Here is a 115,343-nt window from a genome sequence, read left to right as displayed (position 1 = left end):
GTTTATTCTAGAGTGGAAGATACTAATACGCCAAAGGATAGTAGTGCCAACCCGTATGAAATTGAAGCTATGTGGCGTGAACAATTTGGATTAGATAAAAAAGCTTCTGAACGGTTTGTAGATTTATTGCTAGATTTTGAAAACTGGAAATATGACGGAATAAACGGAGCTTTTTACGACATAGATCCAGATTATACTATCGAGATTGGAGATGGTGAATCATCAGGTGGAAAATTTTGGTGGCAAGAAATTTTATTTGAAAAACCTAGTAAGTATTATTATCACCTAAAATACAAAAAAGTAGAGTTGCACAAAATACCAGTAATACGCTTTAACAGTGAGAATTTATGTATTCCCTTTCCAAGTATTGAGTTCTTAACATACCCAGAAAAAGATGATGGTTGTATTACCAATTGCTATTGTGACTTATTTTATTATACAAAAGGTACTGTAGAATATAGCCTATTCAAACATATAAGAGCATTGGAAATTGAAACACCTAACGAAAGGTCTTTCTCTACTCCTATTGAAAGTCAAATAAAGCCACCAATTATTCACTTACCATTCTTAATTTTGGATTCAGAGCAATCATTAACGCACGTATGCAAAAAACTAAAAAATGATTTTGATTCATTTATTAAAGAGAATGATGAAATGATTTCTGACGCGATGACCAAAAATAAAACAATTAATCGTCACACATCTGAAAGGCTTTTTTCAGAATGGGCTTATTGGGTTAATTACGGTGAACGTATTTAACTTGTTGTAGCTCAATGTTGAACTGACGCTTTTAAATATCAGAGCTTCACCAAATCTAACCAGAAGTAATAAGCACATTACTTCCGAGTAATAAATATTAAAATAAATTAAATATAGGGAAATTAAATGAACAACTCAGCAGTATTATCAAATTGGAGTATAGACGCATTTGATTGTCTATCAAGCAAACTCTATAAAAAGCTATCTGTAGAGTTAGTCTCTAGAGTAGAGACTTTTATTTCTTCAGTAATCTTATTTGATGAAGTGGTTTTGTCCGAAAATTACAAAAAAAATCGAATCGTAAAGGAGTTAAATCGAAGACACTCAGGAACTATTCGATTTATTGATAAGGAAGAATTATTTCACTCTACAGATATGACGGATCATATTTCTATAGATGCAGATCTACACGCTTTGGCTTTTGAAGAGTTATCAAAAGAAAATAAGATTTGGCAAATACAACACGATCCAGGTATTGGCTTAGATATTATTAAAAGTGCTGAGACAGATCAAACTAGTAAGGAATTGTTGGAGTCAAACTTCTTAACTCAACTTAGAATGTGGCATTGGTGCTATACTAACGAGATGGCAGAACTAACAGACAGTGTGAATATGTTGCCACTTTCGTTAAACTCTGTTTCTGAATTTGCTCTACAAAAGAAAGATAAAAGGGATGCTGTTTTAAAAAACTACTTTGATTATGCGACCCAGCATAACCAAAGGTTTGTAAGATTATCAGAATCTATATCTACTCCTTTTATATCTGAAATTAAATATATTCCACCTTTTATGTCATTGCTATTGAGCCGATGTAAATCAAGTGAGGATATGGTTGGAAAGCTTGCTGATATGCGGGAGGAGTTTAAAGAGTTTAGAACGTTACGCCATAAATTTACAAATAAAGTGCAAATATCCAAAAATATTGGTGAGCAAGAAGAAATTGTTGCAGATTGGAATAGAGCTTGGGAAGCGCTAACTGCTGGAGAGTTTAAGAAGCCTAACTTGCTTAGAAGAAAAATCACATCAACAGACATATCTAGTTCTCTTGTATCTGTTGAGACAGGTGGTTTAAAAACTTTTATCAAACAAGCAATTGATTATCATCAATACAAGAAAGCCCATAAACAATTTCAAGTTTTTTCAAATTTAGGTGAGCATATTAATAATATTAATCAAAACCAGGTGTTATTGGGAAAAGCGTTTGGGGTAGAAAGCATAGTTCCAATAGGCTTTTAAGTTGTAGTGGCTCAGACTTGATCTGACAGTTACCCGTTTTTAGGGTGTCAGTTCAGGTTTAAACTACAACTAATTATTGAGATTCGTCTCATTATCTATCAGAACACAATATTTAAAACGCAATCATGAATCGCTTGACCAATCAAAGAAATTAAAACTTACGCTCTAGTTCTAACTCTTCTTTAAATATGACATTAGGGCAAAATGCTAAGATTAGTTTTTTATAAAAGTCTTTATCTTTAGCTCTACGGCCAAATATGACCTCTTTTATTTCTAATTCTACAAATTTTGAATATTGAACAAATACCCTGTGTTCCTCTTCATAATCCCATATTTCAAGCTTATGTGACAGAACCCTTTTGGCTGCTTCCGCAGGCTCATTTTCGAGCTTATTTGTTAAAGCGCTTAATCCGTCATACATTACCTTTTCTATTTCATATTTATTTGGGCAGACTTCAACTCCAATACAAATCCCAGTATGACCTCCAGCATAATGCGCCCACATTAAGTCATTATTAGCGATTTCTGAAAGAGAACAAATTCCATAACTTGACTTCTCACCCTTCAATGCTGACTTAAATTCTGGATTTAAACTGCCGGACCGATGAAAATAATGTCCTTCCATAGGATCGTTCATTTCAGTGTAATGAGCTGCATAAAGCCTCTGATTCATAAATATGTCTATTAAAAATCTCAAATTTTCCAAATTTCTATATTTGTATAAAATCACTCTAAATCCTTATAAATTATGATGTAGCTTTACTATCAACACCTAATAATTTTTCGTGTTTTTTAATCAGTCTTGCTCTATATTCATGCGACCATTCTTCAGAATCATACATTCTTTCGTGGCTATGATTCTGGTTCATTGTCATCTCAGAAATAAATTGAATGTCCTTTTTGTCTATGTGACCTTCAAAGTGAGTGAGTTCTTCCGAATTTTGCACATCAATTGAACCACGTAAAATCTCGTTGAATACCTTGTCATTGCTGGCATATATACCTTCTTGTTGCGGTTCTCTTTCTGTCCACATTCTGAAATACCTATTTAGGGTATAAAGATCCCAAGTCATATTAAACAAGCTTTTCAATTTTCTTTCAGGTGAATCGTTTAGCTTAACCTTCATCATCCTTCTAAGTGGCTTATCACCAAAATATATAATCGCGAACACGATTACTACCAATGAAAGTCTAAACTCTTTTATCATCCATTCTATTAGTTTCTTCAGCTTGGACTTTTTATTAAGAGCATCTATTAGGGATGTATTTGTGATGTAAAGAATCATTAAATACATCGAGTCCCATTCAATCAATCTACGATACTTAGTTAGCCCTTTCTGGACTTTCTCATGCTCAACATTGTGCCCCTCAGAGGGCGTGAATTTTTCAATGAATCCTAGTGAATACTGAGCTAAAAGCTCATTACTTGTATTGTTTATTCTTTGAAATAATTCTAGATCGGTAGTTAACTCATCAAGGAGTGCCTGATCATTACTATAATTTAATTTTTCATAAACAGCATATGTCGGATCTAGCTCGATTTCTGCAATTTGGCAGAATGCAACTAGTGCTATAGCATCTTTAAACTCTTCTTTAGGTGAATTCTTTTTAATCGAATTTATAATAAACTGATAAATATTTACATCTAGGTAAACAGTGTAAATTACATTGTTGACGAGCTTGTTTTGCCGATAGTTAGCGAAATTATATACATCAGTATTATCTACTTTTGGAAAGTTATGTACGAGCCAGTTTCTCTTTACTAGCCTTTCTACAAGTTCCTCAAGGTATTTCGGGTAAGCAAATGCCATATCCATATTTTCTTGCATTAAGTTGTCCTTGATTTAAAACAAAATTTTACAGAATTAATAAGAGAGTAACTTGTAAGAGAGGAAGAGTCTATTGAAGAGAGGGAGTTCCCTTGCATTAAAGTGAGAGGCTATTTATCTTATATTGATCACTACTCAAAAGAGGTAATATTTTGAATTAATACAAATGCACTTTTTAAATGCAATAAAGTGAGTTTCCATACAATAGAATGCAACCGTGGCTTGTAGCTCATTAGATTACCCTAAAACGATCCTGCTTCATTAGCATGATCTAGCCCTATATCGGATTGATCAAAAGCTTAAAATAAATGCTTGTAAATCTATTTTATATCAGACCGATTGGTCTCTTATATTTGTAAATTTTTATAAACAAAGAAAGCCCTTACTAAAGAAGATACATTTATTGTTTTAAGATGGTAAGTCATGTTGTTGTGAATATGCATACAATTAAAAAAAATTTACTACTTACAAATCGCATAAACATATAATTAAAGTCCATAGCTGATTCACAGGGCTTGCTCAGCTTCATTCTCGCTCTTGGCGGTATTCTCTTTTTAAATGACATTTTACAAATTCAATACGATAATATATAGGTTTAATCTATTTAGCCATCTAAACGTTTAGATGTTGACATATCTAGCAATCTAAGTAGTATTGTAAGTATAGTTTTTCTATACTTTGTTTGCTTTTTCTTCGTCATAGGTGCGTTATGCCAATTAAAATTCCAGATCAATTACCTGCATTATCAGTGTTAGATAAAGAAAATATTTTTGTTATGTCTGAACATAGGGCCATTTCTCAAGAAATACGCCCAATGCAAGTCGCTATTTTGAATTTAATGCCAAATAAAATTGAAACAGAAGTGCAAATACTGCGCATGTTGTCGAATACCCCATTACAAATAAATATAGAGTTTATTCGTATTAATGCCAATGAATCGAAAAATACCCCAACAGAGCATTTAGATACCTTTTACCATTTATTTGATGATGTAAAACATAAACAATATGATGGTTTAATTATTACTGGAGCGCCGTTAGCTTTACTTGATTATTCACAAGTTACTTTTTGGGATAAAATATGTGAAGTCTTTGATTGGGCAGAAAAAAATGTTACTTCAACAATGTTTTCTTGTTGGGCTGCACATGCCGCGCTGTACCATCACTATGGTTTGAATCGCCATTTAAGAAAAAACAAATTATCGGGAATTTTTAATCACAAAGCACTTGATGAAAAAGAACCTTTAACGCGTGGCTTTGATGAAAATTTTAATGTGCCGCATTCTCGCTATGGCTACATTGATAAATCAGATTATGAAAGTATTTCACAAATAAAAGTCTTAGCAGAATCTGAAGAAGCTGGAGTTTATTTAGCTGCGAGTAAAAATAAGCAACAAGTTTATTTAACAGGCCATCCTGAATATGATACCTCTACTTTACACGAAGAATTTTTACGTGATAGCTTAAATGATAGTGGCACGGCGATACCTAAAAATTATTATAAAGACGATAACCAAAATAATCCTCCTATTGGTTCTTGGCGAAGTCATGGTAGTCTATTATTTACTAATTGGCTTAATTATTATGTTTATCAAATTACCCCATATAAATTGGATGCTTCTAATATCAAAGCAATACATCCAGATACCGTCATTTAAGTTTTGTAGATATCCCAAATTTGATTTAAAGATTTATCCATAGGAAACCGATACACCATGAAAAAACATCCTTCATTCGCTTTATTCGAACAGCAATTGGCTAAAAATATTCTAATTCTTGATGGTGCTATGGGAACAATGATCCAAGCCTATAAGTTTGAAGAACAAGATTTTAGAGCAGAGCGATTTGCTGATTGGCATACGGATGTTAAAGGCAATAATGATATGTTAGTGCTTACTCAGCCTGATATCATAAAAGCGATTCACCTTGAATACCTTGAAGCCGGTGCAGATATTCTTGAAACCAATACATTTAACGCCACTACGATTGCTATGGCCGATTATGATATGGAAGAGTACAGCGCTGAAATTAACTTTGCAGCGGCTAAAATTGCCCGTGCAGCAGCAGATGAATACACCAAAAAAAACCCTGAACGTCCTCGTTTTGTTGCCGGTGTTTTAGGTCCAACAAACCGTACCTGTTCAATTTCACCTGATGTGAATGATCCTGCATTTCGTAACGTTACTTTTGATGAATTAAAAGAAGCATACATAGAATCAACTAAAGCCTTAATTGAAGGTGGCAGTGACATTATTCTTATCGAAACCATTTTCGATACCTTAAACGCTAAAGCCGCCATTTTTGCTGTTGAAGTAGTTTTTGAAGAGTTAGGTGTGCGTTTACCGGTAATGATTTCAGGCACAATCACCGATGCCTCTGGTCGTACATTATCCGGTCAAACGACCGAAGCGTTTTATAACTCTTTACGTCACGCTAAGCCGATTTCATTTGGTTTAAATTGTGCTTTAGGACCTGTTGAATTACGTCAATATGTTGCTGAACTAAGCCGAATCTCTGATTTCGCGGTTTCTGCACATCCGAATGCAGGTTTACCTAATGCTTTTGGTGAATACGACTTTAGCGTTGAAGACATGAATACCCATGTTGCTGAATGGGCTGAAGCGGGTTTCTTAAATATTATTGGTGGTTGTTGTGGTACAACACCTGCCCATATTAAAGGTATGGCTGAAGCGGTTGCGAATATTGCACCGCGTAAAATAGAGGCACGTAAAATTGCTTGTCGCTTATCTGGTTTAGAAGCGTTAACCATCGAAAAAGATTCGTTATTTGTTAACGTGGGCGAAAGAGCTAACGTTACTGGCTCTGCCGTGTTTAAACGTTTAATCACCGAAGAAAAATACGATGAAGCCATTGCTGTAGCACTACAACAAGTAGAAAACGGCGCGCAAATTATTGATATCAACATGGATGAAGGCATGTTGGACTCAAAAGCTGCGATGGTACGTTACTTAAACCTCATTGCCGGTGAGCCTGATATTGCCAAAGTACCAATCATGCTTGATTCATCTAAATGGGATATTTTAGAAGAAGGCTTAAAGTGTATACAAGGCAAAGGCATAGTTAACTCTATCAGCTTAAAAGAAGGGGAAGATAACTTCCGCGAGCAAGCTGAATTATTAAGACGTTACGGTGCTGCTGTTATTGTTATGGCGTTTGATGAAGAAGGTCAAGCCGACACGCGCGCACGTAAATACGAAATTTGTCATCGAGCTTATCATATTTTGGTTGATGAAATTGGTTTCCCCGCAGAAGATATTATTTTTGATCCTAATATTTTTGCGGTAGCTACCGGAATTGATGAGCATAACAACTACGCGGTTGATTTCATTGAAGCGGTTAAAGATATTAAAGATAATTTACCTTATGCTATGATTTCAGGTGGTGTATCAAATGTATCGTTTTCATTCCGTGGTAATAACCCTGTTCGCGAAGCTATTCATGCAGTATTTCTTTATTACGCCATTAAAAACGGTATGGATATGGGGATTGTAAATGCAGGCCAACTCGCCATTTATTCTGACCTACCCAAAGATTTAAAAGACGCGGTAGAAGACGTTATCAGCAATAGTGATGATGGTGCCACTGAGCGTTTACTTGATGTTGCTGAAAACTATCGTGGTCAAGCGGGCAGCCAAAACAATAAAGCCGATTTGTCATGGCGTGAATTGCCTGTAGTAAAACGTATTGAGCATTCGCTAGTAAAAGGCATTAATGAATTTATCATTGAAGATACTGAAGAGGCACGATTAGCTGCCGAACGACCTATCGATGTGATTGAAGGTCCGTTAATGGACGGCATGAATGTGGTAGGCGATTTATTTGGTGCCGGCGAAATGTTCTTACCACAAGTGGTTAAGTCTGCTCGTGTAATGAAACAAGCGGTTGCGCATTTGAATCCCTTTATTGAAGCAGAAAAAACCGAGGTTAAGTCAAACGGTAAAGTATTATTAGCTACCGTTAAAGGCGATGTACATGACATCGGTAAAAACATTGTTGGTGTTGTGCTTCAGTGTAATAACTATGACATTATTGACTTAGGCGTGATGGTTTCTTGTGAAGATATTTTACGTGTAGCCAAAGAAGAAAAAGTCGACATTATTGGTTTATCAGGCTTGATCACACCGTCTCTTGATGAAATGGTGCATGTAGCTAAAGAAATGAAACGTCAAGACTTTGAGTTACCATTACTGATTGGTGGTGCAACAACGTCGAAAGCTCATACAGCTGTTAAAATTGAGCCACAATATGAACACCCTGTAGTGTATGTTCCTAATGCTTCACGTTCAGTATCGGTAGTAAGTGCGTTACTTTCTGATGAGCTACGACCTGCCTTTATGCAGCGTCAAAAAGAAGAGTATGTGAAAGTTCGTGAACGTCATTATAAAAAGGGTCCACGCTCAAGTTTAATTTCCCTTGAAGATGCTCGTGCTAATGCAGCGCCAATCTCATTTGAAAATTACACGCCGACTAAACCGAAGAACTTAGGTGTTACTGTACTTGATAATATTGATTTAAGTATTGTGCGTAACTACATTGATTGGACGCCATTTTTTATGACTTGGCAGTTATCAGGTAAATACCCACTTATTTTAAAACATGAAGTTGTCGGTCATGAAGCTACTAAATTATTTAATGATGCTAATGCATTACTTGATGACGTTATTAACAATAAAAAGTTAACGGCAAAAGCGGTATTTGGTTTATTCCCGGCTTATCGTGAAAAAGATGATGTTGTGTTATTTGCTGATGAAGCACGTGAAACGCCAATTACTAAGTTTCATCAATTACGTCAACAAAGTAAAAAACCAGCAGGACAGTTTAACCGTTGTTTATCTGACTATATTGCCACTAAAGAGTCTGGAATTAATGATTACATAGGCGGTTTTGCTGTTTCATCTGGTTTTGGCTGTGACGAATTGGTGAAAGCATTTGACGCAGAAAATGATGACTACAACAGCATACTCATTAAAGCGGTAGCCGATAGGTTAGCAGAAGCAACTGCCGAATATTTACATGAGCAAGTACGTAAAGAATATTGGGGTTATGCGCCAGACGAAAATTTGGAAAATGACGATCTAATTCGTGAAAAATATCAAGGTATTCGCCCAGCGCCAGGTTACCCTGCATGTCCTGAACATACTGAAAAAGGCTTGTTATGGGAACTACTTGATGTTGAAAATAACATTGGCATGGAACTAACCTCAAGCTTTGCCATGTGGCCAGGTGCAGCGGTAAGTGGTTTCTATTTTGCTCATCCAGATGCCAAATACTTTGCTGTAGCTAAAGTAGCTAAAGACCAAGTTGAAAACTATGCCTCGCGCAAAGAAATGACCATGCCACAAGCTGAACGTTGGCTATCAGCCAATTTAGACTACGAGCCAGAGTAATAAGTTAAATAAACGAGCATGCTATTAATCTTGAATGTTAAACTTTGTTGCACTCTTGTGAAGTATATGTGCTTTATACCAATCTCACTAACTATGTGATCATTTCTACTTGCTAAAATCACCAACTACATCGTTATTTATTTAATAATTAGAACAACTAGTTATTGAAATAAATGCCTTGTATTTGGCAATTTTTTCTACGTATAAACTTGTTCACTTAATTAATGAAACTGGTATTAGTTAACCTGAATGTGATTTAAAATATTTTTAATCAGTCAAAACAAGAAAGCTGTACTCTGTTGATCAGAGTACAGCTTTTTATGTAGGTTTACTTGTTAATAATTAATTAAAATAATAGGAATAGTTTAACTAACTTGTACATTAAATAAATATTTGAGTTTAAAACTAATTATTTACTCGTAGTACTTATTAACGTTATAAGGTTAATTTTAAAATACTTTAGGTTGATGCCTGATATAGGTCTGTTTGTGGTACAACAAACTTTTTATTGAATTTGGCCGATAATACACCTTTGCGACGAGCCAGTGAAACTTCGAGTTTCTTCGCTACTTTAGCAATTGCAGCATACAACTGTTTATCTGATGCATTTACGGTAACTTGCTCACCTTCATACAAAGTGGTTACTTCAAGTTTTTGTTGATGCGGCTCAACAGTAATGGTTGATTCTAATGTCATGATTGACGGATAATGCTTAGAGATTTTCGCGAATTTATTCTCGATAGATTGCTTAATACCTTCTGTAATTTCAACATGGTGTCCAGAAATTTTAATATTCATAATCTTACCTCTTGGTCATCTTAATCGTAAACTAATCATTCTTTACATCTTCATAATCCTCCTCTCGTCATAAAAATGCAATAGTAATATGGTAGATAAATGCAATTAAATGTAACTAAAAATTATACATTTTTTATCACACTTTTGATTACATTTAAGGCATGAAAAATGCTTGGTATTATGCGTTGAAAACGCAAAAAATAGAGAGTAAAAAAAACGGCAAGTAACTTAAGTACTTGCCGTTTTATAAAATGAAAATAATGTTACGTAATTTTAAATAGAAGCTATTTAAAGTGCCTATCAAAGAAATTCATAATAGTATTATTCAAATGAACTTTTACTTTTTTACCTTTCATGCTGTGTTTGCTACCAGGGTATGTCATTAGTTCAAATTGTTTATTTTCGTCTTGTAATGTCTTAATCAATTTTGTGGTATTGGTAAACAACACATTATCATCAGCCATCCCATGATAAATCAATAATGGATTTTTTAATTCAGGAGCGTAAGGGAAAACACTCGATTTATCATAACCCTCGTTATTAACACTTGGATGGTTTAAATAACGTTCAGTGTAGTGAGTGTCATATAATAACCAGTCAGTTACTGGCGCGCCACTAACACCGGCTTTGAAGTAATCACCGGCTTTGAAAAGAGCCATTAATGCCATATACCCACCATATGAATGGCCATAAATACCAATGCGCTCTTTATCGACAAAAGGTAATTCATGTAAGTATTTAACACCTGTTATTTGATCTTCTATTTCTACTTGCCCCAATTTTTCATAAATAGGAAATTCAAAAGCAGTCCCTCGAAAATTAGAGCCTCTATTATCTAGTTGGAAGACAATATAGCCTTGTTGTAACATGTATTGAGTAAAGTCTGCTCCTTCCCATGCGTTTTTAACTTTCTGGACGTGAGGACCACCGTAAACATTAACAATAACAGGATATTTTTTACCTGGAGCCATATCATTAGGTGTATATAATTTATAATAGAGTGTTGCTGTACCATCGTCGCTAGTGAGTGTGCCAAAATTAGGTTGAATTAAATCATCATAATATGGGTTACTAGGATGCGTAGCATCTATTTTGTTTTCCGCTAGCCAAGTTATGTGCTTGCCATTAGCGTCATGTAAACTCACTTGGGTAGGTGTATATATGTTAGAGAAACTATCGATATAACTTGCGTTATCTTTACTAAAACTGATGTTATGGAAACCATTACGTTGACTTAAGCGCGCGACATGCTCAGGAGAGTTCCCATGTAATGGTACGCTGTATAAGTGACGTTCAAGTGGAGTGTCTGCACGACCAGTAAAATAAATCAGCCCATTAGTTTCATCAATTTGGTTAATTTCATCTACTACCCAGTTTCCTTTAGTTAGTTGATTTATTAACTCTCCTTCATTAGTAAAGTGATATAAATGCTTAAAACCATCTCGTTCTGAAGCCCAAATAAACGATTTATTATCATTTAAAAATTTGAGGTCATTATGTAGGTTTATCCAATGATCTGAATGTTCTGTAATTAATGTTTTTTGATCACGTGTTTTTAGGTTATAGGTTTTTAACTTTAAGGTTTTTTGATCACGACTCTGCCATTGATAAGATAAAACTTTGCTGTCAGGTAGCCATTTTACACGTGGAATATAAATATCATTTTTATTTCCTTTCGATGTACCACCCTCGGCTTCATCTAATTTAACAAAACGAATTTTTTTCCCTTTTATATCGGTTACCGCTAATTGTATTGTGACATTATTGGTGCCAGTGGCAGGGTAGCGTTGTTCAATTAACTTGATTTCTTCTGCGTATATTTCATTGCGTATTACCGTTTGTACTGGTGTTTCATCTACACGTAAAAAAGCAATGTGCTTTTCATCTGGAGACCACCAATAACCAGTCATTCGATCCATTTCTTCTTGAGCAACAAACTCACTCATGCCATTTTTTATTGTACCTTTACCATCTTTGGTTAATTGTGTTTCTTTACCGGTATTAATGTTTAGTATGAATACGTTTTGATCACGAATGAAGGATGCGTAGTTACCTTTTGGAGAGAATTTTACATCTGTTTCAAATGCGTCTGTTTGGGTTAGGCGTTTCGCTGTTTTGCTTGCTAAATGGTAGTAGTAAATATCACCATTAAGTGGAAATAATAGCGCATTACCATCATTTGAAAAGGTATATTCTATAATACCAAAGCCATAAACCCGTTGACGTTCACGACGGGCTTTTTCTTCATCAGATAATATTTCCGGACCAGTAAATAACACCTGAGAGTCGACAAGTAAGTTATTTTTTTTGCTTTTAAGATTGTATTCCCATAAATCATAACGATTTAAATCGTCACTTTTCCCTTGTAAATAGGTCACTCGTGAGCCGTCTGGGGAAAACTTTAACGACTTAGGTGTTTGTCCATTTAAATCTGGAGAGCTATAAATACGTTCAATAGTTAATGGCATTGTTGTTTTATCTACTTGAGTAGTGTCTTGTTCTGCTGAATGTACTGTATTTGAAAAAATAAGTACTGATGTAAGCAGAGTACAAGAAGTAAAGAAAGAGCTGACTAATTTTTTGTTCATGTATAAACCAATTTATATTTGTAAATGTTATAAGAAAAGGTGATTTACTATCATTTATATCACCTCTAATGCTTCGCTTAATTTTTTGACACCAATGACTTCCATACCTTTTATCGCTTGTTTAGGCATATTATTAAAAGGAACTATGGCTCGTTTAAAGCCATGTTTTGCTGCTTCATTTATGCGTTCTTGACCGCTTGGTACCGGCCGTATTTCTCCAGATAAACCTACTTCACCAAAAATGACTAAGTCTTGTGGTAGGGCGTTATCTTTAAAGCTAGAAACTAATGCAAGAATTAACGCTAAATCGATACTGGTTTCTGTCACTTTTATACCGCCAACAACATTGACGAACACATCTTGATCGTTAAGCTGAAGACCACCATGACGGTGTAAAATAGCCAGTAACATTGATAATCTATTTTGATCTGCACCAACGGCAACACGGCGTGGGTTTCCTAAAGCAGAATGATCAACCAAGGCTTGAATTTCTACCAATAAAGGACGAGTTCCTTCCCATAACACCATCACAACACTGCCGGCCGTTTGTTCTTCGGTGCGACTAAGAAAAATAGCAGAAGGGTTTTTAACTTCTTTTAACCCTTCGCCGGTCATGGCAAATACACCTAATTCATTAACAGCACCAAAACGGTTTTTATTACCACGAAGTGTTCTATAGCGAGAATCAGTACTACCTTCCAGCATAATCGAGCAATCAATACAATGTTCTAGTACTTTAGGGCCAGCTAGAGAGCCGTCTTTAGTAACATGGCCAACTAATAATATAGCAACATGGTATTGTTTAGCAAAACGTGTCAAATAAGCGGCGCTTTCTCTGACTTGTGAAACACTACCAGGTGCAGATTGTATTTCACTCATGTGCATTACTTGAATAGAGTCAATTACAATAATCTTAGGTTGCTCTTTTATGGCAATTTGACAAATATTTTCAACGCTTGTTTCTGAAAGCATCTGTAATTTATCTGTAGGTAAACTTAAGCGTTTAGCACGCATTGCAACTTGCTGTAATGACTCTTCACCTGTGATATACAAAGCCGGCATATTAGACGCTAAAGTACACATAGTTTGTAGTAATAAAGTACTTTTCCCTGCGCCCGGTTCCCCACCAATCAAAATAGCGCTTCCAGGTACAATACCGCCACCAAGAACGCGATCAAATTCAGCAAAGCCAGATGAAAATCGAGGTAGATCTGTCAAATCAATAGCGTCAAGAGTTTGGACTTTTGCTTGTTCATTGTGCGCAGCACCTGCAAACCCAGCAAAGTTTCCACCACGAGCAGGTAGTTTTGCTTGTCTAAATTCTGAAATAGTATTCCAAGCTTTACAGTCATTACATTGACCTAGCCATCGAGAATATTCAGAGCCACAATCTGTGCAGACATAGGCGGCTTTAGCTTTAGCCATACATTCCCTCTTTGTTGTTTATTAGTTATAGGCACAAAAATTGCTTAGTTATTGCTATATCTGTATTGTTGCAGAGAGCTGCAAGATGATGTATTAAATACTATAGCTGAATTTAAGTCGTTCAAATTATAATGCTATTTGAGCTTGCATTATACTTTATTCAAGAAATTCTTTATTAAACAATAAGAGTAAACATAATATTATTCTATGAGCAAAGACTTTTCAAAATACCAAAAGATAATTCATAACTTTCGCGGTGAAGTAAATAAGCCAAGTTTTGATATCAAGTTTACTCAACAGACTAAACAGATGACTAAGACGGAAAAATTCTTATTAAAAATGGAATTGAAACGCTTAGCGAGCACTTGTACTCGGTCTATTGATTTACGTGGTTTAGTTAACGGAGATTGTAAGTTATTTCAATATTGTGGGCAAAGCCACTTTTTAGATGACATTGCTATTAATGTATTTCAAGAAAATGTAGATAAATATCAAGGTTATACTTTCGGCGTTTATGAAGCAGTAAAAAATACAGAAAATAATTTCCGTGTTATTTATCAGAAAGAACAACAGCATATAGATCAGCTAAAATCAAAAGAAGCACAGGTAGAACTTCCTAAAAAAACAATCGAGAAACTTCAATACCCTGTTAAGTACGTTCCTTGTAGTCAACGATATAATCGAATGGAAGAACGAATGAATTTTGTTGTGCCTTTTGCAATAGCGTTGGACGATAATCAGAAAAAGTCAGTGAATAGTATTGATATCAGCGTGACAGGATTAAAGTTTCGATTGAATAGTAAGTTACCTCTTTATATAGACCAAAAAATTACAATCGTTTTCAAAGATATTGAAAGTGACTTTCAATTTTCTCGCGGAGACAGTTTAGAATATCAAATAAAAAATATTTACAGTGATGAAAATACCCAACTTGTTGGTTGCCAACGTATAGATGATTTTGAAAATGATGACTTTAAAACCTTTTTACTTGATTATATTCAAGTTAATAAACGTAGATATAAAATTAATTTAGAAAATACTATTGCGGCATTACAATCTAGAAGCTTTGAACAATATGTTTTACCCAAAATTAATGAGTTACCTATATATTTTCAACTAAACGGCAATCAAATTATTCCTCGTTATGTATTAACAACAAACAATAATCAACCTACCTTTCAATACTGGCAAGATGAAGAGCACCACTCTAATTTACATTCACTCGTTAATGAAGCGCGCTTGCCTCGTTTGTTAAAAAGATATAAGCAAGGTAAGTCGCTGTTGGTTTACAGCTTTATTCATCAACATCAAGGTAAAGACTATTTTTATACTGTAGATGAAGAGCAATTATCTCAAGAAAATGACTTTTTCCCTGAGTTTTTTACTTTTGCAGCTAAAAGAGCTTCTTTTTCAGTGACCAAATTAACTTACTTTACTATTGATAAGTCAACGATACACTCTCCTTTTATTTTATCAAATAGCCAAGATCCAGATGAACAATATATAAACCCACCCCCTTCAAAAGAAGTGATTAATTGTATTGATTCATTGTCCTTTGGTGTTGTTGCTAGTGATATTACGCATCAAACCTCTATTGTTGAGTATCAAGGTTTTTCAAATAAAGGAATAGATGTAAATAAATTGAAAAAGTTTGGACATAAGCGTTTAAAAAATAAATTGGTTGTTCAGCAGTTAGGCATCAGCTATAAGAATTTGCGACAAGAGCCTAGGTTTATTTATAAAACGCCGGTTATATTGGAAAATAATAAACAAGAATGGCAAGCGAACTCTATCGACTTCTCTGTTTCAGGTGTTAAGTTGGTACTAAGTGAAGGTGTAGGGGTTCGTGCTGGTGATGTTATTAGCATGACATTTCCAAGCCTACAAAAGATAACTTCATCCCATGAATTGAAAAAATTACCTTATGAGGTTATAAAAGTTAATCAGAAAAAAACAGTGCTTAATTGCAAAGTTTATATTAGATCACACCAGCATGTAGGTCGCACATTTTTTAAATTATTAATTGAGAAAAATAAAGAGAAGCTAACCACTGATGAAGGAAGTTCATTGTTGCCGGGTTTAGCTGAATCACTGCGTACACACTATTCTCAATGCATTGAAGTTCCTACATTAATTGTACAAACAAGTGGTAGCCGTTACAAAGTAGAAGTGCTGGTTACCAATAATCAGGATAATGATTTTTTAGAGCGATTACGTATACTTAGTGATAGAAAAGGCTATTACAATTTCTATCCTATATTAACCAAGCTATATAAGGATAACTTTCTTGATTCTTGCCTGAAGAAGCTGGTAATAAATGCTGAGCCTATTACTGATGTTCTTTATATTTCTATTGCTAATAATGTTGATCAAATTGATAAAGGGGTGAGTATAAAGTTTGAGCGAGAGTTGAATACGTCAGCGTTGAGGAAAAACTTTATCAAGCAAGCAACCCAAAAAGGCAGTTTCTTCAGTTTTCAATTAAAAATATCACGTACTAACACACCTAATTTAGAATATTTAAACGCTGAGCTTAGCTATATTAGCACTTATGCTATACACCGTAGTAAACAAATAGAGCAAGATATTTTGAGTGTTGTTGCATCTATTCAATGTATCGATATTACGCATGAAGTTTTGTACAGCCATCGATTATAGTTAATACCTCGAATTTTAATGACTGTAGAGTGCAGTTATCGGCTCTATTATTTATAATAGAGCCGTCTCGTTAGGCTAACCAATGTAATAAACAATCTAACCCTTGTTGGTTAATGCTACTATCAGCTTGTGCTAATACAATGGGTTTAGCGTGAAATGCAACGCCGAAGTTAGCAGCAGCCATCATCACAAGATCATTAGCGCCATCACCCATAGCAACGGTTTGAGCATGAGGAATTTGATATTTATCTGCTAATAAATTTAATGAATCTGCCTTTACTTGCGCATCGACAACACTACCTAAGACTTTTCCGGTGAGTTTACCGTCAACAATCTCTAATACATTAGCAAAAGTTGCATCAAGAGCTAACATATCCTTAAGGTGATCAGCAAAATAAGTGAAGCCCCCAGATGCGACTGCGATACGCCAATTATGTTTTTTAAGCTCGCTAATTAATGTTTCTAATCCCGCCATTAATGGAATGTTTTTTGCTACATCGGCAAGAATTTTCTCAGGTGCATTAGCTAATGTTGCAACACGTTGATGTAAGCTTTGAGAGAAATCTAATTGACCTTGCATAGCTAATTCTGTTACCGCAGATACTTCTTCACCAACACCTGCTAATTTCGCTATTTCATCAATACATTCAATTTCAATGGTGGTTGAATCCATATCCATGACTAATAAGCCTGGTGTATTAAGCTTTGGAGCATTTAGAATTAATGCCGCCTCTATTTTATTTGCTAAGGCAAAGTCAGCAATGGCTTGGCGAGATTTAATGAAATCAGTACAAGTCACATTAAAACGATAACTTGTCTGGTTATTGCGGGTGTTTATTGCAATTAAGCTATCAATAGTAAAATAGCCATTACCTTGCAATAATAGTAAATTTTGTAATGTTAAATCAGAAAACACCACTAATTCAGGTTTTGATGAGTCAATATTATGACCTTCATTTAATGCTAAGCGCTCATCATTTAAAGTAAAATCAAGAGGTAATTTACTTTTAATTTCACTCTGTGCAAAGTGATTTTCAAGCGATAATGATGATATTTCAGTAGAAAAGGATACAGTAGTAGAAAAAGACACGTTAACTCTCTATTATAGGTGCATGTATTTCGATACCATGCATTTTTATGATGAATAAATTAGAACAGCCTTTATACCCTAAACTATCGTCAATTTATAATAAAATTCTGCAATTAGTTAGTGCTATTTTGCTTATAGTCTTGCTGCTGGTATTTTTAGTGGATAATACAGAAAAAAATAATCAAATTATTGAGCAGCATTTTGAACAAGTTGCCGATAAACTTTTAGGGCAAGCTATTGCCGGCATTTCAGTAATTTTAATGAATAATAGTAATTCTATCTCCAAAATAGAACGTAATGCTCAAGTACAGTCCTATGTAAATAATCTTGCTGATGCTGATTATATTAAACATGTACATTTTTATGATAACACTGGACAGTTACTGTTGAAGTCCGAGTCGAGTGGTGAAGTTAGCAGTACGATTAAATATCTTTATGGTATTGATGAAGTGATGCCGTCACTTGATAAAAGTAAACTATATGTTCCCGTTATTAAAGAAATTAGAAATACAGAGCTTCAGGGCTATTTACGACTGACGATAGAAAAGTCTTATTTAACGTCAGCGTTAATGCATAACAACTATGAAAGTCATACATCGTTCAGGTTATTACTTATTGTCGCAGGCGTTATCGGTTTTCTCCTGACACGAGGTTTAAATCGATTTAGTAGACAAGGCTATAGAGCACCTAAAACCTACTAACTAAAGAATAACTCTTCAACATTATGCTCTATCTGTGCAGCAATCATTGTTGCTGGCTCGTCTCTTATCACTGATAAAGCCTGAAATACTGCAAGTACATTTAGCGGAGAGTTATTGCTGCCTTGAGTTCCAAAAGGGGGCATAGACGGAGCATCAGTTTCTAATAATAAGCTGGATAAAGGTAGACGCTTTACTGCATCAATTGTTTTTTTAGCTCTAGGGTAGGTGATAGTACCGCCAATACCTAGCTTAAACCCTAAATTCACATAGTCTTTAGCTTGTTGATAACTTCCTGAAAATGCATGTATAACCCCTGCGTTTGCCAGTTTATATTGTTTTAGTAACGCTAGTATTAGTGGGTGTGATTGGCAGTGATGAATAATAACGGGTAAATTATTTTCTTTTGCAATGCCTAATTGCATTTCAAAAAACGCTTCTTGTAATTGAATGTTTTTATTATATTCATCTTCATTCCTTGTACTTGTTTTTGCTTTGCAAATATCAATACCGCACTCTCCAATCGCAACAATTTTATTCTGATGAGAGCTATGATTATCGATGATCGCTTGCTTGAGTTTAAGCTCCTGTGAAGCAACATCATAATTTTTTGGCAAGTTAATATCTTGTTGTATAACAAACCAAGGATGAAAGCCTAAACTGCATGTTATATTTATTGGTGTGATTTTTTCTGTTAACGATATGACTCTTTGCCAGTGGCTTGGCTTAACAGCAGGAACAATAATACGGTGAATGTTATTTGTGTCACATTGCTGTAGAAGTTGAGAGAGGTTAGCGTCAAAGGCAGAGAAATCAAGATGGCAATGACTATCGGTAAACTGCATCATCGCCTCTTTATTTGATAAAAAACTAACGAACAATGGTTGGTGACTGCTCGTTAATTATTTATTGTAGTTGAAATTTTTTAAGTAAATCGTATGTAAGTCAGCAGCGCTTTTGTTTTAACAACATGGTTAGCACTGCTGGCTCGTTATTACTTAGCCGATAAATGCTCTTGCATTGCGGAACATGCGAACCCAAGGTGAATCTTCACCCCAGCTATCAGGATGCCATGAATTAGCAACCGTTCTAAATACACGTTCAGGATGAGGCATCATAATGGTTACACGACCATCAGTCGTTGTTAATGAGGTAATACCGTCTACTGAGCCGTTAGGGTTAGCAGGGTAAGTTTCAGTAACATCACCGTAGTTATTGACAAAACGCATTGATACTGTGCCTGAATTATTTGCAGCATCAATTGCTTCATCAGATTTAAACTCAGCATGACCTTCACCGTGTGAAACAGCGATTGGCATACGAGAACCTGCCATACCTTTAAATAATACAGAAGGACTTTCTTGAATTTCAACTAATGAGAAACGTGCTTCAAAGCGCTCAGATTTGTTTTGCACAAAATGAGGCCAGTGCTCAGCGCCAGGGATGATTTCTTTTAAATTAGATAACATCTGACAACCGTTACACACACCTAAACTAAAGGTATCTTCACGTTCAAAGAAAGCCTTAAACATAGCACGTGCATTGGTATTAAATAGAATTGATTTTGCCCAACCTTCACCAGCACCTAATACGTCACCGTATGAGAAACCACCGCAAGCAACTAAACCATTAAAATCGGCTAAATCAGTTCTGCCAGATAATATGTCTGACATATGCACATCAATAGCTACAAAACCGGCTCTATCAAAGGATGCCGCCATTTCTACATGGGAGTTAACACCTTGCTCACGTAAAATAGCAATGCGTGGGTTGGTGAGCACACTATTAGTAGAATTAGCAGCATCTTTAGCAATCAAATCGGCCACAATATCTTCATTAATATCAAATGTAAGCTTTGTGTTTAAGCCTGGATCTTCAGTATCAAATTTAACATCATGTTCTTGTTGAGCACATTCAGGATTATCACGCAGCGATTGCATTTTATAAGTTGTTTGTGCCCAAGTAGTGCGGTAATAAGTACGAGAATTCTCCAGTACTACTTCACCGTCACGGCTAAAGCGAATAATGTCTTCGTCATTAAGCGTACCTACTACAGTACTGCAAGCTAAAATACCGTGCTCAGTTAAAACAGAATTAACTGTTTCAATGTCACTGTCAAGTACTTGAATTACACCACCTAACTCTTCATTGAATAAGGTTGCTAAATCATCGTTAGCACCATTTGATAACTTACTGATATCAATATCAACACCTGTATGGCCTGCAAATGCCATTTCACTAATCGTTGTAAATAAGCCACCATCTGAAATATCGTGATAAGCAATGACTTTTTCAGCGCGAACTAAGGTTTGCATCGCGTTGAAGAAGCCTTTTAATATTTCTGGATTATCAACATCTGGTGTTTCACTACCAAGTTGTTTGTAAACTTGTGCTAAACATGAACCACCCAAGCGTTTTTTGCCTTGAGATAAGTCAATAGCGATAAGACGTGTTGCACCTTTATCAGAGCGAAGCTCTGGAGTGACTGTTTTACGTATATCTTCAACAGCACCAAAAGCTGTAATAATAAGTGAAAGTGGAGATGTTACTGATTTTTGTACACCATCATCTTCCCATTGAGTCTTCATCGACATTGAGTCTTTGCCCACAGGGATAGTTAAGCCAAGCGCAGGGCATAACTCCTCACCAATGGCTTTAACCGCTTCATAAAGACCAGCATCTTCGCCAGGGTGACCGGCAGGTGACATCCAGTTTGCAGAAAGTTTGATACGGTTTAATCTATCACCGTCAGAGCCAGCGATATCAGTACCTGCAATATTGGTTAGTGATTCAGCTACAGCTAAGCGAGCAGAAGCACCAAAGTTTAATAAGGCAACCGGCGTACGTTCGCCTAACGACATCGCTTCACCGTGGTAAGAATCAAGCGCTGATGCGGTAACACCACAATCGGCAACAGGAACTTGCCAAGGACCAACCATTTGATCACGATTAACCATACCGGTTACAGATCTATCACCAATGGTTATAAGAAACGTTTTTTCAGCAACGGTAGGAAGACTTAAGATTCTATCTGCAGCATCAGTTAATGTAACTTTACTTAAATCTAGGCAATCTCCAACGGCTTTTGCTGACTTAACATCTTTGATAATCTTAGGTGTTTTACCTAACAGAACATCAAGTGGTAAATCAATTGGTGTATTTAGTTTTTCATCATCAGCGAAATGTGAATCAGTAACCGTTAAGTGTTCTTCTTCTGTAGCACGACCAACAACTGCATATGGTGCACGTTCACGTTCACATATTTTTTTAAACGTTGCTAAATTTTTATCTGAAACAGCAATAACGTAACGCTCTTGAGATTCGTTACACCAAATTTCATGTGGTGCCATGCTGCGTTCATCATTTGGCACATTACGCAGTTCAAATACACCACCACGTCCGCCATCAGATACTAATTCAGGAAAGGCATTAGATAAACCACCTGCGCCAACATCATGAATGAAGGCGATTGGATTGTTTTCACCAAGTTGCCAACATTTATCGATTACTTCCTGACAACGACGTTCCATTTCAGGGTTTTCACGTTGAACAGAGGCAAAATCTAGATTTTCAGCGGATTGACCTGAAGCCATTGATGATGCTGCACCGCCACCTAAACCAATGTTCATTGCCGGACCACCTAAAGCGATCAAGTTTGCACCTACAACGATTTCACGCTTTTGTACGTGCTCATCACGAATATTACCTAAACCACCAGCAAGCATAATAGGCTTATGGTAACCACGTACTTCAACGCCGTTGAATGAATTAACTTCTTCTTCGTAAGTACGGAAGTAACCTAAAATAGCAGGGCGACCAAATTCATTGTTAAATGCTGCGCCACCCAATGGACCTTCCATCATAATGTCGAATGCATTAACAATACGGCTTGGTTTGCCAAAATCGGTTTCCCAAGGTTGGACAAACTCAGGAATACGTAAATTAGATACAGAAAAACCAACTAAACCTGCTTTAGGTTTAGAGCCTACACCTGTTGCCCCTTCATCACGAATTTCACCACCACTACCTGTTGCTGCACCAGGGTAAGGTGAAATAGCAGTAGGGTGGTTATGGGTTTCAACCTTCATCAATACCTGAATATCTTCCTGGTGATAACCGTAAACATTTGTTTCAGCATTAGGGAAGAAACGTCCACCTTTATTACCAACCATTACAGCAGCATTATCACTATAAGCACTAAGCACGTAATCGCTGTTTAGTTCGTGTGTATTACGAATCATTTTAAATAATGATTTCTCTTGCTTAACGCCATCAATAGTCCAATCAGCGTTAAATATTTTATGGCGACAATGTTCCGAGTTTGCTTGCGCAAACATATATAGTTCAATATCGTGCGGGTTGCGGCCTAATTTAGTGAAGTTTTCAAATAAATAATTAACTTCATCTTCAGCAAGTGCTAAGCCTAATTCAACGTTAGCGTTAACTAAAGCTGCCTTACCACCGTTTTCAATATCAATGGCTGTAAGCTTGCCTGGTTCGCTGCTAGCAAATAATAAGCTTGCTTGCTCAAAGTCATTGAAAATACTTTCCATCATGCGGTCATGCAATAATGCATTTAATTGTACTTCTTGAGCTGAAGTTAATGTTTTACCATCCTCTATTGATACGTAGTAAGCAATACCACGCTCCAAACGAACGATGTTAGTAAGACCACAGTTATGTGCAATATCAGTAGATTTAGATGACCAAGGAGAGATAGTGCCTGGACGAGGAGTCACCAATAAAAACAAACCATTAGGTTGATGTTCTTCAATGGTAGGACCATAAGTAAGTAATTGCTGTAATACATTCTCATCGTTTGAACTTAATTCTTCTTTAAGTTGAGCAAAATGAGCAAATTCAGCATAAATATCATTTACCGGTAGCTGTAATTCTTCACATTGAGTTAATAACTTTTTAACTCTGAATTCCGAAAGTGCAGGAGCGCCACGAAGGTTTTTAATTAACGTCGTCTTAGGCATCGTCATAGGGTAATCACCAAGTTTTTATAGGTTTTTTGATTAGACTAACTATCGAGCTTAGCCTAAGCGAAAATTTCGCGCGTATTATAGTTTAAAACTCAACTTTTAGTAAGCGTTAAAAGCTTCTGTTTGTATGAAAATTTAACTTTTAAAAAAAGAGCTTGGCTAACAAGGAAATACACGACACAATTACACTATGAAATTTATAAATTGTCACTCAAAAAAGTCATTAATAATACAAAAGGTATTTATTACTTTTCTATTACTTGGGGCGCTTGTTTCTTGTAGTGAAAAAAATCAAAAAGTAACCTTTGAACGTATTATTGAGCGTGGTTATATCACGATTGGTACTTTATATGGTGCCAATAGTTTTTATGCGCAAGGTAATGATATTCAAGGTAATGGCATGGAGATGGATGCCTACGCAGGATTTGAATATGAATTGGCAAAACAGTATGCTGATTATTTAAATGTCTCGTTAAAAATTGTACCAAGTTACTCTTTGGATGAACTCTTTGCTAAGCTAAACTCTGGAGAAGTTGATCTGCTGGCTGCTGGCTTAGCAGTAACAGAAAAGCGTTTGCTTGATTTTGATTTTGCCCCGAGCTATACAAATGTCAGTCAAAAATTGGTCTTTAAACAAGGTAATGTAAGACCTAGAGAAGTAAGCGATTTGACAGGAACTTTAATGGTGACAGCTAGCTCTAGCCATGTAGAAAGTTTAAATAAACTTAAACAAATTCATCCTGATCTTAAATGGATTGAAACAAGTGATTTTGACGGTGAAGAGTTATTGGCTAAATTACTTAATGATGAAATAGATTATACCATTGTTGACAGTAATACGCTGGCGTCAAGTCGTCGCTATTATCCTGAAATTAGTATCGGTTTTACTATTCAAGAAACAGAGCCTTTAGCATGGATGGTAAATAAAACTACTGACGACGCTATTTTAGCAAGTTTAGTCGAGTTTTTTGGTCAAGTTCATCACAATGGTTCTTTGCTGGCGCTAGATGATAAATACTATGGACATATTGAGCAGTTCAATTACGTAGAAACACGCACTTTTATTAAGGCTGTGAAAACTAGATTACCTGAATATCAAAATATTTTTCAAAAATATAGTCAAGATATCGATTGGCGATTACTGGCAGCAATTAGTTATCAAGAATCGCATTGGAAGCCACATGCTCGTTCACATACCGGTGTAAGAGGTATGATGATGTTAACGTTAGCTACGGCTAAACAAATGGGGATCAAAAGTCGTTTAGATCCAGAACAAAGTATTCGTGGTGGAAGTAAATATTTCAAGCGCATGATAGCTAAAATGCCTGATCGAATTCCAAATCCAGATCGTATTTGGTTTGCGTTAGCGTCTTATAATGTTGGTTTTGGCCATTTAAATGATGCACGTATTATTACACAGCAACAAGGCGGTGATCCTGATCGCTGGGTAGAAGTAAAAGCTCGCTTACCATTATTACAACAAAAGAAATATTATAAAAATACCAAATATGGTTACGCTCGAGGAACTGAGCCGGTGCATTATGTTGATAATATTCGCCGTTACTACGATACGCTAACTTGGCTAGATGACAAGTCAAAAGAAGCTATTGAGAAAGCCATTGAAGAAGTTGAAGCAATGGACGCCGCAGAAAAAAGTTTAGAAGAAGAAGCAGCTGAATAAAAGTGTTGTTTCGATGGTATTATTTTTTTTAATTTAATCCTTTGCCTTATTCTTTGCTGATATTAGCTGATTCCATATTTATATACATGCGAAATCCAGCAATAGCGACTACTTAGAACAATTTAATTAACTTGTATTTTGTCATATTCGTGTCATATTTATCGACAATAATGTGTGCGAATTAATTTTAACTACTAATACAAGAGAGAATAAAATGAAAAATAGAAGACAAGCAACTGCAAGAAAGAAACATTTAAAAGTACAACATCATAAAGTAAACTCACGACGTCAATTTTTCTTCAATCAAGTTGTGAATCAAGAGTCAGCACAACAAACAAAAGAAAATTAATTCTTTTGTTTTTACTATGGTAAGTAATAAATTATTTAAACTCTGATGTAAGCTTTAATGCTTTCTTAGCTAATTTCTTTTCACTACGTCTGCGTTTAAAAAAGCCTGATAATAATTCACTACATTGCTCAACCATAATCCCACCATCTACCTCTATTTGATGGTTTAGTTGCGATGTTCCTACCAGATTGAAAATACTTCCAGCAGCGCCTGTTTTTAAGTCGGGGCTTGCATACACTAAACGCTGAATTCTACTATGTACCAATAAACCTGCACACATAGGACAAGGTTCAAGCGTTACATACAAAGTGCAGTTCAATAGTCGATAATTATTAAGGTATTTTCCTGCTTGGCGGATTGCGATCATCTCAGCATGAGCAGAGGGATCATTACGTAATATAGATTGATTAAAGCCTTCACCGATAATATCTCCTTGATAGACAACGACGGCACCAACAGGAATTTCATTATGTTGCTCTGCTTGTTGGGCGAGTTCATATGCTCGTTGCATAAAAGTTAGATCATTGTCAGTGGTCATTAAAGAAAAAGCTCCAGTAAATCATTTAAATATCTATGTCCAAGCGCTGTTACCTGCCATGTTTCTTGATTAGGGGGAGTATCAAGGCATTCCATTAATAGTTTAGTTTGTGCCTGTTGTAATATTGGTAATATAGTGGTTGAAGCTAACCCCGTTCGTTGTTGATAATGGCTGAGTGTAAAAGGGGAAGATAATCTTAATTGGTTCATCATATACTCAAATGGTAACTCTTCATGAGAGACAGTAGTTAAGTGATCTAGTGGATCTCGAGTTGAATCTAGGTACCCTTTAGGATGCTTTACTTTTACTGTTCGTTGAATAATGTTTGACTCAACATTGGTAATTTTACCGTGAGCACCACAACCTATCCCAAGGTAATCACCAAAGCGCCAGTAATTTAGATTATGTTGGCATTGCTTGCTGTTTTTATTGTCTTTTTCCGTCGGCTTTAAACTAAAAGCTGATATTTCGTATTGCTTATAACCAGCCTCAGTTAGTAATTTGAAGCCTTCGTCTTGAATATTCCATAAGGTTTCATCTTGCGGTAGTTTTGGTGGTTTAGAATAAAAAGCTGTATTAGGCTCAATAGTTAATTGATACCAAGAAAGGTGATCGGGCTTAAGGTTAATCGCCGTTTTTAAATCGTCTAGAGCATTTTCGATACTTTGATTAGGTAAGCCGTGCATTAAATCTAAATTAAAGCTTTGAACACCAGAATTTGTAGCAAGTTGTGCAGCTTGCTTTGCTTGGTCAACATTATGAATTCTACCAAGTTTGACTAATTTTTCTGATTCAAAACTTTGTACGCCAATAGACAAGCGAGTAACCCCTGCCTCGGCAAAGCCAATAAATTTATCTGCTTCTACAGTACCTGGGTTTGCTTCTAGTGTAACTTCTATCAATTCTTCTGGTGCAGCGCTTTGTAATGCACCATTAATAAATCGTGAAAATACTTGTTGCAGTAAACTTTCAATCGATTGCGCTGAAAATAAACTAGGTGTTCCGCCACCAATAAAAATAGAATGTAGTGGTCTTTTTTGTAAATTAAATCGCTCAATATCTGCATCTAAATCAGCGATCAAAGCCTGTACATAATCTTGTTCAGGTATTTTTGATTTAAGTGCATGGGAATTAAAATCACAATAAGGACACTTTTCAACACACCATGGTATGTGAATATATAAAGAAAGCGGTGGTGTTGTTAACAAGTTAGTACTCACTATTAATTTCTATGTTACAAGCCAAATAAATTGTTTTTATAATTACTTGGCTAATTTTTTTATCAGTTGTGCTAAAGCTTGACCACGATGACTTAGCTTATTTTTCACTTCACGGGGTAATTGTGCTGAGGACAATTGTAAGTCTTCTTGCCAAAAAATAGGATCATAACCAAAACCTTGCTCGCCTTTTTTTTCGTGGCTAATACTACCTTGCCAAATACCATGACAAATAATGGGGGTAGGGTCATTTTCATGTTTCATATATACCAATACACAATGGAAGCGTGCTTTGCGTTGTTCAGTAGGCGTATCTTTTAATGCATTAAGAAGCTTGCTCATATTGTCATTGTCAGTGACGTGATCACCAACAATATCACTCGCATAACGGGCAGAATAAACACCAGGAGCGCCATTTAACGCATCAACTTCTAAACCTGAATCATCAGCAATAGCAGGTAATCCTGTTATTTTAGCTGCATGGCGCGCTTTGATAATGGCATTTTCAACGAAAGTTGTACCTGTTTCTGCAATGTCTGGCACATTAAAATTACTTTGCGGTACTATTTCTATTTGATATTTACTAAGCAGGCTAGCTAACTCTTTAACTTTACCTTGGTTGCCAGTGGCTAAAACTATTGTAGGCATAAATGACAGGACTATATAAATGAATAATTGTCGGCAATAATACGGGAAAAAAGAGAGCGGTACTAGGTTATATTCTCAAGGTTATGACCCTAAGCCCTTTATACCTTCTCTTTTGGTATAGATTTAATCAACATAAAATTTTTGGGAAAACGTTAATGTCTGCTGTTCTTTACCGTCATTAATTTCCAAGGTGAAATGCAATGTTTCTTCATCGTTATAGCTAACTTGCGCTAAATAATAGATAGCATCACCTTCTTTTACTTCTTCAAACGCTAAGTTTTTAAATTGGCCCAAATTATTTTTTGCTTGGCCAATAATACTAACCGTTTTAGCTGGGTGACCTGCCTTTGTATTATCAAGTACTGAAATATTAACTAATCCATTATAGCGACTACGCGTTATACCGTAAGCTTTAGCTATTTCAGGCGTAAAAAAGGTTGAACCGATTGCCATGTAATGAACGTTCATTGAGCCTAATGGTTTCATGTTTTCGGCGTTAGCACTCGATATAACTAATAAGCTTATCGTGAACGCCAATAATAATTTAACGATTAGATTATTCATATTATTTCCTGATTTGTTGGTTTAAAAATAGCCGGCTCTAAATAGATAGTAATAAAACAGACTTTTTATTTTTTATATTAATTCAAATGGGCGGTGCTAGTTATCTCACCTCAAGTTTATATTTAAGATGTTTATGAGTATAATATCCACGCCTCTCTGAACCTCTATTTTGCGTTATAAAGCTCCCCAGTAGGGTAAAGATCCTGACAGGAGAATATTGATAACATTCATCGCTAAAAAGGCAACAATCATAGATAAATCTAAACCACCTAAATTAGGAATAATACGTCTAATAGGGTTTAAAAATGGTTCAGTGAGTTGATGGAATACTGCTAGGGTAGGGTTATAACCTTGAACAACCCAACTCATTACCGCCATAATAATCATTATCATAAACAATAAAAAGCCCGCTTGTTTTAACAGCACTAACAAACCGATATAAAAAGCTAATAAACCTAAGCTTTGACCTGTTATGGCTGCTAAGGTAAAAAACTTTAAAGTGGCGACAGCATATGCAATTAATATTGTGGCTAAATCTATCCCACCTAATCCAGGTACAATACGGCGTACCGGCACAACCAAAGGATTACTCACTTTTACAACGAACTGACTTAAAGGATTATAAAAATCAGCTTTTACCCATTGCAGCCAAACTCTCATGATCAAAATTATTAATAAGGCATCAAAAGCGAATCTTAATAAGTATGTAATTGCTTCCATATTTTCTCCTAAGTAGCAATATAATCTCTTAGTATACTGCTATTGTATTTATTGTAATCTACACTCTATTTGTTACTTGAAATGTTAGTTGCCTTTTGCCATTTCTTCAGCTCGGGCTATTGCGGCATTCATTGCATTACCGACCATTTCTTCAATACCATCTGCTCTAAACTGCTCAAGAGCAGCAAAGGTAGTGCCGCCTTTTGAAGTGACATTTTCTCGTAGTGTACTAATTGCTGCACTGCTATGCTCTACCATTTGTGCTGCACCAAGTGCAGTTTGTTGTACTAACATTCTGCTTTCTTCTGCGCTAAAGCCTAGCGTTTGTGCGTGTTTTTCCATTGCTTCCATAAACAAGAAAAAATAAGCGGGTGCAGAGCCTGCCACAGCAATAACATCATTTATTTTATCCTCAGTTGGGAGCCAGATCACTTTACCAACAGCAGACATCAACTTATCACTTGCAGCTTTTTGTTCTTTACTGACTTCATTTGAAGCAAACATGCCACTCATGCCTAAACCTAATTGTGATGGTGTGTTTGGCATAACGCGAACAAGGGCGGCATTACAATGAAGTGCCTGTTGAATTTGAGCAACTGTTGTACCCGCAGCTACAGAAATAAACAATTTATTTGATATATCTAATGCACTACTAAGTTGCTCACAAACATCACAAATAAAATGTGGTTTTACACTTAATACGATAATATCAGCAAAAGTTGCCGCTTCGATATTATCACTGGTATGTTGTACGCCAAACTCGTTAGCTAGCTGTACTCTTTTCTCAGGAGACGGATTGGCAACCATAATGTTTTTTGCTGCAACACCTGAGCTTATTAGCCCTACAATGATTGCACGGGCCATATTACCTGCGCCAATAAATGCTATTTTATTCATGAAAATTATCTACCTTTTTGTGCGAATACGTTTTGTTAGGTTACTTGTGTCAGAGTACTTTTTTAGGGTACTTTCTTCAGAGGAAGTACTGACTTATATTTAACTTCTCTCTCCAAAAATGGCCGTACCAATTCTGACCATAGTGGAACCATGTGTAATAGCCAACGTTAAATCGTTCGACATTCCCATGGATAGCGTATCTACAGTAGGATATTGGGCTTGTAATTTGTTAAACAAGTGCTGCATTTTTACATAACTTGTTTCTCCAGCATTTTTCTCTGGAATGGCCATTAATCCTCGTAAGGTGAGTTTATCACAATTATTAACGACTTCAGCCAAAGAAAATACTTCATCTATCATAATGCCAGATTTCGATGCCTCTTCACTAATATTGACTTGTAAACAAATGTTTAGCGCGTTATCTTTGCAAGGAACTTGCTGATTTAAATCATTTAAATGTTCATTTAAGCGTAATGCTATTTTGGCTCTATCTACACTGTGAACCCAGTTGAAGTTTTGAGCGATAAGCTTGGTTTTATTCGATTGAATAGGGCCAATAAAATGCCAGCAAATATTAGATAAATGTGACAGTTTAGTGATTTTCTCTACTGCCTCTTGTAAATAGTTTTCACCAAAATCACGCTGTCCAGCTAAGTAAGCTTGTTCTATTGCTGCTATAGGTTTAGTTTTACTTACGGCAAGCAAAGTTATAGGATTTTGTCTACTATCGGAATATGACAGATTTTCTTGCTTAGAGGTAATATCCGCGTGATGATGAAAATTAACACGAGAACTTGCATGGTAAGCCTGATCTATTTTTGATTTTATTTTTTGGATATTTTCGTTAATTTTATTCATTATGTTAGTTAGTAGCATTTGACTGATATATTTTTATTGATAATAACAGTTTGTGAGATTGGTATAAAATACTAACGATCGCTATTTTGGACTGTGATACTTTTACCATCTATATTTTGATAAATAATACCACCGAGGTTTTTTATGGATATTACTGAACTACTTGCCTTTAGTGTGCAACATGAAGCATCAGATTTACACTTATCGACCGGGTCACCGCCTTTGATTCGTGTTGATGGTGATGTTCGTAAACTTAATATACCCGCTTTTGACGCTAAAGATGTTAACGCATTAGTCTACGACATTATGAATGATCGTCAACGTAAAGAATATGAAGAAAAGTTAGAAGTGGATTTCTCCTTTGAAGTGCCTAATTTGGCTCGTTTTAGGGTTAATGCTTTTAATCAAAATAGGGGGCCTGCAGCGGTATTTCGTACTATCCCGAGTACAATATTATCTCTTGATGATTTAGGTTGCCCTGATATTTTTAGGGATATCTCTGATACGCCGCGTGGTTTAGTTTTGGTTACAGGTCCTACAGGCTCAGGTAAATCGACAACGTTAGCGGCAATGGTTGATTATATTAATGATTCGAAAAATGATCATATTTTAACTATCGAAGATCCAATAGAATTTGTACATGAAAATAAAATGTGTTTGATTAATCAGCGTGAAGTACATCGTGATACATTAAGTTTTGAGGCAGCATTACGTTCAGCTTTACGTGAAGATCCAGATGTTATTCTTGTCGGTGAAATGCGTGATTTAGAAACTATTCGTCTTGCCATGACTGCCGCTGAAACAGGGCACTTGGTTTTTGGTACCCTTCATACAACGTCTGCTCCTAAAACGATTGATCGTATTATTGATGTTTTTCCGGCAGCGGAAAAAGCGATGGTACGCTCCATGTTATCAGAGTCTCTTAGAGCCGTTATTTCTCAAACGTTAATTAAAAAAGTGGGCGGTGGTCGTGTCGCCGCTCATGAGATTATGATTGGTACGCCAGCTATTCGTAATTTAATTCGTGAAGATAAAATTGCACAAATGTATTCATCAATTCAAACGGGTATGTCGAATGGTATGCAAACCATGGATCAGTGCTTACAAAATTTAGTTAGTCGAGGCATTATTACTAAAGGCTCGGCTATGGAAAAAGCCGTTGATAAAAATCAGTTCAGAAGCTTTTAAATTATGTGTAATTAATAAGATAGGAATAATTAATGGCTTTTCATCAGTTATTAGAAAAAATGGTTGCTGCACAAGCTTCCGATATGTTCGTTACCGCAAAGTTACCTGTTAGTGCAAAAATTAATGGTGAGTTACAGCCTATTGATGATCAGGTTTTAACTGCAAAAGATGCATTAGCTTTAGTGCATAACGCGATGAATGAAAAACAGATTCGTCAATTTGATGAAGAAAAAGAATGTAATTTTGCCATTTCAATTGATGGAATAGGACGTTTTCGTATTTCTGCTTTTTGGCAGCGTGATATGGCAGGTATGGTTGTTCGTCGTATCGTTACCGAAATACCTGATGCCGATGAACTTGGATTACCGTCTGTGCTGAAAGATGTTGTGATGTCAAAACGTGGCTTAGTGCTTTTTGTTGGTGGTACAGGTACTGGTAAATCAACGTCAATGGCATCATTAATTGGTTATCGAAATCGTAATGCACGTGGACATATTCTTACTATTGAAGATCCAGTGGAATTTGTTCATGAACATGGTAAAAGTATGATAACTCAGCGTGAAGTCGGCTTGGATACCGAATCATTTGATGCTGCTTTGAAAAGCTCTTTACGACAAGCGCCTGATGTTATTCTGATTGGTGAGATTCGTAGTAAAGAAATCATGGAACACGCATTAAGTTTTGCAGAAACAGGTCATTTATGTATTGCTACTTTACATGCTAACAATGCAAACCAAGCAATCGATCGTATTATGCATTTAGTACCCGCTGATCAGCATGGTAAATTATTATTTGATTTAGCATTGAATCTTAGGGGGATTATTGCTCAGCAATTGGTGCCAACTCAAGATGGTAATGGCCGGGTTGCTGCGATTGAAATTTTATTAAACTCGCCTTATGTATCAGAGCTTATTAAAAAAGGGGATGTTGGTAGCCTCAAAGATGTCATGAAAAAATCAAATGAACAAGGTATGCAAACCTTTGACCAAGCATTATTTAATTTATATGACGAAGGCTTAATTACTTATGCTGATGCGCTTCATCATGCTGATTCTCCAAATGATTTACGTTTAATGATTAAACTACGAAGTAACGATCAAAGTGGTACCGGAGGGCTCGCAGGTGTAACACTTGATGGGCTTGACGACTATACTGACTAACCGCTTTACTATATTTTAGTTGCTAATTTTTAATAGTTTTAAATTATTAAATGTTAGCTGCTAATTTCTCTTTATATCTCAATGCTAATACTTTTAATAAATCTCGCCAAGTAATAATTCCTATTGGTTCATTCTGGTTATTGACTACTGGTAAGCAGGACACATTATTATCATATAAAAGTAAGACTGCTTCGTTTAGTGATTGTTGTGCTTGAATGGTAATTAAATTGCGAGCCATTATTAAATGCAGCTTTTTTTGCATTAAAGCGGTATCTCTGAAGGTTTCATGGCTCGTGCCAACCGTTGGGCTTAGATGTTTATATAAATCTCTATCTGTAATTACACCGGCTAATAAACCATTCTCGTCAGTAATAATAGCGTGATGTACGTTGTTATTTTCAAACAGATCCTTGGCCTTACTTAATGGAGAGTCCATAGAAAGGGTAAGTAAACTGCGGTTCATTAACTTTTCAATTTTCATATGTTTATTCTACTTTTAATGATTCCATAATGGTGAGTATAGCAATAGATAATTTTCCATGAAAACTATCGCCTTATATAAAATTGTATGCTTAGATGGTTTAATAAAATAAAAATGTTAATTATCTATTTTTTAACAAGTATAGCAACAGCTGTTATCGCTATACTATGTATTCTAAAACGCAGCATTTCCGAATCATAGAGGCAATTAATAATGGCGAAAAATTTATATAGTGCATTAGACGATCAACAAGAAATTAGTCAAATTGATAATGTGTTATTAATGCAAAAAAAAGCCTTTGTAAATGACCCTTACCTTTCTGCACAAGCACGTATAGATGATTTAGTTAAATTAAAATCAGCTATTCTTAGCTCTCAAGAGGCTTTACTTCAAGCCCTGTCAAAGGATTTTGGCTGCCGTAGTATTGACGATAGTAAAATGGCTGATTTAATGCCTACAATTATGGGTATTAATTATGCTATTAAACATATTAAAAAATGGATGAAACCATCAAAACGTCATGTGGGGTTACTTTTTCAACCTGCGAAAGCTTTTGTTATGTATCAGCCGTTAGGGGTTGTTGGCATTATTACACCGTGGAACTATCCATTATTTTTATCGCTTGGCCCTTTGACCACCGCACTTGCTGCTGGGAATAGAGCGATGATTAAAATGTCTGAATTTACACCTGCTACAAATGATGTAGTAAAAGAAATGCTGTTGAGTATATTCTCAAACGATAAAGTGGCTGTAATTAATGGTGGCTCTGATGTTGCCTCTCACTTTTCTGAACAACCTTTTGATCATTTGATTTTTACTGGGTCAACCCGTGTTGGTAAAGTTGTTATGGCAGCAGCAGCTAAAAATTTAACGCCAGTTACTTTAGAGTTAGGCGGTAAATCACCAACAATTATTGATGATGAAATTGAGATTAACGATGCTGTCTCCCGTTTTATTTTAGCTAAAACGCTTAACGCAGGACAAACCTGTGTCGCACCTGATTATCTTCTTTGCCCTGAGCGACGAGTTGATGAATTAAAGCATGCGATAAGCAAACAATTTATAAAAATGTACCCTAGTGTGGCTGATAATAACGATTATGGTGCAATAATTAATGATATGCAGTTACAGCGATTGAACCAATGGCTAGAAGATGCACGAGCTAAAGGAGCTATTTTAACGCCATTAGGTAATGACAATCTGCAAGATTGTTTGTCGGCAGGTAAAATTCCATTAACGTTAGTTAATAATGTAAATGACGAAATGCTGTTAATGCAGGAAGAAATTTTTGGGCCTATTTTACCTATCGTTAGTTATAAGGATATAGATGATGCGATTGCTTATGTAAATGCTAGGCCTCGTCCACTGGCTTTATATTTATGTAGTCATAATACTGATATTCAGCAAATGGTACTTGAAAAAACACATGCTGGCGGTGTTTGTTTAAATGATGCAGCAATGCATGTGGCTCAAGATGATATGCCATTTGGTGGCATAGGCCCCTCAGGTATGGGCCATTATCATGGCCATGAAGGTTTTTTAACTTTTTCCAAAGCAAAATCAGTCTTTAAAAAAGGTAAAATAAATACGGCATCTACTGCATTTCCTCCCTATAATAAATTAGTTCATAAACTTATTTATAAACTATTTTTAAAATAATACTCTCCTTTTATTAATGAGAAGGTAAAACGCCCTACATTATTTTATAATAAACTATCAGTTTTACCTCTGTAATAAAAATGTCACATAAGTGTCATATACTCTGCGAAGCTAAAATAAATTAAGCGTATATAGGTCGATTTCACTGTATTATGTCAACTTGATTAAGTTATTCTCCACTCAAATTTAATCAAATTGGTAGTGTAGGAAAGTTTAACTTAGTTAAATAAATACGGTATGATCAACATTAATTGATTTACAACGAAAATAATAACTGGAAAATATCATGGCCAGCAATTCAATATTGGGTGTTTTTGCAAAGTCCCCAATTAAACCATTAGTAAAACATATCAAATTGGTTGTTAAATGTAGCAATCAACTTATTCCATTTTTTAACGCTTGTAGCGAACAAAACTGGAGTGAAGCAGCCAAGGTTCGTCGCAAGTTATCTAAATTAGAGCAAGATGCTGACGTATTGAAACGACAATTACGATTAGAGCTGCCAGGTGGTTTATTTATGCCGGTAGATCGAGCTGATTTGCTTGAGCTACTTAGTCAGCAAGATAAAATAGCGAATAAAGCTAAAGATATTTCGGGGCGTATTCTCGGTAGAAAGTTAGAGATTCCTGAAAGTTTGCACACACAATTTGATGCTTATTTAGCACGCTGTATTGAAGCAACTGAAAAAGCAGCTGAAGCGATTAGTGAATTAGATGATTTATTAGAAACTGGCTTTCGTGGACGCGAAGTAGAGTTAGTTGAAAAAATGATAAATCAACTAGACGAAATTGAAAAAGATACTGACAACATGCAAATCGTGTTGCGTAAAGATTTACTTGCTTTAGAAAGTGAGTTAAATCCCGTTGATGTAATATTTTTATATCAAATTTTTGATTGGGTTGGTGATTTAGCTGATCTTGCTGAACGTGTAGGCGCACGTTTAGAAATTCTTTTAGCTAGAAAATAGGGTTTAACCGATGGAAATTATACAAAATTCAGGCTCTATTTTAGTCATGATCGCCGCTATTGTTGGTTTGTTTATGGCGTGGGGTATCGGTGCTAACGACGTAGCAAATGCGATGGGTACCTCAGTTGGCTCAAAAGCGTTAACTATTAAGCAAGCAATTATTATTGCTATGGTCTTTGAATTTGCCGGTGCTTATTTAGCGGGTGGCGAAGTTACCTCAACGATTCGTAAAGGGATTATTGACGCTAGCTTTTTTATAGATTCACCTGAATTACTCGTCTTTGGGATGATTTCAGCGCTATTTGCTGCGGCAACTTGGTTACTTATTGCATCTGCTTTAGGTTGGCCTGTATCTACAACACATTCTATTGTTGGCGCTATTGTAGGTTTTGCTGCTATGGGCGTGAGTGTTGATGCTGTTACTTGGTCTAAAGTGCTTGGTATTGTAGGCAGTTGGGTAATAACCCCATTAATCTCTGGTGTTATCGCATTTATTATCTTTAACAGTGCTCAAAAGCTGATTTTTGATACAGATAAACCGTTGGTACAAGCTAAGCGTTGGGTACCAATGTATATGTTTTTTGCTGGTTTTGTTCTTGCGCTAGTGACAATTACCAAAGGTTTAAAACACTTAAATTTACATATAGATACGGGTGATGCCTTTATTTATGCTGGTATTACTTCTGTTGTTGTCGCTTTAATTGGTAAATATTTCATTAGTCGAATTAAGTTTGATGAATCTGCAGAGCTTAAAACACATTACGCCAATGTAGAGAAAGTATTTGCTGTATTAATGATTGTTACAGCTTGTTGTATGGCCTTTGCTCATGGTTCGAATGATGTTGCTAACGCTATTGGTCCATTAGCTGCGGTTGTTAGTATTGTTGATAATGACGGTGCAATTTCAGCTAAATCAGCAATAGCTTGGTGGATATTACCATTGGGTGGTTTTGGTATTGTTGCTGGCCTAGCTATCTTTGGTCATAAAGTTATTGCAACTATTGGTCAAGGCATTACGCATTTAACACCAAGTCGTGGCTTTGCTGCTGAATTAGCTGCAGCATGTACTGTCGTTATCGCTTCAGGAGCAGGTTTACCTATTTCGACTACTCAAACTTTAGTAGGTGCGGTATTAGGTGTTGGAATGGCACGTGGTATTGCAGCAATTAATTTAGGTGTAGTACGTAATATTGTTATTTCTTGGGTAATTACATTGCCTGTAGGCGCAGCATTATCCATTATATTCTTCTGGATGATGAAAGGGATATTTGCTTAATATCTTGAGTTAATCGATAGCTCAATAATAGTAATAAAAAAGCCGCATTTATTGATGCGGCTTTTTTTGTGGTTTGTAGATGATAATCTAATATAATACCAAATGGGGAAAAGTCAGATTATGTTTACTAGCTACGTTCAGTAACTTCAAGTAAATGATATCCAAATTGAGTTTTTACAGGACCTTGAACTTCATTAAGTGGAGCAGAAAAGACCACTTTGTCAAACTCAGGAACCATTTGTCCTGGACCAAAAGTTCCTAAGCTGCCACCTTGTGCTTTAGATGGGCAATTTGAGTGCTCTTGTGCTACTTCTGCAAAATCCTTTCCATTTTCAATATCGGCTTTTAATGCTAAACATTGTTCTTCGGTATCAACCAATAAATGACGTGCTGCTGCTTGAGACATGCTTTTTCCTATTTATAACTATAGTGAGAATTAATTTCACTAACAATAACGTATCTAGTCATAGATTTAAAGCGGGTGTATCGATTTATTCTTGTGTCAAATTAGAGCGGCTGACACCTGCTTTATTTAATTAGAGAGCTTGCTGTGTGCAGAAAAAATAGAGCAAGGAAAGTTAATACATTAAAGCAATAATGGATTAATATAATTTAGCGCAATATCATCTCACTGCATTTCGTTAAGTATAAGAGGAGAGTAATTTATTGATTATTGAAATTGGTATAATATAAAGCCAAGGCTTAAATCATATAATCGTTGTCTATGGAAAATAATATCTTCAATAATAAGTTGCCTAATCTTAAACATTTAAATTACTTACTGGCACTTGATAAACACAAACACTTTAATAAAGCTGCTCAAGCTTCATTTGTGAGTCAATCAACCCTAAGCAGTGCTATTTTAAAGTTAGAAGAGCAACTTTCATGTCAATTATTAGAGCGCGATCATAAGAGCTTTGTGTTTACTAGCCATGGTAAGCAAGTCGTTTTACTTGCAAAGCAATTATTATTAAATGCTAATGAATTTGTTACTTTTGCTAAGCAACAAGAAAGCCAAAACGAAGGGAGCATCCGAATAGGTTGTATACCGACGATAGCCCCTTTCTTATTGACAGATTTAGTTTTGTTGTGTCAACAGCAATTGCCAAAACTTGAGCTTTATTTGTGTGAAGATACGACTGATAACTTAATGGTACAGCTAGAGCAAGGAGAGATTGATTGTGCTATTTTAGCTTTTCCTATGCCCAAGCATAACTTTTCAATGCGAATATTAGGTAGAGATAAATTCTATATTGCAGGTGAAAAAAATCTGGTGGCTAGTATGTTAAATTCTCGAAATTACGATAGTTTGCCCCAAAAGAGTATATTTTTACTAAAAAAAGAACATTGTTTAACAGAGCATACCGTTGCCGCCTGTCAACTAGCTGATTACAGTCGCATTAACAGTTTTTCAGCGTCAAGCTTAGCAACTTTGGTTCAGATGACGGTTTTTCATCATGGCATAACATTTCTCCCTCAAATGGCGGTAGAAAAAGGCGTTGGTAAATTAGAAGGATTAACTATAAAACCAATAGAAGATGATGTTTATCGAGAAATAGGCATGATATGGCGAAAAGCAAGTATGAGAGAACAGTCTTTCTTGGCTTTAGGCGAGTTAATATCTGACTTACTTAATAAGTGAGTAGCAATATCATGTAATACTCATTATCTATTTAGTTTTGAATGGTAGTAGCTTGAGTATTGTGTAGATAAGTAAGTCAGAAGGTGTTTATTTTAAGTAGACTATTCTTAAGTCGACAGTTTTAAGTCAATTATTTGAAAGATGAAATAAATTGTTGTAGCTTTTCATTAAAAATCATAGTCATTTCAAAGAACTCGTTGTTCTTATATTTACTATTGTTTGATGATAAAGCTATATTCTCGTTAACCGTTCGAGTCGATAATGAAGGTTTTAATACCATAGACTCTGACGTTGATGAAGATTGAATATAAAGCGTATTGACTTGTATTAAATTGCTTTTGGCAAATGTTGACCATGAAATTATTGTGATTGAAACAATCAATAATAGTGAAAATAATGTTTTCATATAGTTCTCCCGCCAATTTAGAAATTTAAAGATACATTATAACTATATTTTTTTACAAAGGTAAATACTATATTAATAAGGTAAGCGTTATATTTAGTAGGATAAAGTGTTTTAATCGCTAAGATCAGAATATTTATGCTACTTCGTTCCTATTAATTCGTGTCGTATTGTTGATATCGATAATAGCCAGAGTTTTACTTCTGGCTATTATTACTTAACGCATTAACAAATTAACTACTTCATACTTGCCTTCTTATCTAACCTAAACTGGTGTAATAATGGCTCAGTGTAACCGCTTGGTTGTTCAGCACCTTGGAAAACGAGTGCTGAAGCTGCTTTAAAAGCAATACTATTTGTAAAGTCAGTACTCATTGACTGATAGCTTGGATCCCCTGCATTTTGACTATCAACAATCTTTGCCATTTTTTCTAAGCTTGCTTGTACTTGTTCTGGCGTGCAAATTTTGTGGTAAAGCCAGTTAGCGATATGTTGACTAGAGATACGTAACGTTGCTCTGTCTTCCATTAAACCAACGTCATTAATATCTGGTACTTTAGAGCAGCCAATACCTTGGTCTATCCAACGCACTACATAACCTAATATGCCTTGGGCATTATTATCTAGCTCTTCAGTAATCTCATCAATGCTCCAGTTAGTATCTTGTGCTAATGGAATTGTTAAAATGTCATCTAAATTAGCACTTTCACGTTGCATTAAATCTTTTTGTAGCGAGAATACATCTATACGGTGGTAATGTAGTGCATGTAATGTAGCTGCTGTTGGTGAAGGCACCCAAGCAGTATTTGCACCAGCTTCTACATGGTTAATCTTAGTGGCAACCATATTAGCCATTTGATCAGGTATTGGCCACATACCTTTACCTATTTGAGCTTTTTGGCTAAAACCACAGGCTAACCCAACATCTACATTATTATTCTCATAAGCGCCTATCCAGGGTGTTAATTTTATATCGGCTTTACGTGCCATAGGACCTGCAGCCATAGATGTGTGAATTTCATCACCTGTTCTATCTAAAAATCCAGTGTTGATAAATACCACTCGTTCTTTAGCTGCATGGATACAGTTTTTTAAATTGACACTTGTACGTCTTTCTTCATCCATAATACCCATTTTTATGGTATTTGGCGGTAATAATAGAGCTTTTTCTACACGAGAAAATAATGTATTGGCAAATTGTACTTCTTCAGGACCGTGCATCTTAGGCTTAACTATGTAAATAGAGCCTTCATTACTATTACTTAATGAGCCATTACCTTTAATGTCATGTAAAGCGATTAATGACGTAATCATAGCATCTAAGATACCTTCAGGTACTTCATTACCTTGTGCATCTATAATGGCGTTATTTGTCATTAAATGCCCAACATTACGTACAAACATTAAGCTACGCCCTTTAAGTGTGATTGTATCACCCGATAGCGATTGATATTGTCTATCGCTATTCATTTTTCGTGTAAATGATTGACCACCTTTAGTAATGTTTTCCGTTAAATTGCCCTTCATTAAACCAAGCCAATTTCGATAAGCAATGACTTTATCTTCGCCATCTACTGCTGCAACTGAGTCTTCACAATCCATAATTGTTGTTAAGGCTGACTCAATAATCACGTCGCTTAATGTTGAAGGATCTGCTTTACCGATTTCACTGTTAGCATCAAAAACTAACTCAAGGTGTAAGTTATTATGCTTAAATACTAAGGTACTTGGCTTACTGATACTGCCAGTAAAGCCAATAAATGCATCATTATTTTGTAATGAGCTTTGTTGACCATTACTTAAGCTAACCATTAATTGTTGTTCATTTAAGTGGTAAGCAACGACATCTTTATGGCTGCCATCAATTAGCGGAATTGCTTGATCTAAGAAATCTTTAGCGTAACTAATTACTTTAGCGCCGCGAACAGGGTTATATGCACCCGCTTTTTCTGCGCCATTATCGTTACTAATTACATCGGTACCATATAAAGCATCATATAAGCTGCCCCAACGTGCATTTACTGCATTTAAAGCAAAACGAGCATTCATTATTGGTACAACAAGTTGTGGCCCTGCAATTGTAGCAAGCTCAGCATCAACATTTTCTGTAGTGATCGAAAAATCTTCAACAACAGGAGCTAAATAACCAATGTCAGTTAAAAACTGTTTGTAATTTACAAAGTTAAATTTTTCGCCAACGTTATCTTGATGCCAACGGTCAATTTTTTCTTGTAATGCTTCACGCTTAACCAGTAATTTTTTATTGTCACCAGACAAGTCATTAATAATTTGAGCAAAATCTTGCCAAAACTGTGTTGAAGATACTCCTGTATCTGGTAAAGCTTCATGTTCAATAAAATCAAATAATTCTTGATTTATTGTTAAGCCTGATAATTTTACGTTTTGAGTCATGTTTTCCTCGCTTATTCTGGTGACATTTAATCTGTTTAGGTGGTGTTAGTAACATTGAGTTTAATCACTCTATCCTATTGTTAATAGCATGGACTAGCAAACACAGTGTTATTATAACTATTATTCATTTTGTGAATGTATTTTTATTTATTTTTCAAATCTATTTATAGTGATTTTTACATTTAAAAAAGTGGTAACAATAAAGGAACTATTATCGGTATTATTAAGGCGGTTAATAATGCAGATATGATTAATGCTACTGAGCTATATGCACCTTGATTAAGGTTGTTTTTTGAGAGAATAATACTGCCAATAACATGACTACCAGTACCAATAGCCAGCCCTATAGCAATATCGCTTCGTATGTTAATAAATTTTAGCCAAATAGGACCTAAAATAGCACCTGAAAAACCTGCGATCATAATAGCAAAAGCGGTGATAGAGCTATCACCTTGCAAGCGCTCTGTTAAGGTTATCCCTATGGGAGTAGTTACTGATTTTAATGATAGCGCAATAGCAATTTCAGTTTGATGAATTAATAACATAGTTAAGGAAAAGCTAATAATCATCACAATACATATACCTAATGCAAGTATTGCAATGAGCTCTTTCCAATAGCGTTTTATATGCTGAAGTTGCTGATATAAAGGGAAGCCTAAGGCAACAGTGGCAGGCTCTAATAAAGCGTTTAGTACTTGTGTGGAATCACGATAGCTAGGGTAATCAATATTATTAACTAATAAGTAAGGTATGATGACAATAGTAGAGAATAGCATTGGATTTAACCAAATTAATTGCCATTTTTGTTGAGCCCAAGAAATACTTTGATAAAGTGCTAACGTCATCAAGGTAAGTATTAATGCATCGATTAGATTTATGTTGTCAAATGACATATTAATAATCCTTTACATCTGCAGCTGGTTTTGATTTTGTTGTTAAATATTTTTCAACTAAAATACCAACGAAGCTTATTAATATAAAGGTAGTCACAAGAATTATTGCGACTATCGAGTAGCCATGTTTTTGAAATAATTCAAAATGATTAATTATCCCAACAGCTGCAGGAATAAAACATATACCCATATGCTTTATTCCCCACTGATTGGCTTGCTGAACTTTATCTGGGTTAAACCAACCTAACTGTAATAGTATGCAATAGAGTACCATACCATATAAACTTGCTGGTAAACCGCCAATAACACTGTAAAGCATTCTGCCAGATATTAAGCAAATACTAATAGCTATAATGGTATAAATAATATTTTTCATTCTAACTCAGTTAATTAGAAAACTGCTGGGGAGTATATTCCAACATTATTAAGTTCATTATTAACTTAGAGCTGGCTAAATAAGCAAGCTCTAAGTTAATTAATAGATTAGTGTTACATTTGTACTAATCTTGCGGCTTCTATGACTAAATGTCTGAACCACACATGGCTTGCATCATGATGAAGTAAAGGGCTCCATATCATTTTTAATTCCATATCTGGTATTTCAAACGGCGGTTTAACAATAATATAATTAGCATCGCTTTTATGTAACATAGCCGCTTTTGTTGGTAAGGTAGCAATCAGGTTATCTTCAAAAGCAAGTTGCATTGCAACATGATAGTTTCGAGTGAATACCTTTATATCACGCTTTTTACCCAATCTTGCTAGTGATTCATCAACCCAACCCAATTTTTGTACGTCGTTTGGATTCATTCCAACCCCAACACCAAAACCTGTTTTTGATACCCAAACATGTTTGGCCGCTAAGTAAGAGTTTAAGTTGAATTTACTAACTATTGGGTTTTCGGCACTGACTAAGCAAGAGAAGGAATCACGCCATATCGACTTTTGATGAAAAGACTGAGGTAGTTCATCGAAACGGTTTATTGCCATATCAATTTTACCTGCTTCAACATCGTGAAAGGTAACATCACTAGGTGTCATAATATCAATAGTGACATTAGGTGCTACTTTATTAAGAAGCTTTAGCAATTTAGGTAATAGAGTAGAGGCTGCATAGTCACTGGCCATGATACGAAATACACGGGTACTATGCTGTTCATTAAACTCTTCTTCGCCTTGTAACGTTTTTTCTAATTCAAGTAATATCTTTCTAATCGCTGGCGCTAGCGCTCTTGCTCTTTCAGTTGGAGACATTCCATCAGAAGTACGTACTAGTATAGGATCATTGAATAGCGTTCTTAACCTTTTTAAGCCGTTACTCATTGCAGGTTGAGTAATATTAAGCTGACCGGCAGCGCGAGTTACATTCTTTTCTCTAAGTAGTACGTCTAAATAAATTAGTAAGTTTAAATCAATTTTAGAAATATTCATCAGTTTGATAGCTCTCTCGTGATTCATAATTTAAATGAATATAAGCTAATTTTTAGTCTTGTTCAATAATAAATCGTGATTATTTCATATAAAAGTCATAAAAATTAATATTCAATAAGCTTTAATTCATTGTATTTTATTGGTTTAATTTTATTGATGTAGAATTTGAATGTTGTATTTTTTGTGTGAATGGTGGTAATAGTAATTATATATTTCATAAATAGTGGATGGTTGGTTATTATTTTTGTTGTCCGGTGTGGTTGCTTTCATAGCAAGTTACACTAACCTAATTTTAGTTATATAACTTAGATTCATGTAAATAAGACCATTGGAGAATATTATGTCTAATTATCAAAGTGCAATTGAAGCAGTTAAAGCAATAAAAGAAAAAGCAGGTTCATCTTGGGATCCTATTAATCCTGAATCAGTAGCTCGTATGAGAACACAAAACAGATTTAAAACTGGTTTAGAGATTGCTCAGTATACTGCAGATATCATGCGTGCTGATATGGCTGCATTTGATGCAGACAAGACTAAATACACACAATCATTAGGTTGCTGGCATGGTTTTGTTGGTCAACAAAAAATGATTTCTATCAAGAAACATTTTGATGGCAAAACAGATCGTCGTTATTTATACCTTTCTGGTTGGATGGTTGCTGCACTTCGTAGTGAATTTGGTCCGCTTCCAGATCAATCTATGCATGAAAAAACGTCAGTAGCTTCTTTAGTTGAAGAGCTTTATACATTCTTACGTCAAGCTGATGCTCGTGAATTAGGTGGTCTTTTCCGTGAGTTAGATGCAGCAACATCAGAAAGTGAAAAAGCAGCTATTCAAGACAAAATTGATAACCATGTAACACATGTTGTACCAATTGTTGCTGATATTGATGCTGGTTTTGGTAATGCGGAAGCGACTTATTTAATGGCTAAGCAAATGATTGAAGCTGGCGCTTGTGCACTTCAAATTGAGAACCAAGTAGCGGATGAAAAGCAATGTGGTCACCAAGATGGTAAAGTTACTGTACCTCATGCTGACTTCCATGCGAAAATTCGTGCCTTACGTCATGCTTTCTTAGAGTTAGGTATCGATAACGGTATAATCGTTGCTCGTACTGACTCAGAAGGTGCGGGTCTTACTAAAGAAATTGCTGTTGTTAAAGAGCCAGGTGATTCAGGTGATATTTATAACTCTTTCTTAGATGTTGAAGAAATCGATGTAGCTGATATGGCTGAAGGTGATGTTTGCTTTAACCGTGATGGTAAATTAGTTCGACCTAAGCGTTTACCTTCTGGTTTATATCAATTCCGTCCTGGTACAGGCCATGAACGTTGTGTATTCGATTGTATTGGTGCACTTAATGCAGGTGCTGATTTACTTTGGATTGAAACGGCAGTACCTACTGTACACGAAATTGCGGGAATGATGGATGACGTTCGTAAAGTTCATCCAGATGCGAAACTTGTATATAATAACTCACCATCTTTTAACTGGACGCTTAACTTCCGTCAACAGACTTACGATACAATGGTTGAAGAAGGTAAAGACGTTTCTGCTTATGATCGTGCTAACTTAATGAGTGCGGAATATGATAATACTGAACTATCAGCTATCGCTGATGAACGTACTCGTACTTTCCAAGCTGATACAGCACGTGAAGCGAATGTTTTCCATCACTTAATCACGCTACCTACTTACCATACAACGGCATTATCTGTAGATAACTTAGCCAAAGAGTACTTCGGTGAGCAAGGTATGCTAGGTTATGTTAAAAACGTTCAACGTGAAGAGATTCGCCAAGGTATTGCCTGTGTTAAACATCAAAACATGTCTGGTTCTGATATGGGTGATGACCATAAAGAATACTTTGCTGGTGAGAATGCACTTAAAGCCGGTGGTGCGAAAAATACATCTAACCAATTTAACTAATCACTAATATATTAATTCTAAAAAAGCGATCTTCGGGTCGTTTTTTTGTGCCTGTAATTTAGGTACTGCCATGATAGCAGGCGTAATACTAGGATATTGTCTGGTGATTGTTGATAATACCAGTTTCATTAATTAAGTGAACAATTTTACACGTAGAAAAAATGGCCAAATACAAAGCGTTTATTTCAATAACTAGTTGTTATAATTACTAAAAAAATCTATTAGTTGTTTATAGTTAAACTGATTAACTTATTCATACGTATTTATGAAAAGGATAGAGCGGGAGAGGGGATATGAGAATTTTAACGAGTTAATATTATACAGTTACTATTGTTTGATTCTGTAAACAATAGTAACTGTAGTAATGAAGTGTTAACTTACTAAAACCATATAGTGGTTAGAAGTTGTAAATTAACGTCATTGATGTTTCAGTGTTCGTTTTTTCAAACTCAGGTTGAACTTCACTGTCATAATCAACGCGAATAGCAAATTTCAATTGTAGTGCATCAATTAGCTGAGCAGTAATAGAGCTTTCAGATTTATAAACACTATTTTCACCCGATTCTGTTGCTTGTCTAGCAACAAAATATTGCTTAAATTGAACATGTTCATTGAATTTATGTGTGTAAAGCGCTTGTGCTTGAATAATAAAGTTAGTGTTGCTCTCTGAGGCTTGTGTATCTGTTGCACGAGTTACATCATATTTTATACCTGGACCAATATCAGCAAAAAATGATGAGGTTTTGTTTTCAAACCAATGACGACCCCAACCAGCAGAAAAAGAGCCTTGTGACTCATAACCACTAAATTTATCTTGTTGATATGCAAGGTTTCCGTAAAGGTAGTTTTTACCTTCTTCACCAATGGTGTAATTAGTTTGACCTAAAACATCCCATTTATTATCAGTAGTTTCAAATTCTTCATTACCTTCATCATCTTCTGTTTCAATTTTTTTAGCTAGAATATTGAAGGCAAGTGTAGAGCGCCATTTATCTTGCTCGTAACCAAGGTTAAAAGCGGCTTTAACATCAGCGCTTTTAGTATTACCTGTTTTATATAAAAAACCTAATTCAGCTGATGCTGTATAAGGTGATTTTGCTTCAGCTGCATCTTCTGCCGCTGCTGTGTATGACAGTAGTGGTAATATACATAGGGTTGAAAGTGCTAATTTATGATTCATTGCTGTTTCCTTTTCAAAGTTGAGTCATTCTTGCGGATATAAAAACCGCTTTTAATTATGTGTTAATTTGTTTGATTTTTTATAATATTAAAAACTATAGACGAGTGTGGCAGCTGTTTGAGTATCAAAATTCTTTTGCTCTTCATCTACCTTGGTGTTGTAGCCTAAGGTAACTGTGAATTTTAATTGCAGCGTAGAAATTAGTTTTGTTGTGATTATTGTCTCTGACTTATAAATACTGTTTTCATCGGTATCAAGTGCTTGTTTAGCACTTAAATATTCTTTAAATTCAATATGATCGCCAATTTTTCTTATATATAACGCTTGAAGTTGAACGATAAAAGTATCTGCCGTTAATTGCTCATCGGTATCAGTTTCTTTGTATAAATCGCGTTTATAGCCAGGGCCTATATCTCCCCAAAGAGAAGCCTCGTTACTTCTATACCAGTGACGTCCCCAGCCAGTTGATATCGAGCTTTGATAATCAAAGCTACTGAATTCATTCTCTTCATACCAAATGTTGCCATAGACATAATTTTGTTCTTTATTATCTAAGTTATAGTTTGTTTGTGAAGATACAGTCCATTTGTGATCGGTCGTTTCAAAGTGTGTATCACCATCATCATAGACAACATCTGCCTTCTTTAATAATAAGTCGATATTTAATAAACTTAACCAGGCGCTTTTTTCAAAACGAAAATCTAAGCCTGTTTTTACATCACCACTATTAGTATTTCCCGTTTTGTAGAGGAAGCCAAGTTCAATTGAGCCAGTAAAAATTGGCGGCGTTCTAATGTTGGTAGTGGTATCAGGAGTTTCTAGACTAAATAAAATGTCAGCTGCTGTTGCACTTGATGTGTCAGGATTTGTTTTTTGAAAATTACTTCCTTGTGCATAAGTACTAACAGATAAATACAAAAATGATATCACAATGAGTAAACGAGGCATGTTAAGATCTTTTTTAGTTTGAAATATTATATCTAAGTCGTATGAAGCATCTTAGAACCAATTAAAAGTAGATTTATAAGCAAACATGTAGACGGGTATAACTGCGGCTAGAGCTAAATCAAAACTTTAAAAGAGTTCATTATAAAGCAGTTTTGATTATTTTAAAGTAGGATTTGATGTTTAATAGCAATTTGATTGAGTTTATTGTTAATAGGTTAGTCAATTAACGCTCTTGTCATCAGGTAAGTGATTTTTATAATAAGCATGATGTTTATGATTAACTATTTGAATAAATTAATTTTGTAGGTAAAAAAGGGCCAAAACCCTTTAAATAAATGATTTATTAGCCTAGAACCTCATTATTATAAATTCTAGGCTAATTTGTCTTACTTGATTATTGCGTTTAACTTACCAGCTTGGTATAAATCAAACATGCTATCAAGGCTGATAGGTTTTATTTTACTTGCATTACCGGCTGTATTAAATGCTTCATAACGAGCAACACAGATATCAGACATTGCTTTGGTTGTTTCGGCTAAAAATTTACGTGGATCAAATTCACTTGGGTTATGTGCTAAAAAGCGTCGAGTTGCGCCCGTTGAGGCTAATCGTAAATCAGTATCTATATTAACTTTACGTACGCCGTTTTTAATACCTTCTTGAATTTGTTCAACAGGTACGCCATAAGTTTCCGGAATATTACCGCCATATTCATTAATTATAGCTAACCATTCTTGTGGTACAGAAGATGAGCCATGCATTACTAAATGTGTATTAGGAATACGGGTATGAATAGCTTTGATGCGATCAATTGCTAGAATGTCACCTGTGGGTGGGCGAGTAAATTTGTATGCACCATGTGATGTACCGCAGGCGATAGCTAAAGCATCGACTTGCGTTTTTTGCACAAAATCAGCCGCTTCTTCAGGATCTGTTAACATTTGTTCAAGGGTTAACTTACCTACTGCACCAATGCCATCTTCTTCACCAGCTTCACCGGTTTCTAATGAACCTAAACAACCTAGTTCACCTTCAACAGAGACACCACAAGCATGTGCCATTTCAACAGTTCTACGTGTTACATCAATATTATATTCATAACTGCTTGGTGTTTTACCGTCATCCATTAAAGAGCCATCCATCATTACGGATGAAAAACCTAATTGAATAGAACGTTGGCAAACACTCGGCGATGTTCCATGATCTTGATGCATTACTACTGGAATATGAGGAAACTCTTCAATAGCAGCTAAAATTAAGTGTCGTAAAAAGGGGGCTCCAGCATATTTGCGTGCGCCTGCTGATCCTTGAAGAATTACAGGGCTATCCGTTTTGTCTGCTGCAATCATGATTGCGCGCACTTGCTCTAAATTATTTACATTAAACGCAGGAATGCCATAGTTGAATTCAGCTGCATGATCTAGCATTTGACGCATTGAAATTAAAGCCATTGATTACTCCTAATATTAGCCAATTAAATTTTTGAATGTGAAGGTGTTTTTTTTCTGTTTATGAATCATTATTTTTATAACAAACAGTGTTTATCAATAAATTATAACAGTATTTATACTGTTCAGGCAGTAAAAGTTGTTGTTTTGATGGTTTGACTGAAAATACGGGGTTGATGCTAGAAATTTACTAGAAAAGTAGTTGAAAAATAAGTGATATTAGCTGATTGTTATTAATAAGTATGAAAGTTAACCATACCGTTAGATAGGGTTAACTTACTTGGACTTATGAAGAGTTATATTAGGTTTTTGAAGCGTTATAAATACTTTCTATGGCGGTATTTAATATTGCTGTAAATTCTTCTTCTGATTGCTTAGCACTAAGGCCTTGCGTTAACGCACGAGAAAAGCTTGCGATCATTTTAGGATTAGCGGCAACTTTCTTATTGGCTTGTTCTCGATCATAACCACCTGATAATGCAACTACTTTAATGGTGTTTTTATGGTTAATACAGCTATCATAAAAATTGTCGGTGTTAGGTAATGTTAATTTGAGCATGACTTTTTTATCGTCAGGTAACTTATCTAGTTGGTTAAGTAATGCTGATTTAAGTAACGCTTCGGCTGATGATTTTTCAGGGCTGTTAATATCAATTTCAGGCTCTATTATTGGAGTTAGGCCTTTTGCTAATATTTGTTTTGCAATCTCAAACTGTTGGGCAACAACATCATTAATGCCTTGTTGGTTAGCTAATTTAATAACAGAGCGCATTTTTGTTCCAAACACCCCTTGAGAAACCGCTTTATCCAGTAATGAATCTAGCTCTGGCATGGCTTTCATTAACTGCACATCATTTTTCTCTTCACAAAGTCCTTTATCTACTTTTAGAAAAGGAACAACTTGTTTTTCTTCCCACAAGTATTGCGCTGAAGGCTTACCTGAAAACTCTCTATCTAACGTATTTTCGAATAATATAGCGCCCAAAATACGTGTGCCGGTAAAAGCAGGGTTAGTGACGATACGAGTGCGCATTTTATGCACTAAGTCATACATTTGTTCATCATTAGAGAATTCATTTTCCTCTATGCCGTATAAAGCTAAAGCTTTTGGTGTACTACCGCCACTTTGATCAAGCGCGGCGATAAATCCATGTTCTGTGATAACCTTTGTAAGCATTGATGCCATACTTGAAGCATTTAAAGCCATATAATTCTCCTTCAGGTTTGAGCTTCATTTTGCTTTAAGCTCTGTTAGTTGGGGTGCGTTAACTTACTCATTTTTTGTATAGACTGTTGAGTATAGTTGATTGTATTCATTCTTTAAAAATTAGGCTTAATTGTTAAAGAATGAATACAAGTAGCAAACTTCACTGTAAATAAACTGTGTGGAAGTTCGCTACTTGAAAATGTCTATTGCTCTTTAGCTCTTTGTTCTAGAATTTCTACAGCTGGTAATTTTTTGCCTTCTAAAAACTCTAAAAAGGCACCACCACCAGTAGAAATATAAGAAACTCTATCTTTAATATTATATTTATCTACAGCGGCTAATGTGTCACCGCCACCTGCAATTGAAAAAGCAAAGCTATCAGCTATCGCGTTAGAAATAACTTCTGTACCTTTAGCAAATGCATCAATTTCAAATACGCCAACAGGACCATTCCATAAAATAGTACCGGCTGTTTTTATTATTTCAGCAACTTTAGCTGAAGTTGCTGGGCCGTAATCGATAATATCATCTTGTGCATCAACGTCTGATGATGATTTTATTTCTGTTACTGAATCATGTTTCCAATCGCTAAAACCATCACGAGTAACGGTTACATCATCAGCAAATACAATTTCTGTTTGCTTACAAAGGCGTTGAGCCTCAGGAATTAAGTCAGGTTCATATAGTGATTTACCTACTTCTTTGCCCGCAGCAGCAACAAATGTATTTGAAATACCGCCACCAACAACTATTGTGTCGGCGATTTTTGATAACGCATCTAAGACAGTTAATTTAGTTGATACTTTTGAACCACCTACAATCGCAACCAATGGGCGAGCAGGGTTGTCAATAGCTTTAGCTAAGGCAGCTAATTCATTAACTAATAATGGACCTCCACAAGCAATAGGAGCATATTTAGCAACACCATGAGTACTTGCTTGCGCACGATGTGCTGTACCAAAAGCATCCATTACAAATACATCACAAAGGTTTGCTAATTGTTTAGCGAGAACGTCATCATTTTCTTTTTCGCCTTTATTAAAACGAACATTTTCAAAAATAACAAGTTCTCCTGATGCTACATCAACGCCTGATAAATAATCTTTTACCAAGCGCACAGGGTAGTTAATAGCACCAGCTAAATAGTCAGCAACAGGTTTAAGTGAGTATTTATCTTCAAACTCTCCTTCAGTAGGTCGGCCAAGGTGTGACATAACCATCACTTTAGCGCCTGCCTCTAAGGCCTGAATTATTGTTGGTAATGCGGCTTGTAAACGAGCATCAGAGGTAATTACTCCATCTTGAACCGGCACGTTCAAATCTTCACGTATTAAAACGCGTTTATCTGTAAGTTCCACATCTGCCATTTTGATAATTGTCATTTCTACTCCAAATAAATAATAATCTTGTTAACTAACACAAGTTAGTCGTTCTCTAATAAGTCTGTTGTTTTCAATGAAAATTCTGCAAGTAAATCGTGAATGAATCGATTTAATTCTCCTGCCATTAGTGAAAAGTCTGCGTCAAGCTTAGCAACAATATCATCGCTGTCGATATCGTCATTTTGTTCTTGAATCACGTCAAAAAACTTTATACGTTTAATAGATAAATCATCACAAAGTATAAATGATAATGATTCATCCCATTCAAGAGCCACTTTTACCATATATTTATCAGCATCTAAGTGAGACTTTATTTCGTCGCTGTCTAAATCTTGATTTTTTACTCTGATGACAGCACCATCGTCACCTAGTGCATTAAATTCAGCTTCCATACCTAATTGAAACTTAGGGCCTAAATCTTTTTTTACCAACCAATCTGTCATTGTTTCGTCAGCTTGGACGTCCGGCTCTAATGTAGTGACAGGTAGTGTGCCTAATACTTTACGGAGTAAGGCAAGTAAATCTTCTGCTTTACCGCGAGCACTTGCATTAATAACGATAATGTTATCTTTAGGACTAATGTAGGCGTGAGTATCTGAAATACGAGAAAAAGCGCGAGGTAATAATTCGAAAACAATATCTTCTTTAAATTGTTCTTTTTCTTTTTTTGTTGCCCCGCGACCTTGCTCCTGCTCAAGCAAAGCGACTTTTTCTTCTATCATATCTTTGATCACAGGGGCAGGTAATATCTTTTCTTCTTTTCGTGCACATATTAAAAAATTTCCATTCGCACTATGTACACTGGTATCACCATGTTTTCCTAAGGCATTCACCCAGCCAAAGTGTGATACTTCTGTTGAGCCACAAGGAGTGAAAAGGTGTTCACTCAGGTGTTTTTCTAAATCTTCCTCTGAATGTTCAAATGGACGAGTAAAGGCGAAAAAATATAGGTTCTTAAACCACATAAAAGGATCCTAGCTTGGGTGCTCACCTAATGTATACGGAGTGAGGCTGATTTTTAAAAAAGCCATATTACCTGAAAAAAAGCAGTGGATCATTAGCATTCAATAAAACTTATGTCTAAGCAAGTTTAAAAATTATATTTTCACTGGCAGCTAAGTGAGGTAAGTGTCGGTTATGTACGCATATCTGGTATTTCTATATGGTAACTCAGGCCTTTATTTATTTCACTATGCGCGGTAATTGTGCCATTTAAGGTATCTGTTACTAAGTTTTTAATAATATGAGTTCCTAATCCTGTTCCGCCTTTATTCGATTTTGTTGTATAAAATGCATCAAATAATTTTTCCTTGGTTTCTTCGCTAAGGCCATGCCCATTATCTTTATAGTCAATTAGTAATTTATGATGATAATACTTCACATCAATAGTTATTTGTCCACGGTTGATTTGCTCAAAACCATGAATGATAGAGTTAATTATTAAGTTGATTAGTATTTGGGCAATAGCGCCAGGATGACTACATATGTCAATATTCTCATCACAATCTACTTTAATGGAATGACTCGTTTTCTTCAATTTAGGGTGTATAGATTGGATAATTTCATCAATATAATTAGAAACATTTATTAAACGAATTTTGTCTCTCGTTTGATCGGTAGCTATATGTTTAAAGCTTGTGACTAATTCAGAGGCTCTATGAAGGTTGTTATTTAATAGTTTGGTACTATTTAAAGCATTTTGGATAAAGCTTTCGATACTTTTTCTTGATATTTTGTTTTCATCTAGGCTCTGTTGTAAATGAGATATTTGCTCAGATAAGTAACTTGAAGAGGTAATACTAATACCAATAGGCGTGATTACTTCATGAGATATTTCGGCGGAAAGCTCACCAAGTGATGCCATTTTCTCCGCTTCTAATAATCTTTCTTTAGCTTTATTTAATTCTTTAATTGAATGAATTAAATCTTTATTCGTGGTTGTTAGTGTTTTTTCTGTTTTGCTGTGACGTAGGTTTTCTTCTTGTAAGGTTTTCTTTTGCTCTCGTAACTCTTTTTGCTGCACTTCCATTTTTAGCATAGTGCTGCTTAATGAAGATGTTTTTCTGGCAACTTCTTGTTCAAGTAAAAGATTGTTTTCGTCAATTTGTTCTTTAGCTTTATCTGTTTCTAATTGGGATTGTGCTAACTTCTCTTTGAATTCTACTAGTTCATTGATTAAATTGTTGTAGGCATCCTCAAGCACATTTAATTCATTTTTTTCATAATTCATTGAATGAAGTTTAGAGGCTTCAGGATCATCTAAGTCTATCTGGCTAATTTGTCGTGTTAACTCTTTCAGCGGCGTGGTTAATAGCTTATTAAAGGCCAAGGTGAATAGAAATACTAGAAATGCCGTTTTAACAATAGCATTACCAATAAGAAAATAGAGGCCAACTTCAATTCGGCTAAATATTACAGCGTTGCTAGATAATAAGGTAACACGGCCTACAGAGGTTGTTCGGCCAGAAAATTCGAACACAAGAGGAAATGAGTGACCAAATAAGCCTTCGGTAACCGAACTTATGCCTTCAGAGGCATCATCTAATGCCATATTACGAATACTGGATTTTTCAGGAGAAATAACTTCGCCTAATTGGGTAATTATATTGTTTGATTCATCAGTAACTGTAATCCCTTTAATCATAGGAATGGCAACAAGCCCTTCTGAAATATCAATAACTTGTTGATTGTTTAATTCCCAAACGGCTCGGGTCAAGCTACCACTAATGGTTTTCTCTAAGGTAAGCAGCTCACTATTGATATGATTTTTAGTGTTAAAATACTCGGCAATAATTTGAATGCCTGTAACACCCACTGTTAATATAAAGTAAAAGGAGAGCACTCTGGTTAGCAATTTTCGAGATAGGCTCTTAACTTTCATATAATTTTATTTCATTTGTTAGATTGTCATATTAATGACTTTAACGACTTTTATTGAAAGGATAAAGTTTTTTACATAAATATTATGAATTTGGTTGAAGTTACCGAGGTTATCTAAATTAGGTTAGTGAATTATCTTGTCATATTTTTGTAATATAAAGTGATTGTGGCCTTATAATGTCATATTATGTAATAAAAATGATAGATATATAGCCTAAAAAGACAGGAATCTTTTTTAGGCTGAAAAGGCATATAGATGAAATTAATAAGAAGTACCCTTGGCTTAATGTTGTGTTCAGTTGGTATCAGCTCGGCTTATGCCGCTAATGTTGATATTTATGGTCGAGCAAATGTCTCAGTACAATCTTCTGATGATGGTGAAGGCCGCTATAGCGAACTTAAAAGTAATGCTTCTCGTATAGGTTTTAAAGGTAGTCATGATTTGAATGACGACCTAGAAGTTGTCTATCAAGCTGAGTTTCAGATAGATATTGATGGTGATGCCGATGATACTTTTACTGCACGTAATCAGTTTATCGGTTTAAAAGGCTCTTTTGGTGAAGTGTTACTTGGTAAAAACGATTCTATATTGAAACAATCTCAAGGTAAAACTGATTTATTTAGTGACTTAAATGGTGATATTAAAACACTTTGGGCGGGTGAAAATCGTTTGAGTGATACTGTTACTTATAAGTCCCCTAAATTTAATGGTTTCCAATTAGGTGTAACCTATATGTTGGAGGATTCAGTAGATAGTGAAGACGCACTATCTATCGGGGCTTTTTATGGTGATAAAAACCTGAAAAAATCTCAGCTATATGCAGCAATCGCTTATGATGCTGAGGTTAAAGGTTTTGATACGTTCAGAGCGACGGTACAAACTAAAATTTCAGATGTTATTGTAGGGTTGGTAATTCAAAATCAAGAGGATATTGATACCGGTGCTGAAATGGATGGCGTGATGATTTCAGCTAAATATACTATTGGTGCTTCAACGCTTAAAGGTCAATATCAGATGGCTGATTATAAAGGGAGTGAGAAGAATTCTGGCCTAACTGCTGGCATTGATTATAAGCTAGCAAGTAATACGAAACTTTATGCTTTTTATACAAGGTTTGAGCTGAAAACTGAAAATCAGGATGCTGATTATTTAGGTGTGGGTATTCAATATGACTTTTAATGTCAACTTTATATAAGATTAGCGTTGTATTTTAGAGGGCGTGTGTAAGTTATCAGGGGGATATTCTTTTAGGGAGTCATGACCGTTTGATAAGATATTAACATTATGCATGAACAGTCATTAACGGATGGATATTTACAGTAGTTTTTCATAAAAAAGTCGCATTGCGGCTTTTTTTGTTTTTTAAGTGAGTATTTAAGTAGATAAAACGTACTAAGTGGTTACTTAAGGTAAGTAATTAAGTATTTCACTTAGTTTATTGTCACAAAAGTGTCATTTTTGTTGTGCATAATAGCAACATTGAAAATTACGTGACGTAAATATATTTTAAGGTATATGTATGAGTGGTTACATTTTAGTTGTTGAAGATGAAACTCCAATCAGGGAAATGATCACCTTTGTTTTAGAACAAAATGGTTTTAACTCGGTCGAAGCTGTTGATATAAAAGAAGCGAAAGAAAAAATTGTTGAGCCATACCCTGATCTAATTTTACTTGATTGGATGTTACCTGGCGGAAGTGGTGTCAAGTTAGCTAAAGAATTAAAACAAGGAGAATATAGTCGTAATATTCCTATTATCATGCTGACCGCTCGTGCTGATGAAGATGATAAAGTGAAAGGCCTTGATGCAGGTGTTGATGACTATGTTACTAAACCTTTTTCACCTAAAGAATTGATTGCCCGTATTAAAGCCGTAATTAGACGTGTGTCTCCGACATTACTAGCTGAAAAAGTAGAGTTTCATGGTTTAAAGTTAGATCCTGTATCTCATCATGTCACTATCAATGAAGATGCCTTAGATTTGGGACCAACAGAGTTTCGATTATTGCATTTCTTTATGACTCATACAGAACGTGTTTATTCACGCGAACAACTGCTGGATAATGTCTGGGGAACCAATGTTTATGTTGAAGATAGAACCGTTGATGTTCATATCCGACGTTTAAGAAAAGCTATTTCAGGCGCGGGCCATGAAGATTTTATTCAAACTGTCCGTGGTGCAGGTTACCGCTTTTCGGGTAAAACAGTCCAAAAGTCTAAAAACTAAATATTGTTGTCAAACAATATGATTAATAACCAACATAGCAAGTATAAATAATGCAAACTCATTTAAATATTGAAGATAAGTCAGACTTTCGTTTTCACTCAGGAATAGAGGCTTTACCTGATGCAGCGCTTATCTTATCTAACGATTTATTAATTGTTTCGGGTAATAAAAAGGCACAGCGTTTACTGGGTGTTAATTTTCCTGATGACATTGGTAAGCATATTGAGCAGTTACTTATTGATCCTGTATTGTCAGAATATTTATCCCAAGATAATTTTGAATCACCTTGTTTAATTACTTCACCTATTAATGATGAGCTACAACTTGAAATATCAGTAATGTCTTTTGGTGGGGAACGTGTTTTTTTAATGTCTCGTGCTATTGCTAAATATCACCGTATGAAAAAAATGCGACGCGAGTTTGTAGCTAATGTGTCTCATGAACTTAAAACGCCACTCACGGTTGTTCGTGGTTACGTTGAAATGATTCAGGAAACTGAATATGCGTTAGACTCCCATTGGCAAAAAGTATTTTGTACCATTGAGGGGCAGGTATCTCGAATGGAGCGCTTGGTTGAACAATTACTGAGTTTGTCTAAAGTAGAAAATAATCGTGATGATGATGCGATGAAGCCTGTTGATATGCCAAGCCTTATCGAAAATCTTGTTGAAGATGCAAAGTGGCTAAATCAAATAAAACAGCATGAAATTCGTACTAATATTACCCATGGTATCGGTATTTATGGTATTGAAACTGAATTGAAAAGTGCGTGTACCAATTTAATTTCTAATGCCATTGCTTATACTCAACCTCACGGCACTATTGAAATTAGTTGGCAAAAAAATGGCGATAAAATGATATTTAGCGTCAAAGATAATGGCGATGGTATTAAATCTGAACAATTAAATCGATTAACAGAACGTTTTTATCGTATTGATAAGTCTCGCTCTCGCGATACCGGAGGCTCAGGACTAGGGTTAGCAATAGTTAAACATGTATTACTTCACCATAAAGCTGAATTAGTGATTACCAGCAAATGGGGAGAAGGCAGCGAGTTCTCTATTTATTTTGATGAAAGTTCAACCCATTAGTTAGTTTAAATTTAAAGAGTAACAACTGCTTTTTAAAATACACCTTGTATATCCTGCTCAGGCGACTGAAGTCGCCCCTACAAACGCCCCTACAAAAACGCCCATATAGAAAACGTCCAACGAAAGAATTAATTATCATCACCGTAGGGGCGAATTTATTCGCCCGATAAAGAATAAACCCTACGAAGGAGTTGAATATAATTATCGTAGAGGCGAATTTATTCGCCTAATACAGAAAACGACCTACGAAGGAATTGATTATTATCACCGCAGAGGCGAATTTATTCGTCTAATAATGGGATATAACATAATACAGCGTTATCGGCGTTTATTGTGCTCAGGCGACTGAAGTCGCCCCTACAAAAACGTCCTACGAAGGAGTTGATTATCATCACCGTAGGGGCTAATTTATTCGCCCGATAAAGAATAAACCCTACGAAGGAGTTGAATATAATTATCGTAGAGGCGAATTTATTCGGCTAATAATGAGAATAACATAATACAGCGTTATTGATGTGTATTGTGAACAGGCGACTGAAGTCGCCCCTACAAACGCCTCTACAAATGCCCGGACATTATTTTAATAACCAATTAGGAATTATATCTTGAGCAATAACTTCTTCATAACTTAAACGCGATTTAATCACTGCGAATTGTTTATCATTAACCATGATTTCAGGTGCGTTGAGGCGAGTGTTATAGGTTGAAGACATAACAGTACCATAGGCGCCACAGCTTAAAATACCAATGAGATCACCTGCTTTTGCAGTCGGTAACTCTCTATTTTTCGAGAAGGTGTCGCCAGTCTCACAAACCGGACCAACAATATCGTAATGGGAGGTTTCTGTTATAGCATTACTAATTGGTTTTATTTGATGATAAGCATCATACATACTTGGTCTAACAAGGTCATTCATACCAGCATCTAAAATTAAAAACTGTCGCTCTTCCCCTTTTTTAACATAAACAACACTTGATACAAGTACACCTGCATTCCCAACAATTGACCTGCCTGGTTCAATAATTATTTTACAATCTAAATGGCTAAGGCAATGTTTAACTATGGTTGCATAAGCATTTTTGTCAGGTTCAATCTCATCTTCACTGTAATCTATGCCTAAACCGCCACCAATATCAATAATAGAGATTTTATGTCCATCAGCTTTTAACACAGTAACAAATTCTGCAACCTTATTGAACGCTTCTTCGAAAGGTACTAGATCTATTAATTGAGAGCCAATATGCACATCGACACCCTGAACGATGATATTTGGTAATGAAGCAGCATAGCGATAAACCTCTCTCGCTTTAGCTATTGGAATACCAAACTTGTTTTCTGATTTTCCGGTGGTTATTTTTTCATGTGTTTTAGCACAAACATTAGGGTTTACTCTAAGTGAAATCGCAGGAGACTTATTTTTTCTAGCGGCTATTTGACTAATTAATAATAACTCAGGCTCAGACTCAACGTTAAACTGAAAAATATCATTATCCAGGGCCAAGGATATTTCAGCTTCAGTTTTAGCTACACCTGAAAAGACAATTTTATTAGCAGGTATACCGGCACTTAATGCTCTTCTTATTTCACCTTCGGAAACCACATCAGCCCCAGCACCTAAGTCGGACAGTGTTTTTAATATTGCTTGATTAGAATTTGCTTTTACCGCATAACATATCATTGTATCTAAATCGCTGAAGGCGGCTTCGTATTCTAAGTAAGCAGCCTTAATGGCAGAATAAGAATAACAATAAAAAGGTGTAGGAATGTCCTTAGCTATGGACTCTACCGACACATTTTCTATATGCATTTGATTGTCGATGTACGAAATGTGAGGTTTTATTTTCATAAATAATTCATTATTGATTTTAATATGAGAATAATATATTTCTTTTTAGGTTGGTAAGCAAGGGATACTATTATTCATTATTTTCTTCTAGTAATGAAAAGACAAAATCAACCATTTCAGTTTGTACTGATAGGTGATCTTCACCAAAACCATTATTGACTCTTTCTGCTTCCACATTGATATAACGATAGCCTTTCATTTCAGCATACACAGATAACGAACCATCGTCTTCTGATGGATCGTAAGCGACTTGTGGGTTTTGCAATACGGCATTCCATCCATGTTCTTTTGCTGCTTCAAAGTCTTTTCTATCGGTCATGAAATATAAGTCATCTTCATCATAGGAGCCATGAGATACATCAATTAAATAGTTAGCCCCGCTAGAAAATTTTTTTTGATAACGAATAATAGAGACATCACCAACACCATTTTTACCGTCATTTTCATAACCATTAGTGTTGTTATGCATAGCAACTAATGCCGTTGGCTTTTGGTTTCCGTTTAGCGCTTTGAGTACAAATTTGCTGAGATTTTCCGCTAATTGCTCGGTTTTATTAACCAAGTTTTTTTGTTCAGCAATAGTTGGATTTAATTTTTTTATACTTTCTATGCGTCCATGTGACGTAAAGATACGGTTGGGATCTATTTTTACTTTTGTGCCGTCAATATTTAAAGTAATAAGGCGTTTACCATCTTGCCTTAAAATAATAAACACCCCACCTTTATCAACGACTTGCTTAGCAACATATTGATTGGCAACAAACTCTGTTTCGTGTGGAGCAAAAAAGACCCAGTCTTTAGTTGAATGGGGATCACCAACAACTTCTAAATAAATATCAGATTGTTGGGGGAAAACTAGCGCTTGAGATAATACGAATAGTAAATTATGCATAAAGTACTCTAGCTAACTGCTGTTTCAGTTAATATTAATCGCTTGTTGGTTGCATCAAGTTTTGCCATAGCGCCAACAGGTATTGTCGATATATCATCAATATGCCCGATCATTAGGCCTTTTAATACTGGAATATTTAAATCGCCTAAACGCTCTTTAATTACTTCTTCGATACTTAATGAGTTTCCTGTTGCGGTGCAATCGGTACATTTACCAAAAACAATACCAGCGAGCTTATCTAATCGACCAGAGATTTTTAAGTGCGTTAACATACCATCAACGCGATAGGGCGCTTCCTCGACATCTTCTAAAAATAAAATTTTATCGGTGTAATCTGGTTCAAAAGGGGTGCCTATTAATTTCACCATCAAAGAAAGATTTCCGCCAATAAGTTGCCCATGTGCGACCCCTTTATTGATTAATGTTAGCCTATTGTCTTTTTCCGCTTGGCCTTCTTTTGCTTCAAAAAGAGGTGGTGTTCCAAGGTCTATATTCGCTTTGGGAGTAAATAATACATCTTTAAAACTTTTTAAGGTGTATTCAGTGAAATTTTGTTTGGCAATAGGTCCATGAAAAGTCACTAAACCGGTACGAGCATGAATTGCATTTAATAGTGCTGTTATATCACTGTATCCGATAAGTGCTTTGGGATTTTTTGCGATAAGATCATAATCTAAATAGGGCAAGATTTGAGGAGATCCGTAGCCACCTCGTAGACAAAAAATACCATCAACATTTTTGTCTTTGAACATGTTATTAACATCCCAAGCACGATTTTTATCACTACCTGCAAGATATCCTTTACGCTCAAAAATATATTTGCCCTGTTTTACTTTGAAACCAAAAGATTTAAGTACATCAATGGCGAAATGAATTTCCTCATCTTCCCATGTGTTACTGCTAGGAGTAATTAAACCTATGGTATCTCCTGCTTTTAAACGCTTAGGTTTTATTTGAGAGTGAGCATTAGCGCTAGTGTTTGATGTTGTCTTAGCGTTGCTAATATTAGGTAGCAAACTGGTAGCAATAGCAGAGCCTATTATTGCTCTTATAAAGTTTCGTCTTTGAGTCATGATTATTCCTACTTTTTTAACTTAATAATAAAATAGTATCACATAGAAAATAAATTATTACAGGGTTTTTATTTTTTTTGAATTTTATATTGCTGGAAATTTAAAAAGAAGTGATTCTATTTATTTTAACTACTACAGTATTTTATTTAACTTTCTGTTTTTATAGGTTTTAATTATGTGTTTTTATAGTATTAATAATTTAATTTTATAAAAAAATAAACTTATATGTGACTTTTTTATTGTTTTAACCGTTGTGGGTTTATCAGAGGATAAATTATTACTCTGAGATTTTTGTCCTACATAGACTTGATTTTATTAAAAAATTTCAAGTGGTTTATGAGTCGTTATTAAACGTTATTCATTGATGATTAATATAATAAAAAAGGAAGTTATGAAAAATTCATATTATTTAGTTTTTTTTATTGCACTTTTTAGCGCCAATATTTTTGCTGCTGATGTGCTTGTATCAACACTAGAAGATACTCCAGATCCCGCGCCTCGTGGTGGGGAAATCAATTATGCTGTTAAGGTGAGTAACAATGCCAGTGATACAGCAAATGATGTAACCTTGGTTTTTCCTTTACCAGCAACGACCACTTTTGTATCAGTTGATAATGGTAGCTGTGTTCATGATTTAGCTACACCCGGTACAGTAAATTGTGCTTTTGGTACTTTGGCAGGCTTGGCTGATATCGATGTAAATATCGTTATTAAGACGAGTGCTAGTACAGGAGCAGATATAGCGGTTACCGCAACAGCGGGAACTTCGTCTAGTGATATTAATTCTGGAAATAATAGCTCAACTCAAAATACCACTATTGATAATGGTGCAGATCTCAGTTTAACAATGAGTGATAGCGCTGACCCTGTTATTGCTGGCGGTGAATTTTATTACACATTAATTGTTAATAATGCCGGACCTAATGATGCTGAAGATATTAAAGTGATTAATACTTTACCTAACGGCGTTAGTTATGTTTCATACAGCGGCTCGGGATGGAGCTGTGGTAGTGCAAGTCAGTTAGTCACATGTACCCGAAACTCTTTGATTAATGGTACCAATGCTCCTGCGATTATTATTAATACCAAGGTTGAAGGAGCTATTACAGGTACTATTACTAACAGCGCTACTGTCTCAACTGAATCATTAACGACTAAAGACCCTATTGATAATAACAATACGACAACAGAAAACACTGTCATTAATCCCGGTACTGATCTCAGTATTACTAAAACAGTCGCATCGCCAATTATTGGCGGTGAAACCGTTACATTTACTTTATCTCCTCGCAATAATGGTCCATTTGATGCCAGTAATATAACGGTTGTTGATACCTTACCGAGTGATTTTACGTTTATAAGTGCTATCGGCACCGGTTGGAGTTGTTCTGGCACCGCTGGTACTGCTAACCCGGTAACATGTACTCGAACTTCTTATGCTGTCGGTACAACTGATAATATTATTATTACAACTAATGTCCCTCCCACAGGAGTAAATGTTGTTAATAGCGTCGTGATTGATGCTGATAATGATGATCCTATTGCAAGTAATAATACTGACTCAGTCACGTTTGATGTTGTTGCTGATGGCGCTGATTTAGAAATTTTTAAAACTAAAGGACCAAATCCTGTCGCACAAGGCTCTAATATGACCAGTACTCTGCGAGTCAAAAACAATGGACCTAGAACCACTACAGGTATCGTGACAATCGTTGACATCCTAGATGTGAATGAAAGCTATGTTTCTTCTTCTGGAACAAACTGGACTTGTGCTGTTACAGGATCTGGCCCTGAAGTAGTTACCTGTGAATATAGTAATCAATTATCAAATGGAAATTTTTCAACTTATTTATCTATAGTAACAACCGCAAATGCTGCAGGTACGTTAACTAACAATGCTTGTGCTACAGATGAAGATAATGGTACAACATTAGGCCAAGATGACCCTGTTGATCATAATCACTGTACTGGTGCAGGAGTAGAAAGTACGACTTTAATTGCTGACTTAGGTATTACTAAAAGTGTTAGCACAACCAGCGGTACAAATGATGTACTAGAAACAACGGAAAGCCAAGCAACTTATACATTAACAGTAACTAACTATGGTCCGAATACACTGAGTGGAACGGATAATGATGCCGTAGTAGTGACGGATGATATTCCTGGTTATTTATCAAATATTATTAGTGCTTCGCCTAATGAAACACCAATAGTAGTGACTGATAATTCAAGTAAATTCGATTGTACCGTCATTAATGGCACAGTGCGTTGTGAATTGAAAAATGGTTCTACTATGGCCATGAGTGATGTTTCAATTTTTACCATTACGGTTGATCGACCTTTAGCTGATGGCCTTTTGACGAATACTGCAGAAGTGGATTCCGCTGTATTAGGTGATAATAACCCAAATAACAATAGTGCCAGTATCAATTTAACGGTAGATCCTATTGCTGATGTTGAGATGACAGCATTAACTATTAACCCCAACCCAGCAAAAGCGGGTACAGATGTTACCAAGGTACTTACTTTTAGAAATAATGGCCCATCACAAGCCGAAGGCGTTGTGGTAACCCATACTTTTGATCCTGATGCTGGTTTTACTTACGATCTAATTTCAGCGGTTTCTACACAGGGTAGCTGTGATCCGCTTAGTGGTAATGTGCTCACGTGTACTATCGGTACTTTAAATCGTAATGAAACTCATACTATTACACTCAATGTACGACCAAGTTGGGAAAATACTAACTCAGATTGGACATTAGGTAATGCTTCTGAAATTAAGACGACAACAGTAGAGAGCGATCTGACTAATAATGATAAAAGTAATAATTTAATCATTAAATCAGCAGAGTTAGATTTACTCATCAATACCACGGATGTCGAAGACCCTATAAGCTGGACTCCAACTCCTGCCGCATTCCCAGCAACGACTGATAACGTTATTCGTTATAAAATGGAAATTACCAATCGTGGTCCTTCTGTCGCTACTAGTGTCTATTTTGACGCCATATTGGCACCTGAAGCTGGTAAACAATTTACTTTTTTATGTGATGATGCAAGTAATAGTAGCTGTATTGGCGCTACTGCAATTTGTGATAATGTAGGAAGCTCGGTAACGGGTGCTACTACCATGACAATGCATTGTGAATTACCCGCAACTACTCAGTTAGAGGCTAATGATACATACACGCGTTATTTATTCTTTAAGGCTGATACTCAACCTAAGCCAACAGGCGATACCGTCACTATTACTCCAACAGTCGGCTCTAATGAAACCGATACTAATTTAGGTAATAATACAGAAGATGAAAGTACCTCGTTACGGATTCAACTCGATTTAACGGTTGATATTACGCCGTCTAAAACCTCGGTCACTGTATATGAACCTTTTAATTGGACCATGATAGTGGCTAATGATGGTCCTGGGGATAGTGCAGATTCAGAACTAACTAATAATTTACCTGCAGGCATGGAATTAACTGGACCACCGGTTCCTGCTCAGGGTAGTTGTACTGGAGCGGCTAATGATACAAGTTTTGTTTGTGATTTGGAGACCATCAATAATGGTGGCAATGTAATAATTGACGTGCCAGTCCGCTTTATTACTTATCCTCCAGGTGGAACGAGTACCAATACAGCGACTATTACCACCGCCGGTTTCGATTCTGATAGCACTAATAATACTGATAGTGACATAGTGCTGGTTACAAAATCGTCTATTGCTGGTCAGGTTTATGCAGACTTTAATGATGATGGGATAGTAGATGGTAATGAAGAAGGTATTGCCGGGGTTACACTTAACTTAAGTGGTACCGATCTTTATGGGAACATTGTTAATTTAAGCGAAACCACGGATGTCGATGGTAATTATTTATTTGATAACCTTATTCCTAGCAATGCTGCTGGTTATAATATTAGTGAAGTTCAGCCTAGTAGTTTTGATGACGGTTTAGATAATGCTTCAGGAAGTTTGGTTACTAATAGTCGTAGCACAGACAACATCAACGGTATTGATTTAATTGCCGATACCAATTTAGAAAACTATAACTTTGGTGAATTATATAAAGGTAGCTTAAGTGGTTTTGTTTTTGGAGATATGGATCAAAATGGCCTTAAAGATATTGGTGATAACGGGATTGCAGGTGTTACGTTAACTTTAACGGGTACTTCTAGTAATGGAGAAACACTTAATCTAGTACAACAAACCGATGCTGATGGTAAGTATCTTTTTACCAACTTACCACCAAGTAATGCTACGGGTTATATAGTCACAGAAACACATCCTACTAATTATCTTGATGGTCAAGAAAGTATCAATGGTGTTGTACAGGCAAATAGTGAGAGTAGTGATAGTTTAACTGCTATTCAAATAACCCTAACGAGTCAACTTGAAAATTATAATTTTGGAGAATGGTCAACGGCTTCAATTTCGGGTTATGTTTTTGTTGATGACAATAATAATGGTCAATACTCTATCAATAAACGGGCTTTAGCTGGGGTTGAATTAACGTTATCAGGTAAAAATATTTCTGATATTGCAGTAACACGAACCACCACAACCGATGCCAATGGTTTTTATTATTTTGGTCTATTAGATGCGAGCGATAGTAATGGTTATCAAATTACTGAAACACAGCCCGCTGATTATAACGATGGTTTAGATAGTATATCTGGCGTTGTTATAACCAGTAGCCGTGGTAGCGATATATTAACGGGCCTTAAATTAATTGCGAACCAAGAGCTTACCAACAATAACTTTGGTGAAGTCTATAAAGGTCAATTAAGTGGTTTTGTTTTTATTGATGCTAACCAAGATAGCCTTAAAAATAATAATGAAACAGGGATCGCTAATGTTGAAATGACATTGGTTGGTACGAGTTTATATGGAGAGACGATAAACCTAGTTCAGAAAACAAATGCTAATGGTTATTATCTCTTTACCCAATTACCACCAAGTAACGCATCTGGTTATCGCTTAATAGAAACGCATCCTGCTGACTATCTTGATAATAAAGAGAGTATTGCCGGTATCGTCGTTGCTAATAGTGAAGCGAGTGATACCTTAGACGCTATTCAAATTAACTTAAACAGTAAGCTAGATAATTATAATTTTGCTGAGTGGGCTATTGCGGCTATTACGGGTACTGTTTTTGTTGATGCTGATGCTGATGGTATTTATTTAGCTAATTCAAAAGATGAAGTAGGTATAGCAAACGTTAGTCTTACTTTAACTGGTAAAGATAATGTTGGTGCAGTTGTCGAGCGTCATACAACGACAGATGCAAATGGCTTATACCTATTTGATTTATTACAACCTAGTGATGAGAACGGCTATCAAATTAGTGAAGTACAGCCAAAAGATTATATCGATGGCTTAGACAGTATTGCAGGGGTAATTGTTGCAAACAGTCTTGCTTCAGATAATTTGACTGGCTTAGTGCTAAAAGCAAAGGTGACGTTATCAAACAATAATTTTGGTGAGTTATATCAAGGTAGTTTAAGTGGTGTTGTTTTTGTTGATAACAATAAAAATGGTCTTAAAGATACCACTGAAAGTGGCTTAGCTAATGTTGAATTAACATTAACGGGTACCAGTAAAAACGGACAAGTGATCAATTTAGTTCAACAGACTGATGCCGATGGTCAATATCACTTTACGCAATTACCACCAAGTGATGCTGCTGGCTATAGCTTGATAGAAACGCATCCAACTGAATATCTTGATGGCCAAGAAAGTATTGCTGGTGTGATTGTTCCTAATAGTCAAGGTAGCGATATAATCACGAACATTAAAATCACATTAACCAGTAAGTTAGAAGCGTATAATTTTGCTGAATGGCCAATTGCTTCTATTGCCGGTGTTGTTTTTATTGATGCTAATGCCGATGGCCTTTATACAGCCAGTGAAACAGGTATTGCCAATGTCAACCTTACCTTAACAGGCAAAGATCACTTAGGTAGTAGTGTTTCTCGTACTGTAAAAACGGATGACGAGGGGAGATATTTATTTGACTCATTAGACCCGAGTGATGTCAACGGTTATCAAATTAGTGAAGCACAGCCTACTGAATACTTAGATGGCGCAGAAAGTATTGGCCAGCAAATTATTGCTGATAGTTATCAAACTGATAGCATTATTGACATACAACTTGCATCAAACACACAGCTTGAAAACTATAACTTTGCCGAGTTAGAAGGTGCGTCACTCAGTGGTGAGGTTTGGGTTGATGAAAATGATAATGGTGAACGTGATGAAAACGAATTACTAACGATTGCGGATGTCACTATCACATTAACAGGCCTTGAATCTTGGCAAGAAGATGAAAATGTTGAATATACTCAAGTAACCGATAGTGAAGGTAAGTATAACTTTGTCGGATTACGTGCAGGCACTTATGTTCTTAGCCAAACACAGCCTGCAGCATGGCACGATGGTAAGGAGCACCTCGGTAGTCTAGAGGGCGAAGTTAGCAATGATCAATTTAGTAATATTATCATTGTTGCTGGTAATAACGGCGTAGATTATAACTTTGGCGAACGAGGTAGCCTATTAAGCGGCAGAGTATTTAATGATCAAAACCGAGACGGTAACCGTTCAGAAACTGAGCCGGGTATTCCAAATGTTGTTATACAGCTTGAAGGTATCGATCTTGATGGTCATCCGGTGGTTCGCAGTGTATTAACTGGGGTTGATGGTCGTTATACCTTTGAACATTTACCATTACCTAATAGCCAAGGTTATCTGGTAACGGAAACACAGCCAAGTGATGTAGATGATGGACTAGACAGTATTGGTAGTCATGGTGGTGAGTTACACAATGATTCATTCAGCGAGATTATTTTTACTGAACATATTAGTCATCTTACTGACTATGATTTTGGCGAGTTACTTAGAGACCCCGCTAGTATCAGCGGCTTGGTATGGTTAGATAGTAACCACAACCGTGATGAAGATGAAGGTAATGGTCTTGAAGGTTGGACCGTTCAGCTTATTGATACACGAGATAATCCTAAAAATAATCAAGATATCACACCTATTGCGGTCGTAAAAACAGACAGTAATGGTCGTTATTTATTTGAAGGTTTATCACCGGGTGTTTATGAAGTGCGTTTTATGCACGAACAAAATGGTGCCATTTATGGTTATGGTGTTTCCGATGAAGCAGGTGTTGATTTATCTTTTGGTACTATTCGTAACATCACCTTAGAGGTTGGTGAGGATATTGAAAATCAAAACCTACCGATTGATCCGTCAGGCATTGTTTATGACAGTAAAACTCGAGAGCCTGTTGCGGGTGCTACTGTTCGTTTTGAAGGGCCTGCAGGCTTTGATCCAGAACGTGATTTAGTTGGTGGTTTAGATAATGTAGAACAAATCACCGGGGCAGATGGTGTTTATCAATTTCTAATTTTTAATTCTGCACCTAAAGGGGTTTACACCCTTGTCGTAACCGAACCAACGGGTTATTTACCCGGAGTATCTAGAGTATTGTTAGCGTGTACTAATACTGTCGACGTGCTTGCATCGCCAAATCCAGCGTTGGTACAACGTCAAGATAGTCCTCCTGCATTGAGTGCTAGTGTTCAAGATCCTGAAACTTGTGGTGCTACATCGGCAGATTTTTCCGACGGAGACGAAGGAACACAGTATTACTTAACTTTCAATATTGACCCGTTATTACCATCAGGCAATATTATTAATAATCATATTCCTGTTGATCCTATTGATAATGAAATGCTGGGTGTCATTAAAACGACTAACGTGAAAAATGCTTCTCGTGGTGATTTTGTTCCTTACTCTATTGTTGTCACGAATAATCAAAACTTTAGTTTGAGTCAGCTTAGTGTCATTGATCAATTGCCGCCAGGATTCAAATATGTTGAAGGCTCTGCGACTATTGACGGCGAGAAAGTTGAGCCACTTGTTACTGAACGCCAACTTATTTGGTCTGATTTAGATTTCACCCCAAATCAACAGTATCAAATTGATCTTATTACTATTATTGGAGCTGGTGTTGGCGAAGGAGAGTATGTCAATCAGGCATGGGGTGGATATTTACAAAGTCAATTAGTTGTTACTAATATTGCTGACGCGACCGTACGTATTGTGCCAGATCCGTTATTTGATTGTTCAGATATTATCGGAAAGGTATTTGATGACTTAAATGCTAATGGTTACCAAGACAAGGATGAAGCTGGCATACCCGCAGTACGTTTAGCTACGGCAAAGGGGTTAGTAGTTACTACCGATGAACAGGGTCGTTATCACATCGCTTGCGCTGGTGTACCGAATGAAATGCGCGGATCTAATTTTATTCTTAAAATTGATGAACGTACTTTACCGTCAGGTTTTAGAATCACGACTGAAAACCCAAGAGTTGTTCGTTTAACGCGCGGTAAAATGGTAAAAGCTAACTTTGGTGCGACCATTCACCGTGTTGTGCGTATTCAGCTAAGTGCTGGTGCTTTTGAAGGAGATAAGTTGAATGATGAGTCTCAACAACAATTGCAATCAGCGATTAAAGCGCTGCACTTTAAACCATCGATTTTACGTTTAGCTTATGCCAAGCATGATGAAAGTGATGACTTGATAGAACGCCGCCTAACTTTATTACGCGAAAGTAGTGAAGAGTTATGGCAAGAGTGTGACTGTCAATATGAACTGATTATTGAACAAGAAATATATCAGGATGAGGGAAATATTAACGATGTTGTTAATGTAAGGAGAGCTGGCAATGAGTAATTTAATGGTGCGTCGCAGTTTACTAGCTAGTTCAATCGCGCTTGCTATATCTACCACAATACCTGTTGTTGCTGAGCAGTTTTGTGAAGAATCCAGTGTTTGTACTTCACGTGATTCCGCCGGTCGTGTTAGTGAAGACAACAGTCAAGTACTTGTTAAAAAACAAGAGAATACAGAGAAAAATTTAGCGAGTGCATCTTGGGTTTTCCTTGGCTTGCCTGATGTACCCAATAATAGTCAGGCAACTCTTGCGCTTGAACCAAAAACGTTAGAGATGGAAAACTTACCTCAAGTTAGTTTTTCTTCAGGAAAACATGCACTGTCCAATGAATTAACATCAGTGTTTGATCAGGCTATTGAAAGCTTGAAAGGAAAGAAAAATGTACGATTACATTTTGTTGGTCATGCTGATAGCCAAGCATTAAGTACCAGAAGTCATAAAATTTATGAAAGCAATGTAGCGTTATCAATAGCTAGAGCCAAGGTAGTCGCTGAGTATTTTCAACAAAAATTGTTATTGGCTGATACCGCGATAACTATTGAAGGTAAAGGGAGTAATGAACCACTCACGTCTAATTTAACCGAAAAAGATAGAGCTCAAAATCGTCGAGTAGAATTAAATGCTTGGTTTGATGATGAGGTTGTTATACCTGAACCTATGATGTCGATGATGCGCAATGATGTTTGTCAGTTTACTAGTACAGAGGCTCGTCCTTTAGTGATTAGTATTGATGGGCAAGTATTGAACGACATAGAGCAAAGTAGTAATGCAGATCATCAACGCTGTACTGATGTTGCCTTGGATCAAGCTGATATTAAGTTACAGTATGATAATTTATCAATAAAACCAGCATTAAATATGACACCTGTGCTGCAAGAGATTGATGAACATTGGCAAATATATTGGCAAGGTTATAGCAATTATCTTAATTTTATTGATAAAGCAGAGGTACGTGTATTTAGTAATAGGCAATCATCTCAGGCTGATCCTGTTGCGATCATTTCACTTAATAAAGCACTTCAAGCTCAGTGGGCACTGCCTGATACGCCATTGGCTGAATATCATTACTTATTAAGAGTCTATGATAGTGAAGGCAATTTTGATGAAACACAACTCTCGGCTATGCCTACAAGTACACCTCTACGTCCTGATTTACCTGTAAATCAAGCAACATTAAGTGGCTATGGCGAGAGTCGACTTGTATTGCAAAATATCCCGTTAAGTGGTGGAACGTTAACGGTTAATGGCGAAAAAGTGCCAGCTGAACATCACGTTTACTTTTTAGGTCAGCAAGTACCTGTTAACGAACAAGGTGAATTTGTAAATCAACAAATAATACCTTCTGGGCAATTCAATGCGGAAGTGGCAGTACTTAATAAAGATGGTAATGGGGAACTATTTCAACGTCATCTTGAATTGAAAAAAGAGGATTGGTTCTATGTTGGCTTAGCTGATATAACCCTAGGTAAAAACTCTACCAATGGTGCGGCTAAACTTTTGACTCAGGACGATGCCTTTGATGATGACCTATTCATTGATGGACGTCTTGCCTTTTACGCAAAAGGTAAGTGGCGTGATAAATACACCATCACTACCAGCATTGATTCAACGGAAGAGCCGTTAGAAGATTTATTTTCTAATTTTGACAAGAAAGACCCAAGTAGTTTATTACGACGGTTAGAAGAAGAAAACCATTATGCAGTTTATGGCGATGATTCAACACTTGTTGATGACGCGCCTACGCAAGGTCGTTTCTATGCCAAGATAAACGATTATAAATCTCATTTAATGTGGGGTAATTTTATCTCTGATATAAATGAGACAGAATTTTCTCGTATTGAGCGCGGACTCTACGGTGCTAGTCTAGATTGGAATGGTGAAAAATTAACGGAATTTGGCGAGCGTACTACGCAAGTTGATTTATTTGCTGCTGAAGCAGGTACTAATGCCGCTTACGAAGAATTCCGTGGAACAGGCGGTTCATTGTACTATTTGGGCAATCAAGATATTAGCCAGGGCTCAGAACGTTTATCCATTGAAATACGTGATAAAGATTCTGGTTTAGTGTTAAGTTCACAGCCTTTAGTTGCGGGTGTTGATTACGATATTAATGCGATTCAAGGACGAGTTTTATTAACAACACCATTATCTTCTATTAGCCAAGATGATCAAACGGTTAGAACAGGTGGTTTATCTGGTCATTCGGCCTATTTAGTGGTTAATTATGAATATACACCGGGTTTTGATGAGTTAGATGACTTAGCGCTTGGCGGACGAATAAGCCATTGGGTTAATGATAGCTGGAAAATAGGCTTTAGTGGCAGTAAGCAAGATATGGGGATTGAAGACCACAAGTTACAAGGTCTTGATTTAACCTATCGTCACTCTGCTCAAACTTATATTAAATTAGAAGGCGCTCAAACCGAAGGGCAAGGTGTTACAAGTATTAGCTCCAATAATGGTGGCTATCACTTTGGCGACTTAACTGCGCCAGTCGCAACTGATGATAAAGCTCAGGCGTTGCGCGTCGAATCTGCATTTCTTTTTAAAGATTTAGGTTTGGACAATAATGGACGAGGAAATATCTATTGGCAAAACCGTGATGCAGATTTTTCAGGCGTTGGTCAATTTAGTCAATATGATACTGAGCAAGCGGGTATTCAAATCAATCTACCTGTGGGGGAAGACACTGCAGCGAGTTTGAAAGTTGACTCGAGAGACGAGCAGGGCGGTATAGATAAATTTAGTGCCGAGCTAAACTTACGTCACGATCTTGATCAACAATGGGCTATTAGTGCCGGTTTACGCGCAGAAAATAGTGAGGCTACGACAGAAGCTCAGCAACAAAATATAGGTAAACGAACCGATTTAGCGGTACAGGTTGACTATCAACATGATGCTAATTGGGGGCTACTCGCTTTTGTACAAGGAACGTTAACGCACGACGAAAGTAAATTAGCGAATAACCGTGTGGGTCTTGGTGGTAATTATCAAATATCTAAAAACATTAAGTTAAATGGTGAAGTCTCGGGTGGTAATCAAGGATTAGGTGCCTTAATAGGTACTGATTATCAGTATGATGATGCCAGTAATATTTATTTAAATTATGCACTGGATCCTGACCGAACTGATAACGGTTTAGGTGGCCGAAATGGGCAGCTCGTTAGTGGTATTCGTCATCGCTATAGTGATACCGTGAATGTTTATGGTGAAGAGCGCTATCAACATGGAGATAATCGTGTTGGTTTAACACATGCTTACGGTATTGAGTATTTGCCAAGTGAACGTTGGTTGCTAGGACTCAGCTTAGAGAACGGTACGCAAGAAGAGCCTGGACGCCCATCGTTGGAGCGTAATGCTGTGGTAGTAAATGCCAATTACGCGACAACAGATTTTAAATATGGTGGTGCGTTAGAGTATCGAAATGACAAACAAGCGTTGGAAGAGCGTGACTCTTATTTAGTTAGAAATAACCTTTCTTATAAAGTGAATCCTGATTGGCGAGCGCAATTACGTATTGATTTTGCTATTAGTAATTCGAGTATCGATGAAAGTTTAAATAGTGATTATAGCGAAGCGCTTTTAGGTTTTGCTTATCGACCTGTTACCAACGATAGATTTAATGCTTTGCTAACTTATAACTACTTATATGATTTAGCACCTGCAGAACAATTTACTGCCAGTTATCAGCAGAATGATTATCAACAACGCAGTCATGTTGCGGCCATTGATATGAACTACGATTTAACCGCCCGTTGGACTATCGGTGGTAAAATAGCTCATCGTAAAGGTGAAATTCGAGCAGGTAGAGAAGCTGGAGAATGGTTCGATAGTTCATCTAGCCTATATGTTGCCAGAATTGATTGGCATGTTATTAGACATTGGGATTTCTTAATTGAAGGACGTATGCTTGAAGTCAGTGAAGCTGACGATAAGCGTAGCGGTATGTTGGTTGCTTTGCATCGTCATATCGGTCAACACTTTAAAGTAGGTGTTGGTTATAACTTTACCGATTTTAGTGATGATTTAACTGATTTAAATTACGATTCAAAAGGTTGGTTTATTAACTTAGTCGGTAAGTTCTAAACAATAAAACCAACTTAAATCACATTACTTTTGTATATTTAAACTCCCTGCTTTTGCGGGGATTTTTATTTCAGTGATTACATTATCTATTCTAAAATATATAGTTGATCACAATTTAATAGTATTTTTAATGTGTCTGACCGACAATAATCCAATATTATCATTTATTTTTTAAGTTTAAGGTTTTCGAACAATGCCACAATTCAATGCAATCCCTCGTGTTCTTATTTCTCATAGCCCTACACCGCTGGAGGTGATGCCACATTTATCGAAAATATTAAACCACAATCTCTTGATAAAACGTGATGATTGTACGGGCTTGGCTGGCGGGGGTAATAAAACGCGCAAGTTAGAGTATTTGCTTGCTGCAGCTTTAGCCGGTAATGCTGATACCTTAGTCACTGTTGGCGGAATTCAATCGAACCATGCGCGCCAAACAGCTGCTGTCGCTGCAAAGTTTGGCTTAAAGTGTGAATTAGTATTAGAAGATGTATCAGGTACGCCAAAATCTGACTATTACCAAAATGGCAATGTTTTACTCAATAATTTATTGGGTGCGACTATTCATCGTATATCAGCAGAAGAGAATTGCGCTGATTATGCAAATGAGCTGATGGTAAGCTTACAAAATAGTGGTAAACAGCCTTATTTGATTCCGATGGGGGGCTCAAACGAAATAGGTAGCTTAGGTTACATTCAGTGTGCTCAAGAAGTTATTGACCAAATTAAAGATCAAGACATCGCGCTTGATCATATTGTACTTGCTACAGGCAGTGCTGGTACACAAGCAGGGCTTTTAGCAGGGTTAATCTTAGCTGATGTTGATATTCCGGTACTCGGTATATGTGTTAGTCGCCCAGCGGATGAACAAATTCAGATAGTGACGGAATTATTAGAAAAAACTTTAACCTTAATTGGTTTAGACCCTAGCCTCGCCAAAGGTCGAGTGTTTGCTAATGGAGATTATTATGGCCAAGGTTATGGTATTCCAACAGATGAAATGATTGAGGCTGTTAGACTTTGTGCACAACATGAAGGTTTAATACTAGATCCTGTTTATACGGGCAAAGCGATGTCTGGCATGATTGATTTATGCCGAAAAGGTGTTTTTAGTGCTAAAGAAAATATTCTTTTTTTACATACTGGAGGAAGCCAAGGTGTGTATGCTTACCAAGAAATTTTTGATAACAAATAATCGTTGTTATTATTAATAAAAAATTACCATTTACTGTTAAAGCTTGAATAATCTATTCTTATTTGTCAGTATGTCTTATTAGTTATATTTATATAAAGGGTTGAATATGGAATGGTACTCATTGTTACCGCCGTTAGTTGCTGTTTTAGTGGTCTTATGGAAGAAAGAAGTAATACTTGCTTTGCTATTAGCGATTATTACTTCTGAAGTATTACTCGCTAAAACAGGCTCGACAATGTTGTTTGATGGTGTTGTTGGTGCTTTTGAGCGTATTGTCTCAGTATTTGGCTCCGCAGGAAATACGCGAATTCTTCTTTTTAGTTTAATTATTGGTGCTGTGCTTGCATTTATGCGTCACTCTGGCGGCGTAACAGCAATGGTTGAATATGTTATCTCTAAAGGTTTAGGGAAAAATAGGCGACAAGCTGCGTTTATGGCAAATTTCACCGGTATGGCAATTTTTATTGAAAGTAATCTTTCGGTATTAACGGCGGGCATTGTTTCTAGAGGTTTGTTTGACCGCTATAAAATGAGTCGTGCAACACTTGCTTATATTATTGACAGTAGTGCAGCACCTATTTGTATTTTAGTCCTTCTTAATGGCTGGGGAGCCTTTGTTTTGGGCCTGTTAAGTAACTATGAATTTGAACAAAGTGCGGCAGAAATTATGTGGGGAACTATTGCGCTTAACTTCTACCCTATTATTGCACTTATGATGGTTTGGTATACGGCTTACACTGGAAATTTACACGGTCCTCTAGCTCGTTCAAAATCGATAGGGGAAGGTCAAATTGACAACGAATCAAACAACCATGCGGCACCAACACCTGAGTTTAAACCAACAAAAGCAAGATTTATGTTTGTACCTTTATTAACCATGGTGTTAGGTATGATCATGTTTATGTTTTTGACCGGTGATGGCACCTTAGCTAATGGCAGCGGTTCAAAATCAGTTTTGTATGCAACCGTTAGTGCCTGCCTAGTAGCTTATATTATGATGTTGTCTACTAAGAAATTTACTCATCACCAATTAGTGAAAATTGGTTTTGATGGTATGAGTGAGTTATTGCCATTGGTGACCATTGTTTTATTATCATTAACATTAGGCGCTAGCTTAAAAGTATTAGGTACCGGTGTTTATGTGGCACAAATTATTGGTGACACTTTACCATTATTTATGATTGCCCCTATGTTGTTTATCGCAGGTGCTGTCATTGCCTTCTCTACAGGAACATCTTGGGGAACTTTTGCCATCTTGATCCCAATTGGCGTTCCGCTTATTCAAACTATGGGCTTACCACCTTCTTTCATTATTGCGGCTATTTTAGGGGGGGGTGTTTTTGGAGATCATTGTTCACCTATTTCCGATACTACCGCGGTTTCTGCTATTGCATCCGGTTGTGAATTATTAGAGCACGTTAAAACGCAATTACCTTATGCGTTATTTGGTGGAGCATTAACTATTATTCTTTATGCACTTTATGGTATCGCCTTTTTGTAAAAACATTATTTTATGATGTTTACTATCAGTAATGCTTCATTTGAAGTATTGCTTTTTTAGACAACATTCTGTTTTATTATTTAACTCGAGACGTTTTTAACGATGAAAAATTATTTAATTATATTCATTTCTATTTGTGTATTGGTTAGCCAACCAGTATATGCCCAAAAAAAGGCCTTTAATTCTGAAGACGTTGATACCTTGGTCAATGACGTATTAACGACTTTTAATGTACCAGGTGCGGCAGTAGGAGTCATAAAGGATGGCAAAGTATTATTAAATAAAGGTTATGGACGCCAAGATGTTAATAAAGCGCTAGCAATTGATTCAAAAACGCTCTTTAAAATAGCATCAACCACGAAAGCGTTTACTGCTGCTGCGTTAGCTATATTAGTTGATCAGGAAAAAATAACTTGGGAAAGTAAAGTTGTTGATATTATTCCTAACTTTGCCTTATATGATGATTGGGTAACAAAAGAGTTTACCATAGCTGATTTGTTAACACATCGCAGCGGTTTAGCTCGTTTTGCTGGCGATTTAATGTTGTGGCCTGAGCCGGCTGGTTTTAGCCGTGATGAGATTATTAATAACTTAAAATTCCTCAAACCAGCATCAGGTTTTCGTAGTGAATATGCTTATGATAATTTGCTTTATATTGTTGCTGGAGAAGTTGTCGCTAATGTTACAGGTATGTCTTGGGAGAATTTTGTCGAAAAAAATATTTTTATGCCTCTACAGATGAGCCGCTGTTTTGCGGGTGCAGTACCAGCTAAACAAATGACGAACATTGCTCAACCACATGGCTTAATCAATAATAAACCTACCATTATTAAACGGAATCAAACCTACCATAAAGATAGTGTTATGGCTGCGGCAGGAGGGATTAAGTGTAGCGTTAATGATTTACTTACTTGGGTTGAAACACAATTAAACCAAGGTACATCACCAGCAGGCGTTAAAATATTTAGTGAACAACAAAGTAAAGCAATGTGGCAGCCACATACTATTTTATCTGTTTCTGATAATGACAAAAAATACGATAACACCAACTTTAAGTCTTATGCTTTAGGCTGGCGCTTAGCCGATATGCATGGCTATAAGCGTGTATCTCATACTGGTAGCCTATCAGGAAACTTATCTTATATTATGATGATACCTGAGCTTGATTTAGGTGTTATTGTCTTGATAAACCAAAACTCATCATATGCCAGAAGTGCGATCATGAGCAGTATTGTGCAATCATTTATGGATGTAGAACAAAGAGATTGGCTAGCAATTCAATTGGAAAGGCAGCAAAAGCGACAAAACCGAATTCAAGCCAAAAATTCAACAGTAAACCTCAAAGTGATGCCTGATAGAAAAAGCGTTAATTTACCTTTGACGTCTTATTTAGGTATTTATCAAGACCCTTGGTTTGGTCAGGTAAAAATTTCCATGAAAAATAAACAACTGTATTTTGAATCATTGAAATCCATTCGTATGCACGGGCAATTAATAGAGAATGAAAATAACGAATTTATTGTTTGGTATGACGATAGAAGCCTAGAAGCAGATGCATTTGCACAATTTATTATTGATGGAAACAATAATGTAGTAGGGCTAAAAATGGATAGATACTCGGATGATGTTGATGCAAGTTTTGATTACATTGATCTAAATTTCACACGTATTTCAAAATAAGCCATCAAGCATTACAAATATTTTAACCATAGAACAACATTAATTAGAATAAGAGGAAGTATGTTGAGTCGTATTAGTATAAAAATTATATTGAGCTTTGCTGTAATGATAGTTATAGCGCTCTCTTTATTGGGGAAACATCAAGACGGTCGTACAGAAATAGCACAAAAAATAGCGCAAAAATTAATGCTAGATATTCGCTATTATTGTCCAGAGCTAACAGAACATGTTGTTTTTACCGGTGATAATCAATGTGTGACGCCGGTAACAACATTATCTAAGGACTTAGCTGAGTTAATTACCGATACATCATTAGGTTCGGTCATTTTATTTGCTGAAAACTTTACCGGTATTGAGCAAACTATTCATTTAACTCAAGATTTGCAACAAGCAGCGTTAGCATCAGCAAGCGAAGAGCCATTACTTATTTCAATTGATCAAGAAGGTGGACGAGTTGTTCGTTTACCTCGCACTATGGCTACTTCATTTACCGGCAATATGGCAATTGGTGCCACCTATGAGAACCATGGTGATTATTACGCAAGAAAAGTTGGCGAAGTTATTGGTGCTGAATTAGCTACTTTGGGCGTTAATGTTAACCATGCTCCAGATGTTGATGTAAATATTAATCCAAATAACCCCGTTATCAATGTACGATCTTTTGGTGAAACACCAGAGATTGTTGCTGAGCTAGGTATTGCGATGCTTGAAGGATTGCAGTCTAAAGGTGTTATTGGCACGTTAAAACACTTTCCTGGTCATGGTGATACCAATACCGATAGTCATACTGGTTTACCGCGAGTCGAGCACCCTTATGACGTTGTTAGATCGGTTGACTTACTCCCATTTCAACAAGCTATTGATCGTAGCAATGTTGAAATGATCATGACCGCGCATATTCAATATCCAGCGCTTGATGATAGTTTGGTGGTAAATAAATTTGGCGAATCAATGATAAAGCCCGCCACGTTATCGAAAAAAATATTAACGTCGTTATTACGAGATGAAATGGGCTTTGATGGCATAATTATTACTGATGCGTTAGATATGGCGGGTATTGCAGAGTTCTTTTCTGAAGAAGAGGCGGTACTTCACACTTTTAATGCTGGCGCTGATATTGCCATGATGCCAATGAGTATTAGACAACCTTCAGATATACCCCGTTTTAAAGCATTTATTGAACTATTAGTTGATAAAGTATTATCAGAAGAATTATCACTTGATGATATTGACAGCTCTGTTGAAAGAATTACTGCCTTAAAGCAAAAATTAGCACCTGCGGTAACTGCCACTGTTAGTACAGATGTTAGTGAATTAACGACGCAAGCTAAAGAAACGCTTGGTATAGAAAAGCATAGAGCGTTAGAACAAGCACTCGTGCAGCATTCAATTGTTGAAATAAAACCTAATCCAGCATTAGTTAAACGCATGTCAACGATTAACAATATTCATCTTGTGTTCCCTAAAAAATCACAATCAGAGGCAATGGCGTTAGCACTTAATCAATACGCGTTAAATATTGGTGGAGCGTCATGGTCAATTACTAGCTCAAGTTTAGATGAGAGTAATTCTACTGCAATGCTTGAGCAGCTAGATAATAGTGAGCTTGTTATTGTGGCAAATGATAGTCAAAAGACGGCTGTTGAATTAGGGCAAGCTGGCGATTTAGCTCTGGCGACAACACTTAAAAAATCAAGTGACAAAAGTAACGCGGATAAAGCATTAGATGTTTTAGCTTACGCAAAACAGAAGCAATTAGCGACTATTTATATTTCACTTAAAGCGCCTTATCAATTAGAGCAGTTTACTAATACCGCTGATTGGGTATTAGCTTGCTTTGATGGTAATGCGTATCAAGTTAGTGGATCAGATGAATACACAGGTGCTGTTTTTAATGGTTTAACTCAAATAATCAGTGGGCAAATAAGCGCGACTGGGCATTTACCTATAACGATATAACTTTTTATTACTCAGCTAAATCTAGCGTCACATTATTTACTGTTTTAAGGACTTTACATGAAAGTTAAAATTTTTGTTTCATTCGTATTATTTATACAAATGAATGTTTACTCTCTTACTGCATCTCCTTATGTAGAAGGGAAATCAGATGTTATTAATGTAAACGAAGCACAGTTAGATAGTGCTTATTGGGTTGATTTATACGAAAAAAATAAAGCGAGTGATAACATAGTGTTAATAGATAAAAAGGGCGTTAATCTATTTAACCAGCAAGTGATGCAGAGTAATTCACACGTTGTTGATCCATTAGCAATACCAAAGGTGTTAACGAAAGCACAATTAACTCACCATATTAATACTATTAGCTCTGTGCCAAGTAGTGATAGGTTTTATTATGATGGTCATAAGTTAACTGATAAAGAATTTAACGACTACAGAGATAATGTAAATATACCGGCGGTACTTGAGCAAAATAATGTTAGATGGGGACTCGTTGTTAAACGTACCTCTCTGCGTACTTTTCCGACAACCGACAGAGTATTTAATAATGGTATGGATACCGACCTTGATAGGTTTCAAGAAACGGCAGTATTTCCCGGTGAAGCTATTGCCGTGTTGCATGAAAGTAAAGATAAAAAATGGTACCTCGTACAGTCATACAACTACCTTGCTTGGGTATTAAAAGAAGATATTGCGCTAGGCGACAAAAAAATCGTTCATGACTTTGTACATAACACTAATTTCTTAATGATCACCGGAGATAAAGTTTTTACTACTTTTGTGCCTAATAAAGCACAAGTATCTGAGATTCAATTGGATATGGGAGTTAAATTACCTTTAATAAGTAAGCAAGACTACACTGCTCATTTATATGGTCAAAATCCATTTGCTTCTTATATTGTGCAATTACCGGTGAGAACGAGCGAAGGCAGATTAGATTTTTTACCCGCAATGATAGCCAAAAGTAAAGACACCCATATTGGTTACTTACCGTTCACAAAACAAAATATTATCAAGCAAGGTTTTAAGTTTTTAGGTGAACGCTATGGTTGGGGGCATGACTATAATGGCCGTGATTGCACCGGGTTTGTTGGCGAAATTTATAAAACATTTGGTTTGTTAATGCCGAGAAATTCAGGCCAACAAGGCAAAGCTAGTTATGGAAAAAATATTGATTTTACTACGGAATCTAGTAAACAAGAGAAATTGGCTGCTATTAGCCAGTTAGAGATTGGTGATTTAATTTATATTCCAGGTCATGTGGTTATGTACTTAGGTGATGACAATGGCGAGCCTTACATCATTCATGATGTTAAAGGACTGTCATATTACACTAAAGACAAACAATATTATAAAGGCACACTTAATGGCGTTTCAGTTACACCATTGTTGCCGTTACATTTGTCAGAAACGAAAAGTTATATTGATACAATTTATAACATCAAAAAGATCAGACTTAACTAAAACCCAGATTAAACAAACGCAAAGTAATAGAGGTACATGATTTACCTCAAGTTATAAGGTAGCAAAATGAAAATTACAAATATCCGTTTCGCCAAGTTAATTGTGCCATTGATCACGCCTTTTAAAACGTCTATGAGAACGGTAGAAAATATTGAAGACTTGGTTGTTATTGTGGAAACAGATGTTGGTCAGGTAGGTTATGGATCTGCTCCTGCAACGCCTGTAATTACTGGTGACACCCATGGCGGTATTATGGCGGCAATCAGTAGTGTATTGTCACCTAAATTACGAGGAATGGAGATTGAGAATTTAAACAATATTATTGATGTTATTCAATCTGCACTAGTAAATAACAGTAGTGCTAAAGCTGCAGTAGAACTTGCTATCTATGATCTTTGGGGTAAATTTCATAACGCACCTCTCTATAAATTATTAGGAGGAGGGAATAATAGATTAAAAACTGATATAACTATTAGTGTCGATACAATCGATAAAATGGTAAGTGATTCACTTAAAGCGATAGAGGATGACTTTGACATACTAAAAATTAAAATTGGTACTGATATCAAAGAAGATATTGAGCGAGTTAAAGCCATTCATAGTGCTATAGGTAATGACGTACAGATAAGATTAGATGTTAATCAAGGATGGAGCGCTAAACAAACGGTTTATGCAGCTAACTACTTCGAGCGTATAGGGATTCAATTAGAGCTAATTGAGCAACCTGTTCGGGCTGATGATATAGCGGGTTTGAAATATATTTCAGATCGCGTTCATACCCCGATAATGGCTGATGAAAGTGCATTCTCGCCTAAACAAGTAATAGATCTAATTACCAGCCATTCAGTCGATATTATCAATATTAAATTAATGAAAACAGGTGGTATTTCTAACGCCATTAAAATTGCTGATATTGCAAAAATTTATCAAGTTGAATGTATGATCGGCTGCATGCTTGAAGGCAGTATTGGGGTTTCTGCAGCAGCACATTTAGCCGTCGCAAAATCTAACACTATCACTAAAATTGATTTGGATGGTCCGGCATTAGGTAAGTTTGATCCTGTCTCTGGCGGTGTTTCCTTCAACAAGTCGATAATTCAGTTAAATGAACTACCTGGTTTAGGAATAGATGTTGTCAATGGTTTAATTGAGCTTTAAGTTTCAAATTAATGTTCGAATCAGCTTTTTGTTATAGTAAATTATAGATTTTTGTTATATTTAATTATATATTTGTGTTAATCTTTGAATAATTTATTCCTAAATGTTAACGAAGTGGCGTTGTGAGAAGTATATGAGCACATTATATTCAGGCTTGGATTGGTTAGTTTTTGGGTTATATGGGGCTATGTTATTAGGCTCTGGCCTTTATTTTAACCGTAAAAAATCAAATAACACCCAAGATTTTTTTCTTGGGGGGAATACTATTCCAACGTGGATGGTCGCTATTTCTATTTTAGCGACCTCGCAGTCAGCAGCGACATTTTTAGGTGGGCCTGATCAAGGGTATCAAGGTGATCTATCTTATTTAGCGACAAATATTGGTGCTATTATTGCTGCTGTTTTAGTGACGGTTATTTTAGTCCCCAAATTTTATCAAAATAAAGTATTTACTGTATATGAATTATTAGAAAAGCGTATGGGTAGCTCTGCTAAAAAGCAGGCAGGGATTATGTATTTATTCGGGCGAATTTTTGCTAGTGGTGCAAGGCTTTATATGGCCGCTTTAGCTGTCGCTATGATTCTATTTGGTAATATCGACGCTGAAAACGTGATTATAGCAACGATTATTTTAACCTTAGTTGGCCTACTTTATACCGTATTTAGTGGCATTAGAACGGTAATCTATAGTGATGTTATTCAATGTGCTGTTTATGTTAGTGCGGCAGTCTTTGTTATCTATTTTATTTATACTGCAATACCCGCTAGTTTTTCTCAAATAGTTGAGGCTTTGCAACATCCAGCACCTAATGCTCCTTCTAAATTAGCACTTTTCAAATTTGATTGGGATTTCTCATCAGCAGGTGTATTTAATTTTTGGTCAGCAATTACTGGTTTCATGCTACTAAATTTTGCTGCTTTTGGTTTAGATCAAGATATGACTCAACGTATTCTAACGTGTAAGAATGCGAAAGAAGCCAATAAAGCTATGCTACTTTCTGTTTTATTAGTTATTCCTGTGATGTTGCTATTTATTGTTATAGGATTATTACTTTTTATTTTGTATCAGCGTCCTGACATTATGCAAATGTCGGCTACGGGTGATCTTATTCAAAGTTTCCAAGGAGAAAAAATTACAATATTTATGTATTACGTGCTCAATGAAATTCCTTCAGGAGTGCGTGGACTAGTGACTATTGGTATTATTGCTGCGGCTTTATCGACATTGAACTCAGGGCTCAACTCAATGTCATCAGTTATTGTGAATGATTTATATCGACCATTTAAAGAAAAACAAACAATAGCTTTGCCTGAGTCACACTATGTAAAAGCAGGCCAAGTAGGCATGATTGTTGTTGCAGGCGCGCTTTGTTTAATGGCAATTCTTTGCTTCTATTGGCAACGATATACAGATATGCCATTACTGAAATTTGCATTAAGCGTTATGGTTTTCTCTTATAGTGGCTTATTGGGTGTTTATTTTACCGCATTGTTTACCCAAAGAGGGAATGCAAGTTCTGTGTTTTGGGCCTTGATGATTGGCTTTATTGTGACGCTATTTTTCCAACCTTACGTTATGTCTATTTTCCTTCCTCAAGCATGGTTATTTGATTTAGGTTTTACGTGGCAATTATGTATAGGTTCGTTTATTTCATTATTAGTTTGTATGCTAGGACGTAATAAAAAGGTAGTTGATAATAACTTAACGGCTAGTCTGGATTCCTAACGATGAATGATATGATAAATAAAAGTGAATTTATTTTAGGCGTCGATGGTGGTGGTACGAAAACCATTGCGAGACTCGAAAATTTACACACTGGACAGCAGTGGCTAGCAACTGGCGGTTCAGCATCACTAACTAATGATTTTGATTTAGCCTTACAACATTGTAAGGCGTTAGTCGCTGAATTATGTGCGCAAGCCAACTGTAGCAGTACTGATGTTACTGCTGTATTTGGCTTAGCTGGTGCAGGTAATAAAGAAAAAGCAACTGAATTTAAATGCTCTGTTGTCGCTGACTATAAAAATGTCAACATTTATACGGATGCAAAAACCTCTCTATATGGAGCTAATGAAGGCAATCCTGTTGTGGTTGTTTCGCTAGGTACTGGCTCAGTAGGTGCGGTGTTAACCGCTGATGGAAAAGAGATTCAAATTGGCGGTTGGGGTTTTAATGTCGGCGATGAAGGGAGTGGCGCCAAAATGGGAGTACTCGCTATTAGAGCAGTATTATCAGAGCTAGAAGATCTAGGCCATGTAGAAAGTATATTGGCGCAAGCAATTGTAAGTAAGTTGGGGGGCGACCAAAATAATGTTTTAGCTTGGTCTACTTCAGCGAAACCGTCTGATTTTGCAAGTCTGACGCCTTTAGTTTTCGAACATCATGACAAATGTTGTGTCGCTAGAAATATTTTAATGGAACATGTTGGTCATGTAGAAAATCTCATTGATAAAACACGATCAAATTATCAATTGCCAGTTATATTACTTGGTGGTTTATCAATACCAACATTGCCTTTTTTAAACTCAAGAATAAAAAGTATGTTAGTTGAAGCTAAAGGTAATGCTTTAGACGGCGCTTGTTTATTGGCTAAAAAATTAACACAGATTCAAATTACAGGGTGTGTAATACATGGAAATTAAAGTAAACCGTCAACAATCTCAATTGATTGATGATCTACAACTAATGGCGTCCGAAGGTCGTAATCCAGATACCATGGATTTAGACTTACTCGATACAAAAAGCTTGTTAGTTGCCTTAAACAAAGAAGATCAGAAAGTTGCTCACGTTGTTCATCGAGCTATTCCTGAAATAACCTTAGCAGTAGAAAAAATTGTTTCTGCGTTTCGCCGAGGTGGAAGACTTATTTATGTTGGTGCAGGTACAAGCGGTCGCTTAGGTGTACTTGATGCTGTTGAATGTCCGCCAACGTTTAGTGTTTCTGAACATCAAATCATCGCATTAATAGCGGGTGGCGAAAGTGCTATGTATAAAGCTGTAGAAGGTGCTGAAGATGATCCTATTCTTGCAATAACAGAGTTAAAGTCTTGTCATTTATGCAAAGAGGATGTCGTGGTTGGCATAGCGGCTAGTGGACGTACGCCTTATACAATTTCAGCGTTGAAATATGCTAAAGAAATTGGTGCTGTTGCTGTTGGTGTTTCTTGTAATTCAGGATCTGAGTTACTAACCGAGGCTGATATTGCTATTTGTGCCGAGGTTGGTCCTGAAGCATTAACCGGCTCTACGCGCCTAAAATCAGGCACAGCACAAAAATTGATTTTGAATATGCTCACCACGGCAAGTATGGTTAAAACCGGTAAGAGTTATGAAAATTTGATGGTTGACGTGCATGCAAGTAACGAGAAACTGAAGGCTAGAGCAGTCCGTATTGTTATGCAAGCAACGGCTTGTGATATTCATATAGCAACAGCTGCTTTAGCTAAGGCAAATAACAATGTAAAGCTTGCCATTTTATTAGTGTTAACTGATTTACCAATAGAAGAAGCTGCTGTATTACTAGAAAGTAAACATGGTTTCTTAAGAGCAGCGGTTAATGACTCTATCGAACAACCTATTAAAATAAATGTATAAAATGAAAACACTTAACTTGTTTTTATATTGCCTGTGTCTTGTTGTTATAAGTATTGTTAGTTTCACTGGGCATGCTAAATCTATCATTGTGGGGGCTGAACAGCCTGCTAAGTATTTACCTTTTTTACAGGGTAAAAAAGTGGGTTTGGTGGTTAATCAAACGTCTAGCGTGGAAGGTAAACATCTTGTTGATTTTTTAATTAGTCACGATGTTGATATTAAATATATCTTTTCCCCAGAGCATGGCTTTAGAGGTAATCATGATGCAGGTGCTGAGGTTAAAGATAATATAGACCCACTTACTCAGCTCCCTGTTATTTCTATTTATGGAAAAAACAAAAAGCCTTCACCAGATATTATCAGACAACTTGATGTTATTATTTTTGATATTCAAGATGTTGGTGTCCGTTTCTACACTTTTCTAAGCTCTATGCATTATATGATGGAAGCCGCGGCTGAAGCAGGGAAAAGCTTTATTGTTTTCGATCGACCTAACCCTAATATAAAGTTTGTGAACGGACCAATATTGGAAGCAGAGTTTTCGTCATTTGTTGGTATGCACCCAATACCTGTTTTACACGGTATGACATTAGGTGAATTAGCAAAAATGATCAGTGGGCAAGGGTGGTTAACAAGTAAAAATGAACTCGATTTACATGTGATTTCAGTCAAAAACTACACGCGACATAGCACTTATTCTTTACCAATAAAACCGAGTCCTAATTTACCTAATGATCAATCTATTCAGCTTTATCCATCGCTTACTTTTTTTGAATCAACCGTGGTAAGTATTGGGCGAGGAACAGAGTTTCCTTTTCAAGTGATTGGTCATAATGAATATTCTATTGGTGATTTTCATTTTACTCCTATTTCAATGCCAGGCAGTGCGCTTAGTCCTAAATTGATGGATAAGTTACTCACTGGGCAAGATTTAAGAGTTTCAACGATGAATGGGCTAGATCTTCAACCATTTATTCAGTGGTATCAGGTGTTCGCAACAAACGAGAAAGTGTTTTTCAAGTACCCTGATTTTATGGATAAGTTAGCAGGCACTGATGAGTTAAGAAAGAGTATTCAAGCTGGGGTTAGCCTCAAGCAAATAGAAGCAGGTTGGCAACAGGGATTATCAGATTTTAAACAGTTACGCGCTAAATATTTGCTTTATCCTAATTAGCTTGGTTTTGGCTAGGCTACTATTAGTTGGCTTTACTTCCATTAGCTCTGTATCAATTAATCATAAGCTTGTTGGAAGTCTTTAACCACACGGTTACTTTTTTCCAATAGTTTTCTGCCTTGGCTAGAGGCTTGCGTTAACGCAATAAACAAGATATCAATAATAAATTCTTGTGATGTTCTGGCGATAATCGACGATAAGCGCACAGACTCTTGTTCGGCAATAGAATAGAGTTTCACATCAGCATTATCTGAAACAGGTGTAGAGCCATACTTGGTTAAAGATATTACTGAGCTTTTATTCGCTTTTGCCTGAGCGGTAACTGCTTTAATTTCTCTTGTTTGGCCTGATTCACTAATGGCAAAGACTAAGTCATTTTTTTTAAACGTTGATACATAAGCTAATTGTGCATGACCGTCCAGCTCTGCGCAGGCCGGTAAACCTAGCTTTTGTAATTTGTATGAGAAATCTTTACCGACCAAAGCTGAGCCGCCCAAGCCACAGATTAAAATACGCTTAGCAGAAGTGATTAACTTTACTGCTTCTTCAAAAGCACTTTGTTCATTAAGTGCTTTGGTTTCAGAAAGCACAGCCATTTTACTGTTAAGTAATATATCCGCAATTTGAGTTAATGTAGAATCTAAGGTGATTTCCCCATGTAAGGTTGGGGCACTACTTGCTTCACTATTTAGAGCATCAATAACAGCCATTTTAAAAGCTGGATAGCCTTTATAACCGAGTTTTTGGGTAAATTTAACCACACTAGATTGACTTATTCCAATCACATTGGCTAGCTCTTGAGATGATAAATCTCTGATTGCATTGGATGATTTTAATACAAAGTTGGCAAGTTTTAATTCACTTACTGAAAGAGACTTTTGAATAGCTTTAATTTTAAGAAGTGCTGACATTGTTACCTACAGTAATAAATTATTTTTAAACTTATATTATTATTTAATTAATAAGTAAGAATTACTAGTAAAAAATTATATAAGACAGAAAAACACCTGAAAATAAAATTGAAAAATTATATTTAGACATATTAATAATAATATATTTGTTTATTTTTAATATATAGTAATAAAATATTTACTTTTATTACTATTGTGATAAGTTAATAACACTGAATAAAAATTCTACATTTAAAAAGGTTACGGATTTTAAAACGAAATACCTGTATTAAAATGTAAGCACAGCGCGTATTTAATTCTTATAATAATTAAGTTGGAGAAGTTAAACATGAAATTAAAAAAAATAGCTCTTATCATTGCAATGGGACTGGGTGTATCTACATTCGCACAGTCTGCTAGCATTAAAGGGAATGTAACTGCTGAAGGCTCAGGCCTTGCTATTGGTGGTATTAAGGTAACCGCTTCAAGTGAGAATATGCCAAAACCACGTAGTGTGGTAACAAACGCTGATGGTAGTTACAATTTACCAGCGTTAATTCCTGGGAATTATGAACTTACCTTTGTTTCTGCTGATGGCACAACACGTAGAATGAATGTTGAAGTATTCTTAGATCAATCAACAAGAGTAAATTTAGCACTTGAACCGGTTGATAATAAAATTGAAGTTATTACGGTTACAGGTTCTTCAATAGTGCGTGAAGGTAACTCTTCATTAACTAACTCTATTGGTGCTGATGTTGTTGAAGGCATTCCAACAGGTACTAACTATCGTGATTTAATGAAACTAATTCCAGGTGTTCAATATTCTGAGAATGAAGTATTGGGCCCATCTGCAGGTGGCTCTGGTCGTGATAATAAGTATGGTTTTGATGGTGTTGATGTATCGTTACCTATGTTTGGTACTTTAGCTTCTGAGCCGTCTACGCATGATGTACAAAGTGTTACTGTTGACCGTGGTGGAGCAAAAGCAATAGGCTTTAACCGCTCTGGTGGTTTTTCAATTGATACTATTTCAAAATCAGGTACTAATGAATTTCATGGTAGTTTAGAGTACAAAATTCAAGATAAAAACTTTGTTGCTGACAAAGATGATGCTGATGGTACTTCATTCGATACAAATAAAAGTTGGTTAACGGGTAGCGTAAGTGGTCCTATCATTAAAGATCAACTATTTTTCTATGGTTCATTTTATCAACCAGAAGAAGATCGCGTAAACAAAGAAACCGCTTACGGTGAAACAAAAGATTACAGCAGTGAACGTAAAGAATATTTTGGTAAATTAACTTATGCACCAGTAGATGATTTATTATTAAACTTTAGTTACCGTACCTCTGATAAAACCCTGACGGGTGAGTCAATAGAAGCATTTAGTGCTGATAGTACTTCTGAAGGCTCACAAGCGGATCAAGATATTTTAACGTTTGAAGGTTCATATATTATTAATGATATGACAACCTTTAATTTCCAGTACAGTGAATTTACCCTTGAAACTGCTGGTAGCCCAGATAGATTATTATCAGGCGTTACCCCGTCTTTAGGTGACTCTTTAGATTTAAATAATTTAGATAACCTTGGTTTATTTTCAGTACCAAACTTGCAAGCTGATAATGCCGATTTTGATAGTGCCGGCGCTCAGGCATTAATTAACCAATATGGTTATACTGATGAGGCAGGTGTTCTAACGGGTGGCGGCTCTATTGGCGCTGCTTCTACAATTAATGAACAAAATTTCTACCGTGATAGTTTAGAGCTATCTTTAGAGCATGAATTTGAATGGGGTCCTGCATACCACACACTTCATTTCGGCTTTAAATGGGCTGAAGGTACTGAAGAAATTAGCCGTTTTTCAAATGGTTGGGGCTCTCTGCAATATATTGGTGGTCAAGAAACAGCAACTGATGGTACGCCAATTTATTATCGTACTATTACCGAACAAATGAGCTTACAAGATGCTTCGGGTGCTAGCGTACCAGTAATTGAATCATCTAGTGAAAGCTTTAACTTTGAAATTAATGATTCAATAGAGTACCGTGATTTTATTTTCGAAGTTGGTGTATTAATCAGCAAAGACGTATTATATGGTCAAGGTCTTAGAAAAAATTCATCAAATGTGTCAGGGTATGAACTCGCACCTGGTGAAAAATATGAAATGTATACCGTTGACTTTAAAGATATGATTCAGCCGCGTTTAGGAGCTACTTGGAATTATGAAGAGGATGCGTCTATATTTATTAATTACGCAAAATATAATCCTGAAGCAACTTCTTTAGCGCGTGCCGCTTCGTGGGCACGAAATACGCGTGCTGCATTAGATGTTGATTTTGATGAAAATGGTGATTACATTGAATCTGAAGCACGTGCAGGCTCTTCTGGTAAGTTTTTCCAAGATGATATGACACCTCGTAGTATTGATGAATTTACCATTGGTGCAACTAAATCAATGTCTAATAACCTATATTTACGTGGCCATGTACGTCATCGTAAAGGTGATCATTTCTGGGAAGATACAGCAAACACAGATCGTCTGTTAGGTGATTACCAAAGTCCATTTGGTGGTGTGCCAGCACATATTGCTGAAAAAGGACTTTATATCGAAAACTTAGACGCAATGCGCGCCGAAGTAGGTGGTTCATCATACGTTATTGCTGAACTGGATGATGCCTTCACTAAGTATTGGGAAGTGAGTTTAGAAGCTGAATATATCGGTGATAGAACATACTTTAATGCCTCTTATGTGTGGAGTCATTATTATGGTAATTATGATCAAGATGTTACTGGTGCCGATAGCGATGCTAACTTATTTATTGGTTCATCAAACCTTGCTGATGGCGCAGGTCGTCAAGTTTGGGATGGTAAATACGGTACATTAAATGGTGATAAACCACATGTGTTTAAAGCTTATGGTTATTACACAACGGATTGGGAAGCTAATATCGGTGCATACTTTGTCTACCAATCAGGTGATGTATGGGAGAAATGGGATGGCGCTGCATACGGCTTTAGCAGCTCAACAATACGCTATGCTGAAACTGCGGGTAGCCGTCGTGAAAGTAGTCATTGGCAAATGGATTTAAACTATAGCCAAAACTTTACTATTTATGATGATTTCTTGCTTGAATTTAAAGCAGACCTATTTAACGTGTTTGATAATCAAACAGGTTATGATTACGACCCGTATGCATCAAATACCACGTTTGGTGAAGCACGTAGTCTAATAAATCCACGTCGTCTACAATTATCAGCTAAAATTAGCTTTTAATTGAAAATCGAATAGTGAATCTTTAACGTTTTTAGCTAACGTTATTATTGAAATCCCCGTCATTAGATGGGGATTTTTCTTATTACTTTTTGATTATTATTTTATGATTTTACAAAAACAGAAATCTCAGCAGTGAATAGGCAAGTATTATGAAAAAAAAACTCTTTTCTTTTAATAGTAAAAACACCAAGTGCGTTTTAGTAGGACAACTACTTGCGTGTGTCTTGTTATTGACTAGCTGCTCATCATTACCAATAAAATCACTGCCATCACATAATTACAGTGAACGAATAAAGTTTTTAGTTATGCACTACACTGCCATTGATTATGAAAAATCAGTGCAGGCGTTAGTAGAAAAAGGTCACGTAAGCTCACATTACCTTATTCCACAAACAAATGATGAAACCTATACTGAAAATGAATTAAATATTTACCAATTAGTGCCTGAATCACAACGTGCCTGGCATGCTGGTAAAAGTTATTGGCAAGGCCGTACTGAATTAAACGATCAATCGATTGGAATTGAAATTGTTAATGTACCGCAATGCCGAAAGTTAGCACAAGTTGCCGATGAAACGACAACCTATATACGAGAAAATAGCGAGAGTAAACTCTGTATATTCCCCGATTTCGACCCGAAACAAGTCGAATTAATTATAAAACTCTCACAAGATATACTTAAACGTAACCCAGATATATCACCTACACAGATTGTTGGTCATTCAGATATTACCCCAACACGAAAAAATGATCCCGGTCCAAGATTTCCATGGCAACAACTTTATCAGGCGGGGATTGGTGCTTGGTATGAAACCGATACAGTAGATAAATACTGGCAAATATTCGAACAAGAAAAAGCGAATACTGGCCTTATTCAAGCGGCACTAAAAAGTTACGGTTATGGTGTGGTAGAAACGGGCGAATTAGATGCTCAAACACTAGATACTTTATCAGCATTTCAAATGCACTTTGTGCCTTGGAAAGTAACAGGTCAACCCGACTCAAAAACAGTGGCTACTATATTCGCCTTATTAGAAAAATATTTTCCTGAAAAAGCCACTGCTTTATTAAAACGATATAAGAGCGAGTTAACTGCTGCCCCTGAAGTATTACTTACACAAAAACGTGGCCAAGTTGATCAACGTTTTCCTGAAATTGATCGAAGTACCCGAGAACTGGTTAATGACCGTACTACATTTAAAAGCTATCGTGGCTCAGGTGAAATTATCATTGATAATAACGATGCGTTATCTGCAGATATCTATATTAATGGTCAAAAAATCAATATTAGAGAACGCATGGAGATAGGCGAACGATATCAATATAGCTTGAAGCGCCGTACTATCAATGGTGTTAACACGTTAAAAGTTGATAATATTTTCCCAGAAGGTGCGTCGTTAAATATTATCATTCCATTTCCAGAGCTTGAATTTAATAGTAAAAAACAAGACAAACGCTTTATCAATGTAGATAAACAAATTAATGCGGATATCGAACAAGGCTTTCCAGGTGCAGCATTAATGGTTATTAAAGATGGTAAAGTGATCAAAAGCACGGCTTATGGCTATGCACAAAAGTATGGTGATGGCGGCGAGTTATTAGCTTCACCTGTACCTATGACAACCAATACCATTTTTGACATTGCCTCAAATACTAAAATGTTTGCAACTAACTTTGCTTTAATGAAGTTAGTGAGTGAAGGTCGTTTAGATACCAATAAACCACTGTCATATTATTTACCCGATTATAGTGGCTCAGGTAGGGAAACGCGACGCGTTAAAGATTTACTCACTCATAGTGCAGGCTATGGCCCTCAAGTACGTTTTTTTGATAAAAACAATAAACTTGGCAGAGCTTTTTATTCTCAAAATAGTGATAAAACTAAACAGCTTATTTTAACTAAAGTACCATTTTCAATGGGTAGGAATACTAAGCATATTTATAGTGATACTGACTTCATGTTACTGGGAATGTTAATTGAACGTATCACAGGGAAAAGTTTAGACCAATATTGTGAATTTGATATTTATCAGCCACTTGATTTACATAACACGTTATTTAATCCTTTAACTAAAGGTAAAAGTAAAAAACAAATAGCGGCAACTGAAATTCATGGTACAACACGCGGTGGTCGCGTAGATTTTGACAATGTTCGTCGTTATGTTTTACAAGGTGAAGTGCATGATGAAAAAGCTTTTCATTCTTTTTCTGGTGTAGCAGGGCACGCAGGCGTTTTTTCAACAACGTCAGATATAGCGGTATTAATGCAAACACTTTTAAATAGAGGCGGCTATGGAAGTACGCAGGTTTTTGATCAGAGCGTATTAGACCAATTTATCAAACCCGCAGACACCGATGGTAGTTACGGTTTAGGTTGGCGTCGAAATAACAATGGCGCATTAAAATGGCACTTTGGACCTTATGCTAGTCCATCAGCTTACGGACATACTGGTTGGACAGGCACAGTGACAGTTATTGACCCTGAACATGATTTGGCTATTGTATTGCTTACTAACGCTAGACACAGTTTAGTAGAAGGTGATGAAACGCATTACACCTTTAAAGGTAAAGCATTTGAAACTGGAAAATACGGTAGTATTATTTCATTAGTTTATGAAGCTGTTTTAACAGGGAAATAGCTATCTGGTTAGTTAGTAAATAGCTAGTTACTAAATAGTTTATTTAAAATAACAGTATAAGAAATACTAGGAAAGAAAAATTAGGTAATAAAAAGCCTTTTGTAATGGCTGTAGATTTTATGGAAAATTACTAAAGGCTAATCCGTCAAACTTTACTGCGATTAATATAAGACAAGGTTTTTAGTTAGTAGGTAACATAACAAAAAACTGAATAAGGATATAAAATTGGTTGTAGATCATATAACTGACATTGTAATCAGGTGCAATTTAGCGCTTGTTTCTTCTTGTGCTAGCGCACCTTAAAAAAACTATGCTTGTGAGTTTATTCAAGGGCTGAAATAGCATAGAAATAAAATGTGGTAGAGATAAGCATGGTGTATGTCGCATTCAGATAAAAGTATTTTATTATTAGATCTATCGATAGCTTTTATATTTGCTAAAGGAGAAACTATTGAAAGTGACTTCACGCCAAAAGAAAAGTGTCTATAAAAGTTGACCAAGCAATACAAATAAAACTGACCTTGTTCATGCTTCATATTTCAGCGAAAGGCGATTCGACTACTTAGACAGTCGTTTTAATACTTTATTGATGTTATTGAAAAGCTATTTATTTGAAACTATTAATAAGTTAATTCAATAACTAACAATACTAACTGATTTTATGCTATTAATGACACTGTTATATTTTGATTTTTAACCGTATATATATATATGAAATAAAAATAGGATATTATTTCTTTTTTTACAGGGATTTGATGTTATATTATCAAGGAACTCATGTTTTAGCTTTTATATTAAATCGAACTCATGCTCAAAAAAATACAACAAATTTATAAGAACCTTTTTCCGCGTCGACAATTATTAATTCGTCAAGACGGTGAAATTAAATATATTAGCGCTTCTGCCCGTCTGCAGTTTAGCTTTGTAGTTGTTTTATGCGTTTGTATTGTTTGGTTAGCCTTTTCTAGTTTGGAATATTTTACGCTTAATGACAAAATATCATTAACTAAAAATGAGCTAGGTGAATCTCGAAACTCTCTGAATCAGTTATCATTAACTTATCAAGAAAAGCAAAACGCTCTGGTATTAAAACTAGAACAAGTAGAAAAGCAGCAAAAGTTTTTACAAAATATTCTTGATTCAATGTCATTAGTACTACCAGAAAAACAAACCAGCCAAACAAGTCCTGATATTAAATCGTCTGAGATCTTAAATACAGAATTGAAGGATGGAAGTGAAAAACCTACAGCTAAAGCGAACCAACAAACGGATGTTGTACTGGATAGTATAGAGAACGTAAAAGTTAGGCTGGAAAATATTATAAATTATCAGGTAAGTAGTCGGGCTCAGCTTGCTCAGCAAATTAGTCAACGACAACAAGTGTTGACAAACGCTGTTTTGTCAACAGGGATCTCTCCTGATATGTTACTGCAAAATATGACGAGACAAGCGCAGGGTGGACCTTTAGGTGATCTAGCTCTCGACTCTATGTCTGCCGATAATCAAAGTTTACTAAATAAACTTGTCTCTCTGCTTAATATTGAAGAGGCACTTAGTAACGTTCCTAGAGCATTTCCAGCAAAAAAATATTATATATCGAGCCATTTTGGTATTCGAAGTGATCCAATGATGACTCGTCCTGCAATGCATAAAGGCATTGATATGGCTGGCTGGCCAAAAACTAAAATATACTCTCCTGCTAACGGTATTGTTCGTCGAGCAGGTCGTAATGGTAGTTATGGTATTTTTATTGAAATTGACCATAAAAATGGCTTTACGACACGCTATGGTCATTTACACAGCATCAAAGTAAAAAAAGGACAGCAAGTTGATAAAGATGATATTATCGGGTTAATGGGGAGCACCGGACGTAGCACAGGTACTCATTTACATTATGAAGTTATCTTCGATAAAAAGCAGATTAATCCAGTAAAATTGATAAGGGCTCTGACAGATGTTCTCTAAAATTATATCGCCTAAAGTAACCAAAGATACTAAAGATACGAAAGTAACCAAAGATACTAAAGTGGAAACAAATATGAAAAAAACTTCAAATAATGCTATTCCTTCAATCATAGGCTCAGATGTAACTATCGTTGGCAATGTTTCAAGCCAAGGCGTAATGCAATTAGAAGGGAAAATAGAAGGCGATATCAATATCAATCATTTGACCGTCGGCAATGATGGTTGGGTTGAAGGCTCTATTGTGGCAGATGAAGCGATTATTAAAGGTAAAGTCGTTGGTACGATCAAGGCAAGAAAGGTTGTCCTTGAAAAAAGTGCTAAGGTGCATGGCGACATCCAACATGAAATTATCAGTATTGAAGAGGGTGCAGTAATTGAAGGTAGCTTCAACTCAACAAAGAAAAGTGTTGCTGAAGTTTCTAAATTAAACGTAAATTAGCTGAACAGCTACTCTAAATATACTCAATATACCTATTGTAATAGCTTGATATAACAATATGACAATGCTCAAATAGGTAATAAGATAATTAGACTCCTTTAATGATGAGTTTTAGCTAAGTTTAATTACTCAATTTTTATCAGGAGTCTGTTATTTTCAGCACCCCTATGTTTGTCTTTATACAAATATAAAACTACGCTCAACTAGTGAGAAGACACATTCTGGCTAAGCTCTTCCACAAGTATCATCTTATTTTAAGCTTGTAGCACTACTAATTAGTGAGGCAAAAGTTGTAATTAAAATAAAAGGATTTTTCTCATCATTACGGCTAAAAAAATTTATTCATTAAATTGATAGCTTATATTACCACTGTATTTCCCCTCGACTGGTAACTTAACTTGAACTCGGTTTAAGATGACTCCCTTTTGATCTAAAAGTGTAGAATGTACGTATGTTTACTCTGTTGACAAATAAAGGGTACTCAATGAAATTATCTCAAGAAAGTGAATCAAGAATTATTGAAATGGCGTGGGAAGATAGAACGCCGTTTGAGGCGATAGAGCTACAATTTGGTTTGAATGAGTCTGACGTTATTCGCTTTATGCGTAGTCATTTAAAGTTGGGTAGTTTTAAACTTTGGCGTTCTCGTGTTTCTGGGCGTGCAACAAAGCATATAAAACTTCGCAGTGCCGATGTCTCTCGGGGGTATTGTCCTACTCAGTACAAGCATTGCTAAAAGAGTACGTATTAAACAGGTATTAAGTTGCTATTTATTAGAGGGCTTAATAGTATTCTATTATTAAGCCCTTTCCTGTGAATTTATCACGCTATCTTAACCATTTTTATTTAATGTTTTTTTATTAACTGCGTTAATTTAGCTTTAAATTAACGCAGTTAAGCTCTGGCAATATCAACCATTAAGTCATCATCAATATTTTCTAAAGCATCCACTAGTGTATCTACATCATCTGCTTTTATTGCAATGTGAGCTTTAGCATTAAACATTAGTTGCCCCGTATGAGCAGCACTTGCTTGCGAGCTTACTAGTTTAACTAAGTTACCGCCTTGAAGGTGAATTACAGACGATATTTCTTGTACAATACCTGCTCTGTCATTTGCGGTTAACTCGAGTGTTAGGTTAGCGTTTATTTTTTCTGAAACAGAGTGAGCTATTTCAATTTTACAATGTAAACTTTCAATATTGTTAAGTGCTGTCACTAAGGCTTGAGTTTTATCTACACTCACTGCAACTTCTATTACACCGGCAAAAAAACCAGATAAATGATGTAAGCTACTTACTTGCCAGTTACCTTGATGCTCTTTAATAACATTAGACAAGGTGTCTACAATACCCGTTTGGTCTGCACCAATACATGAAATTACAATATGGTTCATAGGAATCCTTAAATACGGAGTTTGTGAATAATGATAATGTACTATACTACTCGGGAAAGTTGATTTAATTCTTTATCAAGTTGTTGACTGTCACCTAGATTTAACTCAATCAAGCGACGTAACAGGGTAATACTGTCTATATCGATAGCATCACAGTGTAACCCTATTTCGCTTTCTTGCTCGTGAACTACGATAATATCCATAGTAACTTTAGATTCACCGTCAGATAAGAAAAACGTTAGCGTGCCTAACTTTTCTTTGAGTGATTGTTTAGGCTCTACTAAAGTCACTAATGCACCTTTAAGAGATATATCGTGTATAGAGACCGGATAGCTATTATTTTCAATGTTTAGCTCTGCTTTAATTGAAAATAATACTCGGGTGAATTGTCGTCTATTGTCCATGTAAACTTATTATCGTTATGAATTATAGTTTCAGCATAGCTGTCTTTTAAACAAAAGGCACTTAAAGATACATGTTTAACGCATGTATCTTTAAGTGTGGCAAATATTTAACCGATTTTTTTGTATTTGATACGGTGAGGCTCAATTGCTGCAGCACCTAATGTTTTCTTCAACCAAGCTTCGTAGTCACTAAAATTACCTTCGAAGAAGTTAATTTCACCTTCGTCGCGGTAGTCTAAAATATGCGTAGCAATTCTATCTAAGAACCAACGGTCATGAGAGATCACCATAGCACAACCAGGGAATTCTAAAATAGCTTCTTCAAGAGCACGCAATGTCTCAACATCTAAATCATTGGTTGGCTCATCTAATAATAATAAATTACCACCAGTTTTAACTAATTTAGCTAAATGAACACGGTTACGCTCACCACCAGATAAGTCTTTTATAAATTTTTGCTGATCATTACCTTTGAAGTTAAAGCGCGAGCAATAAGCACGACTTGGTATTTGGTATGTGCCAATTTCTAAAATATCATGTCCTTCAGAAATTTCTTGATAAACGGTGTTGTTATCATCCATGTCATCACGGAATTGATCAACACTGGCAAGCTTTACTGTTTCACCAATTTCAATTGTACCCGAATCTTGTTGTTCTGTACCTGACATCATTTTGAATAGAGTTGACTTACCTGCGCCGTTAGCGCCGATAATACCAACTATCGCGCCTTTTGGAATACTAAAACTTAAGTCGTCAATTAATACTCGACCGTCGAACGATTTTTTAAGGTTATGCACATCTAAAACTTTATCACCTAAACGTGGACCTGGTGGTATATAAAGCTCATTTGTTTCATTACGTTTTTGATTTTCTTGACTATTTAGTTCTTCAAAGCGTGCCATACGAGCTTTACTTTTAGCTTGACGTGCTTTGGGATTAGAACGTACCCATTCTAGTTCTTGTTTAATGGTTTTTTGTAAGGCATTTTCACTTTTACTTTCTTGGGCTAAACGTGCATCTTTTTGTTCAAGCCATGAAGAGTAATTACCTTCCCAAGGAATGCCTTCACCTCTATCTAGCTCTAAGATCCAACCGGCGACATTATCAAGGAAATATCTATCATGGGTGATCGCAACAACGGTTCCAGGGTAATCATGTAAGAAACGCTCTAACCAAGCAACTGATTCAGCATCTAAATGGTTGGTTGGCTCATCAAGTAACAACATGTCTGGTTTTTGTAATAATAAATGACATAAAGCAACACGACGACGTTCACCACCACTAAGTACTGATATTTTTTGTTCCCAAGGTGGTAAACGTAAAGCGTCAGCCGCTCGTTCTAGCACATTGTCAATATTATGCCCATCTTGTGTATTGATAATATCTTCAAGTTGACCTTGCTCTTTGGCTAGTGCGTCAAAATCAGCGCCTTCTTCTGCATATTCGTTATACACTTCATCTAAACGTTTTAATGCATTTTTAACAGTAGCTACTGCATCTTCAACCACTTCACGAACGGTTTTTTCTTCATCTAGCTGTGGCTCTTGCGGCAAATAACCAATTTTTGTTCCGGCTAATGCGCTTGCTTCACCTTCAAACTCTTTATCTATTCCTGCCATAATGCGTAATAGACTTGATTTACCTGAGCCATTTAGGCCTAAAACACCAATTTTAGCACCGGGGAAGAATGAGAGAGAAATATCTTTTAAAATGGTACGTTTGGGCGGAACCACTTTACTTACGCGGTTCATTGAGAATATAAATTTATCTGGTAATGCCATGGGAATCCCAAGAGGTAAAGATTAAGTTGTAGGCTATTTTAAGTAACTACCTAGATGTTATCAAGGGCTAGACTACTTTGCTTTTGCTCCCGCTGTATTTAAGTAGCCAATACTACTCAAAATGATGAGAGTATTGGCTAACATTAAGCCAATATTATTTAGAGAGCGGGGTAAATACTACATCACCACTTTGTAACCCTGAAATGACCGTAACCATATTATTGGCTTGTATTTTACCTAATCGCACAAAACGACGTTGCACAGTACCATTCACATTCAGCCAAACAAAATCGAGTTGTCCAACATGAGATATTTTATTTAATGGAACCGTTAGGCTTACTTGCTCTCCAGCAGGTATCAACATACGAGCATACATGCCAGGTAATAAGTGTTCATTATGTTTAATGCGTGTTTTGATTAAAAAGCTACGTGAACCTGTATTCGCGGCAGGTACTATTTCTTCTATTTCACCTGTAATCGTTTTGTTAATACTGGGTAATTCAATATCAATTTTCTGTTCAAGAGTTAAGGTTAGCGCTAATTGCTCTCGTACTTGTGCTTCTACACGTAATAGTAACGGGTTATATAATGATAATAATTTAGCACCGGCTTGTGCAGTGTCGCCAGGTTGTGCAAAGCGATCAACAATGAGACCATTTATTGGCGCAGTTAATGTTGCATAACTTAGCGTAGTTTCTGCTTGGGATAACCTTTGTTCGGCTGCGGTTAGCTCAGCGACAATACTTTGGTAATCCGCATTAGCCTTGTCAAAATTAAATGTCGAAATAAGTTGTTTTGCCAGTAATTCTTCTGAGCGTTCAAAGTTCTGTTTAGCTTCTTTATAGCGTGCTTGTAAGGCAATAATGTTTTGCTTTGTTTGTAGTACTTGTGATTGTAAATCGCTTTGTTCAAGCTCAACTAATAAATCACCTTTTTTTACTTTATCACCCGCTCTCACAGCAATGGTATTTATTCGAGCTAGCATACGTGATGAAATAATAGTGGTTTGTTTTGCTTCTACGCTGGCTGCAACTGGTTCGAATATCGCTTCAGATTTCTCAATGACTGTATAAGTGTTGGTTTTATCAAAATTAGCGAGATTGGACGCTTGATTGATATCTTTGTTCAGCGAAGGAGCTACTTTTTTATCAAATGAACCAGCGAGCCAAGCGACCATTAATAGTAGCACGAACAGAGCGATAACAGGCAGTAGTAGTTTTTTTACTGTGCTTTTATTAACATTTTTTTGATTATTTGTTGGAGAGGTAATTTTAGTCATATTTTTTCCTAGATAACCGCTTTATTTGGTTGTTCTAATGATGAATGGTTTGATGATTGTTGTTGATTTTCATTGTCAAAAACTAACAAGTAAACAATAGGGACAACCAATAAAGTAAATATTGTGGATGAGATGATGCCAAAAATAATAGCAATGGCTAAGCCACTAAATACAGGGTCTAATGTTATAATTAAATTGCCTAATAACGTTGTACCTGCTGTTAATAATACTGGGCGCATACGTACTGAACCCGCCTGAATTAATGCTTCTTTTATTGACTCGCCTCTATCTCGTGCTTGAGTAATAAATTCAATGAGAATTAAAGAGTTACGTACAACAATACCGGCTAACGCTATCATGCCTATCATGGCTGTTGCGGTAAACAATACTGAGTCAGGTGCATTGGCAATGGTACGTTCACCAAATTGGTTTAGCATGAAAAAGCCTGGCATTATGCCAATAACCGTTAATGGAATAGCTGACATGATAATGCCAGATAATGCTGCTGAGCCTGTCTGTATTCTTAACACAATAAATATAGCAGTTAATGCAAAAGCAAAGGCAATACCCATATCGCGAAATACTCTAATGGTTATACGCCATTCACCTTCACCGCTCCAAGATAAGTGGATATTGTCAGGCAAATACCAAGCGTTACCACTACCACTTGTTAAGAAAGTACGATTCTGCCAGTCGTTTGATTGAGCTGGAGCAGGGGAGTTCTCCTCTATATTGTCCTCGATATTACGATAATGTAGATCGCTACTAATGTCGGCAATCACTGCAGCAGGGGTTCTACCGGAAATATCAGCTGTGACATAAACCACAGGTCTTAAATCTTTATGTAATATTACTTTGTCACTGATACCTTGCTCAAATTGACCTAATTCTCCGAGCGATACCAATGATTGAGGTGCAATATCAATTCCTTGAGGTGTGGTTTGTTGTACTATGCCTGCTTGCCCTTTAATGGTTAATCGATAAATATCGGCAAGTGTTTCTCTTTGCTCAATGGGAAGCTTAATATTAATGGCCAGTGGTGTTGCTTCTTCGTTAACATGTAAGTACCCCGCGACAGTGCCATTATTAGCAACAGCGATAGCTTGGTTAATATTTTGTGTTGAAATACCTGATAAGGCTGCTTTGGTTTTGTCGGTAATAAAGCGTAATCTTGGTTGGTCATCACCCACAGTAGAGTCTACCTCGACCACATGAGGTTCTTGCTTTAAGCGTTTTTTAACTATGCTTGCTGCTTGTTGTAATTCACTGTATTGCGTTAATTCATCACCATATAACTCAGCAACTAATGTACTTAATACTGGTGGTCCTGGGGGAACTTCGACTACTTTTATTTGAATATCATTTTCTTTAAAAAGCGAGGTGTTAATGGATTTTAAATGTTCTCTTAATCTTAAAACAATCGCGTGAGACTGATGTTCTCGCTCTGTTTTATCAAGTAATATTATTCGCAAATCAGCCATGTAAGGAGTTTGTCGTTGATAATATTGTCGAACCATACCATTAAAGTCGATAGGCGAAGATGTACCAACATAAGCGGCGATCGCCTTTACTTCAGATAATTGCTGCACTTTATTTGATACTGTTTTTGCTATGGTAGCGGTTTGCTCTAAGGTAGCGCTTTCTGGCATATCAATAATAATTTGTACTTCATTTTTATTATCGAAGGGGAGCAGTTTAAGTGGTACTAACCTTAATACAGGTAGCATGGCAGCAATAATAAACAGTCCTAATACTAGCCATAAAACAAATTTACCTTTTTTCCTGTTATCTAATAAAGGCGTTAGTATACGACGATAAAATTGTTCAAAGCCTTGATTACCTTTATCGGCGATCGCTAAATTGGTCGCTGTTTTCGGTTTGATAAATTTTGAGGCTAACCAAGGTGTTACTAAAAAAGCGACTAAAGTAGAGCTAATAACACTTAGTGGTACATTAAAGGCCATCGGTGCCATGTAAGGGCCCATCATACCAGTGATAAAAGCGAGTGGCACAAAGGCTAGCACTATGGTTAATGTCGACATTAATAAAGGCACGCGAATTTCGTTTATTGCACCGACAATTTTGTCTTGCAAAGAGCCACGTTTTTCTTTTAAGTAACGTTCAATATTATCAACACCCGTGATAGGGTCATCAACGAGTAAACCTAATGAAAGAATTAAAGCGAACAGCGTCACGCGATTAATAGTGTAACCAAAGAGTAAATCTAGCGATAAGGTTATGCCATAACAAATAGGTACTGCTAAACCTACGACAACAGCCGAGCGCCAACCTAAAAAAACAGCAATAAAAACGACAACGGTAAATACGGCAAACGCTAAACTTGTAGTGAGGTTGTTTACTTTTTCGTTAGCAGTTTCACCATAATCACGTAAAGTTTGTACATGAACATTTGCTGGAAATATCGTTTTTTGTAGCTCATTAATTTTATCATGCACTGCTTGTGCTACTTTTACAGCATTACTACCACGTTGTTTGGCAACACTGATAGTCACAAGAGGGTGATCACCATTATTAGGAAATTTTATTGCTTCTGATGAACGGTTCTTAGGAGAATAGTGCTCTTGTTGATATTCGTTAGCGAAGTCAATCCAAGTGTAATTATTTTGCTCGCTAGGTCCATCGATAATAGTCGCGATATCTTTAAGTAGCACCACACTGCCATCAATAACATTAATAGGCGTTTGTTTTAACGTTTCTATGTCTCTGAAAACATCACCACTTTCAAGACGAAAAGATTGGTTCTCTAAAGTAATATTGCCATGATGCTGTAAAGCATTTGAAGAGTGAATCGCATTCAATACCTCGTTCATTGCTATTTTTCTGGCAGTCATTTGCTCAGGGTTTAAATTGACTTGAATCTCTCTTGAGCGCCCGCCAACAATATTCACTTCACTTGTGCTTTCTATCGCTTGTAAGAAGGTGCTAACTTCTTCAGCTAACCGACGTAAACTGTAGTCGTCTACTGTTTCACTATCGCTACTCCATAAACCGAGCATAACAATAGGTACATCATCTACTTCTATGGGTTTCACACGCCAATTACTGACAATAGAGGGAATATTATCTGTATTGGAGTGAAGTTTGTTGTAGGTATTAAGTAATGCTTTTTCACGGTTTTCGCCAACGTGAAATCGTAAAGTGACTATAGTTTGGCTATTGTTGGTAACTGAATAAACATGCTCAACCCCAGTTACTTGTGATAATAATTTTTCTAGCGGTGTTGTGACGAGTCGTTCTACTTGCTGAACATTGACCCCTGGGGCACTAACTATAATATCTATCATGGGTACCACAATTTGTGGCTCTTCTTCGCGTGGCGTATAGTTCAATGCCATTATGCCGGCGATTATAGATAGCATTAGCAAGATAAAAGGTACTTTGCTGTTTAATGTTTTTCTTAGCAATGTCGATGTAAAGTTGCTTGGTGTTTGCATGTTTAGTTAACTTTCCTTCGATAGAAGCAATGACGATAACTTAGATATCTTCACAAAATTGTTTTTGTAAAACTTCTAATAAATACGATATTTTTTGATTGGCAATTCGGTAATAAATTGTTTGAGATTCGCGTCTAGTTGCTACTATTTCGCTTTCTCTTAATTTTGCTAAGTGTTGTGATAGTGCCGATTGTGATAAATCTATTTGTTCATTCAAGTCTCCAACGGTTAGCTCGCCATCAGCTAAACAACACAACACCATTAATCGATAAGGGTTAGAAAGTTGCTTAAGTATTGTTGAAACATGCTGCGCACTTTCCAGTAACTTTTTTTGATCTGCTTTCATATTTTGTACAAATTTCATCCGTTAATTTTATTTTAGTCTACTATTGTACTTTAATTTAGTAAAGGCTAATATACATTATATAAGATAAAGTTAATTTAGTATAATCTAATTTAAAGGTTGTTTTATATTAAGAAAATATATTTGATAAAAAGTGATAACCGCTATAGAGATTACAAGGATAAGATCATGACAGTGAATGATGTATTTCGTTTGATCGTAGGCGTAATGATTCTAGTTTCATTACTGCTTACACAATATCACTCCCCAAATTGGGTATGGTTTACTGCGTTTATTGGTTTTAATTTATTACAATCCGCATTCAGCAAGTGGTGTTTAATGATGATTGTTTTAAAAAAGCTAGGTTTGAAAGACAGTAATACTGAATGTAGATAACCATTAATAGAGTAAAAAATTTAATTGAGGATATAAATATGTTAAAAACAATTCCTGAAGTTATTGCTCAGGCAAGACAATCACTTAATACCATAACTGCAGCCGATGCTGTAGTAAAATGCAAGCTTGAGAATGGTATTATTATTGATGTGAGAGAGCCTGCAGAGTTCGCTGAAAGGTCAGGAGATAGTACTATTAATATCCCTCGCGGATTGTTAGAAATGAAAATGTTGCAAATGTATCCAGATGAGAATTTAGCTATTTTTATTCATTGTGCTACAGGAGCTAGAGCTACATTTGCTGCAGAACAACTGAATCGTGTTGGTTACAAAAATGTTTGGGTTGTTACTTGTATGCTTGATGATGTTTGTTGCGTATTTTAATCATTGTAATAGCCTAGATGAGACTTTTAGCTACAAAAGGATAGTTGCAATGGATGAGTTACGAAACAGTCTACTAATATTTAATGTTACGTAACTTATCTCTTTATTGAACTTTATTTTTCTAGCTGTATTTACATGGTAACTTATCGTTATACCCAACTAGGCACAGAGTCTGCGTTTATGATTTCATCATAATTAGGTCGTGCTCTGACAACGGCAAAGTCAGATCCTTTTACCATAATTTCGGGTGCTAGCATACGTGTATTATAAGTGGAGGCCATTACTGCTCCATAAGCTCCGCAGCTCATAATAGCAATTAAGTCACCTGATTTTGACTCATGCACTTGGCGTGCTTTGGCAAAGGTGTCACCTGTTTCACAAACAGGGCCAACCACATCATACGCTTTAAGTGCAGTTTGGCTTTGATCAACTGCCAAAATTTCATGATGAGCTTCATACATACTTGGGCGGATCATATCATTCATGCCTGCATCTAAAATAAGAAATTGGCGTTCTTCACCTGTTTTAACATACACAACGCTAGCAACTAAAATACCGGCATTGCCGAGTAAAGAGCGTCCTGGTTCAATTATTATTTTACAATTCAAATGACCTAGCTGCTTTTTGGCTATTGAAGCATATTCTTTTTTACTTGGAATCACTTCATCATTATAGGTAATACCTAAACCACCGCCAATATCAACAACGCTAATGTTATGACCATCACTTCTTAAATCAATAATTAACTGGGCAATACGCTTGTAAGCTTCTTCAAAAGGAGCAAGTTTGGTAAGTTGGGAGCCAATATGAACATCAACCCCTTGTACCTTTATATTAGGAAGCGAAGCCGCTCTATTGTATGCAATGCGAGCTTTACTAATAGGGACACCAAATTTATTCTCAGCTTTACCGGTAGAAATTTTAGCGTGCGTATTCGCACAAACATCTGGGTTTATACGAAAGGCAATAGCGGCTTCTTTATTTAGACGAACAGCAACTTGGCTGATGAGTTCTAGCTCTGGCTCTGATTCAACGTTAAATTGAAAAATACCTTCGTTTAATGCATATTCTATTTCCGGCTCAACTTTTGCTACACCGGAATAAACAATCTTATTCGCTGGAATACCTGCGGCACGTGCTCGGCTTATTTCACCTATTGATACAACATCTGCACCTGAGCCTAATTTCGCTAATGTTGATAAAACGGCTTGATTTCCATTTGCTTTAACTGCGTAACAAATAAGTGTGTCTTGATCAGGCAATACCGTAGAGAATGCTTGTTGGTAATCTTTATAATTTTCGCTAATAGCTGTATTTGAATAACAGTAAAAAGGTGTGCCTACTTGCTTTGCTATATCGCTAAGTGGAATATCTTCTACTAGCATTTTTCCATTAACGTGCGAGAAGTGTTTTTGTGTAGTCATTTGATTACCATCAGTATAGTTTTTTAGTAAGGTTTGCCAGCTAAGTATTTCAACAAAGTTTTTATACAAAGATATCAGTATAGCTGAAGAACATTTATCTTATTCTTGATGTTTATTCAAGTCGCTAACTGTTAAGTAAACTAGTGAGTTATTGAATAGCTATTATTGATAGCTTTGCTCGAAGAAGCTTTCAATAATTAGCCTTGCCGATTCTGCATCGATATTATCTTTTTTCAAATTTTTAAAGCCACCACGTGCAAATAATTGTTCTTTTGCGTCAGCTGTCGTCAGTCTTTCATCTTGAAATTCGACTTTTAAGCCAAAGCGTCCAGCAAGTCTATTACCAAATTTTCGAGCATCTTTCGTTAATTGTTGTTCACTACCATCCATATTAAGAGGCAAACCAACAACAACTAAATCTGGTTGCCACTCTGTTAAAAATACTGATAAGGAATCCCAATGAGGAATTCCATCAGTCGCCTTAACCGATCCTAATGGCGAAGCAGATCCTGTGATTTCTTGACCGACAGCTACACCAATATACTTTTTACCAAAATCAAAACCAATAATGGTACGTTGACCTATTTCTTTTGTTATTTTTTTAGTCATTATGCATGGCCAATTTCAGAAGAAAGATGCGCAATATCTATTCCGAGTTTTTGTGTCGCTTTTTTCCAACGTAGTTCAATTGGTGTGTTAAATAAAATATCACTGTCAGCATCAATTGTTAGCCAAGCGTTACTTTTTAATTCCGACTCAAGTTGGCCTGGACCCCAACCGGCATAGCCTAGGGTTACCATAAATTGCTCAGGTGCTTTATCTGTACCTAATGCCATTAAAATATCTTTCGAGGTGGTGATCATTATGTCTTCACTTAACGCTAAAGAGCTTTTCCAACCCGGTTGTGTTTGATGTAAAACAAAACCACGGTTCTGAGATATAGGACCGCCAGAAAGTACGGGTTGCTCTAAGCTGATATCTACTAAGATGTTGTCGCTATCGTTATCTGTTTCAGACATAGGGGGATGTGCAAGTGATTGTTCAGATGCATCATCAGTGCTCTGGTTGGCGATATTTTTATTGCTTTCTTCTCGATCATTCTCTTCAATTTGCTTTAATAAATCATGTAAGGTGATATTGACTGGCATATTGATAATTAAGCCCATAGCACCTTGGTCATTATGCTCACAAATGTAAGTTACGGTTTTATTAAAATAGTCATTGGCTAATGATGGCATAGCAATTAAAAATTGATTCTCTAAGCTTTTCATCTATTTACCTTTTATAGATTGTTTTAAACAGAAAGTTTACACTACATATGCTAAATAATATTTTATCTAAATTGATAAGAGTAAAATATTAAGTTTATTTTTTACGGATGTTGTCTTCAATAGCATCCATTAATTTACCACTAATATTAATGGGGTAAGCTGCTTCTATTTCACGTATACACGTTGGGCTAGTGACGTTAATTTCAGTAACCTTATCACCAATAACGTCTAGACCAACAAAGAATAAACCGCGTTTTTTAAGCGCTGGCGCAATAGTGTCGGCAATGAGCTTATCGCTAGGGCTCAACGGACGTGCGACCCCACGGCCACCTGCAGCTAAATTACCACGAGTTTCTCCTTGAGCAGGAATACGGGCCAAGCAATAAGGCATTGGTTCACCGTTAACAATAAGAATACGTTTATCACCCTCAACTATTTCAGGCATATATTCTTGTACCATCGCGTACTGTTGCCCATGATTAGTTAAGGTCTCTATGATGACACCTACATTGGCATCATCTTCTTTTATACGAAAAATAGAAGAGCCACCCATGCCGTCTAGTGGCTTAATAATAATATCTTTTAATTCTTGATGGAAAGCGCGAATTTGAACATCATTTCTGGTAACTAAAGTACGAGGAGTTAGGTTTGCAAACCAAGCAGTGAATAACTTTTCATTACAGTCACGTAAACTTTGTGGTTTATTGACGATTAATGTACCTTCTACTTCTGCACGCTCAAGCATATAAGTGGCATAAATAAATTCAGTATCAAAAGGAGGATCTTTTCTCATTAAAATCGCGTCAAGATCACTCAGTGGAATATCCTGTTGGTCGCTTAATTCAAACCAATGATTAGCGTCATCAAATACTTTTATTCTCTGAGTATTTGCACGAGCTTGACCACGATCTAGATATAAATCTTTCATTTCCATATAGTAAATTTCATAGCCACGCTTCTGTGCTTCTAGCATCATCGCCATAGAAGAGTCTTTAGCTACTTTAACTTCACTGATAGGATCCATTACGATACCGAGCTTTATGGTTTTAGGTTGTTCTATTGTCATTTTATATCCTATCTGTATGTTATTTAGTTAAGTAACTTGGTAATGATTTATGCTAAATCACCAAAACGACATTGTAATGCCGTTATTGCGGTTAGTGCCGCAGTTTCTGTTCTTAAAATTCTAGGACCAAGTAATATGTCTTGAAAATCAGCTGTATTCGCCTTGCTTATTTCTTCATCACTTAATCCACCTTCAGGACCTATTAATAACCTAACCTGAAGCGCATTTTCAGTGCTATCAACGGGTAATGTCATAATAGAATGTGTAGCCTTAGGGTGTAAGTTTAATTTAAGCGAGTTGGTTTCTTGTGCTAACCAATCTTCTAAATACATAGGTTCTGTAACTTCTGGCACTATGCAACGACCACTTTGTTCACAAGCGCTAATGACTATTTTTTGCCATTGGTCATGTTTTTTTGCTAAACGCTCACCTGATAACTTTACTCCGCAACGCTCAGTAAATAATGGCGTAATTTTACTAACCCCTAGTTCTACTGACTTTTGTAAAGTGTAGTCCATACGATCGCCACGAGAAATACCTTGCCCTAAATGAATATCTATTGGAGATTCATTTGTTATTACTTTTTGTTCGATGATTTTTGCACTTGCTTCTTTCTTTTTTACATCGACTAATTGGGCGGTGTATTGTACAGCCTCCTTACCATTAAACAGGGCAACAGTATCGCCTTCTGATAAACGTAACACTCTGACAATATGACCGAAGGCATCATCAGATAATTTCACTGTGTCATTTAAAGTTAGCTCACTATCTTGGTAAATACGTGTTTTAGGCATGCTGGTTAATACTAATTAATGTATGGGACTATATAGTTAAAAGATAAGGGCATAAATGATAAAAACAATACTCCCTATGAACTATTTAGTACTATATTTGTTTTTCAATGGAGAAAAGCAAAAAACCAGCACTGCTTATACACAAGTGCTGGTTTTATTACTTTGTTTCAGTTTTTAATGAATAAAGCTTTTAACTAAATTCCAGCTGATTTTCTTAAATCATCAGCTTTATCCGTTTTTTCCCAACTAAATGCAGTAAATGTATCGTCACCTACAGTCATTTCAAAAGGTTCACGACCAAAATGTCCATACGCAGCTGTTTGTTGATACATAGGATGTAATAAATCTAACATTTTAGTAATGCCGTAAGGACGCAAATCAAAGTGTTCACGAACAAGTTCAACTAAGCGTTCTTCGCCTACTTTACCTGTACCAAAGGTATCGATAGAAATTGATGTAGGTTTAGCAACACCTATAGCATATGATATTTGAATTTCACAACGATCAGCTAAACCTGCTGCTACAATATTTTTAGCAACATAACGACCAGCATATGCTGCACTACGATCCACTTTTGATGGATCTTTACCTGAGAAAGCACCACCACCATGACGCGCCATGCCGCCATAAGTATCAACAATAATTTTTCTACCTGTTAGGCCACAATCGCCTACTGGGCCACCAATAACAAAGCGGCCTGTTGGGTTGATGTGATATTTAGTATCTTTAGTTAACAACTCAGCAGGAAGCACATGCTTAATAATATTTTCCATAACTGCATCAACTAAATCCTCTTGTTTAATATCAGGGTTATGCTGAGTTGAAAGAACAACAGTATCAATTGCCACAGGTTTATTGTTTTCATAGATAAAGGTTACTTGTGATTTAGCATCAGGACGTAACCAAGGAAGAATACCCGATTTACGGGCTTCAGCTTGACGTTCAACTAAACGATGAGAATAATATAATGGTGCAGGCATTAACGTTTCAGTTTCATTGGTAGCATAACCAAACATCAATCCTTGATCTCCAGCGCCTTGATCTTCCGGCTTACTGCGATCAACACCTTGCGCTATTTCTGGTGACTGCTGACCAATTAAATTCATAATGCCGCAAGTTTCACCGTCAAAGCCGACATCGGAAGATGTATAACCAATATTACTAATAACATTACGAGTAATGGTTTCTAAATCAACCCATGCATTAGTACTTACTTCTCCAGAAATAATAGCAACGCCAGTTTTAACCATTGTTTCGCACGCAACACGTGCAAATTTATCTTTCGCAATAATAGCATCTAAAACCGCATCAGAAATTTGATCGGCAATTTTATCTGGGTGTCCTTCAGAAACGGACTCAGAAGTAAAAAAGTGTGTAGACATAAAACCTCAACAGTTTAAATCTTTAACCTATCTCGCTTAGTAAATAGTTATTTAAAAAGTAGATAAAAAAGATAAAAATTAACATTAATACAATATATAGATGCAGTTTACTATTATAGGAATCACTTTTCTATCTTTTTTACGCCTAGACGTCTAAATGGCTTTAATCTTTTAAAGTATAAATCATTAAATTTATAATGAAAAATATGAAATTTATTTATTTTACAACTGTTTACGTAGTAATTTATGGGGTTTATGCACTTTTTATTAAATTTACTTTTTGTTGAGGCAGGGTATATAAAATAGAGAAAGGTACTCAATTGAGTAGTCGTTAGCGAATCAGCGGTCGTTGACGTTATTTTGTGGAAAAGAAAATAAAAGGGCGCCACTACAATTGGCGCCCAGTAAATTTAACCTTTTCTTTTTCTCGGTTTTACTACTTGAGTAGTATTTGATTCTTTTTTCAATTTACGTTTTTCTTTTAACGTTAATACGGGCTTTTTCTTTTCATTTTTAGACATATTATCACCTAATAATAAATTACAGATTAATTACGTATGTTTTTTGCAAAAAACTAAAAATTATAGAAAATAAATCAAATAAAATACCCTCCTTAGATAGTTATAATGAGTTAGCTAAATATTTTATGAAATAAACAGATCTAGAAAATATGGATACAATTAAGCCTTCTTTATTAAGCGAACTTAAAAAAGAACCATTAAATAAATGCTGTGTGTTTAGTTTTTATCTGGAAATACAGACGAGCGTAAAGGTACGCTCGTTTAAACGGGGAATTTTAGGGCGAAGCTCCCTAAAAATAAAATATAATAAAATACTGAAATAGGTGTTTTCATAGGCCCAATATAGCAGCTTAAATAATAACTTCAAGCCTATTTGAACACGTTTAATTAAAGGTAATATTTAACGACTGTAAACTATCAATTTATAAATAATTAAAGGGAATAATAAAAGTAAGAGTTTATATTACAAATAACCATTCATTTTGCCAGTGGTTATTAGATTGTCTACTTATAAGTATAAGGAGAAAATTTTTACCTAGGTAGCGAAGTTGACCATACTATTCTACATTGTGTGCTTTTCTAGAGATAGCGCGGAAATTTGTTTTGATTACCTATTACTACTTAACTAATATAAAGAGGTTCTTTCAGGGTGCCGCAGTAAACCGTAGTCTGAATACCGTGTGCTTTTCTATAGGTGGCGCGGAAGTTTATTCTTAAGTGTTGTTGAAATTATATATATTAGGAAGGCTCTTCCAGAGTGCCGCAGTAAACCGTAGTCCTGAACACCGTGTGTTCAGGGCGGAAGTATCATTTCAACCGTAGGCTTCCCGATACGAGCCGGGCTTGCACAATAGCTAATAATCAACTTCCTAAGGTAAAACTTATCGGCTCAGGGACATAGTCACATACAAACACCCCAGAAGAATGTCCATTATAACTGAAATTTTATGAGTGATAAGCTTTTTTTAGAAAGAGTAGTTTGTTTGCTTAATATTTAGCTACTTAACTACTCACTTACAAACAATATTAATAAATACGCTTATAGATAAGTGTAGATTATAAAGAGTCTTGGTTATTTAAACCACAGTATTTACAAGCTTTGTATCATTGTTGA

General features: G+C 36.1%; 82 protein-coding genes and 1 other RNA gene (1 of these 83 running past the window's edge). 37 read left to right on the top strand and 46 right to left on the bottom strand.

The features are described from left to right. Both KO509_RS00465 and KO509_RS00460 read left to right on the top strand, forming a co-directional pair. Positions 1-759, top strand: the 3' portion of a protein-coding gene (locus KO509_RS00465) for an ATP-binding protein (RefSeq protein WP_215971318.1). Its footprint begins 399 nt before the window's first position; 759 of the gene's 1,158 nt are visible here — the last part of the coding sequence; the start codon falls outside the window, past its left edge; it ends in the stop codon at positions 757-759. Positions 760-885: 126 nt separating this feature from the next. Further along, positions 886-1,995, top strand: coding sequence for a hypothetical protein (locus KO509_RS00460; protein WP_215971317.1), 1,110 nt, complete (start codon positions 886-888; stop codon positions 1,993-1,995). 151 nt (positions 1,996-2,146) lie between these two features. Here the strand turns inward: KO509_RS00460 and KO509_RS18240 are convergent, their stop codons facing one another. Together KO509_RS18240 and KO509_RS00450 are read right to left on the bottom strand one after the other, a co-directional pair. Continuing rightward, positions 2,147-2,725 carry a DUF2971 domain-containing protein gene (locus tag KO509_RS18240; protein WP_215971316.1) on the bottom strand — a complete coding sequence of 193 codons (579 nt, stop codon included), beginning with the start codon at positions 2,723-2,725 and terminating at the stop codon, positions 2,147-2,149. A 16-nt stretch (positions 2,726-2,741) separates the two neighbouring features. Continuing rightward, entirely contained in the window at positions 2,742-3,824 is a 1,083-nt protein-coding gene (locus tag KO509_RS00450; RefSeq protein WP_215971315.1) for a hypothetical protein, read from the bottom strand. A gap of 709 nt (positions 3,825-4,533) precedes the next feature. Here KO509_RS00450 and metA point away from each other — a divergent pair. Next, positions 4,534-5,481 carry a homoserine O-succinyltransferase gene (gene metA, locus KO509_RS00445; RefSeq protein WP_215971314.1) on the top strand — a complete coding sequence of 316 codons (948 nt, stop codon included), beginning with the start codon at positions 4,534-4,536 and terminating at the stop codon, positions 5,479-5,481. A gap of 57 nt (positions 5,482-5,538) precedes the next feature. After that, on the top strand, positions 5,539-9,231 hold the full coding sequence (gene metH / locus KO509_RS00440) for a methionine synthase (RefSeq protein ID WP_215971313.1): 3,693 nt from the start codon (positions 5,539-5,541) through the stop codon (positions 9,229-9,231). A gap of 459 nt (positions 9,232-9,690) precedes the next feature. Here the strand turns inward: metH and raiA are convergent, their stop codons facing one another. The 3 genes from raiA to radA form a co-directional block, all read right to left on the bottom strand. Beyond that, a complete protein-coding gene (raiA, locus tag KO509_RS00435; RefSeq protein ID WP_215971312.1) occupies positions 9,691-10,029 on the bottom strand; it encodes a ribosome-associated translation inhibitor RaiA in 339 nt (112 codons plus the stop codon). Between the two features lie 284 nt (positions 10,030-10,313). Next, complete coding sequence (locus tag KO509_RS00430; RefSeq protein ID WP_252727314.1) at positions 10,314-12,497, bottom strand: S9 family peptidase; 2,184 nt, start codon at positions 12,495-12,497, stop codon at positions 10,314-10,316. Positions 12,498-12,671: 174 nt separating this feature from the next. Then, positions 12,672-14,042 carry a DNA repair protein RadA gene (gene radA / locus KO509_RS00425; protein WP_215971310.1) on the bottom strand — a complete coding sequence of 457 codons (1,371 nt, stop codon included), beginning with the start codon at positions 14,040-14,042 and terminating at the stop codon, positions 12,672-12,674. Between the two features lie 207 nt (positions 14,043-14,249). Between radA and KO509_RS00420 the strand changes: the two genes are divergently transcribed. Beyond that, on the top strand, positions 14,250-16,700 hold the full coding sequence (locus tag KO509_RS00420) for a PilZ domain-containing protein (protein ID WP_215971309.1): 2,451 nt from the start codon (positions 14,250-14,252) through the stop codon (positions 16,698-16,700). Between the two features lie 70 nt (positions 16,701-16,770). Here KO509_RS00420 and serB read toward each other — a convergent pair whose 3' ends face one another. Next, complete coding sequence (serB, locus tag KO509_RS18235) at positions 16,771-17,790, bottom strand: phosphoserine phosphatase SerB (protein WP_303495258.1); 1,020 nt, start codon at positions 17,788-17,790, stop codon at positions 16,771-16,773. Positions 17,791-17,837: 47 nt separating this feature from the next. On the opposite strand from serB, the gene KO509_RS00410 reads away from it, so the two are divergent. After that, the gene (locus tag KO509_RS00410; protein WP_215971308.1) at positions 17,838-18,491 is read left to right on the top strand and encodes an AhpA/YtjB family protein; all 654 of its coding nucleotides are present in this window, start codon (positions 17,838-17,840) and stop codon (positions 18,489-18,491) included. Here KO509_RS00410 and KO509_RS00405 read toward each other — a convergent pair. Both KO509_RS00405 and purL read right to left on the bottom strand, forming a co-directional pair. Beyond that, on the bottom strand, positions 18,488-19,333 hold the full coding sequence (locus tag KO509_RS00405) for a TatD family hydrolase (RefSeq protein ID WP_215971307.1): 846 nt from the start codon (positions 19,331-19,333) through the stop codon (positions 18,488-18,490). The two genes, KO509_RS00410 and KO509_RS00405, sit on opposite strands and share 4 nt — an antisense overlap. A gap of 153 nt (positions 19,334-19,486) precedes the next feature. Beyond that, positions 19,487-23,452, bottom strand: coding sequence for a phosphoribosylformylglycinamidine synthase (gene purL / locus KO509_RS00400; protein WP_215971376.1), 3,966 nt, complete (start codon positions 23,450-23,452; stop codon positions 19,487-19,489). A gap of 214 nt (positions 23,453-23,666) precedes the next feature. Between purL and mltF the strand changes: the two genes are divergently transcribed. Together mltF and KO509_RS18150 are read left to right on the top strand one after the other, a co-directional pair. After that, positions 23,667-25,157 (top strand): membrane-bound lytic murein transglycosylase MltF, encoded by a 1,491-nt coding sequence (mltF, locus tag KO509_RS00395; protein ID WP_215971306.1) that lies wholly within the window; start codon positions 23,667-23,669, stop codon positions 25,155-25,157. A gap of 214 nt (positions 25,158-25,371) precedes the next feature. Next, complete coding sequence (locus tag KO509_RS18150) at positions 25,372-25,506, top strand: hypothetical protein (protein WP_289847510.1); 135 nt, start codon at positions 25,372-25,374, stop codon at positions 25,504-25,506. Between the two features lie 31 nt (positions 25,507-25,537). Here the strand turns inward: KO509_RS18150 and tadA are convergent, their stop codons facing one another. From tadA to KO509_RS00360, 7 genes are all read right to left on the bottom strand, one after another. Continuing rightward, complete coding sequence (gene tadA, locus KO509_RS00390) at positions 25,538-26,044, bottom strand: tRNA adenosine(34) deaminase TadA (RefSeq protein WP_215971305.1); 507 nt, start codon at positions 26,042-26,044, stop codon at positions 25,538-25,540. Next, complete coding sequence (hemW, locus tag KO509_RS00385; protein ID WP_303495259.1) at positions 26,044-27,264, bottom strand: radical SAM family heme chaperone HemW; 1,221 nt, start codon at positions 27,262-27,264, stop codon at positions 26,044-26,046. The genes tadA and hemW overlap by 1 nt, the downstream gene beginning before the upstream one ends. A 42-nt stretch (positions 27,265-27,306) precedes the next feature. Then, positions 27,307-27,909 (bottom strand): RdgB/HAM1 family non-canonical purine NTP pyrophosphatase, encoded by a 603-nt coding sequence (rdgB, locus tag KO509_RS00380; RefSeq protein WP_215971304.1) that lies wholly within the window; start codon positions 27,907-27,909, stop codon positions 27,307-27,309. A 123-nt stretch (positions 27,910-28,032) separates the two neighbouring features. Then, positions 28,033-28,473, bottom strand: a complete 441-nt coding sequence (locus KO509_RS00375; protein WP_215971303.1) for a DUF4426 domain-containing protein — start codon at positions 28,471-28,473, stop codon at positions 28,033-28,035. A gap of 174 nt (positions 28,474-28,647) precedes the next feature. Next, complete coding sequence (locus KO509_RS00370) at positions 28,648-29,193, bottom strand: YggT family protein (protein ID WP_215971302.1); 546 nt, start codon at positions 29,191-29,193, stop codon at positions 28,648-28,650. 84 nt (positions 29,194-29,277) lie between these two features. Continuing rightward, the gene (proC, locus tag KO509_RS00365) at positions 29,278-30,096 is read right to left on the bottom strand and encodes a pyrroline-5-carboxylate reductase (RefSeq protein ID WP_215971374.1); all 819 of its coding nucleotides are present in this window, start codon (positions 30,094-30,096) and stop codon (positions 29,278-29,280) included. A 93-nt stretch (positions 30,097-30,189) separates the two neighbouring features. Continuing rightward, a complete protein-coding gene (locus KO509_RS00360; RefSeq protein ID WP_215971301.1) occupies positions 30,190-30,948 on the bottom strand; it encodes a YggS family pyridoxal phosphate-dependent enzyme in 759 nt (252 codons plus the stop codon). 144 nt (positions 30,949-31,092) lie between these two features. On the opposite strand from KO509_RS00360, the gene KO509_RS00355 reads away from it, so the two are divergent. Both KO509_RS00355 and KO509_RS00350 read left to right on the top strand, forming a co-directional pair. After that, entirely contained in the window at positions 31,093-32,136 is a 1,044-nt protein-coding gene (locus KO509_RS00355; RefSeq protein WP_215971300.1) for a type IV pilus twitching motility protein PilT, read from the top strand. A gap of 32 nt (positions 32,137-32,168) precedes the next feature. Then, positions 32,169-33,296 carry a PilT/PilU family type 4a pilus ATPase gene (locus KO509_RS00350; protein WP_215971299.1) on the top strand — a complete coding sequence of 376 codons (1,128 nt, stop codon included), beginning with the start codon at positions 32,169-32,171 and terminating at the stop codon, positions 33,294-33,296. Positions 33,297-33,342: 46 nt separating this feature from the next. On the opposite strand, the gene KO509_RS00345 is transcribed toward KO509_RS00350, so the two are convergent. Next, positions 33,343-33,777, bottom strand: a complete 435-nt coding sequence (locus KO509_RS00345) for a CBS domain-containing protein (protein ID WP_215971298.1) — start codon at positions 33,775-33,777, stop codon at positions 33,343-33,345. A gap of 213 nt (positions 33,778-33,990) precedes the next feature. Between KO509_RS00345 and KO509_RS00340 the strand changes: the two genes are divergently transcribed. The 3 genes from KO509_RS00340 (at position 33,991) to KO509_RS00330 (ending at position 37,679) form a co-directional block, all read left to right on the top strand. Further along, positions 33,991-35,436, top strand: coding sequence for a coniferyl aldehyde dehydrogenase (locus KO509_RS00340; RefSeq protein ID WP_215971297.1), 1,446 nt, complete (start codon positions 33,991-33,993; stop codon positions 35,434-35,436). A 286-nt stretch (positions 35,437-35,722) separates the two neighbouring features. Then, positions 35,723-36,403: a TIGR00153 family protein gene (locus KO509_RS00335; RefSeq protein ID WP_215971296.1), complete on the top strand. Its 681-nt coding sequence runs from the start codon at positions 35,723-35,725 to the stop codon at positions 36,401-36,403. Positions 36,404-36,413: 10 nt separating this feature from the next. Then, positions 36,414-37,679 carry an inorganic phosphate transporter gene (locus tag KO509_RS00330; protein ID WP_215971295.1) on the top strand — a complete coding sequence of 422 codons (1,266 nt, stop codon included), beginning with the start codon at positions 36,414-36,416 and terminating at the stop codon, positions 37,677-37,679. A gap of 127 nt (positions 37,680-37,806) precedes the next feature. Here KO509_RS00330 and KO509_RS00325 read toward each other — a convergent pair whose 3' ends face one another. Further along, positions 37,807-38,085: a peptidylprolyl isomerase gene (locus KO509_RS00325; RefSeq protein ID WP_215971294.1), complete on the bottom strand. Its 279-nt coding sequence runs from the start codon at positions 38,083-38,085 to the stop codon at positions 37,807-37,809. A gap of 318 nt (positions 38,086-38,403) precedes the next feature. Between KO509_RS00325 and KO509_RS00320 the strand changes: the two genes are divergently transcribed. Continuing rightward, the gene (locus tag KO509_RS00320; protein ID WP_215971293.1) at positions 38,404-39,321 is read left to right on the top strand and encodes a hydrogen peroxide-inducible genes activator; all 918 of its coding nucleotides are present in this window, start codon (positions 38,404-38,406) and stop codon (positions 39,319-39,321) included. A 130-nt stretch (positions 39,322-39,451) separates the two neighbouring features. On the opposite strand, the gene KO509_RS00315 is transcribed toward KO509_RS00320, so the two are convergent. From KO509_RS00315 to KO509_RS00295, 5 genes are all read right to left on the bottom strand, one after another. Next, complete coding sequence (locus KO509_RS00315) at positions 39,452-39,727, bottom strand: hypothetical protein (protein ID WP_215971292.1); 276 nt, start codon at positions 39,725-39,727, stop codon at positions 39,452-39,454. A gap of 234 nt (positions 39,728-39,961) precedes the next feature. Next, entirely contained in the window at positions 39,962-42,136 is a 2,175-nt protein-coding gene (locus tag KO509_RS00310; RefSeq protein ID WP_215971291.1) for a malate synthase G, read from the bottom strand. Positions 42,137-42,318: 182 nt separating this feature from the next. Further along, positions 42,319-43,029, bottom strand: coding sequence for an LrgB family protein (locus tag KO509_RS00305; protein WP_215971290.1), 711 nt, complete (start codon positions 43,027-43,029; stop codon positions 42,319-42,321). A gap of 1 nt (position 43,030) precedes the next feature. Then, a complete protein-coding gene (locus KO509_RS00300) occupies positions 43,031-43,405 on the bottom strand; it encodes a CidA/LrgA family protein (protein WP_215971289.1) in 375 nt (124 codons plus the stop codon). Positions 43,406-43,518: 113 nt separating this feature from the next. Next, complete coding sequence (locus KO509_RS00295) at positions 43,519-44,460, bottom strand: LysR family transcriptional regulator (protein ID WP_215971288.1); 942 nt, start codon at positions 44,458-44,460, stop codon at positions 43,519-43,521. Between the two features lie 340 nt (positions 44,461-44,800). Here KO509_RS00295 and KO509_RS00290 point away from each other — a divergent pair, with 340 nt between their 5' ends. Further along, positions 44,801-46,390 (top strand): isocitrate lyase, encoded by a 1,590-nt coding sequence (locus tag KO509_RS00290; RefSeq protein WP_215971287.1) that lies wholly within the window; start codon positions 44,801-44,803, stop codon positions 46,388-46,390. Between the two features lie 397 nt (positions 46,391-46,787). On the opposite strand, the gene KO509_RS00285 is transcribed toward KO509_RS00290, so the two are convergent. The 7 genes from KO509_RS00285 to KO509_RS00255 all read right to left on the bottom strand — a co-directional run bounded on the left by KO509_RS00285 (position 46,788) and on the right by KO509_RS00255 (position 55,436). Then, positions 46,788-47,570 (bottom strand): DUF481 domain-containing protein, encoded by a 783-nt coding sequence (locus KO509_RS00285; protein WP_215971286.1) that lies wholly within the window; start codon positions 47,568-47,570, stop codon positions 46,788-46,790. Between the two features lie 87 nt (positions 47,571-47,657). Beyond that, positions 47,658-48,518: a DUF481 domain-containing protein gene (locus KO509_RS00280; protein WP_215971285.1), complete on the bottom strand. Its 861-nt coding sequence runs from the start codon at positions 48,516-48,518 to the stop codon at positions 47,658-47,660. A 386-nt stretch (positions 48,519-48,904) separates the two neighbouring features. After that, positions 48,905-49,969, bottom strand: a complete 1,065-nt coding sequence (gene fba, locus KO509_RS00275) for a class II fructose-bisphosphate aldolase (protein ID WP_215971284.1) — start codon at positions 49,967-49,969, stop codon at positions 48,905-48,907. 298 nt (positions 49,970-50,267) lie between these two features. Beyond that, positions 50,268-51,173: a fructose bisphosphate aldolase gene (locus KO509_RS00270; protein WP_252727308.1), complete on the bottom strand. Its 906-nt coding sequence runs from the start codon at positions 51,171-51,173 to the stop codon at positions 50,268-50,270. 203 nt (positions 51,174-51,376) lie between these two features. After that, the gene (locus KO509_RS00265; protein ID WP_215971283.1) at positions 51,377-52,555 is read right to left on the bottom strand and encodes a phosphoglycerate kinase; all 1,179 of its coding nucleotides are present in this window, start codon (positions 52,553-52,555) and stop codon (positions 51,377-51,379) included. 41 nt (positions 52,556-52,596) lie between these two features. Beyond that, entirely contained in the window at positions 52,597-53,520 is a 924-nt protein-coding gene (gene rdgC / locus KO509_RS00260) for a recombination-associated protein RdgC (protein WP_215971282.1), read from the bottom strand. A gap of 170 nt (positions 53,521-53,690) precedes the next feature. Continuing rightward, positions 53,691-55,436 (bottom strand): HAMP domain-containing sensor histidine kinase, encoded by a 1,746-nt coding sequence (locus KO509_RS00255; RefSeq protein WP_215971281.1) that lies wholly within the window; start codon positions 55,434-55,436, stop codon positions 53,691-53,693. A 255-nt stretch (positions 55,437-55,691) separates the two neighbouring features. Here KO509_RS00255 and KO509_RS00250 point away from each other — a divergent pair, with 255 nt between their 5' ends. The 3 genes from KO509_RS00250 to phoR all read left to right on the top strand — a co-directional run bounded on the left by KO509_RS00250 (position 55,692) and on the right by phoR (position 58,754). Beyond that, on the top strand, positions 55,692-56,615 hold the full coding sequence (locus tag KO509_RS00250) for a porin (protein ID WP_215971280.1): 924 nt from the start codon (positions 55,692-55,694) through the stop codon (positions 56,613-56,615). Positions 56,616-56,955: 340 nt separating this feature from the next. After that, positions 56,956-57,663 (top strand): phosphate regulon transcriptional regulator PhoB, encoded by a 708-nt coding sequence (gene phoB / locus KO509_RS00245; protein ID WP_215971279.1) that lies wholly within the window; start codon positions 56,956-56,958, stop codon positions 57,661-57,663. A 50-nt stretch (positions 57,664-57,713) separates the two neighbouring features. Next, positions 57,714-58,754, top strand: a complete 1,041-nt coding sequence (gene phoR, locus KO509_RS00240) for a phosphate regulon sensor histidine kinase PhoR (protein ID WP_215971278.1) — start codon at positions 57,714-57,716, stop codon at positions 58,752-58,754. 575 nt (positions 58,755-59,329) lie between these two features. On the opposite strand, the gene lysA (KO509_RS00235) is transcribed toward phoR, so the two are convergent. The 3 genes from lysA (KO509_RS00235) to KO509_RS00225 all read right to left on the bottom strand — a co-directional run bounded on the left by lysA (KO509_RS00235) (position 59,330) and on the right by KO509_RS00225 (position 62,566). Continuing rightward, positions 59,330-60,601, bottom strand: a complete 1,272-nt coding sequence (lysA, locus tag KO509_RS00235; protein WP_215971277.1) for a diaminopimelate decarboxylase — start codon at positions 60,599-60,601, stop codon at positions 59,330-59,332. A gap of 70 nt (positions 60,602-60,671) precedes the next feature. Then, on the bottom strand, positions 60,672-61,493 hold the full coding sequence (locus tag KO509_RS00230) for a hypothetical protein (protein ID WP_215971276.1): 822 nt from the start codon (positions 61,491-61,493) through the stop codon (positions 60,672-60,674). Positions 61,494-61,501: 8 nt separating this feature from the next. Further along, a complete protein-coding gene (locus KO509_RS00225) occupies positions 61,502-62,566 on the bottom strand; it encodes an LD-carboxypeptidase (RefSeq protein ID WP_215971275.1) in 1,065 nt (354 codons plus the stop codon). Between the two features lie 391 nt (positions 62,567-62,957). On the opposite strand from KO509_RS00225, the gene KO509_RS00220 reads away from it, so the two are divergent. From KO509_RS00220 to KO509_RS00165, 12 genes are all read left to right on the top strand, one after another. Beyond that, entirely contained in the window at positions 62,958-71,309 is an 8,352-nt protein-coding gene (locus tag KO509_RS00220) for an SdrD B-like domain-containing protein (RefSeq protein WP_215971274.1), read from the top strand. Continuing rightward, the gene (locus KO509_RS00215) at positions 71,302-75,396 is read left to right on the top strand and encodes an OmpA family protein (protein WP_215971273.1); all 4,095 of its coding nucleotides are present in this window, start codon (positions 71,302-71,304) and stop codon (positions 75,394-75,396) included. Before KO509_RS00220 ends, KO509_RS00215 begins: the two co-directional genes overlap by 8 nt. A gap of 193 nt (positions 75,397-75,589) precedes the next feature. Beyond that, entirely contained in the window at positions 75,590-76,591 is a 1,002-nt protein-coding gene (locus tag KO509_RS00210) for a D-cysteine desulfhydrase (protein WP_215971272.1), read from the top strand. Between the two features lie 106 nt (positions 76,592-76,697). Further along, positions 76,698-78,092 (top strand): Na+/H+ antiporter NhaC family protein, encoded by a 1,395-nt coding sequence (locus KO509_RS00205; protein ID WP_215971271.1) that lies wholly within the window; start codon positions 76,698-76,700, stop codon positions 78,090-78,092. A gap of 102 nt (positions 78,093-78,194) precedes the next feature. Next, the gene (locus KO509_RS00200) at positions 78,195-79,772 is read left to right on the top strand and encodes a serine hydrolase (RefSeq protein ID WP_215971270.1); all 1,578 of its coding nucleotides are present in this window, start codon (positions 78,195-78,197) and stop codon (positions 79,770-79,772) included. A 60-nt stretch (positions 79,773-79,832) separates the two neighbouring features. After that, on the top strand, positions 79,833-81,731 hold the full coding sequence (locus tag KO509_RS00195) for a glycoside hydrolase family 3 protein (RefSeq protein WP_215971269.1): 1,899 nt from the start codon (positions 79,833-79,835) through the stop codon (positions 81,729-81,731). 57 nt (positions 81,732-81,788) lie between these two features. Continuing rightward, positions 81,789-83,195 carry an SH3 domain-containing protein gene (locus tag KO509_RS00190; RefSeq protein WP_215971268.1) on the top strand — a complete coding sequence of 469 codons (1,407 nt, stop codon included), beginning with the start codon at positions 81,789-81,791 and terminating at the stop codon, positions 83,193-83,195. A gap of 66 nt (positions 83,196-83,261) precedes the next feature. Then, entirely contained in the window at positions 83,262-84,353 is a 1,092-nt protein-coding gene (locus KO509_RS00185; RefSeq protein WP_215971267.1) for a dipeptide epimerase, read from the top strand. 133 nt (positions 84,354-84,486) lie between these two features. Next, a complete protein-coding gene (locus KO509_RS00180; protein WP_215971266.1) occupies positions 84,487-86,079 on the top strand; it encodes a sodium:solute symporter in 1,593 nt (530 codons plus the stop codon). A 2-nt stretch (positions 86,080-86,081) separates the two neighbouring features. Further along, positions 86,082-86,996, top strand: coding sequence for a BadF/BadG/BcrA/BcrD ATPase family protein (locus KO509_RS00175; protein ID WP_215971265.1), 915 nt, complete (start codon positions 86,082-86,084; stop codon positions 86,994-86,996). Next, complete coding sequence (gene murQ / locus KO509_RS00170; RefSeq protein WP_215971264.1) at positions 86,986-87,948, top strand: N-acetylmuramic acid 6-phosphate etherase; 963 nt, start codon at positions 86,986-86,988, stop codon at positions 87,946-87,948. Before KO509_RS00175 ends, murQ begins: the two co-directional genes overlap by 11 nt. Continuing rightward, complete coding sequence (locus KO509_RS00165; RefSeq protein WP_215971263.1) at positions 87,941-89,122, top strand: DUF1343 domain-containing protein; 1,182 nt, start codon at positions 87,941-87,943, stop codon at positions 89,120-89,122. The genes murQ and KO509_RS00165 overlap by 8 nt, the downstream gene beginning before the upstream one ends. A 56-nt stretch (positions 89,123-89,178) precedes the next feature. Here KO509_RS00165 and KO509_RS00160 read toward each other — a convergent pair whose 3' ends face one another. Continuing rightward, a complete protein-coding gene (locus KO509_RS00160) occupies positions 89,179-90,033 on the bottom strand; it encodes a MurR/RpiR family transcriptional regulator (RefSeq protein WP_215971262.1) in 855 nt (284 codons plus the stop codon). 328 nt (positions 90,034-90,361) lie between these two features. Here KO509_RS00160 and KO509_RS00155 point away from each other — a divergent pair, with 328 nt between their 5' ends. The 5 genes from KO509_RS00155 (at position 90,362) to KO509_RS00135 (ending at position 99,071) form a co-directional block, all read left to right on the top strand. Then, positions 90,362-93,292 (top strand): carboxypeptidase regulatory-like domain-containing protein, encoded by a 2,931-nt coding sequence (locus KO509_RS00155; RefSeq protein ID WP_215971261.1) that lies wholly within the window; start codon positions 90,362-90,364, stop codon positions 93,290-93,292. 149 nt (positions 93,293-93,441) lie between these two features. Beyond that, positions 93,442-95,931, top strand: coding sequence for a penicillin binding protein PBP4B (gene pbp4b / locus KO509_RS00150; protein ID WP_215971260.1), 2,490 nt, complete (start codon positions 93,442-93,444; stop codon positions 95,929-95,931). Between the two features lie 807 nt (positions 95,932-96,738). Further along, positions 96,739-97,896, top strand: coding sequence for a M23 family metallopeptidase (locus tag KO509_RS00145; protein ID WP_215971259.1), 1,158 nt, complete (start codon positions 96,739-96,741; stop codon positions 97,894-97,896). After that, positions 97,886-98,335 carry a polymer-forming cytoskeletal protein gene (locus KO509_RS00140; RefSeq protein ID WP_252727307.1) on the top strand — a complete coding sequence of 150 codons (450 nt, stop codon included), beginning with the start codon at positions 97,886-97,888 and terminating at the stop codon, positions 98,333-98,335. The genes KO509_RS00145 and KO509_RS00140 overlap by 11 nt, the downstream gene beginning before the upstream one ends. 484 nt (positions 98,336-98,819) lie before the next feature. Then, a complete protein-coding gene (locus tag KO509_RS00135; RefSeq protein WP_215971258.1) occupies positions 98,820-99,071 on the top strand; it encodes a TIGR03643 family protein in 252 nt (83 codons plus the stop codon). Between the two features lie 158 nt (positions 99,072-99,229). Here the strand turns inward: KO509_RS00135 and KO509_RS00130 are convergent, their stop codons facing one another. The 6 genes from KO509_RS00130 to KO509_RS00105 form a co-directional block, all read right to left on the bottom strand. Continuing rightward, the gene (locus KO509_RS00130; protein ID WP_215971257.1) at positions 99,230-99,730 is read right to left on the bottom strand and encodes an ACT domain-containing protein; all 501 of its coding nucleotides are present in this window, start codon (positions 99,728-99,730) and stop codon (positions 99,230-99,232) included. Positions 99,731-99,771: 41 nt separating this feature from the next. Beyond that, positions 99,772-100,134 carry a PilZ domain-containing protein gene (locus tag KO509_RS00125; protein ID WP_215971256.1) on the bottom strand — a complete coding sequence of 121 codons (363 nt, stop codon included), beginning with the start codon at positions 100,132-100,134 and terminating at the stop codon, positions 99,772-99,774. Between the two features lie 107 nt (positions 100,135-100,241). After that, positions 100,242-101,915 (bottom strand): energy-dependent translational throttle protein EttA, encoded by a 1,674-nt coding sequence (gene ettA / locus KO509_RS00120; RefSeq protein ID WP_215971255.1) that lies wholly within the window; start codon positions 101,913-101,915, stop codon positions 100,242-100,244. Positions 101,916-102,069: 154 nt separating this feature from the next. Then, the gene (locus KO509_RS00115; protein WP_215971254.1) at positions 102,070-103,194 is read right to left on the bottom strand and encodes an efflux RND transporter periplasmic adaptor subunit; all 1,125 of its coding nucleotides are present in this window, start codon (positions 103,192-103,194) and stop codon (positions 102,070-102,072) included. An 8-nt stretch (positions 103,195-103,202) separates the two neighbouring features. Next, complete coding sequence (locus KO509_RS00110) at positions 103,203-106,649, bottom strand: efflux RND transporter permease subunit (protein WP_215971253.1); 3,447 nt, start codon at positions 106,647-106,649, stop codon at positions 103,203-103,205. 40 nt (positions 106,650-106,689) lie between these two features. Next, the gene (locus tag KO509_RS00105; protein WP_215971252.1) at positions 106,690-106,995 is read right to left on the bottom strand and encodes a metalloregulator ArsR/SmtB family transcription factor; all 306 of its coding nucleotides are present in this window, start codon (positions 106,993-106,995) and stop codon (positions 106,690-106,692) included. Between the two features lie 186 nt (positions 106,996-107,181). Between KO509_RS00105 and KO509_RS00100 the strand changes: the two genes are divergently transcribed. Together KO509_RS00100 and KO509_RS00095 are read left to right on the top strand one after the other, a co-directional pair. Further along, on the top strand, positions 107,182-107,388 hold the full coding sequence (locus tag KO509_RS00100) for a DUF2892 domain-containing protein (protein ID WP_215971251.1): 207 nt from the start codon (positions 107,182-107,184) through the stop codon (positions 107,386-107,388). Between the two features lie 38 nt (positions 107,389-107,426). Continuing rightward, on the top strand, positions 107,427-107,771 hold the full coding sequence (locus KO509_RS00095; RefSeq protein ID WP_215971250.1) for a rhodanese-like domain-containing protein: 345 nt from the start codon (positions 107,427-107,429) through the stop codon (positions 107,769-107,771). Between the two features lie 149 nt (positions 107,772-107,920). Here the strand turns inward: KO509_RS00095 and lysA (KO509_RS00090) are convergent, their stop codons facing one another. The 7 genes from lysA (KO509_RS00090) to ssrS all read right to left on the bottom strand — a co-directional run bounded on the left by lysA (KO509_RS00090) (position 107,921) and on the right by ssrS (position 115,155). Further along, positions 107,921-109,195: a diaminopimelate decarboxylase gene (lysA, locus tag KO509_RS00090; protein ID WP_215971249.1), complete on the bottom strand. Its 1,275-nt coding sequence runs from the start codon at positions 109,193-109,195 to the stop codon at positions 107,921-107,923. 162 nt (positions 109,196-109,357) lie between these two features. Continuing rightward, complete coding sequence (gene ruvX / locus KO509_RS00085; RefSeq protein ID WP_159818804.1) at positions 109,358-109,804, bottom strand: Holliday junction resolvase RuvX; 447 nt, start codon at positions 109,802-109,804, stop codon at positions 109,358-109,360. Next, on the bottom strand, positions 109,804-110,466 hold the full coding sequence (locus tag KO509_RS00080) for a YqgE/AlgH family protein (RefSeq protein ID WP_215971248.1): 663 nt from the start codon (positions 110,464-110,466) through the stop codon (positions 109,804-109,806). Before KO509_RS00080 ends, ruvX begins: the two co-directional genes overlap by 1 nt. 94 nt (positions 110,467-110,560) lie before the next feature. Beyond that, positions 110,561-111,532: a glutathione synthase gene (gshB, locus tag KO509_RS00075; RefSeq protein WP_215971247.1), complete on the bottom strand. Its 972-nt coding sequence runs from the start codon at positions 111,530-111,532 to the stop codon at positions 110,561-110,563. A gap of 47 nt (positions 111,533-111,579) precedes the next feature. Next, positions 111,580-112,326 (bottom strand): 16S rRNA (uracil(1498)-N(3))-methyltransferase, encoded by a 747-nt coding sequence (gene rsmE / locus KO509_RS00070; protein ID WP_215971246.1) that lies wholly within the window; start codon positions 112,324-112,326, stop codon positions 111,580-111,582. A gap of 194 nt (positions 112,327-112,520) precedes the next feature. Continuing rightward, entirely contained in the window at positions 112,521-113,708 is a 1,188-nt protein-coding gene (gene metK / locus KO509_RS00065; RefSeq protein ID WP_215971245.1) for a methionine adenosyltransferase, read from the bottom strand. Between the two features lie 1,266 nt (positions 113,709-114,974). Next, positions 114,975-115,155: non-coding RNA, 6S RNA (ssrS, locus tag KO509_RS00060), on the bottom strand. Positions 115,156-115,343 lie beyond the last annotated feature (188 nt).

It is taken from the genome of Colwellia sp. C2M11 (assembly GCF_018860915.1).
GTDB lineage: Bacteria > Pseudomonadota > Gammaproteobacteria > Enterobacterales > Alteromonadaceae > Colwellia.
This window is presented reverse-complemented; position numbering and strand designations above follow the sequence as displayed.

Coding starts and splice junctions, on each gene's coding strand:
- KO509_RS00460 (WP_215971317.1), top strand. CDS start 886: ATGAACAACTCAGCAGTATTATCAAATTGGAGTATAGACGCATTTGAT.
- KO509_RS00450 (WP_215971315.1), bottom strand. CDS start 3,824: ATGCAAGAAAATATGGATATGGCATTTGCTTACCCGAAATACCTTGAG.
- metA (WP_215971314.1), top strand. CDS start 4,534: ATGCCAATTAAAATTCCAGATCAATTACCTGCATTATCAGTGTTAGAT.
- metH (WP_215971313.1), top strand. CDS start 5,539: ATGAAAAAACATCCTTCATTCGCTTTATTCGAACAGCAATTGGCTAAA.
- raiA (WP_215971312.1), bottom strand. CDS start 10,029: ATGAATATTAAAATTTCTGGACACCATGTTGAAATTACAGAAGGTATT.
- KO509_RS00430 (WP_252727314.1), bottom strand. CDS start 12,497: ATGCCATTAACTATTGAACGTATTTATAGCTCTCCAGATTTAAATGGA.
- radA (WP_215971310.1), bottom strand. CDS start 14,042: ATGGCTAAAGCTAAAGCCGCCTATGTCTGCACAGATTGTGGCTCTGAA.
- KO509_RS00420 (WP_215971309.1), top strand. CDS start 14,250: ATGAGCAAAGACTTTTCAAAATACCAAAAGATAATTCATAACTTTCGC.
- KO509_RS00410 (WP_215971308.1), top strand. CDS start 17,838: ATGATGAATAAATTAGAACAGCCTTTATACCCTAAACTATCGTCAATT.
- KO509_RS00405 (WP_215971307.1), bottom strand. CDS start 19,333: ATGCAGTTTACCGATAGTCATTGCCATCTTGATTTCTCTGCCTTTGAC.
- mltF (WP_215971306.1), top strand. CDS start 23,667: ATGAAATTTATAAATTGTCACTCAAAAAAGTCATTAATAATACAAAAG.
- KO509_RS18150 (WP_289847510.1), top strand. CDS start 25,372: ATGAAAAATAGAAGACAAGCAACTGCAAGAAAGAAACATTTAAAAGTA.
- tadA (WP_215971305.1), bottom strand. CDS start 26,044: ATGACCACTGACAATGATCTAACTTTTATGCAACGAGCATATGAACTC.
- rdgB (WP_215971304.1), bottom strand. CDS start 27,909: ATGCCTACAATAGTTTTAGCCACTGGCAACCAAGGTAAAGTTAAAGAG.
- KO509_RS00375 (WP_215971303.1), bottom strand. CDS start 28,473: ATGAATAATCTAATCGTTAAATTATTATTGGCGTTCACGATAAGCTTA.
- KO509_RS00370 (WP_215971302.1), bottom strand. CDS start 29,193: ATGGAAGCAATTACATACTTATTAAGATTCGCTTTTGATGCCTTATTA.
- KO509_RS00360 (WP_215971301.1), bottom strand. CDS start 30,948: ATGAATAAAATTAACGAAAATATCCAAAAAATAAAATCAAAAATAGAT.
- KO509_RS00355 (WP_215971300.1), top strand. CDS start 31,093: ATGGATATTACTGAACTACTTGCCTTTAGTGTGCAACATGAAGCATCA.
- KO509_RS00350 (WP_215971299.1), top strand. CDS start 32,169: ATGGCTTTTCATCAGTTATTAGAAAAAATGGTTGCTGCACAAGCTTCC.
- KO509_RS00345 (WP_215971298.1), bottom strand. CDS start 33,777: ATGAAAATTGAAAAGTTAATGAACCGCAGTTTACTTACCCTTTCTATG.
- KO509_RS00340 (WP_215971297.1), top strand. CDS start 33,991: ATGGCGAAAAATTTATATAGTGCATTAGACGATCAACAAGAAATTAGT.
- KO509_RS00335 (WP_215971296.1), top strand. CDS start 35,723: ATGGCCAGCAATTCAATATTGGGTGTTTTTGCAAAGTCCCCAATTAAA.
- KO509_RS00330 (WP_215971295.1), top strand. CDS start 36,414: ATGGAAATTATACAAAATTCAGGCTCTATTTTAGTCATGATCGCCGCT.
- KO509_RS00325 (WP_215971294.1), bottom strand. CDS start 38,085: ATGTCTCAAGCAGCAGCACGTCATTTATTGGTTGATACCGAAGAACAA.
- KO509_RS00320 (WP_215971293.1), top strand. CDS start 38,404: ATGGAAAATAATATCTTCAATAATAAGTTGCCTAATCTTAAACATTTA.
- KO509_RS00315 (WP_215971292.1), bottom strand. CDS start 39,727: ATGAAAACATTATTTTCACTATTATTGATTGTTTCAATCACAATAATT.
- KO509_RS00310 (WP_215971291.1), bottom strand. CDS start 42,136: ATGACTCAAAACGTAAAATTATCAGGCTTAACAATAAATCAAGAATTA.
- KO509_RS00305 (WP_215971290.1), bottom strand. CDS start 43,029: ATGTCATTTGACAACATAAATCTAATCGATGCATTAATACTTACCTTG.
- KO509_RS00300 (WP_215971289.1), bottom strand. CDS start 43,405: ATGAAAAATATTATTTATACCATTATAGCTATTAGTATTTGCTTAATA.
- KO509_RS00295 (WP_215971288.1), bottom strand. CDS start 44,460: ATGAATATTTCTAAAATTGATTTAAACTTACTAATTTATTTAGACGTA.
- KO509_RS00290 (WP_215971287.1), top strand. CDS start 44,801: ATGTCTAATTATCAAAGTGCAATTGAAGCAGTTAAAGCAATAAAAGAA.
- KO509_RS00285 (WP_215971286.1), bottom strand. CDS start 47,570: ATGAATCATAAATTAGCACTTTCAACCCTATGTATATTACCACTACTG.
- KO509_RS00280 (WP_215971285.1), bottom strand. CDS start 48,518: ATGCCTCGTTTACTCATTGTGATATCATTTTTGTATTTATCTGTTAGT.
- fba (WP_215971284.1), bottom strand. CDS start 49,969: ATGGCTTTAATTTCAATGCGTCAAATGCTAGATCATGCAGCTGAATTC.
- KO509_RS00270 (WP_252727308.1), bottom strand. CDS start 51,173: ATGGCTTTAAATGCTTCAAGTATGGCATCAATGCTTACAAAGGTTATC.
- KO509_RS00265 (WP_215971283.1), bottom strand. CDS start 52,555: ATGACAATTATCAAAATGGCAGATGTGGAACTTACAGATAAACGCGTT.
- rdgC (WP_215971282.1), bottom strand. CDS start 53,520: ATGTGGTTTAAGAACCTATATTTTTTCGCCTTTACTCGTCCATTTGAA.
- KO509_RS00255 (WP_215971281.1), bottom strand. CDS start 55,436: ATGAAAGTTAAGAGCCTATCTCGAAAATTGCTAACCAGAGTGCTCTCC.
- KO509_RS00250 (WP_215971280.1), top strand. CDS start 55,692: ATGAAATTAATAAGAAGTACCCTTGGCTTAATGTTGTGTTCAGTTGGT.
- phoB (WP_215971279.1), top strand. CDS start 56,956: ATGAGTGGTTACATTTTAGTTGTTGAAGATGAAACTCCAATCAGGGAA.
- phoR (WP_215971278.1), top strand. CDS start 57,714: ATGCAAACTCATTTAAATATTGAAGATAAGTCAGACTTTCGTTTTCAC.
- lysA (WP_215971277.1), bottom strand. CDS start 60,601: ATGAAAATAAAACCTCACATTTCGTACATCGACAATCAAATGCATATA.
- KO509_RS00230 (WP_215971276.1), bottom strand. CDS start 61,493: ATGCATAATTTACTATTCGTATTATCTCAAGCGCTAGTTTTCCCCCAA.
- KO509_RS00225 (WP_215971275.1), bottom strand. CDS start 62,566: ATGACTCAAAGACGAAACTTTATAAGAGCAATAATAGGCTCTGCTATT.
- KO509_RS00220 (WP_215971274.1), top strand. CDS start 62,958: ATGAAAAATTCATATTATTTAGTTTTTTTTATTGCACTTTTTAGCGCC.
- KO509_RS00215 (WP_215971273.1), top strand. CDS start 71,302: ATGAGTAATTTAATGGTGCGTCGCAGTTTACTAGCTAGTTCAATCGCG.
- KO509_RS00210 (WP_215971272.1), top strand. CDS start 75,590: ATGCCACAATTCAATGCAATCCCTCGTGTTCTTATTTCTCATAGCCCT.
- KO509_RS00205 (WP_215971271.1), top strand. CDS start 76,698: ATGGAATGGTACTCATTGTTACCGCCGTTAGTTGCTGTTTTAGTGGTC.
- KO509_RS00200 (WP_215971270.1), top strand. CDS start 78,195: ATGAAAAATTATTTAATTATATTCATTTCTATTTGTGTATTGGTTAGC.
- KO509_RS00195 (WP_215971269.1), top strand. CDS start 79,833: ATGTTGAGTCGTATTAGTATAAAAATTATATTGAGCTTTGCTGTAATG.
- KO509_RS00190 (WP_215971268.1), top strand. CDS start 81,789: ATGAAAGTTAAAATTTTTGTTTCATTCGTATTATTTATACAAATGAAT.
- KO509_RS00185 (WP_215971267.1), top strand. CDS start 83,262: ATGAAAATTACAAATATCCGTTTCGCCAAGTTAATTGTGCCATTGATC.
- KO509_RS00180 (WP_215971266.1), top strand. CDS start 84,487: ATGAGCACATTATATTCAGGCTTGGATTGGTTAGTTTTTGGGTTATAT.
- KO509_RS00175 (WP_215971265.1), top strand. CDS start 86,082: ATGAATGATATGATAAATAAAAGTGAATTTATTTTAGGCGTCGATGGT.
- murQ (WP_215971264.1), top strand. CDS start 86,986: ATGGAAATTAAAGTAAACCGTCAACAATCTCAATTGATTGATGATCTA.
- KO509_RS00165 (WP_215971263.1), top strand. CDS start 87,941: ATGTATAAAATGAAAACACTTAACTTGTTTTTATATTGCCTGTGTCTT.
- KO509_RS00160 (WP_215971262.1), bottom strand. CDS start 90,033: ATGTCAGCACTTCTTAAAATTAAAGCTATTCAAAAGTCTCTTTCAGTA.
- KO509_RS00155 (WP_215971261.1), top strand. CDS start 90,362: ATGAAATTAAAAAAAATAGCTCTTATCATTGCAATGGGACTGGGTGTA.
- pbp4b (WP_215971260.1), top strand. CDS start 93,442: ATGAAAAAAAAACTCTTTTCTTTTAATAGTAAAAACACCAAGTGCGTT.
- KO509_RS00145 (WP_215971259.1), top strand. CDS start 96,739: ATGCTCAAAAAAATACAACAAATTTATAAGAACCTTTTTCCGCGTCGA.
- KO509_RS00140 (WP_252727307.1), top strand. CDS start 97,886: ATGTTCTCTAAAATTATATCGCCTAAAGTAACCAAAGATACTAAAGAT.
- KO509_RS00135 (WP_215971258.1), top strand. CDS start 98,820: ATGAAATTATCTCAAGAAAGTGAATCAAGAATTATTGAAATGGCGTGG.
- KO509_RS00130 (WP_215971257.1), bottom strand. CDS start 99,730: ATGAACCATATTGTAATTTCATGTATTGGTGCAGACCAAACGGGTATT.
- KO509_RS00125 (WP_215971256.1), bottom strand. CDS start 100,134: ATGGACAATAGACGACAATTCACCCGAGTATTATTTTCAATTAAAGCA.
- ettA (WP_215971255.1), bottom strand. CDS start 101,915: ATGGCATTACCAGATAAATTTATATTCTCAATGAACCGCGTAAGTAAA.
- KO509_RS00115 (WP_215971254.1), bottom strand. CDS start 103,194: ATGACTAAAATTACCTCTCCAACAAATAATCAAAAAAATGTTAATAAA.
- KO509_RS00110 (WP_215971253.1), bottom strand. CDS start 106,649: ATGCAAACACCAAGCAACTTTACATCGACATTGCTAAGAAAAACATTA.
- KO509_RS00105 (WP_215971252.1), bottom strand. CDS start 106,995: ATGAAAGCAGATCAAAAAAAGTTACTGGAAAGTGCGCAGCATGTTTCA.
- KO509_RS00100 (WP_215971251.1), top strand. CDS start 107,182: ATGACAGTGAATGATGTATTTCGTTTGATCGTAGGCGTAATGATTCTA.
- KO509_RS00095 (WP_215971250.1), top strand. CDS start 107,427: ATGTTAAAAACAATTCCTGAAGTTATTGCTCAGGCAAGACAATCACTT.
- lysA (WP_215971249.1), bottom strand. CDS start 109,195: ATGACTACACAAAAACACTTCTCGCACGTTAATGGAAAAATGCTAGTA.
- ruvX (WP_159818804.1), bottom strand. CDS start 109,804: ATGACTAAAAAAATAACAAAAGAAATAGGTCAACGTACCATTATTGGT.
- KO509_RS00080 (WP_215971248.1), bottom strand. CDS start 110,466: ATGAAAAGCTTAGAGAATCAATTTTTAATTGCTATGCCATCATTAGCC.
- gshB (WP_215971247.1), bottom strand. CDS start 111,532: ATGACAATAGAACAACCTAAAACCATAAAGCTCGGTATCGTAATGGAT.
- rsmE (WP_215971246.1), bottom strand. CDS start 112,326: ATGCCTAAAACACGTATTTACCAAGATAGTGAGCTAACTTTAAATGAC.
- metK (WP_215971245.1), bottom strand. CDS start 113,708: ATGTCTACACACTTTTTTACTTCTGAGTCCGTTTCTGAAGGACACCCA.